Here is a 115,343-nt window from a genome sequence, read left to right as displayed (position 1 = left end):
TTTTCGATTCGAGGTGCGCCAGCCATTTTTTTTCCAATTATGTATCCAGCTTTGTATGCCTTGGCGTAAGTACTGACTATCTGTAGTAACCACCACATCACAGGCACGCGTCAGCGTCTCTAAGCCCTTAATCGCTGCAAGCATTTCCATACGGTTATTGGTTGTTAACTGGTAGCCTTGCGCTAACTCTTTATGATGCTTCCCATACTCAATAACGACACCATAGCCGCCAGGCCCAGGGTTACCAAGGCAAGAGCCGTCGGTATAGATGTGTACTTGCTTCATATTTGATACTCGTTATTGGTTAATCGTTGTTCGTTATTCGTTATTCGTTATTGGTATTAGTGTGTCTGTTTTTCAGAACAACAACAAGCTCCGCAATCGAATAGCCTTTAAAAGGAAGTTTCTGCTAGACTGGCCGTCCTTAAACGAATAACGAACAACGAACAACGAATAACGAACAACGAACAACGAGTAACTAAGATGCGGCAAATAATATTAGATACCGAAACGACAGGCCTCGACCCAGCTCAAGGTCACCGAATCATTGAAATCGGTGCGCTTGAGGTTATTGGGCGCAAGCCAACAGGCCGTACCTTCCATGCTTACATCAATCCACAGCGGGTTGTTGAACAAGAAGCAATCGAAGTGCATGGAATCACAAATGAATTTTTGGAAGATAAGCCGGTTTTTTCGCAAATAGCTGCTGAATTTCTTGATTTCATCAACGGCGCCGAACTCGTCATTCATAACGCCGCGTTCGATGTTGGCTTCATGGATCATGAGTTTGCATTGTTGCGTGACGGCACCGGTAAAACCACAGATTACTGTACTGTGTTAGATACCCTGATGCTGGCGCGAGAAATGCGACCAGGCCAGAAGAATAACTTGGATGCGCTGTGTCGCGCCTACGGAATCGATAACTCGAACCGAACCTTTCACGGCGCACTATTAGATGCTGAGTTGCTCGCCGATGTTTACCTGATGATGACCGGTGGGCAAACGAAACTCGAGCTGGCGGCAAATTTGAAAGGCAGTCAGGGTGAGCAGTCCACAGGATGGACCCGAGTTGAGCAAAAAGCTGCGCTTAAAATTGTTCGGGCAACACAGGACGAAGAGCAAGCACATCGCGATCGGATAAAGATAATCGATAACGCGCTTTGGTCGTAGAGTATCGAGTTTTGAGCCGTTTTGCTTGTTTTTCATGCAAACGATTCAAAAGTTGAAAAAAAAGGTTGACGATAGTAGCACGCGCTCGTAATATTCGCTCCGCATTCAGGGGGACCCATCCGGGAAACTCAGAAGCAGGAAAGCGGAGCGGTAGTTCAGTTGGTTAGAATACCGGCCTGTCACGCCGGGGGTCGCGGGTTCGAGTCCCGTCCGCTCCGCCACTTTCCTGAAATGTAGTTGTTATACCGCTGCGGAGCGGTAGTTCAGTTGGTTAGAATACCGGCCTGTCACGCCGGGGGTCGCGGGTTCGAGTCCCGTCCGCTCCGCCATCTCTCAAGTTTTAAACTCTCCATATCAAATCCTTGAACGTCTGTATTTTCAAATTAATGACCTGAAAAAACATATCCTTGCGCAAGAATTAGCCGAACTGCAGCAAACTTGGGGCAAATTGTTACAATTGTGCCATGAACGGCTCTTGAGCCGAACTTCCTTGAAGAGTACATTAGTAAGGTTAAATTCACACAAGGGAGAATAACTATGCGCAAGAGCCTTATCGCTGTTGCTATTGGCGCGGCACTCACGGTCGCAGCCTGTTCTGATAAAGACGCAACTCAGCAAGTCAATGAAACTGCTCAAACCGAGCAAGCTCAAAACTCAGCATTTAACCAAAGCAATCCTTTCTACGCAGAAAGCACACTGCCGTACAATGCACCAGATTTCACTCAAATCAAATTTGAGCATTACATGCCAGCGTTTGAAGCAGGTATGGACGAGCATGCGAAAGAAATTGAAGCAATCGCAAGCAACCCAGAAGCTCCAACATTTGAAAATACCATTGTAGCCATGGAGCGTTCCGGTGCATTGCTAAGCCGCGTGGCATCAGTTTTCTATAACGTAGCAGGTTCAAATGGTAATGACGATACGCGCGCTTTACAGGGCGAGTTAGCACCAAAAATGGCAGCGCATAGCGATAATATCTCGTTGAACCCTGAGCTATTTGCTCGTGTGAAAGCGGTATATGACAATCGCGAGGGTCTTGACGGTGAAGCACTCCGTTTGGTTGAAGATACGTACAAAGGCTTTGTTCGTGCCGGTGCGCAATTAAACGAAGAAGCGAAAGGCAAAATTCGTGAAATTAACTCCGAAGTTTCGTCTTTGACGACAGAGTTCCAGCGTAACTTGATGGCATTGGCAAAAGAAAACATGATTGTTGTCGATGACAAAGCGCAACTAGCTGGTTTGAGCGATTCTGAAATTCAGCAGCTTGCAGATGCCGCGACCTCAGCCGGTCATGATGGTAAGTACGCAATCTCCATCACCAATACCACCCGTCAACCGATTCTTTCGTCACTGGAAAATCGTGAACTTCGCCAACGCGTTTGGGAAGCTTCAGCATACCGTGGCACTGGCAACACCGAAACTGACAACCGTCCTTTGGTTAAGCGGTTAGCGCAGTTGCGTGCAGAAAAAGCACAGTTGCTTGGCTATGACAGCTGGGGTGACTACGTGCTTGAGAACAGCATGGCTGGCAGCCCTGAAGCAGCACAAGAAATGTTGCGCGACTTGGTTCCAGCAGTGGTCAGCAACGTTGAAGCGGAAAAAGCAGAAATCCAAGCCATGATTGACCGCGAAGGCGGTGATTTTGACGTACAACCGTGGGATTGGGCGTATTACGCTGAGAAAGTTCGTGCCGAGAAATACGCGCTAGATTCTGAAGAAGTTAAAAAATACTTCGAATTTAACCGTGTTGTTGAAGATGGTGTGTTCTTCGCTATGAACGAACTGTTCGGTATCACCTTTGAACAGCGCGACGACATTCCAACATACGGCGACAACATTCGCGTTTATGAAGTAAAAGACATCGATGGCGAAACGCTCGGCTTGTTTTACGGTGACTGGTTCACACGTGATGGAAAACGTGGCGGTGCTTGGATGAGCTCGTTTGTTAGTCAGTCTAATTTATTAGACAAAAAACCAGTTATTCTGAACAACCAAAACATCAAATTAGCAGCTGAAGGTCCAACCTTCCTGAGCTTTGATGAAGTAAGCACCATGTTCCATGAAATGGGCCACGGTTTGCACGGCATGTTCTCAGACGTTATGTACCCGTCGCTTGCTGGTACATCTGTATCGCGTGACTACGTTGAGTTCCCGTCAACCTTCCAGGAAGATTGGATGTTGAATGAAAAGGTTCTCAATAACTTTGCCAAGCATTATGAAACTGGCGAACAAATGCCAAAAGAATTGCTGGACAAAGTGTTAGCGGCGAAAAACTTTAACATGGGTTATGACACGTTAGAGTACATTGCTTCTGCGTTACTCGATTTTGAATATCACACCTTATCGCCAGAAGCTGCAGCCAGCATTGAAGATGTCGCGGCATTTGAAGCTGCTGCGCTCGAGCGCAACGGTGTGGCTATTGACGCAGTTCCACCACGTTACAAATCAACCTTCTTTGCGCACGTATTTGCTGGCGGTTATTCAGCTGGTTATTACGCGTACATGTGGTCAGAAATTCTTGCTGCAGATGCGTTTAAATACATGCAAGAGCAGGGCGGTTTAACTTTAGAAAATGGTCAGAAATTCCGTGACACTATTTTGTCTAAAGGGAACAGCAAAGACCCAATGCAACAGTACATTGACTTCCGTGGCCAAGAGCCAACTGGTGAAGCCTTACTAGAGCGTCGCGGTTTAACGACACCTAAAATCGATTAATACGTGATTACAGTGTTAAAGGGGGACAGAGCTAGCTCTGTCCCCCTTTTTTTGATATACAGGTTGGTAAAATTTGTGCGAAAGAGAGTACAGGGATGCCAGAGATTTTGTTTGCTTCACAGCCTATTTACGATTGCGACGGCCATATCTATGCGCATGAGCTGCTTTATCGTCATGAAACGGGGATTACGGCGTTTGAAGTCGGTGATAGTGTCGCAACCAGTGAAGTACTTTATAACCTGTGCACAGGCCTCTTAGAGTACGTTGAGCACATCAAATTACCGGTGTGTGTGAATGTCTCAACTGAATTTCTGCTATCTGGGCTATTTCTACCTTTAGCGCCAGAACACGTAATTGTCGAATTGGTTGAACGGATTGAGCCAAACGATGAAATTGTTGCAGCAATTAAGCGATGGGTTGCGAAAGGGTTTCGATTTGCACTGGATGATTTTGAATTTCAAGACGGTTGGAAGCCCTTGCTCGATCTCGCCACTATCATCAAAGTTGATATTGAAAGAACCCCATTTGATGTGGCTAAGCAGCGCTATCAAGAACTCCAACATCTTGATGTACTTTGGCTTGCCGAACGCATTGAAGATGAAACAACACTGCAACAATATCAGGAATTAGGCTTTGACCTGTTTCAAGGCTACTTTCTTGCCCGACCAACAGCTGTTGAAGGTCGGCGCGTACCATCAGCGGCTGCAACGCAACTAACGCTGGTCATCAACCAGTTATTTGCAGAAGACCCTGAGCTGTATGAGATAGTTGCTGCGCTGCAAACCGACCCCGTGTTGGTGGTTAACCTATTGCGAATCGCTAACAGCCCCTATTACGGACTGACTCGCAAAATTGAGTCGTTAAAAGAAGTGGTTATGTTATTAGGCCTTGAGCCGCTGCGCAAATGGGTGTTGTTAATTGTAGCGGTAAAAGGGCAGGCACCGGAAAAAACGAAGTTAATACTGACCCGCGCTTACATGTGTAGCGAATTAGCACGTAAAAAAGACCCGTTCAATCGCTTACCAGGGCCTGCCTTCTTAGTTGGCCTGTTGTCAGGCTCAGAGGTTCTTTTAGGTATTGAAAAACAAACATTTCTTGCTGACTTAAATGTTTCGGAATCGGTTCGATCTGCAGTATTGAATGACGAAGGCGAGCTGGGGAAATACCTGCAAGCAGTGCAGCAATTTGAATATGATTTAGCGATGAAAAAACCGCTGGAAGGGCATGGCGATTTGTTTGATATTTATCAGCAGTGTCACTTCTTAGTTGATGAATTGCTTAACAACATTGTGATCGAATAACCACCAAGCGCTAGTGATTCAGGCCATATCCTGCTATAATTCGGGCCACTTTTTTCTGTCCTGAACTAATGAATAGGAATCACTATGTCGACTGATAGTTCAAAGATTATTTACACTGAAACTGATGAAGCTCCGCGTTTAGCGACGTATTCGTTGCTGCCAATTATTCGTGCTTTTACCGATGCGGCAGGCGTGTCAGTGGAAACCCGTGACATCAGTTTAGCGGGTCGTATTATTGCGAGTTTCCCGGAGTATTTAACGCAAGAACAGCGCATCAATGATGCCCTTGCCGAACTGGGCGAATTGGCTAAAACACCTGAAGCTAATATCATTAAGTTGCCGAACATCAGTGCATCCATTCCACAGCTGATGGCTGCGATCAAAGAGTTGCAGGAACAAGGTTATAAACTTCCAAATTATCCGATGGAAGCAAAAACCGACGAGGAGCGTGATGTTAAATCTCGTTATGACAAAATCAAAGGTTCTGCAGTAAACCCTGTGTTGCGCGAAGGTAACTCTGATCGTCGCGCGCCAACTTCGGTTAAAAACTTCGCAAAGAAACACCCACACCGCATGGGTGCGTGGAGTAAAGACTCGCGAACGCACGTTGCACATATGAGCGACGGCGACTTCTACAGCAGCGAACAATCGACAACGTTTGCACAAGCCGATGACTTAAAAGTTGTGTTGAACACACCTGCAGGCCAAACCGTACTCAAAGATTCCGTCAAAGTATTAGCCGGCGAAGTTGTTGATGCTGCACGCATGAGTGCTTCGCAACTTCAGGCATTCTTTGCCCAAGAAACTGCAGCGGCTAAAGAGCAGGGTATTTTGTTATCACTGCACTTAAAAGCAACCATGATGAAGGTTTCTGACCCAATCATGTTTGGTCATGCCGTAAAAGTTTACTTCGCTGAGGTTTTCGCAAAACACGCAGATGTATTTAATAAACTCGGCGTTGACGCAACCAATGGTTTCGGTGATGTGTTGGCGAAAATTGCCGACCTTCCAGCAGATCAGCGCGCTGAAATTGAAGCAGATATTCAAGCGGTTTATGACAAACAGCCGGAATTAGCGATGGTTAATTCAGACAAAGGCATTACCAACTTGCACGTGCCAAGCGACGTGATTATCGATGCATCAATGCCTGCAATGATTCGCGATGGCGGCACCATGTGGGATCGCCAGGGCAAAACCCAAGAAACTAAAGCCATGATTCCAGATCGTTGCTATGCAGGTGTTTATCAAGCCACTATCGACTTTTGTAAAGACAATGGTGCGTTCGATCCAGCAACTATGGGCACCGTACCAAACGTCGGTTTGATGGCGCAAAAAGCTGAAGAATACGGCTCGCACGATAAAACGTTTGAAATTCCGGCTGATGGCACAGTTGTTGTGTTAAACAAAGCTGGCGAAACTGTATTTTCACACGAGGTCGAAAAAGGTGATATCTGGCGTATGTGCCAGGTTAAAGATGCACCAATTCGCGACTGGGTGAAGCTGGCGGTTAATCGTTCACGTTTAAGTGGTATGCCTGCTGTGTTCTGGTTAGATGAGAACCGTGCACACGACGCTGAATTGATCAAAAAAGTGAATGCGTATCTGAAAGATCATGATACTGACGGTCTTGACCTTCGTATTATGGCCCCAACTGAAGCGACTACGCACACGCTAGCACGCGTCAAAGAAGGCAAAGACACTATTTCAGTTACCGGTAACGTATTGCGCGACTACTTGACTGATTTGTTCCCAATTCTAGAACTGGGTACGTCAGCGAAAATGCTGTCAATTGTTCCACTGATGAACGGTGGTGGCTTGTTCGAGACTGGAGCAGGTGGTTCTGCACCGAAGCACGTACAGCAATTTGTTGAAGAAAATTACTTACGTTGGGATTCACTTGGCGAATTCTTAGCATTAGCAGCGTCATTGGAGCACTTAGCTCAGCGTAACAACAATGACCGTGCACAGATTTTGGCTGATGCTCTGGATTCTGCAACGTCAAAATTCCTTGAAAACAATAAGTCGCCGGCGCGCAAGCTAGGCCAAATCGATAACCGTGGCAGCCACTTCTATCTGGGCATGTACTGGGCAGAAGCATTGGCGGCGCAAAGTAAAGATAAGGCGTTGGCTGAGCGTTTTGGTAAGTTGGCTAAATTGCTCAATGAAAACGAAGCTAAAATTGTTGAAGAGCTGAACAGTGTGCATGGTCACCCTGTTGAAATCGGCGGGTACTTCCAGCCAAATCCAGAGTTAGTTGATAAGGCCATGCGTCCGTCAGCAACTTTGAACAGCACATTGGCTAGCTTGTAAGTCTGTTTAAGTAGAATGTGAAAAACCGAGGCTGTTTGCCTCGGTTTTTTTATAGCTAAACGATGGGTAAGCGTAATCGTGAGGTGTTAGACTAATAAACGAAACTGCCGTACTTAATTTGGCACTTACCCTTTTGAGGAATAAATATGACTGACCAAGTAGAATATATTCAAAGCCCATTATGCCGCGAATACACGGATGACGGACATAAAGTTGAAATTGATATCTACCGTACTGAGGACAGTGGTTGGGTTCTTGAAATTGTTGACGAGGGTAATAACTCGACGGTGTGGGAAGATAAATTTGAAACCGATCAAGAAGCGCTAGATGAAGCACTTGACGCGCTAAAGCAAGAAGGCATACAAGCCTTTGTGGGCAGTTTCGAATAATTCAAAGAACGTGCTGAGCCCAATTTAATGGGGCTCAGCGAGCCAACTCAATAAATCCTCACCGACTTGTTCGCTGGCGTGCCCTAAAGCCTGTACAGCGCTGGCTGCAGAAGAATCATTTAACGCCACCTCAGCTTGAAAAGTTTTGCTTGCGGTTAAACGGCGGTTTTTTATATCAATAAGTTGTGCATCGAATCGCACCGTAGCGAACGCGCCTGCCGTTGATTCGATGATGTGAAACGCCTGCAGGCGACCAGCTACTTGCCATTGCGCATCTAAACCTTGTTGCCGTGAACTGATGTCGTCAAAGCGTGCGTCGCGCCATAAGGCATCAAGCAGCCAGTTTTGCCACACTAATGCAATAGGCGCGCTCCAACGAGCTTCGGAGTAAGCCACAATGCTACCGTTATTAGCCACGCGTAAAATACGCTCAAGTTGCAACATATCAGCTAGCTCAGGCTCTGCTACGCTTATTTGTCGCTTTGAAACGGCAGCAAAATAACTCACTTGTGCTGGCTTTAACGTATAAAAATCAATGGGCTTAGGTTCAGGTAAGATACTGCAACCCGGCGCAAGTAAGATAACTGCGGTAATGGCGAAACCAAGTCTTTTATTCATGGTTGATACTCCCGCACTTGCTCGCCTTCAAACTTGGCGGCGATGGCATTTAAATGCTGCAAGGTGCGTTGCAGCTCCATTAGAGTTGGACCCACTTCGGCAATGCCCGCCATTCCGGCATCGATATTCCCGCGATTCTGGCTGATTAATTGATTGAGTTCAGCACTCGCACTGGCCAGGTTATTTAAAGTCTGATCGGCCTTATCAAATAAGGGTTCGCTGCGTTTTGAAACCTCTTCTTCAAGTGAAACCAAAGAATCGTTTAATTGTTTGGTGCTGGCCTGCAGGTTGTCAAGAACGCTGGCGATACTGCTGGACTGCTGTGCCAGTTCGGTACTAAAGGTATCGACATTGGTAAGGATAGACTCGATAGATTGCATATTAGTGTCTGAAAACAATCGATTTGCGTTGCTGATCATTTGGCTTACGTTAACAAAGAGCTCCTCGGTGCTAAGCCGAAGTTGTGTCAATTGCGAAGGCTCTGCAATGATTTCTGGTATACCTTCACCGTTATTAATTGGTGGGCTTTGTGCGACACTTTGTTCTAAAGCAATGCCACTGGCGCCGGTAATATTTAACAGCGATAAACTCGCTACAGTCGCCTGAGTTACAGGCGTTGCTGCATTAATTTGAATACGGGCACGCACCACCCGCGCATCGTCTTTATCTAAGCTTAGGCGGGTAACTTCACCAACATTAATCCCGTTGAATTGCACTGGGCTGGCAATGGTTAACCCTGAAACAGGTTCCTTGAAAAGTACGTCGTATTGCTTGTACGCGCGCTCTGAGTCAGCCTTAGTGAGCCAGAGCACAAATGCAAGTGCCCCTAGCAGCAGGGTGAGTGTTAACACCCCAACAATAATATGGTGTGCTTTAGTTTCCATCGGTTAAACCTCCTTGCGAGCGGCGTGCGCCGCAGCGCGTCCACGTGGGCCATGGAAATAGGACTGAATCCATGAATCAGGGTTCGCTACCACCTTTGCAACGGTATCAACAGCCACGATACGTTTATCAGCAAGCACTGCAATACGGTCACAAATTGCATAAAGTGTGTCGAGATCATGCGTCACCAGAACAACCGTTAAGCCAAGCGCTTTTGATAGCGTTTTAATCAACCGATCAAATGCAGCGGCATTGAGCGGGTCAAGCCCGGCGGTCGGCTCATCTAAAAACACTATGTCAGGTTCGCGAATCAAAGCACGTGCTAATGCCGCGCGCTTTACCATGCCGCCGGATAATTCGGCGGGGTATTGTTCGCCAGCTTGCTGATTGAGCCCAACCAAGGCCAATTTAATTTGTGCCAGATGCAGTGCTTGTGCTCGGCTCAAACGCGTGTGCTCTATCAAAGGTAGGGCGACATTTTCTGCAACGGTCATTGAAGAAAACAAGGCGCCATGTTGAAACAATACCCCAATTGGTGATGCATTAAGTATAATTTCACCGGTATCGGGTTTATTTAGGCCAATAGCGGTTCGCAGCAATACTGACTTGCCCGCACCCGAGCCACCCACCAGACCAATTATTTCACCGCGGTAAACATCAAGGTTAAGGTTTTGATGCACCATCTGATTGCCAAATCGGTTACTGATTTGGCGCATGGATAAAATTGTTTCGGCTGGCTGAATCACCAATTCATCTCCATGAAAAATAATGCCGCGATGGCATCGAGCAGGATTACAGCAAACAGTGCCTGTACCACGCTTGAGGTTGTGTGCTGACCGATAGAGCGCGCACTATTGGCAACTTTAAACCCCTCTAAGCAGCCAATAGTTGCAATTACGACGGCAAAAAACGGTGCTTTGCTCATACCTACCCAAAAGTGACGTACCGGCACCTCATTAAGAATGGACAGGTATTGGTTCCACGAAATATCCAGACTGCCGACAGCAACAGCAGCACCACCGGCTAGGCCGGCCAAAATAGAAACAAAACCTAACAGTGGCAACATAACCAGAAGTGCCAATAGACGCGGTACAACAAGTAGCTCAATAGGGTCCAACTGTTCCACGCGCATGGCATCAAGCTCTTCATTTACTTTCATAGCGCCAATCTGAGCAGTAAAAGAGCTCGCCGTTCGGCCTGCCAGCAAGATAGCGGCAAGTAATACTCCCAGTTCACGCATAAAACCGAAGGCAACGAGGTCGACGGCGTAAACAGTGGCGCCGAACTCCGTCAGTACCGTTGCCCCTAAAAAAGCAACCACGGCGCCAACTAAAAAGGCCATTAAACTGACAATAGGAATGGCTGCTAAGCCAGCCTGTTGCATGTGGTAAAACCATGCCGTGACGCGCCATCGGGAGGGACGAACTAGAACTGCTACACACGTGAGTACCAGATCACCAATAAAGTTAAGGAGTAGCACCAGTTGATGAACTTGGTTGCTAACGTTTTGACCAAGCTGGGCGATCAAACCGACCGCGGAGAAGGATGGTTTTGCGGTATAAAGCTCGGTTGTTTGGGTGGCTTGCACCGCGCTGGCAAAAATATCCCGCTGGTCAGTTGTGAGTCCTTGCGCATGCGGCAGCAGTTTATCAAGCTGTGGACTGCCAAGGTAATCGGCTAATAAGCTGGCTGTATTGAAGTCAACTTTGCCTAAGTTGGAACAATCTAGCCTTGTGGTTTCAGGAGCGGGTGGTAGTTGTTGAATTGCGCGGTTAAGCGCGATGTAGTGCTCAAGTGTCCACTCACCACCTACTTGCAGTAGCTTTTCGGTATTATCGTAGTGAATAAACCCTGCGCGTGACATAAAACCCCAACGTAGTGGCTAGCTTAGAAAAATACTATAACAACTATTGAACATTTAGTCAGTTTTCACGCAAATTTTACAGCCAATTCAAAAGGTCACAATCACTACATGACATAGCGTGATGCATGCGGCACAATAACCAGATAATTATTTATGAGTGTATGAAATAACGCATGAGCGAAGTGAGCAAACAGCCCCAATTTATTCACCTACGTGTCCACAGTGACTTTTCGATGATGGATGGTCTCGCAAAGGTTAAGCCTATTTGTGAAGCCACAGCAGCGAAGGGCATGCCTGCGTTAGCGTTAACTGATCAAATGAATATGTGTGGCTTAGTTCGTTTTTATCGGACGACCCATGACCAGGGATTAAAGCCAATTGTAGGCTGCGATCTCTGGCTGCTGCCAGAAGGCTGGACAGCAGACTCACAAGATGAGCCTTTTCGGTTAACGGCTTTAGCAATGAACAATGAAGGCTATCAGCAACTGACGCAATTGATTAGCCGCGGCTATTTAGCGGGTCATCGTAGTGGCAAGCCTTGTATAAATAAAGAATGGCTTGTTGATCATCAGCGTGGTTTGTTGCTTCTGTCAGGTGGCCGCGAGGGCGACATTGGCCGTAAGTTGCTGCAAAATCGTGCGGACGAAGCGCGCGAACTGTTAGCTTTTTATCAACAACATTTTGCCGATCGTTTCTATCTTGAATTACTGCGAACGGGTCGCCCCGGTGAAGATGAATACTTGCATGCGGCGGTTGCGTTAGCAGCGGAAAGTGACGTGCCTGTTGTTGCGACCAATGAAGTAATGTTTTTGCGCGCTGAAGACTTTAATGCGCATGAGGTGCGTGTTGCGGTATCTGACGGCTACACACTGGACGACAAGCGTCGCCCGAAGAAATACAGCCCTGAGCAATACTTAAAAAGCGCAGACGAAATGCTTGAGTTGTTTAGCGACATTCCAGAAGCATTAGCAAATACTGTGGAAATTGCGAAGCGATGCAATGTCACGGTCACACTCGATAAACACGTATTGCCTGAATTCCCAACTGGCGGTATGACCACCGAAGACTTTCTGGTTAAAAAGTCTATTGAAGGTTTGGAACAACGCTTACAGGTTTTATTCCCTGACCCGGAACAACGCCAGCAGAATCGTGCTCCCTACGATGAACGCCTCAAGATTGAACTCGATGTTATTAACCAAATGGGTTTTCCTGGTTATTTCTTGATCGTAATGGAATTTATTCAGTGGTCAAAAGATAACAATATTCCAGTAGGCCCGGGGCGTGGTTCCGGTGCAGGTTCATTGGTTGCCTACGCGCTTAAAATTACCGATCTTGACCCATTAGAACTTGATTTGCTTTTCGAACGGTTCTTGAACCCTGAGCGGGTATCGATGCCCGACTTCGATATCGATTTCTGTATGGATCGCCGTGATGAAGTTATTGACCATGTTGCCGACCTCTATGGCCGTGAAGCGGTGTCCCAGATCATCACGTTCGGTACTATGGCGGCAAAAGCCTCAATTCGTGATGTTGGTCGCGTATTGGGCCACCCCTACGGTTTTGTTGATAAAATAACCAAGTTGGTCCCCGGAGATCCGGGTATGACACTTGAAAAAGCCTTTGAGATAGAGCCTCGCATCGTCGAAATGTACGAACAAGATGACGACGTGCGCGAAATCATCGACATGGCGCGTATTCTCGAAGGGGTTACGCGTAATGCCGGTAAACATGCGGGTGGTGTTGTTATCGCACCGGAACGCATCACTGATTTTTCCCCTCTTTATTGTGATGATGAGGGCAAGCAACCGGTTACGCAATTCGATAAGAATGATGTTGAAGCTGCTGGCTTAGTGAAATTTGACTTTTTGGGGCTACGCACACTGACGATTATTCAGTGGGCCTTAGACATGGTTAATGCTAATCGTCAGCGTGATGGTCAAGAGCCCATCGACATTAATCACATCCCTTTGGATGATCCACGCTGTTTTTCCCTACTTAAAAAGGGCGCAACCACTGCGGTATTCCAGCTTGAATCTGCTGGTATGAAGCAACTGATTAAAAAGCTGTTGCCTGATAGCTTTGAAGACATTATCGCATTGGTAGCACTGTTTCGTCCGGGGCCATTGCAATCGGGCATGGTTGATAACTTCATTGACCGTAAGCACGGACGTGAAGCGATTTCGTATCCTGATAAAGACTATCAGCACGAATTACTGAAGCCTATTCTGGAGCCAACCTACGGCGTAATTTTATACCAAGAACAGGTCATGCAGATTGCACAGGTACTCGCTGGTTATTCACTGGGCGGCGCTGACTTGTTGCGCCGAGCAATGGGTAAAAAGAAACCCGAGGAAATGGCTAAACAGCGTGCTGTTTTTGAAGAGGGTGCGCGTAAAAATGGCATTGACGGTGAGTTAGCGATCAAGATATTCGACTTGGTCGAAAAGTTTGCCGGTTACGGTTTTAACAAATCGCACTCCGCGGCTTACGCGTTAGTTTCGTATCAAACCCTGTGGATGAAAACCCATTATCCCGCTGAGTTTATGGCAGCGGTTATGTCCGCAGATATGGATAACACGGATAAAATCGTCACCTTAGTTGATGAATGCGAAAATATGGGTATCAAATTACTGCCTCCTGACGTGAATAGGGGCCAGTATAAGTTTACCGTTGATGCAGAACAGTCCATTGTGTATGGAATTGGTGCGATAAAAGGCGTTGGTGAAGGCCCGATAGAAGCAATATTGGCCGCACGTGAAGAAGGTCCGTTTACCGATTTATTTGATTTCTGTTGCCGTGTTGATCTGAAGAAGCTCAACCGGCGTGTCTTGGAAAAGCTGATAAAAGCTGGCGCGATGGACTCGTTGGGCCCACATCGGGCTACCATTATGGCTACGCTAGAAAAAGCCATGCGCCAGGCCGAGCAACATGCACGTGCTGAAGCGATAGGACAGAGTGACTTGTTCGGCGTACTGACGACGGCTTCCGATGATGTTCAAATTGAACATGAGTTTGTTCAGGTTGCCCCTTGGCCCGAAGGAATGTGGTTAGAAGGCGAACGTGAAACGCTTGGGCTATACTTAACGGGTCATCCGGTAAACCGTTATCGTGCTGAATTAAAAAACTATGTGCCGGCGGTGTTAGCCAATGTGCGACCAACGGGACGGGATCAGACAACAACGGTAGCAGGCCTGGTTGTTGACGTTCGCACCATGCTAAACCGACAAAATCAACGCTGGGCAATTGTGACCTTGCATGATAAAACAGCGCGGTTTGACGTGCGATTCTTTGCTAAAGATTATGAAAATTTTCAGCACATGCTCGAAAAAGACCAGATTTTAGTGGTAAAAGGAGAGGTCAGCTTTGATGATTACTCCTCTGCCAATACAATGACGGCACGTGAGGTGATGACCATTGTCGGAATGCGTGAGCAATACGCAAAAACGCTTCGCCTCACACTTCGACAAGAGCAATTAGAAGGGCATGGTTTAACGCAACTTACGCAGTTGTTAGAACCATTCAAGCAGGGCTCATGCCCGCTGCACATCCGTTATGTGCGTCCTGATTTAACGGCAGAATATGTGGCGGCCACAGAATGGTATGTGACCCCAACCGATGAATTGTTGTATGAGTTGCAACAGCGCTTTGGAAATAAAGCGGTTGAACTCGAATTTTAGTGGCAAATGGGAGCCATAATGAGTCTTAAATTTTTAGATTTTGAGCAGCCTATCGCAGAACTGCAGGCGCAAATCGAAGAATTAAAAGCAGTTGGCGCAAAAGGCAACTTTGATATTTCACTCGAAGAGGAAATTACAAAGCTGCAAGAAAAACGTGAACAACTCGTCGAAAAAATCTTCGGTGATTTGGGTGCATGGCAAGTTGCGCAATTGGCACGTCATCCGTTACGTCCGTACACGCTTGACTACATTAAGCACATCTTTGATGATTTTGATGAGCTAGCTGGGGACAGAACCTTTGCCAACGATGAAGCTATCGTAGCGGGTACAGCACGCCTTGATGGCACTCCAGTAATGGTTATCGGGCATCAGAAAGGTCGTGAAACCAAAGAAAAAATTCGCCGTAATTTTGGTATGCCGAAACCTGAGGGTTATCGCAAAGCGATGCGTCTAATGGAAATGGCAGAACGCTTTAAAATGCCAATTATTACCTTTATTGATACGCCAGGGGCATACCCGGGTATCGGTGCTGAAGAGCGCGGTCAGTCTGAAGCTATCGCCCGTAACTTAAAGGTTATGTCGCGCTTAAATACGCCAATCATTTGTACGGTAATTGGTGAAGGCGGTTCCGGTGGTGCGTTGGCGATTGGCGTTGGCGACCGCGTCAACATGCTGCAGTACTCAACCTACTCGGTGATTTCACCAGAAGGCTGTGCGTCAATTCTCTGGAAGAGTGCAGAAAAAGCACCGTTAGCAGCCGAAGCTATGGGTGTTACCGCGCAGCGTTCGAAAGAATTGGGTTTAATCGATTCAATCATTGCAGAGCCAATTGGCGGCGCGCACCGTGATCACGAAGAAATGGCGCGACGTTTGAAGAAGCAATTGATTGCAGATTTGGACGCACTGGTTAATTTAGATAGTGCAGCTCGCCTTGAACAACGTTACCAAAAGTTGATGTCATTTGGTTACTGTTAAGTGGAGTGATTCGCGTTGAACAATGCGACTACTCGCCAAATAAATAAAGGGGACAGTGCTGACACTGCTCCCCTTTATTCGTTATTTAAAGAACGATTATTAGCCTTAAGTCTAGCTGCTAACCAACAGATTATTGCCTGTTTAGGTGGTGGTGCGGACTCACAGACGGTATTGGATTTACTGGACCGATTTCGACAAGAATTTCCAAATTATCGCTACTTAGCGATTCATCTTGATCACTCATTCCATCCCAGCTCGGCAACTTGGGCTAAAGGGCTTCAAGCGGACTGTGAGCGCCGAAAATTCCCGATGATTTGCGAAGTGCTGCCGGTAGCAACTGGAGCTCGGGTAAGTAAAGAAGCGGCTGGTCGCGAGGCGCGCTACAGACGGCTAGAAGCAATTGGCGATGCCAACGCTATATTTTTGCTAGGTCAGCACCGCAATGATCAAATCGAAACCTTTCTGCTGCAACTAAAGCGCGGGGCGGGGCCGAAAGGACTCGCTGCGATGGCAGCAGTCAGCCGAAAAAATGGTCAGACTTGGGTGCGTCCGTTATTAGATATCAGTAAACAAGATATCTATGGCTACGCCCGTGCAAAGCAGTTGCACTGGATTGAAGACGATACCAATTATGACATCAGTATTGAGCGAAACTATTTGCGCCATGAGGTTATCCCTAAATTAGAGCAACGCTGGCCCCAGTTCGGTAATTCGGTTTTGCGAAGTGCGCAGTTATGCGCAGAAACACAACATTTGCTTGAGCAATTGCTGCATGATCGGGTCGCACCGCATATTGATTCTGAATGCCGACTAGCTACGCGTTGGCTGCAAGACGCTTCAGCCGACCTTCAACGCGGTGCCTTGCGGTATTGGTTACAGGTTTGTGGTGCACAAACCCCTTCTTATGCTCAGCTTGAGCAGTTACGCACGCAAATGCTACTCACCACAAACGACGCGCGCCCAGAAGTACGTTGGGGGCATTGCAAGGTAACCCGGCACACTGCCGATAATAAAGATCGTTTATTAACTTTAACTGAGCAATCTAGCTAGCTCGGTTTAACGCTTGCAAGGAAGACGATGGATCAGCGTAAAGCGATTCTCTATGCATTGGCCGCAGTGTTGTTGTGGTCAACAGTGGCGACAGCATTCAAGCTGGCGCTGCGTTACCTTAGCCCGTTGCAATTACTTAGTATTGCAGCCCTTACCAGCCTATTAACCTTTGCAATAATTCTGACCATACAGCAGCGTTGGCGTGAAGCCATTCAAGTAGGGCGCTCGCGTGCAGGGTTCTATATTGGGCAAGGGTTTATTAATCCTGCCGCATACTATTGGGTTCTATTTGCTGCTTACGATCAGTTGCCAGCACAGCAAGCCCAAGCTATCAACTATACTTGGGCGATTACCATGTCGCTGTTAGCCGTGCCATTTTTGAAACAATCGCTAACACGCAAAGAATTACTGGCCATGTTACTGGCATATGCCGGGGTGTTTTTAATCGCCACTGGCGGTGCTTGGGACTTTAGCCAAACGAACTGGACGGGTATTGGCCTTGCTCTATTCAGTACCTTGTTGTGGGCCAGCTACTGGTTAATGAATACCAAGAATACAGATAAACCCATACCGGCGTTGTTTTGGTGTTTTTTTTGGGGCAGCATTTGGTTAGTTTTATTTAATGGTGTTAACGCATTGATTTTTGACACACCAGCCAATTGGTCTATACCTTGGGCTGGGGTTTGGGCGGGTGTCTATGTGGGACTGTTTGAGATGGGGCTCACCTTCTTTTTGTGGCTCACAGCCATGCGATTAGCCACAAAAACGGCGCAAATTTCTACCTTAATATTTTTGAGCCCGTTTATATCATTGATATTAATCTATTTTATACTTGGTGAAACCATTCAAGTAACCACACTGATAGGCTTATCATTGATTTGTGTTGGGCTTTATCGGCTAAGGGAATAAAAGTGAATAGTGGATTTACGGACATACTCTTACTGCTTGCGATGGCCGTTGTGTTGGTTTGGGCATTTCGCAAAATCAAACTACCGGCTATCTTGGCGTACCTTGTTGCTGGCATTGTTGCCGGGCCGGATGTATTGGCTTGGATATCTGATCCTGATGAGTATCATTTTGTCGCCGAGCTCGGTGTCGTGTTGTTGCTATTTTCACTTGGTCTTGAATTCTCTTTACCCAAAATGATTGCCATGCGTGGCCAAGTGTTTGGCCTTGGGGCCGGACAAGTTGTGTTGTGTACTGCGTTATTCGCCGTTTTAGCTGTTTTCTTTGTTAACGACTGGACCACAGCGTTCATTGTCGGCTGTACCTTGGCACTATCTTCAACAGCTGTCGTCATCAAGCAACTTGGCGAGTCGTCGCAATTAACCTCAAAGAAGGGGCAACTGACGGTTGCGGTGTTGTTGTTCCAGGATATTGCCGTAGTACCCATGTTGATTATTATTCCGTTACTCGCCTCAAATAGCGATATATCAATGTGGGAGAGCCTTGGCTATGCGCTGCTAAAGGGCACCGGCGTGGTCATTGTGCTGATGGCCATTGGCAAATGGGTGTTACCGCATGTTTTTCGAGAAATAGCTAAGTTGCGAACTGACGAGTTGTTTGTTTTGGCAACGCTGTTGGTAGCCCTCGTTGCAGGGGGGATGACTCATTTATTTGGTTTATCGATGGCTCTCGGTGCCTTTTTGGCGGGAATGATGTTGGGCGAGAGCAAGTATAAGCATCAGTTGGAAGCAGATATCCGGCCATTTCGCGATATCTTGATGGGGCTATTTTTTATTACCGTAGGCATGCAGTTAGACTTTAATGTGTTTGTCGCGAACTTGCATTGGATTATCGCAATTGTAATTGCCGTGGGCCTTATAAAGCTGTTTGTGGTACGCGCATTAGCTGGGATTATGGATGAGCGCAAAGAAGATGCGTGGGGTGCCGGTTTAATGTTGTTCCAGATGGGAGAATTTGGTTTTGTTCTCGCGTCGCTGGCGTTAAGTTTCCAATTGCTCGAAGCGAGCGTCGCATCGATGCTGGTTGGGGTAGGTGTGTTTGGTATGGCGCTTACGCCGCTGGTTATTCAGCGCTGCCGTAACGTCGTTGATTTCATCTTACGCAAGCAGGACGAAGACGATGGTGTGGGGTTGCCGCAGCCAAATGATGAGCGCTCACGCGTACTCATTTTGGGGTTCGGTCGTGTCGGCCAGACCGTTGCGCGCTTTCTAACCAATGAAGGAATTGATTACCTCGCTATTGATCATGACGCGAAACGTGTGCAAGAAGCTGTTGCGGGCGGTTCAAAAGTGTTCTTTGGCAATGCCGTAAGGCGCGATATTCTGCAGGCCGTGCATGCAGATGAAGCTGAATTAATCATTATTAGTTTTGCTGACGATGAGCGAGCACTCGATGTGCTAAAAGCAATTCGCCATATAAATGAGCATGCCGAAATTATTGTACGTAGTCGCGACGATATGCGTCTAAAAGCTATGATGGAAGCGGGAGCAACGCAGGTTGTGCCCGATACCTTAGAAGCTAGCCTGATGTTGGTGTCCCAAATTTTAAGTCGTTCTGGTATTCCAATACGAAAAATTCTTTCACGCCTCGATCAAGCACGCCGGTCACATTATGGTGAAATGCATGGGTTTTACCCAGGCGAAACCACGGATATGAATCCGGAAAAGCTTGATCGTTTACAATTTTTACATGCGGTCGCGCTGCCTCAAAATGCGTTTGCATGCGGTAAAAAGCTAATTGACCTCGCTCTGGATGACCTAAATTTGCAGATCAAATCAGTACGCCGTGGTGATCAAGAGTTTTCCGAAGTACATGGTGACTTTGCGTTACAACACGATGATGTGGTGCTGCTTGCCGGTGGGCCAAGAGCTATTGAGGCTGGCGAGAGTTACTTATTAAACGGATAGCGAAGTTTGTTTACAACTGCTAACACATTGTTACTAACGGATTACTGGAGACTTCGTCATACTAGAGACTGAAAAATTTAATTTTTGCGAAAGACTCATTCATGGAACCGAGACGTCATGGCATTTAAAAAACGCGCTTTATTACCACCTCTTATTCTTCTTGTCGCTATTCTCTTGTTGGTGGCGATGATTACCTTGCGCCCGCAACCTCCTGAGCGCTCCAATGAACGACCGCCAGTGCTTGTTGATGTGTTGGAAGTACAGCCAGAAACAGTGCGTTTTAAGGTGTCCGGTCAGGGTAACGTAAAACCGAAGCATATGACCAACCTGGTGACACAGGTAAGTGGTCAAATCACCGAGGTTGCTGACAATTTTGTGAACGGCGGCTTTTTCAAAAAAGGTGATGTGTTACTGCAGATTGATACCGCTGACTATCGTGTTGCGCTGCAGACAGCCAAAGCCTCTTTAGCACAAGCGAAGGCTGGACTCGCAGAAGAGAGTGCACGTGCTCAAGTTGCTAAAGAAGAGTGGGAATCGCTGCAAATGGGCGAGATTCCATCACTGGGTATTCGTGAACCTCAGGTAGCAAGTGCTGTTGCGGCAGTTCAGTCCGCAGAAGCTGCAGTCGCAAAGGCAGAACGTGACCTTGATCGAACTACTGTTCGTGCGCCATACGATGGTATTTTGCAGAGCAAGAATGTCGATATTGGTCAGTTTGTGTCAATGAATACCCAAGTTGGTTTGCTATATGGCTCAGAGGTGGCTGAGGTTCGCGTGCCACTGAGCGATCGTGACCTTGCATACATTGACTTACCTGAGTCAGGCCATGAAGGTGCCTATCCGCAGGTTATGTTGACCAGTGACGTTGCTGGAACTGCATATACATGGCGTGGAAGTTTAGTGCGTAGTGAAGGCATCTTAGATAGCAATAGCCGCGTTATTTATGGCGTTGTGGAAGTGGAAGACCCGTACAACCAAGAATCAACATTGCACGAAGTGCCATTGCGCTTTGGTCGTTTTGTTCAATTAGTTATTGATGGTCTCGAAGCAGAACAAGTTTTTCGCGTACCACGCTATGCATTATCGATTGACGACAAATTATGGGTCGTGGACGAAGAGCGTCGTATTCAGAAACGTGACGTTAATGTAATGCGTGCTGAAGCCAATTACGTAATCATCAACGAAGGCTTAAACGGTGGCGATATCGTCGTATTAACTCAGCTATCGAACGCGCTGCCAAGCATGAAGGTTCGTATTCCTGGTGACCCTATTATCGAACAGCAAGAAACACCAGATTCGGAAACCGCTGAAGTAACAGGAAGCAACTAATGAGCCAATACGATATCGATCCCAAAAAGGGCATCATCGCGTGGTGGGCAAATAATACTGTTGCTGCCAACCTGCTGATGGCGTTGATTATTATTACCGGTATTTTCATGACGGGACAGGTGCGCAAGCAAATGTTCCCAGAGATTGAATTGAATGTTATTAGCGTACAAGTGCCTTTCCCCGGCGCTGCGCCACAAGAAGTAGAGCAAGGCGTTATCGTGCGCATTGAAGACGCAATTGAAGACGTCAACGGTATCGAGCGAGTTACCTCTACAGCGCGTGAGGGCGGCGGTTCAGTTTCTATTGAAGTGGAAAGTGGCTATGACGTGCAAGTAGTCATGGATGAAGTGAAAATGCTCATCGATGCTATCCCTAGCTTTCCACAGCAGATTGAAAAGCCGAATATTTACCGCATACGTCCGCAGCGACAAGTTATCTGGATTAGTATTTTTGGTGAACTCGAAGAGGGGCCGCAAAAAGAGCTGGCTAAGTCGATTCGAGACGACCTGAAAAACATCGGTGGTATCACCAAAGTTGAAGTAGTTGGGGCGCGTGATTATGAAATTTCAGTCGAAATTTCTGAAGCGGATTTACAGCGTTACAATTTAACCTTCCAAGAAATCGTTGCCGCAGTTCGCGGCACCTCGCTTGACGTTGCGGGTGGCTCAATCCGTACTCCGAATGGCGATATTTTACTGCGCGCAAATAATCAGGCTTATGTGGGCGACGAATTTGAAAAAATAGTTCTGATCAACCGGCCTGATGGAACACGTTTAACGCTTGGTGATATTGCTAAAGTGCAAGATTCATTTATTGAGCGTCGCCGCTTTACTCGTTTTGATGGTGCATCAGCAACCTTTGTTCGGGTTGATTCGGTCGGTGATCAGAACGATTTAAAAATAGCCGAAGTGGTTCGCAGCTACGTTGAACGTAAACAAAAAGAGTTGCCACCACAGATTGAAATAGCGCACTGGGGGGATTCATCCTACTACTTGAATGACCGCCTCGATTTGATGATTGATAACATGCTGTTTGGTGGTGCGCTGGTATTCATTATGCTGGCCTTGTTCTTGCAGTTGCGACTGGCATTTTGGGTCATGGTTGGCATTCCGCTTTGCTTCTTAGGAACCATAGCGCTGATGCCATTACCCATGTTCGATATCTCAATTAATATGATTTCTTTGTTCGGCTTCATATTAGTGCTGGGGATAGTGGTCGATGATGCCATAGTCATCGGCGAGAGCGCGTATTCTGAAATTGAAAAGAATGGCAAGTCAGTTGATAACGTGGTTATTGGCGCTAAGAAAGTTGCAATGCCAGCCACTTTCGGGGTGTTGACGACCATGGTCGCCTTTATACCTATGCTGATGGTTGAAGGGGGGATGGGTGCAATTTGGGAATCGATCGCTTGGGTGGTCATTCTGTGCTTGGCCTTCTCTTTGATTGAATCGAAGTTTATTTTGCCGGCGCACATCGCCAAGATGAAATTCTCAAAAGACGGGTTGCAGAAGCAAAACGGATTTCAGCGTGTTCGAAATAAGATATCTGGTGGTTTGCTGTACTTTGCAAAAACCTACTATCAGCCGTTTTTGAAGAAGTGTTTGCATTACCGCTATACCACGCTTGCTGCTTTTGTTGGTTTGTTCATTCTTGCCATTGGCCTGATCGCTGGCGGTACAGTGCGTTGGGTGTTCTTCCCCAATATTCCAAGTGACTTTATTCAGGCGCGCGTTGAAATGCAGCCGGGCGCTTCAGAAGAATCGACCATTCGCACGTTACAGCGTATTGAAGAGTCGCTGATGAAAGTTGATGCGAAAGCCGAAGCTGATAATGGCGATAATATTGTTAAACACACCAATATTTGGATGAACGGTACCACCAGCGGAACAGTTTTTGCTGAATTAGAAAAAGGTGAAAACAGAAACTTGGACGGTTTCGCCATAATTAATAATTGGCGCGAAACAACGCCGGATATGGCTGGTGTTAAGGCATTGAATTTCCAAGGTAGCATTGGTGGCGGCGGCGGTTTTGACGTCGAATTCCAACTTACTGGCGATAATCTGGAAGAGCTGGCTGCTGCAGCAACACTACTGAAGCAAGACTTGGGGCAATTCGATGGCGTGTTCGATATTGAAGACACCTTTGGCGAAGGGAATGATGAAATCATTCTAGAGCTAAAGCCGCTAGCAACTGCAATGGGTATCACCTTACAAGAACTAGCGAATCAAGTTCGCTATGCGTTCTATGGTGCCGAGGCGCAGCGTCTTCAGCGTGATGATGAAGAAGTGAAGGTTATGGTCCGTTATCCATTATCGGAGCGTCAGTCAGTTGGTAACCTCGAAGATATGAAATTACGCACCGCTGATGGTTCGTTGATTCCATTCACCGAGCTAGCCGACATACGCTTTGCAAAAGGCTATAACACCATTACCCGTATCAATCGCGAACGTTCGGTGAACGTTCGGGCGCGTGTCGATAAGGACAAAGTTCAACCATTTGATATTGTACGCCAGGTTCGTGAGGACAAAATTCAGCCTATTTTAGATCGCTACCCTTCAGTTGGCTTCCAGCTTGAAGGTGCATCACAAGATGAAGCTGAAGCAACAAACTCACTTGCGATAGGATTCTTATTGGCGTTGTTTGCGATTTACGCATTGATGGCAATTCCGTTGAAATCTTACAGTCAGCCGCTCATCATCATGTCGGTTATACCGTTCGGTATGATAGGGGCGGTAGTTGGCCACTGGGTTTTAGGCATGCCAATATCGATTTTAAGTTTGTTCGGTATCATTGCGTTGGCAGGTGTTGTCGTTAACGACTCACTGGTTATGGTGGACTACGTGAACCGAGCTCGCTCGGAAGGTGAGAGGCTACGTAAAGCGGTTGCTGAAGCTGGGGTTGCGCGGTTTCGGGCAATTATACTTACCTCGTTAACCACGTTCTTTGGTTTGCTGCCCATAGTGTTAGAAAAGAGCCTACAAGCCAAAATCGTTATCCCAATGGCAATTTCGTTAGCATTCGGTATTTTGTTTGCAACAGTTATTACATTATTGCTGGTGCCATGCTTGTACCTGATACTTAACGATACGCGTCGGGGTATGAAAACCATGTTGAGTTGGTATGGTCTCGCGAAGCCACCTGAACCGAAATCAGAACAACACAATTCCGTCACATAATGTTAAACTATTGACCTTAAACTAATATGAGCTAGCAGCAATTGTGCTGCTAGCCTTGTATGCATAGGAAGGTCATGCATGAATTTGGCGCTCATCGACATTGTCGCATTAGTGTTTTTCGTGACTGTGTGGTTCACCTACACGCAGTTTGCTCGAATCCGAGCCCGTTCTACCTATAGTCTATCCCATATCTTGCGCCAACTTCGTATCGACTGGATGCGTACGTTAACGCGCAAAGAACATCAAATTGCGGATGCTGCTCTATTAGGCAATGTGGAGCGCACAGTAACGTTCTTTGCATCGTCTACCGTACTGGTGTTAGCCGGTGTGCTAACGCTTCTGGCGTCAGCCGATAAAGTTGTGGAAGTGCTTCGTTCTATTCCTTATACAGCTGATACATCGCCTGACAAAGTGCAGTTTAAGCTAGCAGTGTTGGCGTTGATGTTTGTTTTTGCTTTTTTCAAATTCACTTGGTCTATTCGTCAGTTTGGCTTTGTTTCAGTGCTTATGGGGGCTGCCCCCCAATACCGGTCAACTGACTTTGATGATGAGCAACGCGAAGTGTTCGCGCGGCAGACGGCCAAAGTAATCGATCAAGCAGGGCATGAGTACAATAATGGCTTGCGCGCTTACTATTTCGCTTTGGCCTTTTTCTGTTGGTTCATTCATCCGTATCTGTTTATTTGCTCCACCGCAATTGTAGTTCTCGTGCTGTATCGCCGTGAATACCGTTCAAAGGTTTTACGTGCATTGCTTGCCACGAAAGGGTGGGAGCCAGGTCCAATTAAAGAAAACGGAGATTCGCAGTGACACTTGATGTATTGAAGTGGACAATCGCCACATATTTTAACGAATTAGGTCAGCAACTTAATGATCTGCCACCCGTTTTAGGCCCCTACGAAGGTGAATCTCTCATAGGCGCTGAGCAGCCAGTTATTGGCGGGCATGCCGAATTTTGGGATGCTGGTGTTGTGGTGATTGAGCCGGACGAGCCACAAGGTAAGGACGTGATTATTTCCTGCGCTGTGCATGGTGACGAGACGGCGCCAATTGAAATGGTCCGTGATATGTTGCATGACATTTTTGCAGGCACATTGCAGGTTAAACAGCGCACGTTATTCCTCATTGCAAACCCCGCAGCCATTGTAAATGGCACCCGTTTTGTCGACATAAATATGAATCGACTGTTTAGCGGAGCGCACCACAAAGGCACCACGCCAGAGCATCAGCGCGCGGAAAAGCTTGAGCAGTACGTAACGCGTTTTTATAAGCAAAAGCAACGATTCCATTATGATCTTCATACGGCGATTCGCGACTCTGCTCATGAAAAATTTGCGGTTTACCCATTTACCCATGGTGCGCCATACAAAAAAGAGCAATTAACCTTTTTGGCGCAAAGCGGTATCGACACGATATTGTTGAATCAAGCTCCGACGACAACATTCAGTTATTACAGTGTCCGCGCGCACAATGCAGATGCGTTTACAGTTGAGTTAGGAAAGGTTCGTCCGTTTGGTGAAAATGATATGACGCGATTTGCCACTGCTGACGCTATGTTCCGTAAACTTATTAGTACAAATGAACTTGAACTACCGGCATTTAATGGGGCACGTCATCACGTGTACGATGTGTGCCGCACCATTGATCGGACTCAACAAAACTTTCGTTTAAACTTCCCGGATGATGTTGCGAACTTCACGGAGTTTGAGCAAGGTTACCTGCTAGCAACCGATGGTGACACCGAATATAGGGTTGAACAGGCGGGCGAGCGGATTATATTTCCAAATGCCGATGTGGCAATTGGACAACGTGCTTTGTTAACTGTTGTTCCGGTGCCAATCGATAAATTAGAACTGGTCTGATTTTGTGTTTTTATGATGCACGCTGTTTGCATGTCAGTTGACGTGAAGGTAAAGTGTGCGCAATTTTTCTTAGAACGAGAAAGTTATGGCGAAAGATAAACAACATCAGTTGGACATCGTGACCAAACCGGAATTTTTAGACGGTTCGGCGTTGAAAATTCCAATGTTCCAAATCCTCGCAGAGGATGGCACGATTCGTAAAGGCGCTGAAGCTCCAGCAATGGACAAAGAGTTAGCGTTAAAGATTTTCGACACGATGCAATTTATCCGCATTCTTGACGAGCGCATGATTGCAGCGCAGCGCCAAGGGCGTATTAGCTTCTATTTGTCTTCACTCGGTGAAGAAGCGGCGAGCATTGGCTCTGCTGCAGCACTTGATGATGGCGACATGATCATGGGCCAATATCGTGAACAAGGCGCGTTAGCATTCCGTGGTTTCACGGTTGAGCAGTTCATGAACCAGTTGTTCTCGAACGAACGCGACCTCGGCAAAGGCCGTCAGATGCCAGTGCATTATGGTTGTGCGGACTTAAACTTCATGACCATTGCATCACCTTTGGCAACGCAAATTCCACAAGCGACTGGCTACGCATATGGCCAGAAAATGGAAAAGTCAGGTAAATGCACCATTTGCTATTTCGGTGAAGGCGCCGCCTCAGAGGGCGACTTCCACGCTGCATTAAACATGGCAGCAGTTTATAAGGTTCCAGCAATATTCTTCTGCCGTAATAACGGCTATGCAATCTCTACGCCTTCGCAAGGCGAGCAATATGCTGGCGACGGCATTGCTCCGCGCGGCGTTGCCTATGGCATGAAAACGATTCGCGTTGATGGCAACGACTTGTTTGCGGTTTATCAAGCTACGTTGTTGGCACGTAAACTGGCTGTTGAAGAGAATGAGCCAGTGCTAATTGAAGGCATGAGCTACCGTATGGCAGGGCATTCTACGTCAGACGACCCAACCGGTTACCGTACTCGTGAAGAAGAAGATGAGTGGCGTGCAAAAGATCCTGTTGTCCGCTTCCAAAAGTGGTTGCAGAAACAAGAGTGGATTACGGAAGAGCAAGCGCAAGAAAATTATGACAGTAAAAAAGCAGCCGTATTGGCAGCTTTGAAGTCAGCGGAAACGGTTCCTGTGCCGCATATTGATGAAATTATCAATGACGTATACGACACGCCTCCGAAACACCTCAAGCAACAACTTGAGGCGCTTAAAGCGCATATTCGCAAATATCCGGATGCTTATCCGAAAACAGCGTCGCGTATTGACGGAGGTGAGAAGTAATGGCCAAGATGAACCTGTTACAAGCCATCAATAATGCACTTGATATTGCGATGGCAAAAAGTGAAAAAGTTTACAGCTTTGGTGAAGATACCGGTTCCTTTGGTGGTGTATTTCGAGCTACGTCAGGGTTGACCGAAAGGTATGGTCGCCATCGTAACTTCAATACGCCGCTAGTTGAGCAAGGCATTATTGGCTTTGCCAATGGGTTGGCTTCGCAAGGCAGCTATGCCATTGCTGAAATTCAGTTCGGCGATTATATCTTCCCTGCGTTTGACCAAATCGTAAACGAGTCAGCAAAGTTCCGTTACCGCTCAGGTAACGAATTTAACGTAGGTGGTTTGACGATTCGTACACCGTACGGCGGTGGTATTGCCGGTGGTCACTATCATTCGCAGTCACCAGAAGCTTACTTTGCGCATACGCCAGGCCTTAAAATTGTCATGCCTCGTAACCCATACATGGCAAAAGGGTTATTGCTCAGTGCAATTTTTGATAAAAACCCGGTGCTATTTATGGAGCCAAAACGCCTTTACCGTGCATCGGTTGGCGAAGTTCCAGAAGAAGAATACACGTTAGAACTTGGTAAAGCCGATATCGTTAAAGAAGGTAAAGATATTACCTTGCTGGCGTGGGGTGCTCAGGTTGAAATGGCTGAAAAAGCAGCTGAGCTCGCCGCGAAAGACGGTATTGATTGTGAAATTATCGATCTCGTCAGTATTTTACCGTGGGATGTTGAAACCGTTGCAGAATCTGTGCGCAAAACTGGGCGTTTAGTTGTTACCCAAGAAGCGCCAATTACCGCTGGTTTCGCCAGCGAAGTGGCTTCAACAATTCAAGAAGAGTGCTTCTTGTACCTTGAGTCACCTATTGCTCGGGTGTGCGGCTTAGATACTCCGTATCCATTAAGTCACGAAAAAGAATATTTTGTTGATCACCTGAAAGTTTACGAAGCGATTAAAGCTTCGATGACCTATTAAGAGGCCCATGACATGAGTAAAGATTTTATCTTACCAGACATCGGCGAAGGTATTGTCGAATGCGAAATCGTCGAGTGGTTGGTCAAAGAAGGCGACACCATTAAGGAAGACCAAGCCGTAGTTGATGTCATGACCGACAAAGCGTTGGTGCAGATTCCAGCGAAAGAAGATGGTGTTGTCGCTAAGTTGTACTATGCAAAAGGTGACATTGCCAAGGTGCATGAGCCATTATTTGCAATTGACTCTGGCAATGACGACGCGGGTACTGCCGCTACTGAAGGCGCGAAAGAAACTGCGAAAAAAGAGCAACCAGAAGCTGAAACTGAAGGCTCTGGCTCAACAGTTACTGACTTTATTCTGCCAGACATTGGCGAGGGTATTGTTGAATGTGAAATTGTTGAGTGGCAGGTAAAAGAAGGCGACACCATTGAAGAAGATCAGGCCGTTGTCGATGTGATGACCGATAAAGCTTTGGTGCAAATTCCAGCCAAAGAAACAGGTGTGGTTGAAAAGCTTTATTACAAGCAAGGTGACATTGCCAAAGTGCATGAGCCGTTGTTTGCAGTTCGAGTAGCGGGCGGAGCGAGCTCAGATACGTCGTCTGCTGACGCTGTAAGCGCCAAACAGGATTCATCTGAAACCTCGGTTAGCAAACCAGCAGCAGGCACGTCAGAAGCGCCTGAGCCTGCGCGTCAGGGTAAGGCCATTGCTAGCCCAGCCGTGCGTCGCCGTGCGCGCGAGTTGGACGTTGACTTGAGCAAGGTGGCAGGATCTGGAGCCAAAGGCCGCGTCATGAAAGAAGACGTTGAAGCTTTTGCCAGTGGCGATCAATCCAGCGAAACCGCAACGCGTAAAGCAGAATCAACCGCTGCGGCGAGCACCACGCCTGCAACGGGCAATACCCGTGTGGAACCGATTCGTGGCGTGAAAGCCGCCATGGCGAAGCAAATGATGAAGTCGGTGAGCACGATTCCGCACTTTACATATGCTGACGAATTCGACTTAACCAACGTTATTGCGCTGCAGAAGCAATTGAAAGAACGCTATGCCGATAAGGGAATTCGTATCACCATGATGCCGTTCTTTATCAAAGCGTTATCGTTGGCACTCAAAGAATTCCCTGTTATGAACGCGCAGGTTAATGATGATTGCACTGAAATTACGTACTTTGATGACCACAATATTGGTATGGCAGTTGATACCAAAATTGGATTGTTGGTACCTAATGTAAAACAGGTACAAAACAAGAGCATCATTGAGGTAGCCCAGGAAGTGACGCGGTTAACGCAAGCGGCTCGTGAAGGGCGTGTTGCCCAGGAAGATATGAAGGGTGGAACAATTTCCATCTCAAATATCGGTGTTATTGGCGGAACGGTTGCTACGCCGATTATCAACAAACCGGAAGCTGCGATAGTTGCGCTGGGCAAAGTACAAGAACTGCCGCGTTTTGATGCGCAAGGTAATGTTGTGGCGCGTAAAATGATGACTGCAAGCTGGTCAGGTGACCATCGCATCATTGATGGTGGCACCATTGCGCGCTTCAATAAACTGTGGCAAGAGTTCTTGGAAGACCCAACTAGCATGTTAGTGCATATGAGTTAATTTTAGGTTGGTTATTCATTGTAAAAAAAGGTCAGCGCTGCTGACCTTTTTTTTTGTGTTTTTATTGAATATGTTGACTAAAGACTTGCGTCTTATTGTCGATAATTGAATACTGGTTAAAATATCAAGACAGGTAACACATGGATTTTCCGGATTCAATCAAACAGCAAACTTGTATGGACTGCCTCAGTGGACAGTCACTTGGTTTTGAAATTCGCATGGCGTTCCAACCCATCGTTGATTGGGATAAAAGACGGGTTATCTCATATGAAGCTTTAGTTCGCGGACCAGAAGGTGAAGGCGCAGGTTGGGTATTTGAGCGTATCAACGAAGATAATCGTTATTACTTTGACCAAGCTTGCCGGGTTAAAGCGATTGAAACGGCAGCCCGCTTAGGCTGTGACACGTATTTAAATATCAATTTCTTACCCAATGCTGTTTATAATCCTGAAACCTGTATTAAAGCGACTATTGAAGCAGCTGATTTATATCATTTTGACATGACCAAGCTAGTTTTCGAGGTTACTGAAAGCGAACAAATACTGGATAAAGACCATTTGCAGGACATTTTTAGCAGCTACGCTAAACGTGGATTCAAAACTGCTATTGATGATTACGGTTCCGGTTTTGCCCGGCTCGACTGGTTAACTGACTTGAGGCCGGATATATTAAAGCTAGACATGGCGCTGGTCCGAGATATTGAGCAGCATCCAGCGAAGCAAGATGTTATTGTCGAAGTCATGCAGCAGTGTCACTTACAAGGCACTCAAGTGCTCGCCGAAGGCGTAGAAACAAAAGAAGAACTGAAGTGTTTACGGGGTCTTGGCTTGAATTTATTCCAAGGCTATTATTTTGCCAAGCCAGAGCTCGAGGCGTTAGCTGCAGTGCCTTTTGAGAAACTTCTAGCTGAATGTGACTAACCTATAATTATAAAAATATGGCAGTGACTAGCGCATTAACTTGGTTTAGATGGCCTACTTCAACGTATGCAGTTATTGCGTTCTATTGCCTGTTTTTTAATCCGGAGTCGTTTGCTCAAAACGTAAACGATATACTCGCTCGCCCCACCCCCGAAAAACCTTTGAACGAATATGCGTTGCGCTCATGGACAACGCGCGATGGCTTACCACACAACTCGGTAAATCGTATTACCCAGTCCGAAGAAGGGTATTTATGGCTGGCGACTTGGGAAGGTCCTGTTCGTTACAACGGCCGTGATTTTACGGTATTTGACGACATCGATGAAACCAAAATGCCTGAAGCTGGTGCTCTTGATATTACCATTAATCCGAATACCAACGATATCATTGTAGCAGGCCCTCGCGGGGGCTTAGTGACCTTTGACGGCGACACCTGGCAGCCCTATAAGGTGGGTTCGGCATACGTTTTTGAAACCGTTATTGATAGCAATAATCAAATGTGGGCAGCAACTGGAGCGGGTGTTTATCGTGTTAGTGCTGATGGAAATCACCGGCATTATACGGTCGCTGATGGTTTACCCGATGTTGCAGCGTTTCGTCTGTATCGTTCAGAGCAAACCGAGCATCGAGGGCCTACAATTTGGGTCGGCACGCGCGAAGGTTTGGCGTACTGGGATGCAGAAACTGACCGGTTTATTCAAGAGCGATCTATTCCAAGCTCGCAGGTACGTGCCATACGAATGATTTCGAATGGTGTGATGTTAGTTGCAAGCGACGACGGCTTGTTCTATCGACGCCCCTTGGAACAGGACTTCAATGTTTGGCCACAACCTATTCGTGGGCCGATTACCGAAATTAAAGAAGGATCTGACGGATGTTTATGGGTGGGGACCTTTGAGTACGGCTTAGGGCGCATTTGTAATACAACACAAGAATGGATAAGCCTTCAGGACGGTCTGCCTAATTCGCACGTATTGGATATCTTCCGTGATCGTGAAGACAATATTTGGGTATCGACACACGGTGGCTTTGCCCAGTTACGAAAAGCGCTATTTACCAGCTTTACACCAAATCACGGATTACATGGCGCGTATGTGCGGTCGGTCAATACAGATGCTGAAGGTAATATTTGGGTCGGCACAAATGATGGGCTTAGCCGACAAACAACAAATGGCTTTGAACCTGTAAGCGGTAACCCAGTGTTAGAGGCGCTTTCGGTATTGAGTATTGTTCCTGCAAGTACGAGCAGATCGGTTGTTTATGTCGGCTCTTATACAGAAGGGGTTTTGCAACTTACAGACGGTAATGTCACGGCCCAGTTAAGTCGTAAAAATGGCTTAATTAGTAACGAGATTCGTGTGGTTAAGCCTCTAACAAATAGCCCCTACATTTTAGTGGGAACCCCTGACGGGCTTTACGTTGCAGAAGAAACAGCAAATTCGTTGCGGGTTGTAAAACGCTATACCAAAGCCGATGGTATGGCATCAGATTTTGTGACGTCTATCACCGAAGACAGCGATGGCGGATTATGGGTAGGCTCAACCAATGCGTTAAGCTACTTTGCACCGTTAGAAGGCGCCGCCAGCTGGCAGCCTGAACCTATTGATCTTGCATTGTTCACCGATGCGCGCAATATTTTCGCGGGCACTTTTCATGCCAACCGAATATGGTTGGCAACCGCTCATGGCGTGATTACACGCTCGATGGAAGAGGACGACTGGCGTTGGCTGTCCCGCGACCAAGGCTTACCCTTCGATAAGCATTTTACGATCGACTTTGATGCCGACAACAATCTCTGGTTGGGTGGTTCTCGCGGTGTACTGCGCATATCCGACGGTGAGTTAAGTGCTTGGTTAAACCAAGAGCTAGAGCGGGTGAACTATAAGTTATTTACTGAAGCTGACGGTATGATTAGTCGGCAGTTAACCACAGGTGGGCCTGCGTCCACGATTGATAGCAACGGTCACATCTGGTTTGCATCCGCAATGGGAGCCATTAAGGTAAACCCTGAGCTGGTTGAAGAACACGCAGTTGAATCGCCTGTAGCAGTTATCGAATCGGTGACTTCAGATACCGGAACGCTAGCGTGGAATGACACGCTAGCCCCAGGGAATACCCGTATAGGCTTCCAATATGTGGGCTTGGGGTATCACATGCCCGAGCATATTGAATATCAGGTGCGGATGATAGGCTTTGATCAGCGCTGGATTGACCGCGGAGATACCCTGCAAACTGAATATACGGCGCTACCGCCAGGGCAATACACTTTTTCAGTGCGCACCCGTTATCCCGGCGGAGATTGGTCGGCCGCAACGGATTTTAAATTTACTAAAGCCGCCTATTTTTATCAGAAGCCTTGGTTCTGGTTTATCTCGGTTCTCGCAATGATTACGTTAACGAGCACTGTGGTGCATATTCGCATTCGCAGTTTAAAGAACACACGCGCACGTTTGCAGGCGATGGTACGAGAACAAACCAAAGAATTGGAAGCGTTGGCATTACAAGACTCATTAACAGGCCTGGCAAACCGGCGAGCTTTCGATCAGCAACTCGCACGCGAAGTGCAAAATAGTGCGCGACACAATACACCGTTAACCATAGCCTTGCTTGACCTGGACTTTTTCAAACAAATTAATGATCGTTTCTTGCATGCCGGTGGGGATATTATTTTGAAGCAAGTGGCTTTATTCATCGCAGACTCTGTGCGCGAAGTTGACCATGTGGCACGATGGGGCGGTGAAGAATTTGCAATCATCTTCCCGCAAACCGCGATGGAAGAAGCAAGTCAAGTGGTTGAACGTATTCGCTTAGGAATTGAGGCAATGCGCTTTGATAAGGTGGACTCCAATGCACGTGTTACGGTTAGCATTGGCATAACGGCCTTATTACCGAACATAAGTGCAGCACAACTACTTAAACAGGCCGATCGGGCTCTTTATGAAGCGAAAAGTAAGGGCCGTAACCGTATTGTTCGTGGCTACGGCGAGAGTTGAGTGCTGAGGCGAGTTAGCGGTTAGCAATAATCTTACGAACTAAACCGGGGAAAAATCGTTGCAAAAATGGTGCAAGTTTTGACATCCCGGAACCCACCACCACTTCAGCTTTACCTTTGGCAATAGCTTCAAGTGATTTACGGGCGCACTCTTCTGCAGAAATACCGCCTGCATTATCTGGGTCTTCGTGCCCTAAAGCCGAACCGTCACCAGTTAGCGAGTTGTGAGCAACTTGGGTGTTGATGAATCCCGGTAAAATGGAGGTGACAATCAACCCATATTGGGTCATCTCAGCGCGTAAGGCATCCATAAAGCCAATAACACCAAATTTCGCACCGTTATACCCGCTACGCAGTTTAGTACCAACCTTGCCAGCTACACTAGAGACCGTAACAATCTGCCCAGCTCGGCGTTCTACCATGCGTGGTAGCACCAATTTGGTTAGTGCAATGACACCGAAATAATCGATTTCCATTAATTGACGATAAACTGTCATGTCGGTGTCTAGAATAAGCGAGCGCTGCGATACACCTGCATTGTTGATCAAGATATCGATGACTTGATCGCCTAAGGCTTGTCCGGCGGTTTGTGCAGCCAGTTCAGGCTGACTTAAATCGAGCGCCAAAACCTGATGACGTTCTGGGTGAGCAAGTTCTTTGCGCACCTGCTCTAAAGCGTCGCTTCTGCGTGAAGTGAGAATTAAATGTGCACCAGCAGCAGCAAGCTGCTGGGCCATGGCTAAACCGATGCCCGAGGAGGCACCGGTTAACCATACGGTTTTACCTTGAAAGTAGGTCATTAAATTAACCTGCTGGATACATGTAGTTTGATTGGAAGCCCAACGGAATACCAATCATCCAGTAGATAATCAAAAATGCTGACCAAATAATTAACAAGCTAAAGGTAAATGGCAACATCATTGCGACCAACGAACCAATACCAGTGCCTTTTACATACCGCTGGCAATACAGCACCACCAGAGGGAAGTAAGGCAACAATGGCGTAATAATATTACTGATGGAATCACCGACACGGTAGGCCGCTTGAGTTAAATCAGGTGAATAACCGAGTTGCATAAGCATAGGTACGAAAATTGGTGAGATAAGCGCCCATTTTGCTGAGGCCGAACCAACGAATAGGTTAATAAAGGCAACGAGAATGATCATGCCAACCATGGTTACGCCGCCAGTTAATTGCAACGAGCTCAAGAACTGTGCGCCCTTAATCGACAGCAAGGTGCCGAGGTTTGAATCACCAAAAGCTTTAATAAACAGGGCACAGAAGAAAGCCATAACCATGTAGTACGACATATCTGACATCGACTTGGTCATTGCGCCAATCACGTCTTGTGAATTCTTGAAGCTGCCTGAAATGAAGCCGTGCACAATACCTGGAATAATAAACAACAGGAAAATTAACGGCACAATCATTTGCATCAGAGGTGCTGTAAACGATGCTAGTTCACCGGTGGGGTCAGCCAACGGAGTGTTTTCAGTCGTTGCAGCAAAATACAGCGCAACCAAGCCAACAACCATGGTCAATACGCCCGCATAGAATGCTTTGCGGTCACGTGGTGTCACGTCGTCAAGCACCGGCATATCTTCTTGGTCACCGTCAATGGTGGCATTTTTCTGCAAACGTGGCTCAATGACACGGTCAGTTAAGTACCAACCAACTAACACAACCACAATTGAAGAGGCCGCAGTGAAGAAATAGTTATTAAGCGGATTGAGTTGAATGGCCGGGTCAAGAATTTGTGCGGCGCTTTGCGTAAATCCTTGCAGTAACGGGTCGATTGCTGATGGTACAAAGTTGGCACTAAATCCACCCGATACACCAGCGAATGCAGCCGCGATACCCGCCAAAGGATGTCTGCCAGCGGCAAAGAATATAACGCCACCCAATGGAATAACCAGCACGTAGCCGGCATCGACAGCGGTGTGACTAACAATGGCAACCAAAATAAGTACCGGCGTTAGTAACAATTTAGGGGTGACATTCAACATGAGCTTAATGGCGACATTAATAAAGCCACTGCGCTCAGCCACACCAACACCAAGCATGGCAACTAGTACCACGCCAAGTGGTGCAAACCCCATAAAGGTGCCCACCATGTTGGCCAAGAAGTCGGCCATTTCATCGCCAGCAAGTAGGTTATTGATACCAACATTTTCGCCGGTTAACGGGTGTATAGCATCAAATTGAACGCCAGATAGTAAAAAGCTGAATATCCAGACGATAATTAGAAGACCAAAAAACATCACCGCTGGATCAGGAAGTTTATTACCCACTTTCTCGACTTTGTCGAGTATGCGATTAAGCAAAGTGGACGATTCTTGCGAACCACTCATGAGGAAACCTTTTGTTGTATTGTTATTATGATTAAGACGAAAGTATCATAAGGTAACAATACACAACAACTACAAGATGAAACAGATGATTTGTGGAACAGATGAAGCAGGGCGGGGGCCTATAGCCGGTCCGGTGGTTGCAGCAGCAGTGATTTTAGACCCAGCTCAACCTATTGAGGGCATAACGGATTCGAAAAAACTTTCAGAGAAAAAGCGTGAAGCGTTGAGTCTGGAAATTAAAGAAAAGGCGCTGTATTGGTCGATTGCGCAATGTGATGCGGACGAAATTGACCAGATAAATATTCTGCAGGCCTCATTGTTGGCGATGAAACGTGCGGTAGAAGCTTTGCCTGTTGCACCCAGTAAAGTTTTAGTGGATGGCAACAAGCTACCGAACTTAAGCGTGCCTGCCGAAGCGATTGTGGGCGGTGATGCGTTAGAAGCCTGTATTGGTGCTGCATCGATCTTGGCCAAGGTTGAGCGTGATCGGCAAATGTTTGAATGGCATGCCTTGTATCCCGCTTATGACTTCGCCAAACATAAAGCATACCCAACCAAAGCCCACTTAGAAGCTTTGCAAATTCATGGGCCTTGCAGTATTCACCGCAAAAGTTTCGGGCCAGTTGCGCGGTTATTAGCCGCTACAAGCACACCGAACGAATAAGATCGCGCAGTTGGTTTTGAGCCGGTGCAATTTCATCGATTTGAATAAACTCATCAGGTTGATGGGCTTGAGCAATATTGCCCGGGCCCATAATGATGGTTTGGCAACCTAAGGCCTGCACGAAAGGCGCTTCGGTGCAGTAATTGGCAGGCTCTGGAGGATTACCCGTTAACCCTTGGGCCAACTGTACAATTTCAGACTCAGGGTCACAGCGATAGCCAGGAATGGGCTCATGCATATGTTCTAAACAGATAGCGCCAGGGTATTTCGCTTTCACTTCAGTTAAGCGCTCGTCAATCACGCCATAGAGTTCGTCGATGTTCATTCCTGGCAACGGGCGCATGTCGAGATGCAGTTCGCAGCATGCGCAGATTCTGTTGGCGGCATCACCACCGTGAATTGCGCCGAAGTTAAGTGTTGGGTAGGGCACTTCGAATGAATCATCCTGATAACGCTTACGGAAATCGTTTTGTACACTGCGCAGTTGCGTAATGACATCATGCATAACCTCAATCGCATTAATACCTGCAGCTGGGTTTGAGCTGTGTCCAGACTTGCCGGTAACGCGAATTGACTCGGTTAGATGGCCCTTGTGCATGACCACGGGGGTCATTGATGTGGGCTCGCCAATGATTGCAAAATCAGGTTTAAGGTGACCAAAGGCATCAAGCTCGCGGGCGCCGGCCATGGTTGTTTCTTCATCCGCAGTGGCCAAAATATACAGAGGCTTTTTTAACGTGCGCAGGTCGATACTGCGTAGCGCTTCAATCACAAACGCGAAAAAGCCCTTCATGTCGGCGGTGCCTAGGCCATACAAGCGGCCGTTGTCTTCGCGTAGCTTAAATGGGTCGTGTGTCCAGCGGCCTTCATCCCATGGTACGGTGTCGGTGTGACCCGATAGCAATAAACCGCCCTCGGTTATACCGTCTGGCACATAGTGCGCAAGCAGATTGTATTTACCCGGCTGACGGTCGAGTTCATGCACGTCAATTTGAAACCCGAGACTTTCCAGCCATCCAGCAAGCTTTTCAATAACTGCTTTATTGCTGGTATCCCAGCTGGGGTCTAAGCACGAAACAGAAGGGGTCGCGACTAAATCGCGATACATTTGGATAAAACTAGGTAGCTGTGGCATCACAGGTCTCCAACACAACCGTCAATGAGCCACAGCATACCTGAATTAATTAGAAGTGATAACTACCACGGAAGCGAACACCATCGCCATATTCGCTGTCTTGATACCCAACCCCTACAGAAAGGTTGGAATCGATGTAGTAATTAACGCCAAATTGGTATTGATTGTCTGAGCCGGCATCGGTGTAATCAACCCAGCCGAGGCCACCATAAAATTCAAATTGATCAACGCGTTGACGCAAGTTTGCTTCAACGCCCCAGAAGTTACTATCAACAGGACCAAAATCAACGCGGCCAACACGCACGCCAACGTCTGCGGTTAAGCCGCTGTTTAGCCAAAAATAGCGGCCGAGCTTCGCGCTGAGAGAATCAGCACTGCTACCCGCATCATTGTCAAAATTGCGATAGTAGCCACTTACAAAATATGGGCTCTTAAATTCATACGAGCCCTCAACCACAATGCTATCGCCGCCATCATGATCAGCAACACCGACGCTGGCATAATTGTATGCAGAGTGACGGTGTTGTTGTGTTTGATTTTGCTGACTTTGAGCTGCTGCGGTGCCGGTTAAGACTAAGCTCGACGCAAACAGAGTCGCGCAAAGAACGCTTTGTTGCAATTTCATCGTGATTTACCTCACTTTTTGCTAGAATCTGCATTAGACGGTAGCAACTTAAAATTGTAAGCAAAAGGCGGTTTACGCAAGATTTACCCTTGTTTAGACAAGCTAAACTACTTAGCATATGCGCCTATTTTGTATGAATTCATTCCTTGGGAAACGACATCCATGAAATCCATTCCGCATATTGATATGAGCCTGTATGGCGAAGACTTTAATGCTTTTGCACAACATGTAGGCGAAGGCTATGAAACCAACGGGTTTGTTGCGCTAACAAAACACGGTATTGATCAGCAGCTTATCGATAATGCGTTGGACATTTGTCGTGAATTATTTGCGTTACCCGAATCAGTAAAAAAGCAATATCACATACCTGGCGGCGGTGGAGCGCGTGGCTATACGCCATTTGGTACAGAGATAGCTAAAGACGCCAAGCATGTTGATTTAAAAGAATTTTGGCATGTTGGTCGTGAAATCGAAGGTGAGCCGCCATTTTCTCAACTTACGCCGAATATTTGGCCGCACGAACTGCCTGCGTTCAAAGGTAAAATTCTAAAACTTTACGAAGCACTTGATGCGCTTGGGTTACAGGTGCTTGAGGCGTTAGCCGTTTACTTGAAGCAGCCACGTGACTTTTTTAACGATAAAGTCAACTTGGGTAATTCGATTCTACGCCCGTTGCATTACCCACCAATTATTGACGAAGGTACCCCGTCAGTACGCGCCGGTGCACATGAAGACATCAACGTTTTAACACTGCTGGTTGGCTCACGCGAACCAGGTTTAGAAGTGCTGGCAAAAGACGGCTCCTGGATTCCAGTAACGATCATTGAAGGCGCAATAATCTGTAATGTGGGCGATATGTTGCAGCGCATGACCAATGGTGTGTTGCCTTCAACCACGCACCGCGTTGTCAATCCGCCAGCGCCATATAGCCATAAATCACGTTATTCCATCCCGTTTTTCTTGCACTTCAATCCAGATGTGATGATTACGCCGTTGGAAAGCTGCATAACTGACGCGAACCCGCAAAAATTTGAACCCATTAGTTCCGATGATTACTTGATGGAGCGATTGCGCGAAATTGGTTTAGTGAAGTAACGAATAACTAGGTGAAGGAATGGTGATGAAACGTTTAGCGGTAACCCTTTTAAGCAGTATTATACTGGCGAGTTGCGCGCAACTTTCAGAACCTCAACCGTTTCAGCTAACGGTTGCCCACATTAATGATCACCATTCGCACTTATTACCGATGCAACGCACGGCCATTAACGTAAACGGCGAAACGTTTGCTGTTGAAACTGGTGGATTTGCCCGTGTCGCCACTCAAATTGAAGCGATTCGAACACGCCAGGAAAACGTATTGACGCTGCATGCCGGTGACGCGATTACTGGCACGTTGTTCTACACGTTGTTTGATGGCGCGGCAGACGCGGCACTGATGAATCTTGTGTGTTTCGATGCTCTGGCATTAGGGAATCATGAATTCGATAATGGCGACGCCGGCCTGAAGCGGTTTCTGGATGCGTTAAGCATGAGTGCCTGTGGCACCGTTGTATTAGGCGCGAACGTTGAGCCCGAAGTAGGGGCTTCGCCACTGACTCCCAAAACCCGTTGGGATAGCTTTAAGCCTTACGCAGTCTACAATGTTGGTGGTGAGCGTATTGGTTTGATCGGCTTGGACATTGCCGTTAAAACCAAAAACTCATCGCAGCCCGATAAAACCACGTTGTTTGCAGACGAATATGAAACGGCCAAATACTACATTGACGAATTGCGTGGGCTCGGTATTGAGAAGATTGGCTTACTCACACATATTCAATATCGAAATGACCTTGAACTTGCTGAAAAACTACCTGCAGTAGACTTTATTATTGGCGGTGATTCCCACACGCTGATGGGTGACTACAGTCGGTATGGATTACCGAGTGTCGGCCCGTACCCAATGCAAGTAACCAATGCTGAAGGTAATCTGGTGTGTGTGGCTCACGCATGGCAATACAGTCAAGTTGTCGGCGAGCTAACGGTTTCGTTTGATGGCAATAGCGTTGCTGATTGTGGTGGCCAGTCACACTTTCTGGTTGCTGAGAACGCGCCAGAGCAGGTCGGCTCGTTAGCGCAGTTTGCTGCAGTTGCGGAGCATCCTGCAATTTTGGAGCAACTGGAACACTATCAAGAAGAAATCGATGTGTTGACCCAGCAAGTCGTTGCACAAGTCGAGGAGCGCCTGTGCTTACGGCGCATGGGACCGTTGGCAAATCCTGAGTGTGGTGTAGGTCGGCAGTCTGATGCGCACCGCGCTGTAGCAGAAGCCTTTATGATGAGCGCACCTCAAGCTGATTTTGCATTACAAAACGGCGGCGGCGTGCGTCGTGAAATAATTGCTGGCGAGCTCACGGTAGCCGACGTATACAGTTTACTGCCGTTTGCGAACACCTTGGTTGAAATGCAGATCACCGGCCAGGAAGTGAAACAAGTGCTGGAACAAGCGCTTGCTTATGCTGTTTCTGCGGGGGGCTCCGATGGCGCTTATCCGCATGGCGCAGGCATTCGGTTCGCTGTGAATATGGCAGCTGCTAATGGTGAACGTGTGAGTCAACTTGAGGTAGAAACACCAACCGGTTGGCAACCTCTACAAATGTCACAGACGTATACCATGGTAACCAATAGCTTTTTGGCTGGCGGTAACGACGGATGGGCGTTGTTAGCGGACATTTCTGCTAACGGTCGCAGTACCGATACCTATGTAAACTATGCGCAATCGTTTGTGGATTGGGCCCGCAAAATAAAAACAATACGACGGCCAGATGCGCATAGCACAATCAGCTATACAGCGGCCGAGTAATGACAATATACAAGATTTCGGATACCGCACGATTTGATTTAACCGTGGTTGTGCTGGCGCTGTTAACGGCGTTCGGGCCGCTGTCGATTGATATGTACCTACCAGCTTTCGGGGATATTGCGGAAAGTTTTTCAACGGAGTCAAATCGGGTTGAGCTGTCGTTAACATCATTCTTCCTTGGCTTATTCATCGGTCAATTGCTGTACGGCACAGCTTCAGACCGCTTTGGCCGCAAACCACCGCTCTATTTCGGGCTGGTGCTTTATATTATTACCTCAATTGCCTGCGCTTTTGCGCCGAACCTTGAGAGCCTTATTGTTCTTCGGTTTTTGCAAGCTATCGGCTCGTGTGCGGGGTTGGTTATAGCCCGCGCTATGGTGCGTGATTTGTATACGCCGCAAGCATCGGCGCAGGTATTTAGCTTTTTGATTCTCGTGATGGGGATTGCGCCTATCTTAGCGCCGCTGGCCGGCGCTTACGTAACGGCAGCCTTTGGCTGGCAGGCAATATTCGTGATTGTTGCGGCTTTAGCCGTCGCTTGCCTTGCAATCGTGCATGTGCGTTTACCCGAAACACGGTTACCTAATACGGCAGTTCGCATTCGCTCCAGCCTACCAATTTATTGGAGCGTGTTGAAAGACCCAAGCTTTTTGCGTTATTCCCTAAGTGGCGGTATCGCCCAGTCGGGGTTGTTTGCCTACATTACCGCATCACCACTGGTATTTATTGAACACTTTGGCCTTTCACCAACCCATTACAGCTGGTTGTTTGGCGCTAATGCGGTTGGGATTATCGGTATGGCACAATTTAATGCATGGATCCTGCGGCGCCGCGACTCGCGTAAAATATTGAACAAGTCACTCCCAATTCTGGGCATTATCTCGCTGATGCTGATAACCGCTGGCTGGAATGATTTCGGGCTTGTCGGCGTGCTGGTGCCATTATTCTTATATGTAAGCACCTTGGGTATGGTTTTTCCAAATGCTATGGCAGGCGCGCTTGCTGAGCAGCAAGAACGCGCTGGCTCAGCATCTGCGGTGACAGGTAGTTTACAGTTCCTGATTGCCGGGATTATTTCGGCACTAGTCAGTGTGTTAGGGCACTATCACCCGCTTGCGATGTTATTCGTTATGGGATCATGCGGCCTAACGGCGGTAATTATTTACCGCCTACTTCGACGAGAAGAGCCGATGGCCGCTGATTTTTAATCGCTCTTACGGTGTGTAATAGGTTGGTGTGTTGATACCCACCGGCATATCAAATGCGAACACCCACAAGAAGAACAAGCTCGCCCAACCCAGTAAGAACATAATTGAGTACGGCAGCATCATGGCAATCATGGTGCCTATGCCTGTGTCTTTCTTATAGCGCACCGCCACCGCCAAAATTAGGCCGAAATAACTCATCATTGGGGTAATGATATTGGTTACCGAGTCACCAATACGATACGCCGCTTGAATTACTTCCGGGGCATAACCAATAAGCATCAGCATGGGCACAAAAATTGGTGCGGTAATAGCCCATTGCGCCGAGGCAGAGCCCAGCATGAGGTTTACAAAAGCACACATCAGAATAAATAAGATGAACACCGATGGTCCGGTGAGGCCAACTTCCTGTAAAAAGGTTGCGCCTTTTATCGCTAAAATACTGCCAAAGTTGGTCCAGCCGAAGAACGCAACGAATTGCGCCGCAAAGAACACCAACACAATGTACATGCCCATGGTGCTCATGCTTTCCGACATGGCATCAATAACATCACGGTCGCTACGCATGACTTTGGTGATGCGGCCGTACACATAGCCAGGAACAGCAAAGGTAATAAAAATAAACGCAACAATACCTTTTAGGAATGGCGAGCCAGCAACTTCTCCGGTTTCAGGGTTACGTAAAATTCCCCATTCTGGAACGATGGTGAGAGCCAGTAAAATGCCCAGAATTAAAAAGCTCAATCCGGCGCCGATAAGACCTTTTTTCTCAACTGAACTGAGCGATTCAATTTTTTGTTCGCTGAGGTTGATGCTTGCTTCTTTGGGATCGTATTTACCAAGCTTTGGCTCAACGATTTTTTCAGTTACGAAGGTACCCATAATGGCAATCAGGAATGTTGAAATGAACATGAAATACCAGTTCGCTTCAGGCCCCACATAATATTCAGGGTCAATGATATTGGCAGCTTTGGTGGTGATACCAGCCAATAACGGGTCAACGGTTCCGATAAGTAAGTTGGCACTGTAGCCCGCGGATACGCCTGAGAATGCAGCGGCAAGGCCGGCCAGCGGGTGACGCCCTAAGGAATGGAAAATCATTGCCGAAAGTGGCACCAATACCACGTAGCCAAGTTCAGCAGCAGTGTTGGACACGACACCTGCGAACACAACCGCAACGGTTACTGCGCGTGGGTGTGCGTTCATAACCAAACCACGCATAGCGGCGGAAAGCATACCAGAACGCTCAGCAATACCCACACCTAACAAGGCAACCAACACGGTACCTAACGGCGTGAACCCGGTGAAGTTGGTGACTAAGCCAGTTACGATGCGCTGTAGACCTTCGGCATTTAATAAACTGACGACTTCAATCAATTCGCCACCTGGGCGAGGGTCTTGCGCGCTTAAGCCGAAGTATCCGGCTACACCGCTCAAAAATATAATACCCAACGCGAATAGAGCGAATAAGGTAATGGGGTGAGGCAGTAGGTTACCGAGCCATTCGACGGTATCGAGAAAACGCGTAAATGCGCCGCGCTTTTCAGCTGATGATGAGGCTTGCGTCATGCAATTCCAGCTCCTGTTTTTAGTATCGTTTTAGTCGGACAAGGGCAGGATTGTACACATAAAAAAGGCCAATCGCGAGGATTGGCCTTTGATTCAGGATAACTGGCTGTTATGCCGCGCTATCTTGCTTCTTGACGCTTGCTAGCGCCACCTCACGTGCATGCTTACCTGCAATCAGATCTTCGTGGGCGAAATCGTCCACGTTAATCACGCGCAAGCGGCCTTGTTCTGCGCGGCGAAGCAATTCAACTTCTTCGTCACTCAGTACACCAAGTTCTTTGCCTTTCGCGGCAACTTGGTCAAGGAACATGAACGGCATACGACGGTCATCAGCAGCTTTGCGGACGCGGTCGAACAGTGGCTCTGCTTCAATGATGTCACGCAGGGTTTGCTCTAAATAACCGAATTGACCTTCAGGCGCTAAGAATTGACCTTGGCCTAAACGTTCACGGCTAGCGTTCGGTTTAAGCAAGATTTTAGCAACTTTACTGTCTAAGCGATCAGAAGGGCGCTTCACAATGCGACCAAATGGATACATTACGACCTTCATGGTGGTGCCCACTGCGCCAAAGTTATCCAGCAATGCAAGCTGACTTTCTTGTAGCTTGTACAAGGTGTCTTGCAAGGCCCAATGCAGCAATGGCAGGTCGTCTTTCTGACGGCCTTCATCTTCAAAGCGTTTCAACGTAGCCGAAGCAATGAACAAGTAGCTCAACATGTCACCGAGGCGCGCAGAAATACGCTGCTTACGTTTCAGTGAGCCACCAAGTACGCCCATGGCAACGTCTGACAATAATGCCAAGTTGGCGCTAAAGCGGTTCATTTTTTTGTAGTATTGCGCTGTGCTGTCGCTATATGGCGAGCTGGTGAAGCGCCAAAAGCCTAAACCAAGCACCAGTGAGCGTACAAAGTTGCTCATACCGAAGCCAATATGGCCCCAAATGGCTTTATCAAAACGCTTTAAGCCTTCAGCATTGGTTTCTGCTGAAGCCAGCATTTCTTCAAGAACATAAGGGTGACAACGAATTGCGCCTTGACCATAAATCATCAGGTTACGCGTTAAAATATTCGCGCCTTCTACGGTGATTGCAACGGGAACACCTTGGTAACCACGGCCTAAATAGTTATTTGGACCTAAACAGATACCTTTACCGCCATGAATATCCATCGCGTCGTCCATACATTCGCGAAGTTTTTCAGTCATGTGGTATTTCGCAATAGCAGAAATTACCGATGGCTTTTCACCAAGGTCGATGCCTTTGGTGGAGAAGCTAGTTACCGCGTCCATTAAGTAAGCATTACCGCCTAAGCGTGCTAACGCTTCTTGCACACCTTCCATTTTACCAATAGGTAAGCGGAATTGACGGCGAATGTAAGAATAAGCACCTGTTGCTAACGCGATTGATTTAACACCGCCCGCACTGTTTGACGGCAAGGTGATAGCACGGCCAACCGATAAACATTCAACCAGCATACGCCAGCCTTTACCGGCCATTTTTGGACCACCAATAATGTAGTCAAGCGGTACAAATACATCTTTGCCGCGCACTGGGCCATTTTGGAATGGTACGTTTAGCGGGAAATGACGACGACCGGTTTCAACACCTTTGGTGTCGTGCGGAATCAGTGCCGCGGTAATACCTAATTCTTCTTTGTCGCCGAGTAACTTGTCTGGGTCAGACAATTTAAAGGCCAAACCAAGTACAGTCGCTACAGGCGCAAGCGTAATATAGCGCTTGTCAAAGTTTAAACGGATACCGACAATTTCCTTGCCTTCCCATTCACCTTTGCAAATCACACCGGTATCTGGAATTGAGCCTGCATCTGAACCAGCTTCTGGGCTAGTTAGCGCGAAACATGGAATTTCCAAACCGTTGGCCAGGCGCGGCAGGTAATGGTCTTTTTGTTCTTTGGTGCCGTAATGTTGCAGCAACTCACCTGGGCCTAATGAATTTGGCACACCAATGGTTGATGCCAAAATTGTGCTGACCCCAGCAACTTTCTGCAGCACACGTGATTGCGCATAAGCTGAGAATTCTAAGCCACCGTATTCTTTCTTAATGATCATGGCGAAGAACTTGTGATCTTTCAGGTACTGCCATACGTGCTCTGGCATGTCTGCAAGTTCATGGGTTGCTTCCCAATCATTCATCATTTTGCAGAGTTCTTCACACGGCCCTTCTAAGAATGCTTTTTCTTCAGCGCTTAGTTCTGCTTTTTGAATGCTGTGAAGTTTCTTCCACGCAGGTGCGCCACGGAATAATTCGCCTTCCCACCAGGTGGTACCGGCGTCAATTGCGTCTTTCTCAGTTTCTGAAATTTCTGGCATAACTTTACGGTATGCACCCAAAATTCCTTTTGTTAATACGCCGCGACGAAAAGCAGTAATATTTAGTGGCAGCAACACCACAGCCAACAATACCCAAAGTACAGGGCCGACAATGTCGAACCAGCTACCAATGGCGAATAGACCAACTAGGCCGATGCTCGTAATGAGCAGCGAGCTGCGATAATACAAAAAACCACCCAAAACGAGTAGGGTAGCGATAACCCATAAGGCAATGCTCATGTTACTTAACTCCGTTGTTCTAATAACAGGTCTGACCAGTAATAAGTACGTTGAGGGTAGTCGGTTTGATCACATTTTTCAAGGGAAAAAGCGGTGAGCGAGCGACTATTGTTTGTCAAAATGTTTAAACTTTACTTCATGTTGTATGTCTTAACGGAATAGAATCCATTCTGGATTATGAACAATGATAGGAATATCTATGAAAGTTATTCAGTTTATTGGTTTTGTGTGCGTATTGGCTGCAGGAACGAGTGCCGTGCAGGCAACTGAATTGAGCACTTATGAAACACGCTACGAAGTTCAACGTGGCGGCAGCAATTATGGTGAAGCGCTGCGTCGAGTGTCTTTAAACGACGGTACCTACAGTTTGTACACAGAAACTGAAATTTCGTTATTGTTTTTATCTGATCGTCGCCGGTTTTGGTCTGAATTCACAGTGGATAACGGCCAGGTTAAGTCAAACACATTTGACTATAAACGCTCTGGAACCGGGCGGAATAAAGGCTTTAGTGGCACTTTTGATCATGCCAATAAGGTGATCATAAACAATGAATCCAAGCAAACCTTGCCGCTTGACGCCAGTAAATACGCAATGGATGAAGCTGCCAGCATCGAACAGTTGCGTCTTGATTTGCAGCACTCGAAAAATGACTCATTTGTTTACTATGTGCTCGATGAAAAAGGGCAGGCTGAAGAACTAACTTTTCGTCGGGCTGGAACAGAACAGCTGCAATTGCCTTATGGTGCTGTTGAAGCGATTAAGGTTGAACGGGTGCGTGAAAACTCCAACCGCGAAACCGATTATTGGTTTGCGCCCGATTTAGACTATGTATTAGTGAAAATGGCTCAGCGTGAAGACGGTGACGAGGTTGCCACACTGCAGCTAAGCCATATTAATTAATCAGCCGCGTAACCGGACGGGCCCAACGGTTGATCATCCAATTCAGCGCCGTTTGCGGTTAAACGCAAGCGGCCTTTGCAGAACCAACTTACCACCAATGGATAAATAGCATGCTCTTGCGTGTGCACACGCGCCTGCAAGTCCGCTGCCGTGTCACCGTCAAATACCGGAATGGTGGCTTGCAGAATCACGGGGCCACCGTCAAGCTCTTCAGTCACAAAGTGGACACTGACACCGTGTTCAGTGTCGCCTGCATCTAAAGCGCGTTGGTGGGTGTTTATCCCTTTGTATTTAGGCAATAGCGAAGGATGAATGTTGAGCATTCGGCCATGGTAATGGCGGGTGAAATCAGGTGTAAGAATGCGCATAAAGCCTGCCAACACAATTAAATCTGGCGTGTAGCCGTCAATCAGCTGTTGCAGTTCTTGGTCATAGGCTTCACGCGACTCGAAGTCTTTGTGCGAGAGCACAGCGGTTGGTACGCCGGCAGCTTGGGCTTTATCAAGCCCAGCCACGCCGGCTTTGTTACTGATAACAGCAACCACTTCACCAGCAATTTTACCAGCTTGGCAGGCGTCAATAATTGCCTGCATGTTGGTGCCAGAACCGCTGATTAAAACGACAATACGCTTCATGAATGAATTTCAACCTGCGCTTCATCGCCGCTACGTGCTGCCACTTGGCCAATAACCCATGCGTCTTCACCGTGCTCACGCAATAGGGCAACCGCACGCTCAGCTTGTTCATTCGGCATGGCAATGATTAAGCCAACACCGCAATTGAAGGTGCGGTACATTTCTTTGGTGGTGACGTTACCGTTGTGTTGTAACCAGTTAAACACCAACGGCCACTCCCAGCTGCTGTCATCGACAATGGCTTTGGCTGATTCAGGCAGTACGCGTGGAATATTTTCCCAGAAGCCGCCACCGGTAATGTGGGAAATGGCATGCACTTCGCACGCTTCCAGCAACGCCAATACTGACTTCACGTAAATTTTGGTCGGTGCTAACAGGTGTTCAGCAAGTGGCTTACCATCAAGCATTTCTTCGCTTGGGTTAACGCCGCTTACTTCCAGAATTTTGCGAACTAACGAATAACCGTTTGAATGCGGGCCAGAAGAGCCAAGGGCAACCAAGGCATCACCCGGAGCAACTTTGGTGCCGTCAATGATTTGCTCTTTTTCAACAACACCGACACAAAAACCAGCAATGTCGTAATCGCCATGCTCATACATGCCTGGCATTTCAGCGGTTTCACCGCCAATCAAGGCACAGCCAGCTTGCACGCAGCCTTCGCCAATGCCAGTTACTACATCTGCAGCAACATCAATGTCGAGTTTGCCCGTGGCGTAGTAGTCAAGGAAAAACAGTGGTTCTGCACCTTGCACAATGAGGTCATTCACGCACATGGCAACTAAGTCGATGCCCACGGTATCGTGTTTTTTCAAGTCGATGGCCAAACGTAATTTGGTGCCCACGCCGTCAGTGCCAGAAACTAAAACCGGTTGTTTGTACTTAGTTGGCAATTCACACAATGCACCGAATCCACCAATGCTACCCATTACTTCGGGGCGCTTGGTGCGTTTGGTAACACCTTTGATACGTTCAACCAGGGCATTACCTGCGTCGATATCGACACCAGCGTCTTTGTAACTTAAAGATGATTTATCATTGCTCACGGGTGGGTCCTCAGCTCGGGCAAAAAATTTGCGCGCAAGTTTAACACTTTCGGTCGCTTTGCGCGATAGCGTATTGATCGCAGATAGTTGTTTTTTCATTCACATTTAAGATTATAATAAACGTTCATTTCTTTGCGCGTGAAAGCCACGCTATGGCAGTGCAATGCAACTTAGCTTGAACCAGATTGAACTCGTTGCCGCGAATCGTGATGATTTGGACGAGCTCGAACAGTTAGAAATTCGTAGCTTCGTAACCGACCGAATAAGCCGTCGTAGCTTCAAACGCTTTATTGATCAAAACATTGGCGATTTCAGAGTTGCCAAATTTGAAGGGCGCGTGGTTGGCTATTTTATTGTGCTTTATCGCCAAGCGACCGAGCTGGCGCGCCTCTATTCACTTGCCGTTGACCCGGAATTTCGTCGTTGCGGAATCGGTCGCTTGTTGCTTGATACAGCAGAAGCTGCAGCCGATGAAAAGCACTGCCTGTTTATGCGCCTGGAAGTAAAAATTGATAACTTTGCAGCGTTAAAAATGTATCACCATGCGGGTTATTACGACATGGAAATTCGGCCTGAATACTATGAGGACGACAGTGACGCACTGGTGCTGCAAAAGTTGTTGCCGCGCTTTGAATTTAATGAGCTTGATAACGAGAATCAGCGCTTGGTGCCGTACCGCACCCAAACTACAGAATTTACCTGTGGCCCAGCCAGTTTATTAATGGCCATGGCTTATTTTGATATTCCTTGCAATGACCCGCATCATGAAGAGCTTGAGATTTGGCGTGAAGCCACCACCATTTTTATGACCTCAGGGCATGGTGGTTGCGGCCCGCACGGTTTAGCGCGTGCCGCATTCAAACGTGGTTTAACGGTTCAGTTGCATGTGAGTGAAAAAGGCCCGTTGCTATTAGACTCGGTGCGCAGCGCTGATAAAAAGCAAATCATGGCGCGCATTCAGGAGTCCGACATAGCTGCGTTAGAAGCAGCCAAGGTGCCAATAATTGTTGGTGACTACCCGTTAGCCAAGCTACTGCGTGATCTTGGTGAAGGTAAATTGGTGGTCGCTTTGATAAGTACCTATGTTTTTGACGAAAGCAAAGCGCCGCATTGGGTGCTTATTTGCGCCGCCGACGAGCACTATGTGTACATTAATGACCCCGATCAGGACAGTTTACCGTGGCAATCAGCCGCCGAACGGCAATATTTACCAATTCCGTTAGCGACCTTCCGCCGTGCGTTTGGCTTCGGCAAGCGTAAACAAAAGGCTGCCGTTGTGTTAAGCCGTCCGAAACAGTAATTGATTGATTTGCTTTACTTTCTCTTAACTTTGTATGTATTCGTAAGTTACTGAAGCTTTGCTAGATTGTGACAACTGGTGTGTTTTTAACCACCAGTTCTTGCAGCCAAACGTTGTATCCCGCCGCTGCTGTGTATCACTGGCTTGCAACAAGCCAATGAATAAAAACTAAAAGAGATAATACAGCATGAATAAACTAAGTATCCTTACTCTGTCCGCGTTGGCAGTATCGATTTCTGCAGCCGTAGCGCAGCCTCCTGACCACTCGAAAGCCCAACCATTACAAGCAGTTCAACAAGCCGATTCAGTGCAATCACAGCGCTACATCATAAAATTTAAAGAAAATAGCAAAGCTGTGAATAAAGCCAATAGTCGCGGTCGCTCTGAGCTCGCTTTGGCTCATGCACGCAGCATGGTTGAGAAGGCTGGTGGTAAAGTTAAAGTGAGCATGCGTCATAACTTGGCAATTGCCGCCGAAATGAGCGAGAAAGACAAGAAGCGATTCGAAAAAAATCCGAACGTTGAATACATTGAAGTGGATCAGAAACGCCGGTTTATGGCGCAAACCGTACCCTATGGTATTGGCATGGTTCAAGCCGATCAAGTTGACGACAGTGTCGCATCAGCGGCCTCTGGTGGTAAGAAAATCTGTGTGATTGACTCGGGGTTAGACCTGCCGCACGAAGACATGGGTACACGTTTTGATACCATCAATGGTACCAACGACAGCGGTACTGGTAATTGGTACGACCAAGGTGGCCCGCACGGCACCCATGTGGCGGGTACCATTGCAGCATTAAACAATGGATTGGGTGTTCGCGGTGTGATTGGTAGCAATCCCAACATGCACATTGTGAAAGTGTTTAATTCAAGCGGGTGGGGCTACTCGTCGTCATTGGTCGCGGCCATTGAAACCTGTGCTGATAACGGCTCCGATGTGGTGAATATGAGCTTAGGCGGCGGTGGCTCAAGTCAAACAGAAGCCAACGCTATGGATAACTTGTTTAACCAAGGCGTGCTATTGATAGCTGCCGCCGGTAACGACGGTTCTGCGTACAGCTCTACCGACGCATTGTCTTACCCAGCTTCTTACAACGCGGTTATGTCAGTCGCGGCACTTGATAGCAGTAAGTCGTTGGCATCGTTTTCACAGAAAAACAGCCAAGTTGAAATTGCTGCACCGGGTGTTGATGTTTTATCGACATACCCGGAAGGCACCGGAAGTCAGGGCAACTATGGCACCATGAGCGGTACCTCAATGGCATCGCCTCATGTAGCGGGTGTGGCTGCATTAGTATGGTCCCACCATCCAAGTTGTAGTGCGCTGCAAATTCGTGATGCATTAAACGCCACCGCAGAAGATTTAGGTTCTGCCGGGCGTGACGTGCGCTTTGGCTACGGTTTGGTGCAAACCAAAGATGCTGTTGATTATATTACCGCAAACGGCTGTGCCGGTGGCGGTGGTCAAGAGCCACCAGCAGATAATGAGTTAAGTAACGGTGCAACGGTATCTAACCTGGCGGCATCAACCGGTGATGCGCTTTACTACACCTTAGATGTGCCTGCGGGCGCAACCGACTTAAGCTTCACTATGAACGGCGGCTCGGGCGATGCTGATTTGTATGTGCGCTTTGGCTCGCAGCCAACCACGTCAACCTATGACTGCCGACCTTATCTTGGTGGTAATACCGAAACTTGTACCATTTCGAACGTACAAGCAGGTACCTACCATGTGATGGTACGCGCTTATTCAAGCTTCTCAGGCGTGAACCTGACTGGGTCGTTCACCGAGCCAACTAGCGGTGGTGGTGAAGGCGGTTCTGCTTCAGCAACCGACCTGTCTGGTGCAACCGGTTCATGGACGCATTACTATGTTGATTTGCCAGCAGGCATGACAACTTTGAATGTAACCATGTCAGGCGGTACTGGTGATGCTGACTTGTATGTTCGTCAGGGCTCACAGCCAACTGAGTCAAGCTATGATTGCCGTCCGTATCGTTCAGGCAACAATGAAACCTGCGCGATTGATAATCCTGGCAGTGGCCGTTGGTATGTCAGTTTACAAGGTTATCAAGCCTACTCAGGCGTAGACCTACTGGTTGAATGGCAATAAGTTGCTAATTGATAGGTAGTTTAAAGCCCGTGGCGTTAAAACCACGGGCTTATAAATTGCTTTTCAGCACTTGAAATAGCTGACAACAGCACCATATAGGTGTAGACTGAAACAGTACTTGGGGCTGATTTGGATTCGACGGGATACACGAAACCCAAGGTGCATGCCGAGGTGAGGCTGGCCTCGTAAAAAGCCTCAACCTAATAGTTGCAAACGACGACAACTACGCTCTAGCGGCTTAATAACCCGCTGTGCCCGACCCCTAGCGCTTTGTTTGTGAGACTAGGATCAGTCGGTTCACCCTAAAGCAAACTCGCGTGGAGGCTTCGCCCGTAGCCAAAGCGTTAAAACCAATCGGGATCGTCACCTTAAGTAGCCTGTCTGTCGGCGACTTGGTGATTAATTAAAAGACTGACTAAGCATGTAGGACCGAGGATGTAGGTATTACGGACGCGGGTTCAACTCCCGCCAGCTCCACCAATACCAATAAAAAGCCGCTCATTTGAGCGGCGTTTTTATGCCCGTGACGTCGACTGTCTGTCATTTTAATGCAAATTTCATCGATCTCATGGCTAGAACTCTTGGGGGAGACGTCGGGCTTTGCCGCGTCGGCTGCAGCGCTTGGTTAGGCTTCATCCACGCCCGAATCTCTGGGCTCGTTCTCCACAGGTGAAGCCATCTCATCGGGCTTCTTCTTTGCAGAGCCATGCCCCTGGTGCTGATCCAATGGTTCCTCACAACAATGTACAATCTTACCAGTTTCTGGATCGGTAACGACTTCTTTGTAAGTGTTCTCGTCCTTGTTTAGATACCTTTCCTTCTTGTACCACTTACCGCTCTTCTGGTGCATATCATCACCGACGAAAAAGTCCTGCCGAAGCTTCTTCTTGCTTGGCTTAGTCGAGTCCTTGATCTTCCCCCGTAGAGAATCTTTCAGATCAAGCTGCGCGTCGTCTACAAAACAGAGACTGATCGTCTTTCTGACGGACCGACAGTTGGGGCAAGGCACGCTTTCGGATGTGCCGTGTGCATGTTCATCCAAGCGCTCGCCACAGTCGCTGCACTCCATAGATCTAGTTTTTTCCACAATCGCTCTCTGCCTAACCTTTGAATATTGAGCGTACTCACTTTATAATTCGTTCAATTGATAGGCGCTAACTCTTAAGTTACTGAGTTAACCAAGATTCCGATCTTGATACGCTCTGAATCAGCTAAAGCAATTTGAGTATGCTAAGTAACCCTCTAACGGGCATATTACGCCTTACCAGCTAAATACCTCTGTAAAACCCCATATGAACCGTCTTTACAGAAGTCGTAACTGCTTTGGTAAATTGAAACGAAGTCTTCTAGGGTAACTTCAAATTCAGTATCTATGTTTTCACGTACAAGCTTTCTTCGAGTTGACTCTGCAATGAGCTTTTGAAACTGTACGGAGTTTTCTATTTCAGTCATATCGACGACATAATCACAAAATGCAAAGCAAAAATCCTTGAAGTTGACACTGGATTTCTTATCTACAATTCGAAAAATTGCATTGCGGCAGTATTTAGTATCACTCACAAAATCGAACTTAGGCTCTGTCTTGCAAAAATCATAAGTAGCGCCTATGAAAATACGCGTTAGGGCAGCTATTTTTTCTTTATCGTTTAAAGCCGAATAGTAGGATGAATTTTGTTCAAGGAATTGCAGGTATGCTTTTAGTATCTCGAAGAGCCTTGATTTAATTTTGATATTTTTCTTGAACCTGCTGAACATTTCTTACGATACCTATATTGAAATGGAAAATAGAGCGATAATTTTTTATCGGTTAAAGTACCGTTAAAGCAGGTACAGGTTTTGAGTGAGATATGCGCCAAATCACATCAGCTTACCGTATCATTGTCTAAGATAGTCTTTTGACCCCTCGCACTATTGAATATTCATTATATTAAAACTCTTGTCAATAATTGCGCGTATCCCACTTTGGTGACACAATCTGTATCACTAAGAACATCAGGCGTCCTAAGGTTTACAAGGGATTGCGGGTGTTTTAAAAATGAAAGTGGTTAGGTGGAAAACCACGCCAGCTCCACCAATACCAATAAAAAGCCGCTCATTTGAGCGGCTTTTTTGTTTTCAGCTTTTTCTTGGCTGCAAGAATGTCATCCAAGGGCACTTCTTTCGCGCCGGGCATATTTTCATCGGTGGCGACTTGAAGCTCAAGTGCGTCATATTCCCATTGCTCCAGAACTTCTAGCTTCTCATCGTAGCTGAGATTGCTGTCGTTCAAAATGTCGTCAGGTTTTTCGTAGGCAGCCGATGGATCTCTTAATATAGCGTCTAAGTTCATAGCGCCTCCTCAACTCGATTGAGTTGCATTTGAATTTCATATTCCAAGTAGTATTAAGTCTAGCTCAGATTGGCCATTTTTCCATTGCGTGACACGTTGGTTGTGGCAGAAAGATTCTATTTTCTACGCTAAAACGCTATGATCACGCCATTGTTAACCGCTATCTCTAATTAAGAAGTGAAATCATGAGCCTACCTAATTGCCCAAAATGTGATTCAAGTTATGTGTACGAAGACCAAGCGCTGCTGATTTGTCCTGAATGCGGCCATGAGTGGAACCCGAATGAAGTTGTTGAAGATGATGCTGTTCAGGTGAAAGACGCCAATGGCACGCCGTTGGCAGAAGGCGACAAGGTGACCTTGATTAAAGATCTGAAAGTGAAAGGCTCGTCATTGGTGCTGAAAGTAGGCACCAAGGCGGTGATTAAGCGCTTTGTTGCTGGCGATCATGACATTGATTGTAAAGTGGATGGTGCAGGCGACATGATGTTGAAGTCACAGTTTGTGAAGCGCCAAGGCGGCCAAGACGATTAATTCATAGCGCGGCGATAAGCCGCGACTATTTAAACACGCCAAAATATGCATTTAACTGAGCAAACTGGTGGTCGTTACCACCAGTTTCTTGCTTGTTAAACGTCCACAATGATTCGCCTTTACTACCTTTCCACGTGATTAACTTGGGGTTGTCACCTACACGGCGAATGCTGCATTGATTAACCCGAGCCATAAAATACCACCACAAGTCATCGGCGTAGGGCGCGAGTTGGTGGGCGAGTTCACTATTAATGGCTTGCTCGCCAAGGCACCCCGGCGGAAACAACACACCCCCGCCACTGGTGAAAAATAGCAATGGCTCAGGCCCGCGCACTTCTGTTTTAGGTTCCCACTTACGGTAGGGCAGTACTTGCTTGGTGCGTTTATCTATCATAATGCGGTGCGCACGCCAGCAGAGAATTTCAGAGTTGTCGCCGTGATAATTGCGAGTCAGCTCGTGCAGCCAGTTTTTGCGGTAGTAGATGTCATCGTCGGCGGTAACATGAAAAGCATTCGGGAATTGTTGCAACGCGGGAATAAGCTTCTTATACGAACGTATGTCTTTAGCTACAGGGAGTATGGTTAAACCGTGTTGGGTTAACTCTGTAACGGAACTGGGTAGCTGAGCGATGTCTTCCTGATAGAGCCATAAGTTGAGCTGGTCAAACTGTGTATTCTGCAATAGCAACGACTTCAAGGTTAGATGCAACGTAGCGAAGCGTGCTGGAAACGACGTTAAATTTACCATTAAGGTTTGATTAATGCCGTTTGGTGCGCGTTGAAATTGCCCCTGTTGCTGCGCCCAACGCGCGGCAATTAATTTGTCGGCATTACGTTTGAGGTAGATACCAGCAAGTGATTTGTATTTACGAAGTAGATGATATTGAATTACTTTAACAATTGACATGGTTGCACGAGAACCTTAAGTTGAATTTCGTATTTTTAACAAACTTTTTCTTTTCAGGTACGGCGAGTTGCTCTAGGGTTAAATTTCGAAGCAAACTATCACTATTCCAATAATAATAATTAAAATAGGGCTGTCGTTATGAGCTTACCAACAATGATGAACTCGGGCTTGGAATTTTTCCTTCGCTTCGCTGCATCCGGCTATGTGCCGGCGCGGTGGTTCTACCCAACACCCAGCGACCCATTCATAAATCATAACCCCAAGCCGCTAAAAAGCTTTGAAGTTGTATCACACTGTTGGCAATACTCTCATCTACTCGCCTTTCAATTGCAATCATTGGTGGACTATCCGCCCGAAGATTTTGAAATAATTTACACGGGGTTCTACAGCGAATCTGACACTAAAACGGTTGAACTGATTGCACATTTTGAGCAACTCAACGTTAAGAACATTCGCTGGAACTTCCAACCATTACCCAAAACAAGTTTGTTGCGCCGTGCAATTGGGCGCAATCAAGCTGCTAAAAGCACGCGCGCCGACTGGATTTGGTTTACTGATTGCGACGTGATTTTCGGCCCGGAAACCTGCAGCTCGCTGCAGAAGCAACTTTCAAAAGAACGCTCCATTTTGGTTTTTCCTGAACACGTACGGCGAACAGCGTTGCTTTGTAAAAACGATGCGCTGCTTGACTCGTGTAAAAGTAAGGTGAAAAAGTTTGGGGTGGATTTGTCGGTGCTTGTTCCGCAAAAGTTTAAGCAACACACCTTCGAAAAAGCCACGGGCGCCGTTCAAATTGTACATGGCGATGCGGCCCGTAAATACGGTTACTGTGAGCAGATTAATTGCTATCAACAGCCACAAGAACGCTGGGTGAAAACCTATGAAGACCGAGCTTTCCGCTGGATATTGGGTACGCATGGCACACGTCCGATAAAGCAAGTTTCGATAATTCGCCATGAAGAGAAAGGGCGTTATAAAAAAGATACTCTGTCAGCGCGCTTGCGTACCGCAAATCGTCGACTAAAAGACAAGTTACTTTCGCGCTGATTTTTTATTAACGAGCCCCCAAATATTAACATAACAAAAGGATGTGTATTGTGTGTAAGCTACTAATCATTATCAGTTTTATATTTTCACCGTCGGCAATGGCTGGCGTTTCAGCATGGATACCTTTCGAACATGACAGCGGCCATATTCGTGTCAAAGTTCAAGTTGAAGGTGTTGAAGGCTGGGCCATTATGGATTCAGGTGCCAATATTAATGGGATTAATCAGGCATTTATAGAAAAGCATGGGCTTAATCCAAAGAAACACCGCGGTAAAATTAAAGTTCAAGGCGCACACGGTACGAAAGAGCGCATTGCTTACCGTGACGTTAAAACCGATATGTTCGGTCAAAGCCTGGCATTAGATTATGTTGAGCTCAATTTTGGCGGCGAAGATACGGCGATTATTATAGGTTCGCCTGTACTTGAGCAATTCGTGTTGCAGTTCGATTACCCAAATAGTCGTATGCGGTTTATTGATCATGACTCGATTGATATGGCTAAGGTTAAAAATCTACCCATGCGGCCTCGACGTGGCATTGGTGATCCGATTGTGAAGGTTGATTTAAATGGCGACACTGAGGCGTGGTTGATTCTCGATACCGGCAGTACCAGCGGCGTCTACTTAAGTCGTGAAGTGGCAGAGAATAACGGTTGGCTAACACAGTTCCCGTTAACACAGGGCATTTCACAAGGGGTGAATACAACAGGGAATGTAGAGTTTTTCCGCATTCCAACGTTAGGTTTTGGTCCATTTTTACTTGAGAATGTGGGCATTACGGTGCCTGAAGCAGGCGTTAACGCGAAGTTCGGCGAAGCCGAAGCTGAGTTAAATACCCGTGTTGGTAGCGTGCGTGTTGATGGCTTAATTGGTTATGATGTTCTGCAACACTTTATTTTAACCATTGACTATAAATTCGGTCGCGGACATATTCACGCAGAGTAAATAGATAAAGAGGAATGCTTATGCGCAGGCGCATCCTATCTTCGTTTGTTCTTCCCTTAACGTTGTTCGTTGGGGCAGCGCAAGGGCAAGAAGATGAAACAACGATCAATAGTTATGCGGCAGGTTATGTTGCAGGGTACACCTGCAGTGCCATATTTAATGCAAACAAGTCTGAGGACGCGATACGCGAGCACGAGCTCTCTGGTATTTATCCGTTGGTGGCCGATAAAGTTGCGGCAATGAAGGCAGATATTGATCGCGAAAACAAGCTGGTGCGTGTGGCGTACGATGATGGTCAGCGTGAGCGAATTTCAGTATGGCGAGCACGTTTAGGCTGTGTCGACCTTCCGGTCGGAGCAACGTTAGCGGATGCCGATAAGGTATCGCGTCCGTTTGCAGAAGCCGCGCTGGCGAAAGACAATGGCGAACCGTGGCAGATTCGCCAACCGGTGAATGAGGTTACTGGTAATTTAGATCTTGATGACGTGATAATAAAAGGATTTTCAAAGCATTATGGTTCAGGCGCACGTACCACAGCCATATTGATTGCAACTTCCGATAAAATCATAGCTGAGCATTACCTTGACGGCTTTTCGCCAGAAACTTCGCAGAGAACTTGGTCGGTTGCCAAGAGTATAGCGGCAAGCGTTGTTGGCGCAGCAGTATTGCATCGTGATGTGAAGGTCAACGCACCGGCAACCATCGCAAATTGGCAATCATCACTTGATCCGCGCCGCCATATTACGCTTGAACATTTGCTGCATATGGCTTCAGGTTTAGATAGTAATGCCGCTGGAAACCGCACCGATCGTGTATATATGGGTGGTGGACGTGTCGTCGATACGGCTGTAACGACGGCACTTGAAGTGCAACCGGGTTCGCGTTGGAAGTATGCGAATAACGATACGATGTTAGCGATGCGGGCGGTGCGAGAGAGTTTTGGCAATAGCGAAGACTTTCTAAAATTTCCCTATGAAGCGTTGCTTGACAAGATTGGTATGCAACACACCTTTCTTGAGACCGATTGGAATGATGATTTTATTATGTCATCACAGGTATGGACAACCGCGCGTGATCTAGCGCGATTGGGGGTGCTCCATCTACAGAACGGTATCTGGCAAGGTGAGCGCTTATTACCGGAAAACTGGTTAGCCTATATTAGTAAACCTGCGCCGGCGCAACCGAATGAAGGCGCGCCCGGTTATGGTGCGCAGTGGTGGCTGTATAATGAACGCTTCCCTGAACTCCCGAATGATACTATTGCCGCGCGTGGCAATCGTGGCCAATACCTCGTGATTATCCCGAGTAAAGACCTCGTTGTTGTGCGCCGTGGTTATGATATGGCTGGCCAGCAAGGGTTTAGTGAGCATGATTTTGTACGCGATGTTCTCGCGGCACTGGAAAAATAGCCCACTACTACTCGCATGAATGATAGTAGCGGGAACTTTTCAAGTTCTCGCTACTACAGATATTCCCTCAGTACGTTAAGCTTTCCTTAAGTAATTCAAACTATCTTAGCTGCATGAAAGCTAAACGCGGTAATGGCCGCTGAAGGAACGTATCATGCAGTATCAATTGGTAACCAAGAACCATACGCGGCGTGCGCAAGTGGAGCAATTTATTTGCGAGCGCTATTGGCTCAGCTTCAAAGCATGCTTAAGTCAGTTACCCGATACGCTTTTGGCCGTCAACGACCACGAACAATTGGTTGCTGCATGTGGCTTACAATTCGCTGAGCAACGCACGCTATTTTCCGAGTGCTATCTAAACAAACCCCTTACTTCACATGATATTGCTGGTTTGCCCATGCCAAAGCGGGACGAAATTGCTGAGGTTGGCTCTATGGCGGCGATTTCAGCGACTTATTTACCTACTTTATTTGCCGCAATCGTTCACGCGCTTGAAGTGCATCAGCGCAGCGCCGTGGTATTTACCGCAACCCGTTACCTCCAGCTAAAACTTGAACGCTCAGGTATAGCCTTGAGCTATTTGGCCGATGCAACACAGTCAGCTTTACCAAGTGAGTTGCAAAACCTATGGGGCGATTATTACCAACATCAACCGCGCGTATTAGCGGGTTGGACCCATCAGGGACAACCAGAAGCACAGGCAATGGCATGTTGATAACTTTCTATCAGCGCTTACGCCAGCATGCCACGGCGAATCCAGGCCAAGTAGCTTTGCGTGAGCATGAGCAAGAACTCAGTTACAGCCAACTTATCGCCGTGCTGGACGAACTCATTGAGCACTATCAACAACAAACTGAGCAGCGCTTTGCTTTAGAAGCCTCAAATAGTATTCGTTGGGTGGTTCATGACCTTGCATTACTGTTTGCGGGGCGTGTTGTTGTTCCGGTACCGCCATTTTTCACAGCACAGCAGCGCAGTGACTTATTGCAGGACAGCGGAGCGCAAGTACTTATCAATGAAACCGATAGTATCTTTTTAGCGTCATCTAACCGACCCGAATTACCGAATGGCACTGTGAAAATCACTTACACCTCGGGCAGTACCGGTTCGCCAAAAGGGGTTTGTTTATCCGCGGAAAATTTACTGATGACAGTAACGGCACTGGCTGATCGACTGAGTGCAGTTCAGGTCAAAAGGCACCTAGCGATTATGCCATTGGCAGTGTTGCTCGAGAACATCGCGGGGGTTTATCTAAGCCTCTGGTTGGGCCATGAAGTGCAGCTAGCCTCAAACCGCGTGCTTGGGCTAAGTGGCTCATCGTCGCTCGACCTGCAGGTTTTCTTTAACGCATTGAATACCTTTCAGCCTGAGAGTCTTATATTAACGCCGGGGTTAGCTGCTGCCGTTGTCGCAGGCACCCAAATAGGCGCAATTCCTGCAAGTCAGTTTAAGTTGCTGGCAGTAGGTGGGGCACGACTGCCAGATTCACTTGAGCATGCTGCACAATTACTTAATTTGCCGTTGGTGCAAGGCTACGGCTTGTCTGAGTTCGGTTCTGTGGTGACCTTTAATAATCCAGCAGCTCCGGCGGCTGGCACCGTCGGGCAGCCACTTGATCATGCTGAAGTTGCAATTGTAAATGGCGAGGTTGTCGTTAAGGGTAACTGCATGTTGGGTTACCTCAATCAACCAAGTTCTTGGTACCCACAAGAGATTTTAACGGGCGACTTTGGCGAATTTGACGCTGTCGGTAATTTAAAAGTTTTAGGCCGCAAGAAGAACACCATTGTGACCAGTTTTGGCCGTAATGTTGACCCTGAATGGCTTGAAGGCTTGCTCATGCTGCACCCCGAAGTGCTGCAGGCTGCAGTGTTTGGTGGTGAAGAGCGTTTGCTGACGGCATTAATTGTTTGCCGGAATTCGGATGCAAAAAATGCGGGGAAAATAGCTGAAGTAGTCGCTACGGTTAATCATCAACTTCCAGATTACGCACAGTTACAAGCTTGGCATCTAATTCACGATGAGTTCAGTGTGGCTAATCAGCAGCTTACAGGAACAGGGCGTTTGCGTCGTGACGCAATCGCGCACGCTCATCGCCATCTATTAAACCCTATCAATTCATGCGTTTGAGGCATAACTATGACTTTTTTCGATCACCTTTGCAGTGAAACTGAACACGAGCAGCGCTACTTATTAGGCGCACCCATTATACAGCGCGCGTTATCAGGTGATATTACCCTGGCCGAGTACCAAGCGTTTCTAACGCAAGCCTATCATCATGTAAAACATACAACTCCGTTGCTCATGCGCTCAGGTAGTCGTATTGCCAGCAGTCAAGAATGGCTGCGTAAAGCGGTAATTGAGTACATTAATGAAGAGTATGGCCATGAACGTTGGATATTAAATGACTTAAAGGCCACAGGAATTGACCCACAAACCATTGTTGAAAGTGAACCGCACACAACAACCGCCGCAATGGTTGCGTTGGTTTATCATCAAATTGACGATGTAAACGCCACGGCATTCTTCGGTATGGCGCATGTGCTTGAAGGAACCAGCGTAAAACTAGCAACCCAAGCTGCACGACAGATTCAAACCAAACTTAAATTGCCTGATTCGGCGTTTAGCTACCTGCTTTCACATGGTGATCTTGACCAAGACCATGTGCAGTTCTTTGAATCCCTTATGAATAAAGTGAGCGATGAACCGTCAAAGCGGGCAATTATCAGTACGGCGCGCCACGTTTACCGCCTCTATGGTGATATGTTCCGTGCTATACCGGAGTTAGCTTCATGAAACACTTTTCATGGGCCAAACAACATGTGGTACTAACAGGCGCAACGGGTGGGTTGGGGGCTGAACTTGCCCGTCAACTTAGCGCTCTGGGTGCGCGCGTTACCTTGGTCGGGCGCAATCAGGAAACATTGAGTGCGCTCGCAGAGCAATTGCAGCAACCCTATCTGGCGGCTGATTTACTTGCACCAGATTTTACCGAAAAGCTTGCGACCTATGTGCAAGCACAACATCAGCATCCAGTAACAGGCCTGATTAATAATGCTGCTATCACGCAGGTTGGGCTGTTTTCTCAAGCAACCAACGCGAGCATTGAACGTGTGGTGCAAACCAACTTGATTGTTCCTATGCAGAGTTGCCAAACAATCATGCCATTACTGCCTGCTGCTGACGGCTGGATTATGAATATTGGGTCTGTGTTTGGCGCTATTGGTTACCCAGGCCAAGCTCTGTACAGCGCCTCCAAATTTGGTTTGCGCGGCTTTACTCAAGCGTTACAGCGTGAACTTGGCGCGCAGGGAATTAAGGTGTTTTATTGCGCTCCGCGCGCAATACGTACATCCATGAATCAAGGTTTGATGAGTGCGATGAACAACTTATTGAAAACCAAAGAAGATTCACCGGCGTGGGTCGCGTGCCAAATTATCAACCAAATAGCAGCAGGCCGCCGCAATCAAACCCTGGGCTGGCCAGAAAAGCTGTTCGCACGAATGAATGGATTACTACCGAACATGGTAGACAGCAGTATGGAAAAGCCTCGCGCAATTTTGAAAAAATTATCTCAGGAGTACCCACAATGAAAGCACGCAATTTAGTTTTATCTATCGCGTTATCCTTATCCGCTATTGGTAGCACTCAGACTTTGGCAGCTGAATCTGAAGAGCTTTTGCACATTCAGACACGCTGGGCCGAGGTCAATTATACCTTGCAAGATGATGAGCAAGAGAAAGCTTTTGATATGCTTGTGGCCGAAGCCAATGCTTGGATAGAACGTGAGCCTGATAATGCAGACGCCTATGTTTGGCGCGGCATTATTCAAAGTACCTATGCTGGCGCCAAAGGCGGCTTAGGTGCTCTTGGACTGGCTAAAAAGGCCCGTAAGTCACTGGAGCATGCGTTAGAACTTGATCCTGACGCCTTGGATGGTTCAGCTTACGGTAGCTTAGGAACACTTTATTACAAAGTGCCAGGTTGGCCGTTGGGCTTTGGCGATGATAAGAAAGCCGGGGAATTACTGCTTAAAGCGTTAGCAATCAACCCTGACGGTATTGACCCGAACTACTTTTACGCCGACTATCTATATGAGCAGGGCGATTATCAAGGCGCTAAAATTGCGGCAGAGCATGCATTGCAAGCACCGCCACGGCCTGAACGTCCGCTGGCTGATGAAAAGCGTCGACAAGAAATTCAGGCTTTAATGGAAAAAATTGCCGCTAAGGTGAACTAGATGCAGGTGTTATTGGTTGAAGATGATTCATTGCTTGGCCAAGCGGTACAGCTTGGCTTAGCAGACCGCGAGTTCAGTGTGCATTGGGTGCGCACTGGCGCCGCGGCCATCAGCGAGCTGAATCATCATCAATATGACGCCATGGTACTTGATCTCGGGCTGCCGGATTTAGAGGGCTCACGGATATTAGCCGGAAGCCGGAAGCGGGGATTAGTGCTGCCGATTCTGATTTTAACTGCACGTGATCAGGCCCATGACAAAGTCACTCATTTAGATTTGGGTGCCGATGATTACATGACCAAGCCGTTTGATATGAACGAACTAGCCGCACGGCTCCGCGCTTTGGTGCGCCGCCAGCGTGGTTATGTGTCGTCAGATTTGGTAGTGGGCGCATTAAAGCTCAATACCAATACGCGTGAGGTTGAAGCCGAAGGCCAGACAATTAATTTATCGCGTCGTGAGTTTGAGTTGTTAAAAGCACTGATGTCAGCACCTGAGCGCGTGCATAGCCGCGACCGCTTAGAATCTGCGGTGTTCCAAGCAGAGACTGAAGTGGAGAGCAATGCGTTGGAAGTGCATGTGTCAAACCTGCGTAAAAAGCTTGGTCATAAAGAATGGATTGAAACGATTCGCGGCGTTGGATACCGCTTAACATGCAAATAATTAAGGCGTTTGGCGCAAAATTCAAATCAATACGACGACGTATATTGATTACCGTTTCCGTTGTTTACTTAGTCAGTTCAGGCTTGTCGGCCACGTGGATTTATTATGAAGTAAGCCATGAAGTTGATGAGCTATTTGATGCTGAAATGGTCCAGCAGGCGAAAACACTTGCGGCATTATTGCCGGTGAACCGCGCTGAGCTTACCCAGCCGACTCATCAAGTTCTGCAGTCTGTGAGCGAACATGAATATGAAGAGAAACTTGCATATCGAATTGAACGCATCAACCAAGACTGGAGCATGCGCACGCAAGGCGCGCCAGACCACAGGGCATTACCGTATCAGTCCGGTTTTAATGAATTTATAATAGCAGCAACGCTTTGGCACAGCTTCGGGATGCTAACGCCAGACGGCAATTATCAAATATTGCTGCTGCAAGAGGATAGTTTTCGGTCTGAGTTGCGAACAGATCTCGCGGTAGATACATTGGTTCCGGTGCTGTTACTGCTGCCATTGATGTTATGGTTAGGGTGGTGGACCATCAACCAAAGCTTCACCAGCTTTCGGCGTTTAGCCGCAGCACTTCGTCACCGTCGCACCGATGACTATAGCCCATTTGAACAAAGCAACGAAGATGAAGAGGTGGTGCTAGTTAAACAGGCGCTCAATCACTATTTAGCTCGCATTGAGCAAACCTTTGTTCGCGAAAAGCGTTTTTCCGCTGACGCCGCCCACGAATTGCGTACGCCGCTAGCCGCATTGAAAGCGAGTTTGCAGAACCTGCTGGTCAGTAAGGACCCAATAGAAAAGCAGCAAATAGAGCGCTTGCTAATAAGTACTGAGAGGTTGGTGAAATTAGTTGAGAGCTTATTGATGCTCTCAAAAGCTGAATTAACCCAAGTTGGTTCTGAACCCGTCAATATTGCCCGTGAAGTGCGGCAAGTTATCGCCGACAGTTATTTACTTGCCGAACAAAAGGGCATCACCTTTGGTGTTGATCTGCCTGATCGGATAATGCATCAAAGTCACCCAAGTTACTGGCGTGTTTTACTGGCCAACGTAATTGACAATGCCGTTAAATATTCACCACCGAACACAACGATTTCAATTACATATTCCGATCAGGAACTGGAGATTAAAAACCAAGTGGCGCCTGATCATTCATTAGAGTTGGAGCGCCTGACTGAGCGTTTCTATCGTGGTAAGCAAATGGATATAGACGGTTCAGGCCTTGGTTTAAGTATTGTGCAAAATCTTGCCCAGCAACTCGCTATAGAGGTTGAGTTTGCGCGCGAAGACACGTATTTTATCTGCCGCATAAAATGGGGAGAAAATGCGTGAAAGTAGGTGTGTTTGATAGTGGGGTTGGCGGTTTAACAGTTGCGCGTTCGTTGCAGCAAAGTGGTTGTTTTAGTGAGCTGCTCTATTATGGCGATACTGCGCGTGTGCCCTATGGCAACAAAGATAAGAATACTGTTACACGCTACGCGCTTGAAGCGGTTGAGTTCTTTAATGGTACCGATGTTGATTGTTTAGTTGTGGCCTGTAACACCGTGAGTGTCACTGCCCTGGCTGCAATGCAGCAACAGTCGAATAAACCCGTATACGGGGTACTCGAACCGGGTGTGCTCGCCTTGCAACAGCTTGAAGGCATTGATAACGATGCGCGCATATTGATTATCGCAACACGTTCAACGATTAACTCGGGCGCTTACCAGCAACGAATTCAAGCGTTGGGATTTCACTGTGTTGACGCAATTGCCACACCATTATTTGTACCCATTGTTGAAGAAGCGTTATTTGAAGGCCCGATATTGCGGGAAACCATGCATCATTATTTTTCAGAATTAGTAAAACCAGATGTCGTGCTGCTGGGCTGCACACATTTTCCGCTTATTGCACCGCAAATTGCTGATTATTTTGATGGGGCTAAAACGATTCATTCAGGCGAAGCCATGGTTGCCTGGCTAAAGCAGGAGCTTGGGCTAACCAATCATTTCTCCCAAACGCCAATTCAGCTGTTAGCTTCAGAAAATGTTGAAGCCTTGCAGCGCACTGCAAAACACTGGGGACTGGCTGGCACTTAGCCAAGCTGCCTCATTAAATCTTAATTTCTCTTAAAAACATCCCGACAATTTCATCTTCGGATATTGGACGAGAAATAACAAAACCTTGAATGGTTTCACAATTAAACTCTCGCAGGACATTAATCGTGGCAATATCTTCAACCCCTTCTGCTGTAACCGATATGCCCAACATATGAGCCAGCTCAATGGTTGAACGCACTATCATATAGTTACGGTCGTTTTCTGCAATATCAAACACATAGCTTCGGTCGAGCTTTATTTCAGCTACGGGGAACTTACTGAGGTAAGAAAGGGATGAGTTGCCTGTTCCGAAATCATCCACCGAGCAGCTAATTCCAAGTTCGTTCATTTTACTCAGCACATACAATGCACGTTCTGAATCATCAATTAAGCCAGTTTCTGTGATTTCAAATTGCAGGCACTTTGGATCGATATCGTTCACGATATTTTGCACAAACTGCACAAAACCGAGCTCGGTTAGATCGCGTGTTGATACATTAACGCTGATAACGATGCCTTTTTGACACAACTTATGACGCTTCATCATCGCAATTGTTTCGGTAATAACCCAGCGGGTAATTTGTGTGACAAGACCCGATTCTTCCATTAACGGAATAAACTTACTTGGCGGCACCACACCGAGTGTCGGATGTTGCCAACGTACCAGGGCTTCTGCACCAAGAATGGTGTTTGTTTCTAACCTTAGCTTAGGCTGATAATGCAGGAAAAAATCACGGGTACCATACTGGTGAAAGTCTTTTAACAACCGCAAATCGTCAGCGTTGGGCTCTAATCCTGGCGAGTACTCAACCCAGAGTTTATGGTCTTTTTGTGACACTGAAACGGCAGTTAAAGCCTGTCGTAATAGTTCTTGTGCATCGTTCGATTGGATTGTACCGAAGTCCTTATGTCGAATCAGACCAAAAGCAAGCAGGGGCTCGAAATCAATCGACTGGAATTCTAGCGGTTGCATGGCGAGATCGATGATTGCCTCGGTAGTTAGCTCCGCATCTGCGACAGCGGCGAATAAACCTACACCAAAGTGGGCTGCGTATTTGAACCCTTGTTTTTTGAGTCGCTCTGAGAACTCAATCAGTAGGTCAGTGGTAATGTCATAGCCAAACAAAGACGTAATGGAATCTATATTGGCAATGCGTATCACGATGACCGTAGGGTGGTCCTCAGGGTGCGCCTTAATTTGCTTATCTAACAACTCCGTAAAAGCAGGGCGATTATAAAGCCCTGTTATCACTTCATGTTTGGCCAAAAAGTGGAGGCGTTTTTGTAGTACTTTGCGGGCGTCAAGTTCTTGTTGAATTCGGTAGGTTTTCAGCGCAACTTGCTTTTTTAGAACATAGCTCCAGCCAAAACCTGCCGCAGCCATAGAAACAATGCCAAACACCAGCCAACCGAGCGCTTTAAGGTTACTTGTAAAGGTGCGCTCTTGCCATTCAAGTTGGGCTACCCACTTTTGGTAAACGTTCTGATAGGTGCCGTTGACTTGAATCATCGCAAGTTGTTTGTTGATAAGCGCTAATAATTCCTTGTTTCCTTTACGCACACCGAATGCATATGATTGCGGCCAAAACGGTGGGCTAGAAAGTGCGACTTGTAACTTGTTATTGGTGATTAAATGACGCGACGTTGTCGTTACTTCGATACAGGCGTCTGCGGTTCGGTTGTCGACTAACTGTAAACAATGCAATTCATCACTAGCGCTTATCAATTCAAAGTTATAGCCACTGTCGCTGAGTTGCTGCTGGGCAAAAGCCCCTGATGCCACGGCAACATTTTTACCTTCAAGCTGAGCGTAATTACCGTATTGGATGCCGTTGGAGTGAGAAAAAATGCCGTGCGCGACATAGTAGAAGGGTTCAGAAAAATCGAAATATTCACTGCGGGCTTCGGAAGGAATCAGAGCTACTGCATCAGCTTGTCCCGTTCGCACTGCCTGGAGTGCTTCGTTCCACGGCAATAGAGTTTGAGTAATTGGGTAGTCGCCTTCATTGGCAAGAGCTTGTTCAAGTTCAACAATAAAACCTTGCGGCTCATTGTTTGCATCAAGCCATTGCAGCGGCGGATAAAATTTCGACCCAACAAAAGTTAATTCTTCCGGTGCGGCAAAGGAGGCGAGAGGTAATACCCCACAGCACACAAGAAAACTGACGATTAAACGCTTACAGCACGTTGCCATTCCTCTGCTACTCAATAGTTGCTTAAGTTATTGGTTTAGAATGGCATAATCTTCAATAAAAGCAATTTTTTAACAAAAATTAATGGGTAACTGGCACGTAATAGGCATGGCTTTGGTAGAGCACCGAGGGCGCCATAGCAAATGCTTGAATGCGTTTAATTTGCTTATCAGCAAGAGATTGATGCGAGGGCAGTAACTCTTTGCTGTCTCTTTGGTAAGTAAATTGGTGCTGCTTGCCGTCGGTGGTTAAAACGGTGAGTTGATTGCCCTGTAGCCAACCATAGCTGTCACCAAATTGCATCATGGCACGATTCGCTGGGGGAGTTTCAGGGTTGCTTAGGTCTTGACCCAGGGTCGGCACATAAGCACTTACACCAGCTAATGAGAGCAGTGTTGGCGTTAAATCGATTTGGCTGGTTACGGTATCGATGACGCGTGGGCTTATGTCGCCACCAAGAATGAGACCAGGAATATGAAATTTTTGAATGGGAACTAAGTCATTTCCATAAACACGGGTGTCATGGTCAGCAACCACCAGAAATAACGTGTTTTGCCAATAGTCGCTTTGCATGGCCCTATCGAAAAACTGGCCCAATGCATGATCAGCATATTTAACCGCGTTGTTAACGGTTTGTTTGGGGTGTTCACTAAGTGCTATTTGATTGTCAGGGAACTCAAATGGCTCATGGTTTGACGAGGTGAACGCCAAGGTAAAAGAAGGTTGTGATGAACCCTGTTGCTCAATGAGTCGAGCATGCAGCATGGTTAGCAAGTCTTGATCGCTAACGCCCCAACTGCCCTCAAATACAGGATTGCTGAATTCATCTTGATCAATAATGTTGGAAAACCCATTGCCGGTGAAAAACGCAGCCATGTTGTCGAAATGCGACTCACCGCCGTAAATAAACTCGGTGGTGTAGCCTTGGCGTTTTAGCGCATCTGCAATTGTGAAAAAATAGCGCTGCGAATCTGAGAGCTTCACAGTACTGCGGGCGCGCGATGGCAGAAAGCCAGATACGACGGCTTCGATACCACGTACCGATCGAGTACCCGTAGCGTAGAGGTTTTCAAACCACCACCCTTGGTTTTTTAGCCGTTCGATATTTGGTGTAACAGGCAATCCGCCGAGCGACTCCACGAAGGTTGCACCTAAACTCTCTTCTAAGATAATGACAATGTTGAGCGGTTTTTCACGTTTATTCGAAGCGGCTTGAAAGTGCACGGTCGGATAATTTTTAAACGGGAAATCCGCTGATTTCAGGTGATCTTCGGCAGTAATTGTTGCGATAACTTCAGCGTCTGTTAACTGCCCATACACACGATTAGCTTTGTCTTCATGCTTTAAATTATACACCGCATAAGCCAGTGTATAGTTCGAGTTTAATATTAACGAGTTCACCATAGCGTCACTCGAAACCGCAAAGAATGCAGGATTGGCAGGTCGGTGTGCTAACGTTGAACGTATTCCCAAAACGGTAAAAACCAAAACAACAGGCAAAAGTAACCACGCCATACCGTGGTGTGTGGTTCGTTGAGCTAACCGCTTATGCATCGACTTTGAAAACGTGTAAACGGTATAAATGACCAAGCCACTGGCGGTAACGCCTAGAATTAGCCAACCACGAAAACCATTCCACAGCGTGGAAAATACTTCTTTAGGATACAGCAGGTATTCAAAAAACAGGCGGTTTGGCCGTGTATCGTATTGTGCCAAAAACGCAGGCGTAGAAATTTCCATAAAAAACAGCAACGCAAAGCAGGCACTAAACCACAGCACCGAAAACTTGAGCCACAATTGATGTGTTTTACGAAAGTTACAGAACGGGAACAGTAATAATGGAACAAGCGTGTAGTAGCCAATTTGAATCAAGTCGGCACGTATTCCTAACAGGAAAAATTCAATTGGATTGATCGCTTCAATAACGCGTTCGGTGTATAAAATAAAATAACCGAAGCGAAATAGACTTAGCATAAGCAAGCTGCTCACAACAAACAGCGCTACGGGGATGAAACTTGTTGTACCTTGTTTTATTGCTCGTACCATTAACTTAAACCTCAAAGTTCTACTCGGTACAAGCTATCAGTGAAACCTTAAGGAAGGCTTAAGAAAGAGCTGGTAAATTAAAGTGTTATTGTGCACTGAGGGTTCATATGAAAGCGAATAAAACAGGAATTGACAGAATAATTCATGCCACATTTAATTCAATGCGTGGAATAAGGTTGGCATGGAAATCTGAAGCTGCTTTTAGGCAAGAGGCGCTGTTGTGCGCGGTATTGGTGCCCATCGCATTGTTGATTGATGTAACACTAGTTGAACGTCTCGTACTGATACTAACTTTGTTTATTTTGGTTATTACCGAGCTGTTAAACTCAGCAATCGAGGCCGTTGTTGATCGTGTTGGGCCTGAGCTGCATGAATTAAGTGGGCGCGCGAAAGACATCGCTTCGGCGGCCGTGTTTTTTGCATTGGTATTAATGGGAGTGGTATGGGGCTCAATTCTGATTTATTAACGCTAAAAAGCGATAAAATCGTTTTACAAAAAGTGTCTTTGAACGATGTTAGCTTTCTATTAGAACTGCTCAATGACCCAGATTTTATTACCAATATTGGCGATCGGGGCGTTCGTACCAAAGAGCAGACGCAGGCCTATCTCGAGAAAGGTGTGCTCAATCAGCCTGACTATTTGGGCCTTTGGGCGATTCGCGCGGCGGATGATGGTTACCCGATGGGGGTCATTAGTGTATTGAAACGTGACTTTCTGGAACACATTGATTTGGGGTATGCGTTATTAAGAAATGCGAGGGGGCAGGGTGTTGCTAGATGCGCGGCATTCTTGATGCTCAGTTATTTAACCGGGAAAAAGGGCGTGGGGATCGTCGATGCAATTGTCAATCCCAACAATCAGGCATCCATCAACTTACTCCTTAAACTCAACTTTGTAGATATCGGCTATGTTTTGAATCCGGAACATGAGCGGTTAAAGCTCTACCGCTACCTAAATGACTAAATATATGGCACTCTTTGTCAAATAATTACAAAAACAATAAGAAAGAGGCAACCATGGTTCGGGGTTTGATTGTTTCCACGCGAATTGTTTCGCTTTTCGGCCGAATTGATATTACGGATACGAACGGTGCTCTGTGTTATTACGCCAAAGGTGAGTTTGCACTGCTGCGGCGCCGCTGGCGAATTTTCAACCAAGCTGATCAAGAAATTATGCAAATACGCCATAAGCGTTTGGCGATTCGTCCAACATTTTTGGTGAGTGGCCAACTTGGCGATATGGTTTTGCAGCGCAAGTTCTTCTCGCTTAAACGCGAGTATTGGGTGACCGGCGGACCTTATGATGGCGCCGAGTTTAAGGGAAATTTACTCGACTTAGCGTTTACGATTTATCATCGCGATAAATTACTTGCGAAAGCTTCTGAAAAGTTGATTTCCATTCGTGACAAGCACCAGGTAGAGATGCAAACGGATGACTTAAATGATGAACTATTTACCGTAGCGGCAATTGTAGCCATGCAACTTGAAAAGAAAGCGTCAGATTAATATATGAAAAATATCTGTCTCGCCGTTTTATTGTTTTGCCTTGGAGGCCCAGTTATGGCGGAGCCCACCGAAGTTATGACCTTATTCATTGTTCGCCACGCGGAGAAGGTGCCCGATAAACCCGACCCAGAATTGTCTGCACTGGGGCAGCAACGGGCACTTAACTTGGCGCATTTGTTGAAGCATGTTGATTTGGAGCATGTTTATGCAACCAAATACCAGCGTGCACAACAGACCGCAAAGCCCACTGCCGAGATGATAGATGTTGCCATCACAACTTATGCTGCTGGCGACAGTGAGGCCCTAATCAAGAGCGTACTTGAGCAACAGCAAAATGCATTGATTGTAGGGCATAGCAATACAGTGCCGGAACTCGTGCGATTAGCCGGAGGCAACGCTATTGAGCTTAGTGAGCAAGATTACGGCGATGTGTTCATGCTGACTGTGGTTAAGGATGATGTGATAACAACGCGATTATCACTGGAGCCCTAACAGCAATAAAAAGATTGATCGAAATCAATATTCAAAGCTACAGATTTACTAACATACTCCTATAAACCACATACGGAGTAAGGTTATGAACCTGTTACGCGAATTCTTCACTGACCCAGTTATCTTTTTTTCGTTCAGCGGATTAGCAATCGTGATTGGAATGTGTGTTTTCTACGCTGTTTTCTTTATAAAAAAGGCAACAGAAGAAGAATCCAATCAAAAATCCTAATCTTTACCTTCTATTTCGTAAAGTAGGCGTTGGAATTCGGCGTTGTGCTGCAAGAGCTCAACGCCTGCTCGGGTCAGCTCGTCTGCTTGTTCTTCACTTAACGATAAGCTAGTCGGTATTTGATTAAAGAACACGCGGCGCTGTTCTTGTTGGATGCCGTCAAAACTGATTTCTATAAAGAAAGGTTCTATCGGTTCCCAATACGTGGAAAGCTCTTCTGACCAGCGTTCCATGCTGCGGCGAATTAAACTGATGGTTGCCGAATTATAGCGATGTAATTGCGTATCGGTAACGGCGCTGATTATCGGTTCAATGTCGGCAATTTTGTTGGTGTGTTCAATGTTATAGCGCGGTTTGGTTGATGCATTTACGGAAATAATGACAAGACGTTTTGATGGTCTGCTGCCGATACGTTCCATAAAATTGGCAATACCTCCGCCGATTTCGACCAACTCATAAAACGCCATTAACCCGAGGTTATCTGTAATGCCGCCGTCAACGAGGTGAATAAACTTACGTTCGTCTCGGTTTTGATAGCTGCGAAGCGCGTTTAAGGTATCGATTAACTGCGGTGCTAATTGGGCTTCTTTAATTTTTTTCTCATCGAGCTTTTCTAGGTAGTTTTGAGCTGGGTTGTAGCAGCCTTTATGGTTCTGCAACACGACTGGATTGAGCATTACAGGTACAGCCGAAGATGCTGTAACAGCCCGAGCGATTGGATATGAGGCAATATTAGAGCAGAGTAAATCGAAATATTCTTGTACAAAAGAGAAACGCACTCCACCGCCCAGATCTGAGGCATTGATAAGTACTAATGGGCCGTTACGCTGATTCAGGTCAGCAAAAGTTGCGCCTTTAAATAGGCGTTCTTCGTAAATGCGGGTGGCGATGTCGGTTCGCCCCTTATTGGAAAACCAGAGCAGCGGGCTTGCAATACCATAAAGCCATTCCGAAACGTAATCACGGCGCAGAAAGTCATCTTCAAAGTTGGTAAATATTTTATCACCGTGCAAGCCATAATAAGCCGCGGTGAAACTCCCCCCCGAAACAGAGGTAATAAGGTCAACCTCGTCTAACAATCGTACTTCGCGGTCGCCTATATTGATTTTGGTATCGCGTAAACCTTCGAGAACACCGTAAGACAATGCTGCAGCACGGCTGCCGCCGCCGGAAAATGCCAGCACAATGGTAATGTCATCGGAACGCGAGTGCTCAGCGGCATAGTTGGCCAGTGAATAATTTTGCGGCGTAACGTTTTCAGTTTGCGAGTGATTGTCGATAACACCGTAAGTAGCGCAGCCAGACAAACCGCCGCCTAATAGTGCTATGAGTGCAACAAGTTTGAGTCGCATATGCTTTCCTAAACAATTTGAATACGTTCAGTTTAAAGTTGCTTGATGAATTATTCCAGCCAAGGCTCTTTGTATTGTAAATTTTAAGTTGCGAATAATCTCTGTTCGTATATGTTTAGTGGGGTGTCAGTGTTTTTGGAGTCGTTGTGTTCACTACGAAAGCGCGAAGAATTGCTTTTATTATCGCGGTGCTCAGTTCGCTACTGCTAGCTTTAATTGCGGTAGAGTATTTTCACGCGCTGAATAAAGATCGCGTTCGAGCTCAACAGCTTAGTGAATTACAATCAGAATTTACCGGGCTGCGTGCTGATCTTGAATCTGAACTTAATGCCGCAATCTACGGTGCTTGGGGCGTAGCCAGTTATTTAACTTCGCACCCAAACAGTGATGTTGCAGATTGGTTGGTTCCTGCCCAAACCGTCGTTGATGACAATCCCATCATACGTAATCTGGCGATTGCGCCAAATAATGTCATTTCATTTGTTTATCCGTTAACCGGGAATGAGGTTATCATCGGGTATAACTACGATGAAATTCCTGATCAGCGCGACGTTGTTCGGCGTGCGCAAGAAACCCACAAAGCAATTTTGGCTGGCCCTGTTGACTTACTGCAAGGGGGGCAGGGCGTTATTTATAGGATTCCAATTTTCAGTCATGGAAATGGCATGGAAGAATATTGGGGAGTGTTAGCCGTCGTAATCGATATCAATGTGTTGTTTCACGCAGTTGGTATCGATGCGCTCATGGAAAAATACGAGATAGCGTTGCAAGGGCGAGATGGTAAAGGCGCTGATGGCGACGTGTTTTGGGGTACTGATCAGGTCTTTGCCAACGCAGACTTTAAGGAGCGGGTGCGTTTCCCAAATGGATATTGGTTGATCGCCTTGGCGACCGATGCCAGCCAAAATGGTGGGTTTTGGGAACGCCAACGGGTGCGACTGATCGGATATCCTTATGTTATCGCTTTATATATCATGCTCTTTACATTGTTTGTGTGGTACCGCACATCTTACAGCGAGGCTATGCTTGATCCGCTTACGAATGTATCGAATCGCCGTATGGTTATGGAACGATTGCAAACCTTAGTTCATCTGTATGACCGGCACCCAACGCCGTTTGCCGTTGTTGTGGTTGATATCGATCGGTTTAAAAGAATTAATGATGATTTTGGTCATCAAGCTGGCGATTTGGTGTTAAAATCCTTAGCGCAACGCATGCTGACCCACACGCGCGCAACCGACACCGTAGCGCGTATTGGTGGTGATGAATTTTTGGTTGTGTTGATGGGTATCGACAACGAAAAAGTTGTTGCGGAGCAATGTGAAAAATTAGCTGAAGTGATTGCCGCGCCGATTCGTTATAAGTCAGAAGACATCAAGGTATCCGCGAGTTTAGGTTATGCACTGTTCCCAGCCAACGGAAAAACATTAGATGCACTGATTCACAGTGCTGATAGTAAGATGTATAAAAGTAAACGGAAATCATGAAGACACACCGCACCATAGCCGAATTGCTCGAAGTAATCCCAGATGCCGCGCTTATTATGAATCGTTCCAGCGAGTTGGTTCTGGTAAACAGTATGCTCGTTTCGATGTTTGGTTATCAGCAACGTCGTGAACTGATCGGTAACAAGCTGGATATTTTGCTACCTGCTGCTGTGCATATGATGCACGAGAAGCACGTTGCAGCTTTTTTTAGTCGTGCTGAAAATCGGCCGATGGGTAAAGGGTTTGAGTTTTTAGGTCGGCGCAAAGATGAAAGCATGATTCACGTTGAAATCATGCTGAGTCATGTTGAATTTGACGGTGAGCCATTCGCGATTGCCTTCGTGCGTGATTCAACGTCAAACAAATTGACCGAAGATAAAATTCGCCGTGAATTAGAACAAGAACGGGTGTTGGCACTTACGGATCATTTGACCGGGCTTGCCAACCGCCGTGCATTTGTTGAAGAACTAGAGCGCGATATTGAATTATTGCGTACCCAAGAGCGGCAGTTTGCGGTTTGTTTCATTGATTTAGACGACTTTAAAATAATTAATGACACTTATGGTCATGAAATCGGTGATGAGGTGTTGCAACAAGTTGCACACGTGGTTAAGGCCGGTTGTCGCGCGAGCGATTTGGTTGCACGTGTTGGCGGCGATGAGTTTGCTACGATCCACGCCGGCGCTACGCTTGAAGACGCTATGCATGTGCTGGAGCGTGTCCGCAAAATGTTAGTTCAGGAATTTGCTGAACATCATTGGCCTGTTACGCTTTCGATGGGCGTATGCCACTGTGGCGATGCTAACCTTAGTTACGATGTTGCCAGCATATTGCGGGTGGCAGACAAGGCTATGTATGAAGCGAAACAGCAGGGCAAAAATCAGATTAAGATTGCGCGCGTTTCTGCTGATTGAGATTACCAATAAAGGTAATTAAATGATCAATCTCCATTGGGCGGGCATACAGAAATCCCTGTAGTTCTTCACAACCTGCATTGATTAAATAATTGGCTTGCGCATGGGTTTCAACGCCCTCAGCGACTACTCGCAAATGTAGCGCCTTTGCCATGGCCAGAATGGTTCGTACTAGCTTGGCGTCCTGTTTATTTTGCACAATATCTTTAACAAAGCTTTGATCAATTTTGACTTCTTGAATTGGCAATAAGCGCAGCGTGTTGAGCGATGAGTAGCCCGTGCCAAAATCATCTAGCGACACCTGCACACCTCTCTTATTAAGCACACTCAGAACTTGTTTAACCCCTTCCAAATTCAACAAGGCTGCACTTTCAGTTAGTTCCAGTTCAATAACTGACCAATCACCAGGTAACTCGGATAAGTTGGCAATAAAGCGGTCGCAGCTTTCATTGCCATTAAAATCTGCGGCGGAAACGTTAAAGGAAACGCGTTGGATATCTCGATACAGTAAGCCTGCTTCGATCAGTTCATGTAAGGCGGTACGCATCACAAAGTCGGTAATGCCACAAATCAACCCATGTTGTTCAGCTAGCGGAATAAAGTCGCTTGGCGGAATCATACCGCGCTCAGGGTGATGCCAGCGAACGAGAACTTCGACGCCTGTCATACGATTTTCCTGAACACAAAACTGCGGTTGATAGACAACAGTGAGTTGGTTGTGGTCGAGTGCTAATTTCAAGTCGAGTAATAGCCGGGCTCGACTTGACATAACTTGACTTAGTTCGGCATTGAATAGCTTATGGCTACCGCGACTGTTCGTTTTAGCTTCATCTAATGCAAGTGTTGATGCGTCGATTAGCTTCTCCGCACTGCGGCCGTCGCGCGGATACAACGCAACGCCCGCGCTGGAGGTGAAACTAAGTTCTGGGATTTCAGGCACACGCAATTGATTAATACGGCGCTGTATTTTTTGCAACAACGGTAGGCCATCATCAGGCCAACGTGCGTCAGGTAGGGCAAGTGCGAATTCATCGCCGCCAAAGCGTGCAATTAACGCTTGTTGATGGCATGACTCCCTTAATACGCCAGCGACTGCAATCAAAAACTTATCACCGGCCTCGAGATTCACATGACTATTGATTTGTTTGAAGCCATCAATATTAAAAATAATGACAATTAAATTTTGATCGTTGTCGTCGGCATAGGTCAGTTCGCTTTGCAGCTCACGTTCAAACATATGGCGATTCAACAATAAAGTTAAGCCATCGCGTTCCGATAAGTTACGCTCTCGCTGCAGCGCTCTGTGCGCAAGTATGTAAAGCAAAACCGCAGTAACTGTAACATAAGCCCAGCCTTTGTAGGTTTGCAGTTCGGTAAGGTAGAGTGACTCAGCAGCTAGAGTTAAAACAAAGCGATCTGAAAAGCTAATCCAGAGATAGCCCAGAAAGAGGTAGAGAAACGCAATGGCAGCGGCAGTTCGACGTGGCGACATAAACTGCTCCTTGTCAGGTTAACTCGCATAGTACTTACAACGTACCGAAATGGGTAAATTTCACCTTAGCAAGGAGCAGATTTTTTGACCAGTTTTATTTTCGTTTTAGTTTAGTGAGTTAACAAGATATTTGGCATGGAAACGCAAGTGTTCGTCAATAAAGCTGGCAATGAAGTAATAGCTATGATCATACCCGTCAACGCGCTCAATGGTTCCTTGCACACCGGTTTGGCGAATCGCATCAGCGAGATCGTCCGGGCGCAACTGCTCGGCTAGAAAATTATCGGCTTCACCTTGCGATACCAGAAGCGGGGGCGACTGTTTCAGCTTAAGTAACAGCTCCGTGGCGTCATAGTCTAACCAAGCTTGCTTATCGTCGCCTAAATAGCCACTGAAAGCCTTTTCTCCCCATGGACACTGACTTGGGTGACAAATAGGAGAAAATGCTGACACACTGCGATATAGATCCGGGTTACGCATTGCCATGACCAAGGCGCCATGCCCACCCATTGAATGGCCACTGATACTGCGTTTGCCATTTAACGGCAATTCACTTTCGGCAAGCGTTCTCAGTTCCTCAACAATGTAGTCATACATCTGGTAATGCTTGGCCCATGGTTGTTGGGTTGCGTTGACATAAAATCCAGCACCGAGGCCAAAGTCATAGGCGCCATCGCTGTCATCAGGAACATCTTCACCGCGTGGGCTCGTGTCTGGAATAATTAGCGCAATACCTAACTCAGAGGCGACGCGTTGAGCACCCGCTTTGCTGCTGAAGTTCTCATCGGTACAGGTTAAGCCTGATAGCCAGTAGAGGGCCGGAACTTTGCTGGTTTCAGCCTGTGGCGGTAAAAACACACTGAACTGCATGGTGCAATTCAGTGTGTTTGAGCTGTGCTCATAACGAATTTGGCGACCGCCAAATGCTTTGGTTTCGTTAATCTTATTTATCATAATGAATAACCGAACGAATCGATTTACCTTCATGCATGAGCTCAAACGCCTTGTTAATATCGTCTAAGCCCATGGTGTGGGTAATAAAGGTGCTTAGTTTAAATTCACCGTTGAGGTAGCGCTGTACATAATCAGGTAGTTGGCTTCGGCCTTTAACACCACCAAAGGCACTACCACGCCATACTCGGCCTGTAACCAGTTGGAATGGGCGGGTTGAAATTTCTTCACCGGCACCGGCAACACCAATGATTACCGATTCACCCCAGCCTTTATGACAACACTCCAATGCTGAGCGCATGACTTTGACATTACCGATACATTCAAAAGAAAAATCGACACCGCCGTCGGTCATATCAACAATAACTTCTTGAATAGGCTTGTCATAATCATTTGGGTTGATGCATTCAGTAGCACCCAATTGCTTGGCGATATCGAACTTAGATTCATTAATATCGACCGCGATAATACGGCTAGCTTTGGCCATAACGGCGCCAATGATGACTGAAAGCCCGATACCACCTAGCCCAAATACTGCAACAGTGTCACCCGGCTGTACTTTGGCAGTATTCATGACTGCACCCATACCGGTGGTGACACCACAACCTAATAGACACACTTCTTCGAGAGGGGCTTCTTTGCTCACTTTGGCAAGAGCTATTTCTGGCACAACCGTATGTTCAGCAAAAGTTGAGGTGCCCATGTAATGGTAAATGGGTTTGCCGTTTTTAGAAAAGCGGGTTGTGCCATCTGGCATTAGGCCTTTGCCTTGCGTGCTGCGAATTGCTTGGCAGAGGTTTGTTTTACCTGATGTACAGAATTTACATTTACCACATTCTGGTGTGTAAAGAGGAATAACATGGTCGCCAACTTCCACTGAAGTAACACCTTCACCGACAGCTTCTACAATACCGCCGCCTTCGTGTCCAAGAATGGCGGGGAAGACGCCTTCAGGATCAGCGCCAGATAACGTATAGGCATCAGTGTGACACACACCCGTTGCAACAATGCGCACCAAAACTTCACCTTTTTGTGGTGGCATTAAATCAACTTCTTCAATTGATAGCGGCTCGCCCGGAGCCCATGCAACTGCCGCACGTGTTTTAATCATTTCCATAGTTACTTCCCTTATGGTTCAGTGTTGAGAGCTTAGTGTAACTGATACGCGAATAAATTGGAAAAAGCTCAAAAAAAAAAGCCGCTCCGAAGAGCGGCTAATACACTTACATGCAGAATAAACAATTACAGTGGGTCACCGTCGCTGTCCAGCATGGTCACTTCACCGAGGTTTAGTGAACGCACGTCGTCAGCTATTTGGGCTGCATCGCCAATGATGACCCAAGTTAAGCTTTCGGTATCAATGAATGATGTTGCGGTACTTTGCACATCTTCGACATCAATCGCACTAACGCGTTCACCATAAGTTTCCAGCCACTGCATATCTTTGCCTTTGCCTAAAGTATCCACAACCGCGCCTAACAACGCTGCTTTGGTTTCATAAGCGCCTGGCAATTTAGCGGTCTTGTTCATTTGAACTTTTTCAAGTTCAGCAGCAGTTGCTGGCTTATCATTTTGGTATTGGTTCAATTCCTTCAAGATTTCTTGAATGGATTCTTTGGTTTTATCAGTTTGAACTGGCGCCAAAGTGAAGAACATACCTGCTTGATCGTAACCAGACCAAATGGTGCGAGCACCGTATGACCAACCTTTGTCTTCACGCAGGTTCATGTTCATACGGCTGGTGAAACTGCCACCTAAAATGGTATTGGTTACATCCAGAACGTCTGCATTTTCAACACGATCTGACGGTGCCAAATGGCCCGCTAGAATTGTTGACTGAGGGGTTCCTGGCTGATCAATAATAAACACACGTGGGCTTTCTTGCTTGGCTAACGCAGTGAATTGCTTGGTTGGTTTTGGTGTGGCAGGTGCTTGCCAATCATTCAACGCTTCTTCAAGCAGAGGCTTAATTTCTGCCTCGGTTGTTGCACCAACAATAACTAAGCGTGCGTTATCTGGACGTAACCAAGTATCGCGGTAGCTGATTAAGTCTTCGCGCGAAAGCGAGGAAATTGACTGTTCGGTGCCTGAACCTGTCAATGGAACGCCATACGCGTGGTTTTCACCGAAGATTAATCCAGGCAAAATACGAATTGCTTGGCTGGTCGGTGAAGCTTTTTCTTTCTTGATACTTTCTATCCAGTTGCCACGCTTACGCTCAATTTCGTCGGTTGCAAAGGCAGCATTTTCGATAACGTCTGCAAAGATATCAAGGCTTGGTGCTAAGTTTGAAACTAAGCTGTCCATAGAAATCCGCGACGAATCAATGCTAGCGCTGGTTGAAAGATTGGTGCCTAAGGTTTCCAGTTGTTCAGCTATATCTTGCGACGTACGGCTACTGGTACCTTCGCGTAACATGCTCATCGCAAAGCTTGCAGTGCCGACTTTACCACCGAAATCTGACGCATAGCCACTGTCAAACATCAATGCCATTTGCACTGTTGGAACGTCATGACGTTCAGCCAAAGCAACTTCAAGGCCGTTAGACAGGGTGAACGTGTTAAGAGCTGGTAGCTCTAGTTTCGGTAAGTCGCCAACTTTAGGTAACTCAGAGCGATCAGCTTGCGCTTCGGCTGTGGTGAATTTCGGTTGTGGAACAACGTTCAAAACAAAAGCGCCGTCACTTAACCAGCGCTCTGCAACTGCTTGCAGATCACGCGGTGTCGCGTTGCGTAGTTGCTCAAAAGCGGTCTCATAAAAGCCCGGGTCGCCCTGATAGACTTCACCGGCAGCAAGTAAGTCTGATTTACCACCAAAGCCGCCAATACGCTCAATACCACGGATGTAATTTGCAACTTCAGAGAATTTAACGCGCGCTAATTCTTCTGCGGTAGGGCCTTCAGCAATAATCTTAGCAAGTTCTTCATCAATAACTGCTTCGATACGTTCCAGTTCAACACCTGGTTTCGCGTCGGCAATTACAAAGAACTGGCCTGCCAAAGTACGTTCGTACTGGAAGCCTGAAACCATACTGGCAATCTGTTCTTCGTGCACCAAACGCTGATACAAACGTGAGTTCTTGCCGCTGGCTAAAATATTGGTTAGCAATTGCAAGTACGTAGAATCAGCCGTGCCCATTTCGGCGGTGTTCCATAATTTATAAACACGCGAGGCAGGAACATTATCTTCCATGGTTGCGCGCTTCGTGCCAGTGCGCTTAGCTACCCAGCTTTCCAGCTTCTGCAAAGGTTTGCCTGGCGCAATGTGGCCGAAGTACTTTTCCATTTTTGCTTTGGCGGTTTCTACATCGATATCACCAGCTAAAACCACAACTGCGTTCGCTGCGCCATAATAATCATTGAACCACTGGTGCACGTCGTCTAACGACGCAGCATTCAAATCTTCCATTGAGCCAATAACCGACCACGAATACGGGTGACCTTCAGGGAAGGTTTGTTCAGCTAAATAGCCGAATACACGACCGTACGGTTGTGCTTCGCCTTGACGTTTTTCGTTTTGCACAACGCCGCGCTGTTCATCAAGTTTCTCTTGAGTAACAGCACCAAGCAAGTGACCCATACGGTCAGATTCCATCCACAGAGCCATGTCGAGCGCTGGCGTTGGAACGTTTTGGAAGTAATTTGTGCGATCGCTATTAGTGGTGCCGTTCATGTCTGTTGCACCAGCGCGCTCAAACGGGCCGAAATATTCGTCGTCGTAGTTCTCAGTACCGTTAAACATTAAATGTTCAAATAGGTGTGCGAAACCAGTTTGGCCTACGCTTTCATCTTTAGAACCTACGGCGTACCAAACGTTAACTGCAACGATTGGTGCTTTGCGATCTTCATGCACAACAACACGTAAACCATTGTCGAGTGTGAAGCTTTGATAATCAATGTTAACTGCAGGCAGCTGTTGCGCAGCTACTGTTGATTGACTTGTTTGTTCAGCGGTGCTTTGACAACCCGCAAGTAGCACAGAGGCAACGGCAACTGCCGTAAGAGTATGACGAAATAACATATTCATGTTCCCGTATTTTTTATTGCGTTATGAAATTGTAACGAAAGCCATCATAGCGAAGCTTATGAAATAGGAACATGTTTTGTTAGTGACAAAATGTAACAAGATTGGTCAAGGGTTTACAATACTTCCAATTAGCCGCCTAATCGACGATAATTGCCGCCTGTTGTCGGGCAACTGAAAGAAGTTAAGCGTGGGAAAAACAACCATAATAGCCATTGCTGGCGCATCAGCATCAGGTAAGAGTTTATTCGCATCAACCGTTTATCAGGAATTGGTCGCTGAGTTAGGCGGGCATGGTATCGCGATTCTTGCAGAAGATGCTTATTACCGCGATCAAAGTCATATGAGCTTTGAACAGCGCCAGTTAACAAACTATGATCACCCGGCGGCTTTTGAACATGAGTTGCTGGTACAACATTTAGGACAATTGCGCCGTGGCGAGCCTGTGGAAATGCCGCAATATAGCTATAAAACGCATACGCGATTGCAAGACACGATAAAAATTAACCCTGGTAAAGTGATTATGGTGGAAGGCATTTTGCTTCTTCATGATCCAAAATTACGGCAGTTATTCGATATTTCAGTATTTATGGATACACCGTTGGATGTTTGCTTATTGCGACGCATGACCCGGGATGTTGAAGAGCGGGGGCGTACCATTCAATCTGTTGCTGAGCAATATCAGGAAACTGTGCGTCCGGCATTTTTTGAGTTCATTCTTCCGTCGAAGCAATTTGCTGATCTTGTGGTAACACGAGGTGGCCAGAATGAAATTGCAATCGACTTGATCAAATCGAAAATTCGTCAATTATTGGCGGAATAACAAAAACAATAACGGCTTATAATTTATGAATAGTTTTCTTGGAATCGCCATCATTTTATTGGTTGCTTATGCCTTTTCATCCAATCGCAAGCAGATTCGATGGCGAACCGTAGGCGGCGCCTTTGCCTTTCAAGTTATTCTTGGGGCTTTTGTGTTGTATGTACCCTTCGGGCAAGACGTGTTGTTCGCCGTGGCATCTGGCGTAGCAAAGATTATTGCCTTTACCAATGCGGGTATCCAATTTATGTTCGGTGGCTTAGCCTCCGCTGAATTTGGCTTTGTGTTTGCCATTCAGGTACTCAGCGTTATTGTGTTTTTCTCATCGTTAATTTCCGTACTTTATTATCTCGGCATTATGAAATGGATTATTCGGATTCTTGGTGGCTCGCTGCAAAAGATTATCGGCAGCAGTCGTCCAGAGTCAATGTCCGCCGCTGCGAACGTGTTCGTTGGCCAAACTGAAGCACCAATGATGGTTCGCCCGTTTATTGCGAGTATGACGCGCTCTGAGCTGTTTGCGGTAATGGTTGGCGGTATGGCTTCGGTGTCAGGGTCAGTACTTGCCGGTTATGCGGGTGTTGGCGTTGAGTTGAAGTATCTTATAGCGGCAAGTTTTATGGCAGCTCCAGCGGGCTTGCTCATGGCTAAAATGATTATTCCTGAAATTGAAAAGCCGCGTGAAGATATTGAAAATATTATCGCCGGTTCAACTGGTGAAAGTAATGATGCTGTTGAAGTTGAAGACCGTGCCGTTAACGTTATTGATGCGGCAGCATCGGGCGCTTCAAGTGGTGTTCAGCTGGCCATAAACGTTGGCGCCATGTTGATTGCTTTTGTTGCTTTGATTGCTTTAATTAATGGTCTGTTTGGTTGGGTTGGGGGCTGGTTCGGCTATCCTGATTTATCCTTACAACAATTGTTCGGTTATATCTTCCAGCCGGTAGCCTATGTCTTAGGTGTAAGTTGGGATGAAGCACAACTGGCGGGTAGTTTTATCGGTCAAAAACTGGTTATTAACGAATTTGTGGCGTATCTCGACTTCGTTAACTACAAAGATCAATTGAGTATGCATAGCCAGGTAATTATAACCTTCGTGCTGTGTGGCTTTGCGAACTTCTCATCGATTGCTATTTTACTGGGTGGATTAGGCGGAATGGCGCCTAGCCGCCGTCATGATATTGCGCGTTTAGGGATGAAAGCATTACTTGCAGCAACCCTTGCGAATATGATGAGTGCGGCTATCGCGGGCTTCTTTTTCTCACTTGGTTAAACGTTCGTGTTTGCGTACCACACCTTCTTGCATGGTGGACGCAACTAACGTGCCGTCGCGGCTAAATATTTGGCCGCGAACCAAACCACGTGCACCGGTTGCCACCGGGCTATCAATCGCATAAAGCAACCAGTCATCCATGCGGAAGTCTTTATGGAACCACATAGAATGGTCGATGGTTGCCATTTGGATGTTAGGTTGCGCAAAACTGAAGCCATGTGGCTGCAAGGCTGTTGGTAGGAAATTGAAGTCAGATGCATAAGCCAACAAATATTTGTGCACGCGCGAGTCATTAGGCATGTCACCGTTGGCGCGTAACCAAACATAGCGCCGCGGGGCATCAATCTTTGGCTTAAATGGATTATTAGCCGTTACAAAGCGCATTTCTATGGGCTTTTCCGAAATAAATTTATTGCGAATTGATTCCGGAATCAGTTCAGCATGCTCGCGATAGATATCAATGTCAGAAACTAAACCTTCAGGCCCTGGCACGTCCGGCATGGCGTCTTGATGCTCAAAGCCAGGTTCTTCAATTTGAAATGACGCGGTCATATAAAAGATAGGCTTACCAAATTGAATGGCCTGCACACGGCGCGTAGAGAAGCTCTTGCCGTCGCGAATGTTTTCGACATCATAAATGATTGGTTTATGCGCATCGCCTGGTCGTAAAAAGTAGGTGTGCAGTGAATGCACTTTGCGATCTTCGGGTAAGGTTTCTTTTGCGGCGGATAATGCTTGGCCAATAACCTGCCCACCAAACACAGCACCAAAACCTAAGTCTTGGCTTTGGCCCCGATAAAGGCCTTGTTCAATGGTTTCTAGCTTTAATAAGTTGAGTAGATCGTCCAATACCTGGCTCATTGTTGTTCCTTCGAATCATTCATCACGTAACGACCGCATCTGGTCTGATCAGCGCTATTATAAGGCCTCATTTGGCGTGCACAAGAGTGGTTTTACGAGGCGATAACAATGTGTTTATCACGCTGCTGCTTGGCTTTGTACATCGCATTATCAGCATGCTGCAATAACAGCTCAATGTCGCAGCCGTGTTGCGTGGAGAGCGCAATGCCAATACTGGCGCCAATCTGAAACTTGTTGGAAGAGCTCGTTAGTTCGATAGGGGTATCGAAGGTAGCCAAAATCTTTTCTGCGATTTTATGAGCGTCCTCAGCTGTTTGCACACGCTCAAGTAACAGAACAAACTCATCACCGCCAATGCGAGCAACCGTATCATGACTGCGTACCGACTTGAGCAGGCGCTGTGCAGCCGCATGTAACACCTGATCGCCAATGGCATGGCCATATTGGTCGTTGATTTCTTTGAAATGGTTCAAATCAATGTACACAATGCCAATGTCGCTATGCAGTGTTAGCGCCTGAATGGCGCGTTGGTAAAAGTAATTGCGGTTCGGCAGTTGGGTTAGGGGATCGTACAATGCAAGACGTTCCAAACGGTCAAACAATTGCTGCCGTTCAATTTCAACGCGCCGTTGCGCCGTTATATCTCGGGCCACGGCAATACGAATATCGTCATTGGGTGAGTAACGCGCAGACCACAATATGGTTGCTACCTCGCCATTCTTACGAATATAGCGATTCTCGAAATCAACTTTGCCGGCACCGCTCATAATTTCGGCGGCAGTTGAACGGGTGCGCTCGTGGTCATCTGGGTGCATGAAAGCGAACATCGATTGACCAATCATTTCTTCAGGCTTGTAACCGAAAACACGTTCTGCACCTGCGCTGACATATATAAATTCACCCTCGGGATTAACCACACAAATGGCATCCAGCAGTAAGTCCATGTATTGCCCAAGCGCCTCAAAGGCTTCTAGTTTTCGGTGTGGCATGCTGATTTGTGGTTCCCATTGCGGTAGAGACTCTGTTATACCATGCTAGACGAAATTTACGAATAGCCAGCATTCAAGTGTTGGTTATTCTCAGCAATATTATGAGGTATCAACATGTTACTTGGTTGATCTTTGCTTTCACAATACCCATAGTGAATATAAATTCGCGCTATGGCTGAACCACTGTTTTGTGTCTAAGCTTAGGGCATGTATCGTTTGAAAAAGGAGTTAAGCTATGTCGAGCACCGACAGCTTGAAAACGTTAAGCACGTTAGAAGTAAACGGTAAAACATATCATTACCACAGCCTACCTAAAGCCGCAGAGCATTTGAAAGATATCGGTGACGTTAATAAATTGCCGACATCGATGAAAGTGTTACTCGAAAACCTGCTACGCAATGAAGACGGCAGTACCGTAACTTCCACAGATATTGAAGCCGTGGCGAAATGGCTTAAAAACAGAAAATCTGATCGTGAAATTCAATACCGTCCCGCACGTGTACTGATGCAGGATTTTACTGGGGTGCCTGCGGTGGTTGATTTAGCCGCGATGCGTGATGCCGTGGCAAAAGCAGGGCAGAATCCAAATCAAATCAATCCTCTGTCAGCTGTCGACTTGGTCATTGACCACTCGGTTATGGTGGATAAATACGCCACACCGGAAGCATTTAAGCAGAATGTGAAAATTGAAATGGAGCGCAATTTTGAGCGCTACCAATTTTTGCGTTGGGGCCAAAATGCCTTTGAAAACTTCCGCGTGGTGCCGCCTGGCACCGGTATTTGTCACCAAGTGAATCTAGAGTACTTGGCGAAAGTTGCCTGGACCAAGGAGCAAGAAGGTAAAACCTATGTGATGCCTGACACTTTAGTGGGTACCGATTCGCATACCACCATGATTAATGGTTTGGGTGTATTGGGTTGGGGCGTTGGCGGTATTGAAGCTGAAGCGGCCATGTTGGGGCAGCCAGTTTCGATGCTTATTCCCGAAGTGGTTGGCTTCCGTATGACTGGTAAACTGGCCGAAGGGCTAACCGCCACCGACCTCGTGCTAACGGTTACCCAGATGCTGCGTAAGCATGGTGTGGTTGGTAAATTCGTTGAATTCTATGGCCCAGGTTTGGATAACTTGCCATTAGCGGACCGAGCAACTATCGGTAACATGGCACCAGAGTACGGTGCTACCTGCGGTTTCTTCCCAGTCGACCAAGAAACACTTCGTTATCTGAAGCTGTCGGGTCGTGACCAAGACACAATCGATTTGGTCGAAGCCTATTCGAAGGCGCAAGGTATGTGGCGCGACTCTGATCAAGAACCCGTATTCACGGATTCGTTAGAACTTGATTTAAGTACCGTGGAGGCATCTTTGGCGGGGCCGAAACGCCCACAAGATCGCGTAGCGATGGCGCAGTTAGGTTCGGCCTTTGACTTGTTCTTAGAAACCAACGGTCAGTCCGCTGAAAAAGACAAAAGCATTGCTGTGAAAGGCAAGGACTTTGAGCTATCACATGGCGATGTGGTGATTGCTGCAATTACCTCGTGTACCAATACGTCGAACCCAAGCGTCATGATGGCTGCTGGTTTGATTGCTAAAAAGGCTCTCGAGAGGGGATTAAACCGAAAACCTTGGGTGAAATCGTCACTGGCACCAGGCTCCAAGGTTGTCACAGATTACTTAGCCAAAGCGGATTTAACCCAGTATTTAGATAAATTAGGATTTAACTTGGTTGGGTACGGTTGTACCACGTGTATTGGTAACTCAGGACCTTTGCCTGATGAAATCACTGATGCAATTCGTGAAGGCAATCTCACAGTGTCATCGGTGCTCTCTGGTAACCGCAACTTTGAAGGTCGAATTCATCAGGATGTCAAAGCCAACTGGCTTGCGTCGCCACCTTTAGTTGTTGCTTATGCGTTGGCAGGAACTACGCGGATTGACCTGACCAAAGATGCAATTGGGACCGATCAACAAGGTAATCCTGTGTTCTTGAAAGATATTTGGCCAAGCAATAAAGAAATTGCGGATGCTGTACGATTCGTCGACGGCGCAATGTTTAGCAAGGAGTACGGTGAAGTATTTAAAGGTGACGAAGAATGGCGTGCGATTCCAGTTGGTGAAGGCGAAACCTATAACTGGAGCGATGATTCAACCTACGTGAAGAATCCGCCATATTTCATCGGTATCGACAAGCCACTGCCTGCGTTGAGTGACTTAAAAGATGCGCGAGTGCTTGCGGTATTTGCGGACTCGATCACGACGGACCATATTTCGCCAGCAGGCTCAATTAAGCCAGACTCACCGGCAGGTAAATATCTGCAAGAAAATGGCGTGCCGATTGATGAATTCAACTCCTATGGTTCACGTCGGGGTAATCATGAAGTCATGATGCGCGGCACCTTCGCTAATATTCGTATCAAAAACCAAATGTTAGATGGTGTTGAAGGTGGTTTTACGCGGCACGTACCAAGCGGCAAAGAAATGTCTATTTATGACGCTGCCATGCAGTATCAGCAAGAAGGCATGCCACTGGTGGTGCTTGCGGGCAAGGAATATGGCACGGGGTCAAGCCGTGACTGGGCTGCTAAAGGCACCACTTTATTGGGTGTAAAAGCGGTTATTGCTGAAAGTTTTGAACGTATTCACCGGTCCAACTTGGTGGGCATGGGCGTGTTGCCATTGCAATTTGCCGAGGGTGAAGGGGTGCAAGCTCATGGCTTAACAGGTGATGAGCAGATTAGCATCACCGGACTTAACGATGATCTGAAACCTGGCCAGTTGCTGAAGGTACATGCCAAAAAGGCTGATGGTTCAACCGTAACGTTCGACGTGAAATGCCGTATTGATACGGGTAATGAACTTGAGTATTACCGCAGCGGCGGCATCTTGCACTATGTACTGCGGCAGATGTTAGCCGCCTAAATTGTTAGTGCTCTGCCGCCGTCAACTTTGATGGACTCGCCAGTGATGAACGGGTTGTCGCGTAAAAAACGCACCGTTGCAATCATTGGCTCCAGTCCACCTTCAATGTTGAGCGGCGTCTCAGCTAACACTTTTTGGCGGTGAGCGCTGTCGTGCTCCGGTAGAAAAAGAATAGGCCCTGGCTGAATTGCGTTAACGCGCACAGCTGGGGCTAATTTTTTGGCAAACGACAATGTAAGGCTTGCAAGACCAGCTTTTGCCGCACAGTAAGCAACATAATCAGTTGACGGGCTGTCGACATAAATATCTGTAATATTAATGACATTGCCATTCGCAGCAGCTAATTGTTTGTGGAGACGATTGATCAGCAAGTAGGGCGCTGCTGTGTGCACATTGAGTACTGCCGTTAAGTTGTCATCACTTGCGTCAATGCGCGCATTTTCAAAAAAACACGATGCGTTATTTACCAACAAATCGAGTTGTGAAACGTGCTGTTGCACCGAATCAATAAGCTGATGTACTTGCGCTAAGTCGGCTAGATTAGCCTGCACGGATGCAGCACCGCGGCTTTCTAATTCAGCAACACCGTCTTTTGATGTGTTGTAGTGAGCAATAACTTGGTAACCTTCGTCCAGCATGGCGTGAGCCAATGCGAGCCCAAAGCGACGACCCGCGCCGGTAATAAGTACTGTTTTCGAAGAATTATTCATGCTGAAAATCCAATTGTTGCTGCAGGCTGTTTGCCATAGGTTTGAGGGTTGAAATAACCGGCTTCAGATAGCTTGGCACTAACTGCCAGATATCTTTATGCATAAGATTCCCCAAAATATCTATATCCATTGGGCGGTCTTTTTGGCTGCTTAATGGATCTGTTCTATCGCGGCCCAGATCGATTTCGATGGCGTTAAAGTGCAGTTTTAAGGCATCAGAATCGAGGTCAGTCTCAAGCAAAAACAATGCGTTTAAGAAATCCAAATCACTTTCCATAGCCACTGGGCGCGTATATATCGCACGCGAGTAATGCGCGCGGCCATATCGTGCTATTTGTTCACGCGCTTTGGCAAAGTTTGTTTCGGGTGCGAGGTTTGCACCCATCGTACACAAATAAATTTGAGGCATAACATTCCCTAAACTGCAGTGATTGTGAGCATACCTTAAGTTGAAATGATTTTCCTCACTTGGTAGCCTAGGAACAAAGGGCTACAGGAAGGAATAGTGCCAAACCTAATCAGGTTCGCAGTATACATCGCTCTATTTTTATTGATCACGCTGAATGCGCGACCCGCGTCTGCCTATGTGTTATCGGCACAAGACGAACTGCCGGTGCTGTCGGCTCCCTCTCAAAGTCGCGAAGGTTATTTTGTATTAAAACTCTCTGAAGCACCAAGCCAAGCTCTATGGGTCGAGTATTCGACTAACCCTGAATTCACCAAGGTAGTTCGAACCTATCCGTGGTTCGGTGATTTTGATCGCATGACCTTGTCAGGATTTAGTAACGGTGAACATTTTTTCCGATTACGCAGCAACAACCAACCCCAAGCTAACCAAACTCAGTTAAGTAACGTTGTAAAAGTGCGCGTGGATCACTATCCGTTATGGCAAGCCATTGGGCTGTTTTTGGTCGGGTTAGTCGTATTCCTTTTTCTTGCTGGACTCATATGGACCAACCATCAACGGAGTCGCAATGATGACTGAAACGACAGACTTTGCCCTCAATAGTTCGCTCGGATTGGCCTTGGTGGTTATTTTTGGCCTCATTTGGATTGTGTTTGGGTGGTACTTGGGGCGCTCGAATAAAACCCATGAAGACTTTGCGCTAGCGGGGCGTAACGTTGGTTTTGCCCTCGCAGCAGCGACCGCGATGGCAACCTGGGTGACCAGTAATACCACCTTAGTTGCGCCGCAACTTACTTACCAATTTGGCATTTGGGGCATGGTTGGCTACTCCTTTGCCGCGCTTGGGTTAATCTTGTTTGCACCACTCGCAGCCCGGATAAAACGCTTGATGCCCAACGGTTACACCTCGGGTGATTTTATACGCTTACGCTTTGGCCAAGGGGCCTGGTGGGTGTTTATTGTTATCTCGGTGGTTTACGCGTTTGGCTGGTTAATCAGCTTAGGCATGGCTGGCGGTATACTCCTGCAAGCGTTAAGTGGGCTTGATTACCATATTGGCATGACGGCCATTCTTATCATCTGTGTCGGATATACCTTGTTTGGCGGGTTACGCGCCGTTATCGCCACCGACTTTATTCAGGCCTTGATTATCATTGTTGGTGTGGTGGCTATTGCGTGGTTCTTAATTGATACGGTTAGTTTAGAAAGCATTCATGGCGAATTGACGAATAATCATCCGAAACTTTTGGATTTGTTATTTCCAGCTGCGGTGATGTTTCTGTTCAACAATATTTTCTTTGGTTTGGGTGAAATTTTTCATTCAAACGTCTGGTGGTCACGGGCACTGGCGTTTAAAGGGAAAGTGGCGTTCAAAGCATTTTTATTGGGTGGCTTTTTATGGTTGCCGATACCTATTGTAACTGGGTTCATCGCCTTAGCAGCCCCCCAACTTGGAATTTTCCCGCCCAGCGCCGATATGGTGGGGCCCATGGTGGCCGCTGAAGTGCTCGGTAAGGTTGGTGCTATTGTTGTCTTTATTGTGGTTTTTTCCGCGTTAGCGTCTAGCCTTGATTCATTGCTGGCTGCGACATCTGACTTGGTAACTCGTGACATTTACCATAAAAAATTACGGCCAGCTGCGAAAGATCGCGATTTATTCCGTTTTAATCGGTACTGCATTGCCGGAATTGGTGTTGTTACTTGGTTGTTCTGTTTGCCACAGATTGCAACGTTGGGCGCGCTTTTAAATTTCGCCGGCGCTTTTGTTGCCAGCACTATCTTTCCAATTGTGCTGGGGTTATACCAACCTAAGTTATGTGGTCGTTATGCGGCGCTGGCAATGGCGAGTGGCACAGTGCTAGGCCTTGTTGGTTACTTTGCGATTGGGTTCTACGTTGCTGCACTAACGTCTTGCATCATTTCTGCAATCGTCTGCGCTGTTGGACTATGGCGCAGTAAGCAGCATTTTGACTGGCAGTTATTACAGGAGTCATCGTAATGCTTGGTTTAACCGGCTTTAGTGCCTTGGTGATGATTTGCTTAATTTTAGCAGCGATAGCGCCAGTAATTTTGCTTACGCTATGGCTTAAAGATTTATTTTCTAAACAACTTTGGTAACACACTTATGAATGTTAACGATGTCTCATTTGAACGTGAGCGGCCCGATGTGTATGGCGATGCCCATCCGAAAGCCTTGCTACGCGTTATACAGGAAGACGGCGACTTTTTGGTTAAGTTGGCGAACCAACATATTGTTTCGGGTGATCAATTTGATCAAGACACAATGAAACAATTGTTTCGGTTAGCGGCAAAAATCGAAAGCAATCCAAAGCGGTTTAGTTCTCCGTTACAAAATAAGATTCTAATTAGTGCTTTTTATGAACCAAGCACCCGCACACGACTTTCGTTTGAAAGTGCGTGGCATCGGTTGGGGGGTGACATCATGTCGATTACTGATCGCTCAACCACAGGTATAGCCAAAGGTGAGTGCTTGGCTGACGTGGCAGAAATGTTTAACAACTACGGTGACTGCGTCGTGTTGCGCGATAACAACGAAAGTTCACTATTTGAAATGATGGACGCTCTACGCATTCCAATTATTAATGCTGGCAACGGTGCCGATGAGCACCCGACGCAGGCGTTGTCAGATATGTACGCGATTTTCAAATGGCGACCAGAATTGGTCGACCCAGCCAATAACAGCAAAATTCGTATTGGTGTTATTGGGGTACCGAATAAAATGCGTACCGTACGCAGTTTTTTGAAGTGCTTGTCGGTATTTCCCCATGCGGTTGATGAGCTGGTGATTATTCATGATGAAGCGAGCACAGCCGACTTATTTGGTGCAGGCCAGCGCGAAGAATTGGAAGCGCGGGGTATTAAAATCACAACCAGTACCGAACTTGAATCGATACTCCCAACGCTTGATGTTGTTTACATCAATGCAATTTCTTGGGAAGGCGATACGTTCAATACCTACGGCAGTGCATTTCACCTGACTGCGAAGTCACCGTTAAAAGAAAATGCAATTATTTTACACCCGCTCGCGCGGGGCGAAGAACTCGCAACTGACCTCGACCATACTGCGCACAACTGGTATTTCAGCCAAGCGCGCGGTGCGGTATTTTTACGCATGGCCCTACTGACATGCATGGTAGAACGTGCAGAGCGTGTCATTGACGTCGTATAGAACAAGGACCCAGAAGTATGTGTGGAATTGCAGGAATTTTTAATCGTAACGCTGGCCAACAGCCGAACCCGCAAACCTTAGTTAATATGGCAGCGATTATGCATCATCGCGGGCCGGATGGATTTGGCTACCATGTAATGCCAAACTCCGGTGTAGGATTTAGTCATGCACGTTTGTCGATTATTGACTTAGATGAAGATCGGGCGCGTCAGCCCTTTGTAAACGACAGCGGCAACTTACTGTTAGCACACAATGGTGAGTTTTATGACTTTAAGCGAATCCGTGCAGATTTGACCGCGCGTGGCGCGCGCTTTCGTACCAAAAGCGACTCAGAAATCGTTTTGCATTTGTATGAACGTGAAGGCTTGAACGAAACATTAAAACACTTGCGCGGTGAGTTCGCTTTTGGCTTATACGATACGCAAGAAGATGCCATGTATTTGGTGCGTGACCGCTTCGGCATCAAACCTCTCTATTACACCGAAACACCGGAGGGTGTGGTGTTCGGTTCTGAACTGAAAGTATTGTTTGCGCACCCAGCAGTGCAGCGTAAGTTTTCATCGGAAGGTTTATATCATCAACTTATTCAAGTGATGGTGCCGGGCTCAACCGCATTTGAAGGGATTAAACAAGTTGCGCCAGGGCATGTTGTGAAAGTTGTGCGTAATTCAGACCAGCTTGAGTTGAGCGAGCAAAAATACTGGGACGTTAACTTTCCACTCGCACATGAATACCCAGGTGATGACGTCGACGAACAGCAATACATTGATGGTGTGCGTAAACACCTTCTAGAGGCCGTTCAGCACCGTTTAACCGCAGATGTTCCCGTAGGATGCTATTTGTCCGGAGGAATTGATTCTTGTGCCATTTTGGGACTATCGGCAGCGGCTACGCAAACCTCAGTAAAAGCGTTTACCATTGGCTTTGATTCCAATGACTATGATGAAACGCCCATTGCGCAGGAAATGGCTGAAGCGACGGGCGCTGATCATCACATCATGCGGTTGAAAGCCGATGATTTATATGACCACTTTGTTAAAACGATATGGCATACGGAACGCACCATCTACAACACACTTGGCGTAGCCAAGTACCTGATGAGTCAGCAGGTACATGATGTGGGCTATAAAGTGGTTTTAACGGGCGAAGGTTCAGATGAATTGTTTGCTGGCTACCCGGCATTTCGTAAGGACATGTTTTTACATGGTCTCGATCATCTGCCCGACAGCGAACGCAAAGCCTGGCAGGAGTTGCTGGAGAAAAATAACAAGCTGTTTAAGGGCGCCATGTTAGCTCGCGAAGAGTTTGTGAGTCCGGCGTTTAACGCAAAGATGGGCTTTACTCCAAGCTGCGTGCAACCTTGGTTGTCATGTGCTGATACGGCCTTACCGCTAATAAGCGAAGAACGCCGTGCGGAGCTCGATGACTATGACGCGGGTAAGGCGATTGCGAACACCTTGGATGAGGCGATGTTGAAAGGGCGTCACCCACTGGACAGAGCGCAATATGTCTGGATAAAGACCATGCTTGAGGGGCAAATTTTGACCTGGGGTGGCGATCGTGTCGATATGGCGAACTCTATGGAAGCCCGGCCACCATTTTTAGATCATCACCTAGCCGAGTATGCCTTTACTGTGCCACCGCACCTGCGTATTAAGGGCAACAAAGAAAAATACGTGCTGCGTGAAGCCATGAAAGGTTTGCTGCCGGAAACCTTGTACAAACGTGAAAAGTTCGCGTTTATGGCCCCTCCGGCGCATACCGATCCGAAAAAGTGGCAGGCAGTGTTAAAACTGGCTGAACAGTTTCTGTCAGAAGATGCCGTTAAAGAAGCGGGTTTGCTGGACTATGCAGAAGTGCAGCGTACTTTTGAAAAACATGAGTCGGACGCGGTGCCGATTGACGAGAAAGTGCAGCTCGATGCAGTAATTAACCATATGCTTGGTGTGCAAATATTGCACCATCACTTTGTTAAAACCGATGTGCCTGCATTGGCCCAACAACGGGCCAATGAGCTTGGCTGGTGCGCTTAACGCACCAGCTTTAATAGGGCTTTGGCGATATCGGTGTTATCGATGTAACCTTTAAACGCGTCAGCGCCCGGGCCAGATGCCATTACCGGAACATCCACAGCGGTGTGTCCGGTGGTGGTCCACCCGGTACGTGTGTGTTCGCTAATAATAGGAACCAACACGTTTCGAATTGGGGCGAGGCGGCTTCGGCCTTTCAGGTCAGGGCTAATAGTGATGGCAGCGATTTGTTGCCATTGTTGTTCGGTTAGCTCAAGATTTAAGCGAGGCGCTAAATACTCGCGCCACTCAGATTTTGGTAAATCGAGCAGGGCCGTCGCCATCACTTCAAGCGACTGGTTGATGCCCATAACCTTGTCTGAATACCACGCATACTCACCGCCTTGTCCAAGCGTTAGGCCGCCTGTGGAATGATCCGCTGTGATCACGAGCAACGTGTTTGGATGTTGCTTCATATAATCACGTACCACTTCGACAGCAGCGGCAAAGTCAGCCATTTCATGCACTGCACAGGCAATATCATTCGCATGCCCACACCAGTCAATCATACTGCCTTCAACCATCAATGCGAACGGCTTGCCGTTTTGTGCTGATTTGTGGGTTAGAGCGCGTAACGCGTGTTGGGTCATTTGGGCTAAGCGCTCTGGTTCGTCATCAATTGCAAAGGGCAATGCAGTTGGAGCGAACAAGCCCAACACAGGTGTTGTTTCAACCGTATCGAGTTGGTCCATTTCCGTGACCACAGTCATGCCTTGTTGCTCTAATTTCGGCAGCCAATTCATGTCGTCACGATTAAAGTAGTCGTAGCCACCGCCAAGTAATACATCGAAACTCCATCCGCCTTCAGTGACTTGCTGAGCATAGGAATCCGCAATGGCGTTGTAGAGACTGCGCGAAGGGTGATGGGTAAAGAAACTGGCAGGCGTCGCGTGGTTTACCTGTACCGTTGCGACAGCGCCTGTCGACCAGCCTTTACTGCGAGCAAGCTCCATTAGCGTTTGTTGTGGTAGCTTTTGCGCATCAACGCCAATTGCACCATTGTAGCTCTTATGGCCAGTAGCTAGAGCTGTTGCACTCGCGGCGGAATCCGTAACCCAGGTGCTATCTTCAGGATAGGTGGTTGCGGCGCCAACCAAGAGGTCGTCAAATGGCGTCGAAGCTAAATGTTCAGAACCTATCTCGCTCATGGCATAACGATAAGCGGAAATATATTCAAACCCCATGCCGTCACCAATCATAAAGATAATATTTGGTGCTGAATTGGGTTGAGCAGAAGCTTCTGGTTTATTAGTCGCTGAGTTAGCGGCACAGCCTGATAATACCAGTGTAGCCATCGTCATGGCTGTAGTTACGCGTAACAACATAAATATTATCCACTTAATGATGATTATCGATATTTTAATCTTCAAAGATGACAGCGGTATGACGCTTCATCCGCTGCCGACACTGTCAGTATTTAGATCTAAAACTGTATGTCCGCATATACCGGATCATGATCTGACGCACGGTAAGGCGACGGGGCATACCAGTTTGGATTTTTATTCGCGTTATTGTATTGCAATAGAGTTGGCTCATCAGCATTTATTGACCAAATAGCCTGATTGACCACCCGTGCTGTGAGGCCTGAAGAAACCAATAAATGGTCAAGGCTGCCGGCCTGAGCGTCATAGACATAGCTGTAGCCTTGCGGGTTAAAGTAGTCTATTCGATTGTAATAACCGCGTTTTAATAATGTCTGAATCGGATCTTCTTGTGCATAAGCATTGAAATCACCCATGAGCACGCGCAAAGAGTGACGCCGCAGTTCAGGATGATTATCAATGAAGTCAGCCAGCAGTTGCGATGACTCTGTGCGGGCTTGATTCCAACAGGCCTGGCCATCGTTCTGATTAGCGTTGGCATCTTTCCGATCACTTGGACAGCTGCCTTTAGACTTAAAATGATTGACTGAAATCACTAGGTTTTCGACGGTGTTGTAGGGTACAAAACGTTGAATAAGAGGAAGTCGACTGCGCTGCCCAAAAGGTGCTTGGTTAATTGTTAACGGTTCCCCTTCAGGACGTACCTTGTCGCTACGGTAAATTAAGCCATTGGTAATGGCATCAGTGCCGAAGCGGTCTTGATCGGCCTGAATAAAGCGCCATGGGTGCCCTGTGGCTGTTGCTAAGGCATCAGTTAGCTCGTGAATTGCACTGTGACTGTTGTAGCCATCGTTTTCAATTTCCATTAAGCCAATCACATCGGCATTTAACTGGCTCAGTGCTGCGATAATCTTTTGATGCTGGCGAGCAAATTCTTCCGCAGTTTTTGCCCCTCGTTCAGTTGGAAATGATTTTTCACGACCCTCGCCGTTAAAATAGTTAAGCACGTTGAATGCTGCCACTCTTATAGTATTCGTCGCTGGGCTTTGCGGTGGCTGCGGGCGACTGTTGGTTTTAATCACTTCAATGGTTGAAGTGGGTTGCAGCCGATAATCGCCACGAAACTCGCTTAATATACCAGATACTGGGCCGATGGTATCGCCACTGCGTAAGCTATTGTCGGCACTAAGTGCGGGTGCCGGAATTTTGATTTCGTCAGGATTTGGTGCTTGGTTGTCATCGATAACAAGGCGAGCAAGTTTATTCGCCAGTGCACGCTTACGAGCAGGCTCACCCGGTTCAACATGCTGCGTTGGTGTGTATAAACGATGCGGTGCAACATCGAACTGACCATGACGAAGTAATTGATAATGTCCATTTACAGTTAATGACTGCGTTAACGAGAGCAGCATGCCTTCAAGCGCTTCGAATTGCTCAAAGTTTGCAACCGGCAATTCAAATTGCGTCGGTTCTACGGTCAGGTTGCTGTCACAAACCGCGAAGGCTGTGATCGTGTCAATTTGCGTGAGGCCATTACTCTCACCAATGGTACCAGTAACATACGCCAGCTCACCAACATTCATCGATAGTGTGGTATTCGCAGCTGAAACGAATAGCCCTTCGGATGTCATCGCGTTGTTGTCGACGTCATTGGGTACGCTTTGTATAAAGTAACCACCCAGCGCGTCGGAACTCTGCCATGCTGCGGTTACCACGCCTCGGATAGTGACTTGCTGACCGACCAGGCTTGATTCTGCACTGGTGCCTTGTATTTGATTAATACGGGTAACGTCGCTTAAGCACAGCGGTGGCTGCGCTACTTGAGCGCAACTGGCAAGTACCAGTATCGAGAGGCTACTTAGGCTTGCGCGTACGATATTTTTTTTGTTCATAGGTTCCTACTTCAAGTACGTTTGCGGCATCGAGTCGTTCCGCATCCATCATGGCAGCTATTCGTTGCATTCCAGCCACTAACTGTGATTGTTCCCAATCAGCGAGTGCCTGAAATTTATGAATAAAATCTTCTTGTAGCGGGCGAGGCGCTTCGGCAAGACGCGCTCGGCCCGTTGGCGTTAGTGATAAAACAACGCGGCGTCTATCCTGCGTGCTGCGCTCGCGGTGAATCAGTTCGCGATGCTCTAACCGATCAATAACATTACTTACCGTAGCCGGGCTCAAGGTAATATTTTGGGCAACTGAACTGGCTGTAATACCGTCCGGTGCTGCAGCAATTTCCCTCAGAATCAATAATTGCGGGGCCGTTAGCCCCGTTAATTTGTTTAACTGTTTTGAGTACAAATCTGTTGCACGTATAACCTTTCTCAGCGCAAGCAGCAGTTCTTCGTACTTTTCCATAGCAATTCCTATGCTCTTACTTAGCGCAGCTCAGCGTCGCGCCGATAAGTCAGTGCGGCGAATCTGGACCACTAAACCGAGTTGTGGGTGATCAAAGTAATGGGTTTCATGACTGATCACGCGACGTAACTGGTTCAGTCGATAGCTGCGCAAAAACTGTGAAGTTATTCGTTCCACTTGCAATGCTTGTTCGAGCTGCGCTGGCAGTTCGCGTTGATTGAAACGCACCTTTTGAGGTGATCGCAATTCAAGATCACTGTCGATATGCAAATAGTTGCCCACCAAGTAGATATGCAAAGTACCATCCAGTTCCCACACCGGTGTTGGGCGCTCGGAATGCTCTCGTTCCGGCAGCAGTGGCGGTGGATTTGGAGTGCGGTGATCACGATAACTCAAATTGAGCGCGTTCTGATTAACTTGATCTAACAGTATTTCGAGCTCTTCAAATAACTGTGGTTCACTGTCGCTAGTATCATCAATGGCGTCGAGGTGAGCAAAAGGTGGCTGTTCGTATCCGCTTGGTAAGAAGCTTTGGCCAAAGTTACGGCCACCGAACAAGCGAACTTTATTATTAGCACTGCGGTTAAAAACGGGAATTCGATAGGTTACATGCAGCAACGGCGTGCCAACATTTCGACGTTCCAGCTGTTCTCGGAAATCATTAAAGGTGTGCGCAGTTTCCGCCAGCAGATAAGGTCCGGTCGACTGTGTCATGTCGCCACCAAAACCGTTAATTACAGTTGCCGGCGCATGTTTGAAACCACTCAAAATTCGCTCTGGTTGATACCAAGGTTCAGCGAACGGATCGAGTTCATTGGCTTGGGCACAAAACACAGGGCGTACTTGAAGTCTCTGCTCCGAATCAGGGCACTTAGGAATATCATGAAGCAGGCCATAAAAATTTGGTGCATAAAACTCTGAAAGTGGATCATTGGCTACTTCCACCTGGCGAGGGGGGTGCCAAGGGAATTCTTCGATATCAGCAGTTTCGGTGTGCTTAAACACCAACACCTCAACCTCAAACCAACGCCAATCTTCAGGGTTTTCCTGAGCGAAACCAGCGGTAGAAATAGCTAAACCAAATGCGATTAGGCTCGTACGCAACCAAGCAGTCATAATTATCCTCGTGCAAACTCGTCTAATAACGACTCTACCAGTTTCAGACGACCTTGAGTATCATCTATTTTACGAAGAATACGTAAACGATTAGGGCCGTCAAGACGGTATTCATCCGGTTGAGATTGAATTAAACCAATCAAAATTTGCGGAGACACACGCGTGTCATCGGCAAACTCGATGTTAATACTCTGCGGGCCACCGTCTATTTTACGAATTCCCAGTGCGCCGGCCCGATTGCGTAGTTCAGTTACCCGCACCAGGTTTTTAACTGCATCGGGTAAAAGACCAAAGCGGTCAATCAGTTCAACCTGAATTTCATGCAAACTTTGCACATCGTCACTACTCGCAATGCGTTTATAGAGGCTTAAGCGAGTATTCACATCGGCGATGTAGGTTTCAGGTAATAACGCTGGCACACGAAGATCAATTTCTGTTTGGGCTTTAAGTAACTGATCAAGAGCGGGCTGTTTGCCTTCGCGTAATGCTTTCACTGCTTGTTCGAGCATTTCCATATAGAGCGTGAAGCCGATGGTTTCAATTTGTCCACTTTGGTCATCACCAAGCAATTCACCCGCACCACGAATTTCCAGGTCGTGTGTCGCCAGCATGAAACCAGCGCCCAGGTCTTCAAGTTGGGAAATCGCTTCAAGACGTTTCATCGCGTCTTTGGTCATGCGCTTCGGATTTGGCGTTAACAAGTATGCGTATGCTTGATGGTGCGAACGTCCAACGCGACCGCGTAACTGATGCATTTGGGCCAGTCCGAGATGATCCGCGCGATCCATAATGATGGTATTGGCGGTTGGCACATCAATGCCGGTTTCCACAATGGTTGTGCAAACCAGCACGTTATAACGTTGATGATAAAAATCCGACATAATGCGTTCGAGGTCACGTTCACGCATTTGCCCGTGCGCCACAGTCACCCGCGCTTCTGGAACTAACGCTGCTATGGTCGCAGCAGTTTTCTCAATGGTTTCGACATTATTGTGCAAAAAGTAAACTTGACCGCCACGCAGAATCTCACGCAGCACCGCCTCACGAATTGTTGGCTCATCATATTCACGCACAAAGGTTTTAACCGCTAAGCGCTTGGCCGGTGGGGTAGCGATAATGGATAAATCGCGCACGCCGTGCATGGCCATATTTAATGTGCGCGGAATTGGGGTTGCGGTAAGCGTTAAAATATCAACGTCAGCACGTAAGCGTTTTACGGCTTCTTTTTGGCGCACCCCAAAGCGGTGTTCTTCGTCAACAATTAGCAGCCCGAGATCTTTGAACTTTACGTCGGCGCTCAGCAGTTTATGCGTGCCAATCACCAAATCAATTTTGCCTTGCGCGAGATCTTCTAAAATCTTTTGCGTTTGCTTGCCAGTTTTAAAACGTGACAGAACTTCAACGCGAATCGGCCAATCCGCGAAACGGTCTTTAAAGTTTTCAAAATGTTGTTGCGCCAATAAGGTTGTGGGTACTAACACAGCCACTTGTTTCGCGTCGCTAACCGCAACGAAAGCGGCGCGCATGGCAACCTCTGTTTTACCAAAACCGACGTCACCACAGACCAAACGGTCCATCGCACGGTCAGACTGCATGTCGGCAAGTACACCTGTAATTGCCGCCTGCTGATCATCAGTTTCTTCAAACGGGAAGCTGTTGGCAAAGCGCTGGTATTCTTCAGTATCAAGATTATAGGCGTAACCTGGTTTCGCTTCGCGCCGGGCATACACATCGAGTAGCTCGGCCGCAACATCACGAATTTTTTCAGCAGCTTTGCGTTTCGCTTTTTCCCATTGGTCGTTACCGAGTTTGTGTAGTGGCGCTGAGGCTTCCTCACCACCGCTGTAGCGGCTCAATACGTGCAGCGCTGCTACCGGCACATAAAGTTTACTGCCACTGGCATATTCGATAGTCACAAACTCGGTAGTGACGCCACCTGTGTCCAGGGTTTGCAAACCTTGATACCGGCCCACGCCATGATCGATATGAACAACCGGTTGGCCAATGCGCAGCTCAGCTAAGTTGCGCACCATATTTTCAGCACTGACAGTCGCTTTTTGATCGCGGCGACGGCGCTGAGCAATGCGTTGACCTAATAATTCGGTTTCGGTAATAACCAGTAATTTTTGTTCGGGCAAGGCAAACGAATTAATAATAGGGCTTACACAAATGCCGCTCGTATCCGTGCTTGTTATAAAGTCATCAAACTGGTCAAACTCGGTCAAGTGCAATTGCAACGGCGCCAATAATTCCCGCAAGGTTTCGCGGCGCCCAGCTGATTCCACCAAAAACAGCACGCGCTGTTTCTCGGCGAACGCCTGTTGTAAGCGCTTTTGTAAGCTCTCGAGTGGGTTCTTTAATTGATGATTAACCGCAATCTCGCCCAAACTATCGGTTTTGAAAAGCTGCGGGCCTGGCTGCGGTTTTCCGTCGGGTACCATGGCCCGAATACGCGGCATGGCCTTAAATGCACCGTGTACCTGATCAGCGGATAAAAATAGTTGTGCTGGCGGAACTAAGGGGCGCAGCGGGTCATAGCGACGTTGCTCGTAGCGTTGATTGATATCGTGCCAGAGTTGATCAAGGCTGCCTTGTAGATCGCCAAACGAAACCAGTAGTGTGTTATCCGGTAAGTAATCAAATAGGCTTGCAGTTTGTTCGAAGAATAGCGGCAAGTAATATTCGACGCCGCCTGGGAACTGTTGGTTCGAGACCTGATAGTAAACTGAATCACGGGAGTTCGACGCGTCAAACATCTCGCGGTAACGCGCGCGAAACGCATCAATCGCTGCTGGCGACGTCGGAAATTCGTGAGCAGGTAATAAGTTGATTGCGTCAATTTCTGCCGAGGACAACTGTGTGTCTGGGTCAAATATGCGAATTGAATCAACTTCATCGTCAAAAAAATCAATGCGATAGGGCTGCGAACTGCCCATTGGAAATAAATCTAGCAAGGAACCGCGTACGCAGAACTCACCATGCTCCATTACCTGGGCAACGTGCCGATAACCGGCGCGCTCAAGGCGCTGCCGCAGGCCATGGATGTCCAGTTTCTGGCCCTTATTAACCTGAACAGCTTGCCCCGCAACATAGTTAGTGGGAGCAATACGATGCATTAACGTATTTAACGAAACAATCAGTGCGCCACGTTGCATATCCGGTAGGCGTGCAAGCACACTCAAACGCTCTGAAATAATATCCTGATGCGGTGAAAAGCTGTCGTAGGGCAAGGTTTCCCAGTCAGGAAACACCATCACTTGCTGGCGCCAGGTTGGCGTGAAATATTGCACTTCATGTTCAAGACGATGGGCTTGCGGAGCGTCCGGTGTAACGACCAGTACCGGCCCGTCATGTTGTTCAATGAGCTGTCCAAGCGCAAGCGCAACACTGCTTCCAGCAAGGTTTTGCCAGGTGATATCTCGAGTTGCATTCGCGGGTTTTGGTGGCGTTAGAATAGACGCTTTGGTCATGAGTTTTTTAATTCTCTACTGCGTTTCATTGTATGCATTGAAGTATACCGCAACTTGACGCTTGGATCAGTCGTCAGTTTTCTTTATGCTTGCTGCGCGAGCTATTTAGCAATGAGTTATTTAGGACACACATGTTTAAGCCAGCTGCTTTATTTTTGGGAATACGATACAGCCGAGCCCGTCACGGGAATCGGTTTACTCGATTTATTAATCGATTTGCCCTTGCTGGAATTCTTATCGGTGTAGCTGCATTAATTATTGTTAGTTCGGTTATGAATGGCTTTGAAGCCCAGCTCAAGCAACGTATTTTAGGCGTTGTCCCCCAATTAACAATTACCTCAAATAGTACTGCTGGCATTTCGGATTGGCAGCAATTGGCTGCCAGCATCCCAAAGTTACCCGGCCAGCGCGCTTTGGTGCCTCAGGTGGGCAGTGCGGGTGTGGTGCAAAGCAGTGGCCAGTTACGACCGGTATACATTCAAGGTTTGTTTCCTGATGCTGCCGATGCGCGTGAACAATTTCAACCGCTCAATGATAATATTCTGTATGGCAGCTTGAACGCGCTTCAAGAGGGTAGTTACAGCGTGGTGTTGGGACAAACACTGGCGCAGCAGCTTGACGTTTGGCCGGGCGATTCAATACGGGTTATTGCGGCGGCTGGCGGTATTTACACTCCCTTAGGTCTGATGCCAGCGCAACGTCAGTTTACAGTGGCTGGTATTGTTGCGATGCAGTCAGAAGCCGATAAACAATTGCTTATCATGCATGGCGCTGATGCCGCACGACTTTTGAGATTACCGCAAGGGCATGTTTCTGCGTTACGCTTCTACTTTAACGACCCATTTAACGCATTGACTGCTGAGCCGCAGCTAAAGGCCCATTTAGACAGTACATTAACGACGCATACCTGGCGTGAACAGTATGGTGAGTTGTTTGATGCGGTAAGCATGGAAAAACGAATGGTCGGCCTCATGTTAGGGCTTATTATAGCTGTGGCGGCGTTCAATATTGTGTCTGCGCTGATGATGGTGATTCAAGACAAACGCTCCGATATTGCTATTTTGCAAACCATGGGCATGCGCCGCGGTCATTTGTATTTGATGTTTATGATTCAAGGGTTAGCTAACGGAGTTGTAGGTGCGCTAGTGGGCTTGCTACTGGGTGTTACAGGGGCGAGTTACGTGAATGAAATTCTGTCAGCGTTGCAAGTAGACTTGAGCTTTACCGGGCAAGCGGGCCTACCGGTGCTGATGCAGTCAGAGCAAATTATTACAATTGTACTGGCAGCGATGTTGCTGACCTTGTTGGCGACCTTTTATCCTGCTTGGCGAGCAAGTCAAATATTGCCTGCCGAAGCCTTACGCTACGAATAATACAAGGATTGCACAGAATGTTGATGGAATGCCGCCAATTATCCCGTGTTTATCAAGACGGTGACCGCCAATTGCGGGTGCTACAACAAGTTGATCTTGCTATCGAATCAGGCGAAATGCTCGCCATCGTTGGTAGCTCGGGCTCGGGGAAAAGTACCTTACTGCATTGCATGGGGGGGCTTGATAAACCCACTTCCGGCGACGTGTTGTTCGCCGGCGAACCGATTCAGAACTGGTCCGCAAATACGCTTGCAGACTGGCGCAATCAAGAATTGGGTTTTATTTACCAGTTCCACCATTTGTTACCTGAATTTTCAGCCTTGGAAAATGTTGCCATGCCGCAGTTGATTGCGGGCGTTAGTGGTGCTGCTGCAGAAGCGCGGGCGCAGGAATTACTTCAGCGCGTCGGGTTAAGCGAGCGTATGAATCATCGCCCGGCAGAGTTATCCGGTGGTGAGCGTCAACGCGTAGCCATCGCGCGGGCACTCGTCAATGGGCCGCGGCTAGTGCTCGCCGATGAACCGACAGGTAATCTCGATGATACAACAGCCATTCAAATATTTGAGCTGTTACAAGAATTAAACCGTGAGCTAACCACAGCGTTTGTCATTGTTACGCATGATCAGTCTTTGGCAGCGCAATTGCCACGCACATTAACTTTGCATCATGGGCAGCTTGTGCCTCCGGAACAAAGCTAATGATGCAGCCATGGAATCTAACGTGGCAATTGGCAACACGCTTTCGAAAACGCAGAGAGCGCAGCGGCTTTGTGTCATTTATTTCAGCATCGTCAACGCTAGGAATTGCGCTCGGCTGTATGGTCTTTATTGCCGGATTAAGCGTGATGAATGGTTTTGAGAAGGTGTTGCAAGAGCGCTTTTTGAGTCTCATTCCGCACGTTGAATTTAGCGCCGTTGATAGTCAGCTTGACGATGCTCAGAAAATCATTGATATCAGCTTGGCGCATCCACAGGTGATTAGCGCAAAACGGGTTATTCGTACGCAAGGTATGGTTCAACAAGGTGCCCAATTCACCGGGGTGCAGGTGCAAGGCGTTGACACCAGTCAACCTCAATCAATTGAAAGTTATACGGACGAGTCAACGTGGCAAGCGTTACAAAGCACTCCGAAAGGCGTCATGCTGGGCGCCCAGCTCGCTAAAAAGCTTAAGGTTGAGGCTGGCGACTCAATTATTTTACTAGTAGCTCAAAATGGTAATTTCCGCGAGCCTAAACGAACTCGTTTACAGGTGCTTGGATTCTTTAATTTTGGCGGTCAGGTTGATCATCAATTTGCTTATGTAAAGCTCGATACCGCACGAGAAATGGTTGGTATCACGACCGGAACAACCGCTGTTGAACTGAGTTTGACGGATGTGCTGCAGGCGCAGCGTGTTGCGAACGAATTAGGCAGCCAGATACAAGAATACATTTATTTAGATAGTTGGATGCGAGCGCAAGGGCATTTATATCGCGATATTCAATTGGTACGGGTGGTCATGTATTTGGTGTTGGTTTTAGTGTTAGCTGTGGCTTGCTTTAATATTGTGTCGACCTTGGTTATGACAGTTCAAGAAAAACAGCGGCATATTGGTATCTTAGCTACCATGGGCTTACGCTCGAAGAAAATCATGCAAGTGTTTGTCTGGCAAGGGTTACAGAACGGTTTGTTTGGCGTAGCACTCGGCGTAATTGCCGGCCTATTACTCACTACAGCCTTGCCTGATTTAATGAGTTTGGTGCAATGGCTTAGTGGTGAAACGTTACTGGCGAGCGACGTGTATTTTATCAATCAAATTCCGGTGCAACTGCAGTGGCTTGATGTGCTTTTGGTTGCAGCGGTGGCGGTGTTGATGAGCGTTTTAGCAACGTTATATCCAGCCTGGCGTGCGGCAAAAACGGAAATAGTGCAAGCGGTTAGCGGCTAAATTAATGCTTTGATTTATGCTGTTTGGCTTTTTCAAGCATTCGCTGCGCACGCTCGCGCCAAGCGCTGACAACCGACTGGCGCCACAGCAGACTAATGGTGAAATAGCCAACTAAACTACTGACAATGGCCATAATCAGGCAGCCCAGTAAGAATGCTGGCCCGATGGTGGTGATGCTATGCCCAAGCCACTGCCAAGACAGCTCAAAAGCAAAAGCTTGTGAGGGTTGGCCGAGTAGCCAGGTGCCAATAAGATAGCAAAAGTAAAAAAGTACCGGCATGGTGATAGGGTTCGAGACCCACACCAAGGCCACTGAAAGCGGTAAGTTAACGCGAAAGGGAATTGCAGCCGCTGCCGCCAGTACCATTTGAAAGGGCACTGGAATAAAGGCACAAAACAAACCAACAGCGAAACCACCTGCTGCAGAACGCCGATTGAGATGCCACAAGTTTGCATCGTGCAGCAACTTACCGAAAACCTGAAGGCTACGGCTGTTTCTCACAGTTTCATGATTTGGCATGATGCGTTGAATAAACTTACGTGGCATGTTTTATCCGTTTAGTTCTGGCCGAATTTAATTCATCAAAACAGGTACAACGTCCATGGATAGGTGGTTGTGCGCAGCACTGTTAGGCTATGCCCTATCATTTAGTTTTAGCAAGCCATTGGCCATCGAGCAATGGCTGGTAGCTGCGACTTTAGTCGCGCTCATTGCTTGGCAATTTCAGTCAATACGACGTTATGCGACATTTATAGGCTGTGTATTGTGCGGCATTGGGTGGGGCAGTGGCAACGCTTATTTGCATCAATCAGCACAAATTTTGCCGGCTAATTTTGGCAAAACATTGTCCGTTGAGGTTGCAATAACGGGTATAACGCAAGTCCGTGATAAATTCTGGCGCGTGGAAGGGGACGTTGTTCAACTAAACGGTGCAGCATTACCGGCAAAGCTCTTTCGGAACCCCTCGATACGGCTCAACTGGTATGAACCTCCTGCTGACGCTGTTAGTCCGCCACAAGCTGGTACCGTCTGGCGTTTCCAAGCTCGTCTGAAACATCCACAAGGCATTCGCAATGACGGTAGCTTTCTTTATCATCGCTATTTAGTGAGTCGCGGTATTCACGCCTTGGGAAGTATACGTAGCGGTCATTATGTGCACGGTGAGCCGAGCTACAGGCAGCGGCTTTTTAATCAACTGAACACCTACCGCGAACAATTCCAGCAGTTTGGTATTTTACTTGCCCTAACCCTGGGGGATCGCCAAGCACTATCGCCCGAACAGTGGTTAACGTATCAACGTACTGGCTTGGCTCATCTAATAGCCATTTCCGGTTTACACTTAAGCTTGGTGGCTGGTGGCATATTACTTTTCAGTAGAAGGTTTAGCGCACGTTTGGGGCGCAGCAGAAGCCGACGAGAACGTCATAACAGTTGGGTAGCAGGTACAGTTTTGGCGCTGCTGGCTGCCTGTGCATATGCGTGGCTCGCTGGTTTTGCCACGGCAACGCTACGTGCATTTGCGATGTTTTCGGTGGTGATGCTGCACAAGTACTATGCACTACACACACCACCATCACGGGTATTGCTGCGCGCGGCAGCAGTTGTTGTTGTCGTTGAACCCATGGCGTTGCTGCAACCAGGGTTTTGGTTGAGTGTTGGTGCCGTCGCCACGATTTTATTGATGCATTGGCGCTGGCCTGTAATTCGTGGGCGATGGCACGCGATACGCGCATTGTGGCGATTAGAGGTGGTACTAACCTTGGCACTGTGGCCGCTAACAGCATTGTGGTTTGGTGGGTTACCCGTGCTTGCTCCGCTAACCAATATGGTGATGGTTCCGATAATTGCTATGTGGGTGCTGCCCTTGAGTTTATTGGCATTACTGGTGTTTTCACTGCAGCAAGATACTGTTGCTGTTTGGTTATTTCGGTTGGCGGAATGGCCGTTAAACCTAACCGAACCTACTCTAGAGGCCATTGCGCGGTCGCCCTGGCAATGGTTACCCGATCATCTAACTGGCTCAATGAGTTGGTTAGCAGTATTACTGATTGCATGGCTATTGCCGTGGCGTAACCGTTGGAAAGTTGTGGCAAGCACCGTATTCATTGCTGGATTGCTTATTACGCGGCAGTTACAAGCGTTAGACACTGCGGTCAATTTCTATGTTTTGGATGTTGATCAAGGTTCTGCCATTGTCGTTGCGCAAGGCAATCGCGCTTTATTGATCGACACCGGCGCTGACTGGGAGCTGGGCGGGAATATGGCGGAACGTGCCATTTTGCCGTTTTTAAGGCACCATCAACTGGTACCTGACCTGGCCTTTGTAAGCCATACGGATAACGATCATAAAGGTGGCGCTACAGCGATTCGCGCTATATTCCCGCACGTACGTTGGTACGGAAGCGGGCAAGGTACTCCGTGCGCAGCTGGGCAAAGCGGAATTTGGGGGAAAGTGCGTTGGTCCGCGTTGCATCCACGCGAAGTAACTGAGAACGTGAACAACGATGACTCATGTGTACTGTTATTGGAAGTAAACGGAACGCGGATTCTGATACCCGGTGACATCAGTAAGCGCGCCGAACGGCAGTTGTTGGCACATGCGGCTGACGTGCGTGCCGATATCTTAGTGCTGGCGCATCATGGCAGTAATAGCTCCAGCGAGGACTATTTTTTGCGCGCAGTGCAGCCATATATAGCCGTGGCAAGTCGCGGTCGAAATAATGCTTATGGAATGGTTGCTGAACCGGTAAGAAAACGGCTGCGGGATATGGGCGTAAAACTCGTTGATACCGCGGTAGGTGGTCAAGTTAATATTGCGCTGAGTAAGTCCGGGTGGCAGGTGATACAACCCTGGGCAGCAACACATCGTGCATGGTTTGATGCGGATAACTAGCCAGTAGCCCATGAAAACGGTTAGAATGCAGTTATTGTTGAACTTATGAAGACTTGCATGAGCTCTGAAACCATTTCTGAAAACATCTCTGAAACCCTAAAAAAGCGCACGTTTCGCCGCTTAATAGGTTACATAAAACCGTATCGTGCGGCCTTTATCTTTTCAGTGTTTGCCATGATTGGCTACGCGGCAGTTGATACATTCTTCTTCTCGCAAATAGAAACCCTGATTGATGATGGTTTAACGGAACAAGACCCGACCATTCTTATTTACGGTGCTATTTTTGTCCCTTTGGTATTTATCACGCGTGGAGCGTTCAACTTTATTTCGACTTATTTGCTAAATTGGGTGGGCTTTCGTGTCATCACTACATTAAGGCAACAGTTGTTTGACCACATGATGAAGTTGCCGGTGTCATTCCATGATCGGCATTCAACTGGTGATTTACTCTCAAAAATCACCTACACCACACAACAAGTAGCCGAAGCAAGTTCGCGCGCCATTCTGGTGTTGATTCGCGAAGGTGCATTCGTCATCGGCTTATTGGGTTTGATGTTTTACATCAGTTGGGAATTGTCCTTGGTGTTTTTGGTGGTCGGGCCGTTAATTGCGAAAGTGGTTTCGGTAGTCTCCAAGCGCTTTCGTCAGGTTTCGCGGCGCATTCAAACTGCCATGGGGAATGTGACGACCACGGCAGAGCAGATGCTCAACGGCCACAAAGTTGTGGTGATGTATGAAGGGCAGAAGCGTGAATCGAAACGTTTCCGCGACATTAATAATGTCACCCGCAATCAGAATATGAAGCTGATTAATGCGCAGACAGTAAGTACTTCGATTATTCAGTTGATTGCGTCGTTTAGCTTGTCCATGGTGCTCATTTTAGCCAGCTTCCCCGATATGCTGGAACAACTGTCAGCGGGTGCATTTACCACCTTACTGACCTCCATGATTATGCTGCTGCGCCCACTAAAACAGCTGACAACAGTTAACAGCGACTTTCAACGAGGTATTGCTGCGGCACAAAGTATTTTTGAAGTGCTTGATGAAGAGCCGGAGCCGAATGCTGGAACGTATTCTGTGGAGAAAGCACAGGGCAATATTCGCTTCGAAGATGTCACATTTACTTATGACGAAGCTGAATCGCCAGCGCTTGATCACGTTAATTTTGAAGTGAAGCCGGGTAAAATCCTAGCGTTAGTTGGCCGCTCAGGTAGCGGCAAATCCACAATTTCTAATCTCCTTACTCGGTTTTATGCACCACAGGGCGGCAAGATTTATCTCGATGGTGTTGATATTTATGACTACAAACTGAAATGTTTGCGCCGTCAGTTCGCTCTGGTTTCGCAGCATGTCACTTTGTTTAATGACAGTATTGCTAACAATATTGCTTATGGTGCGCACGGCGATGTTAGTGACGAGCGCATTCGCGAGGTTGCTGAGCAAGCATTTATTACCGAATTTACTGACAATTTGCCCTTGGGCTTAAACACCATGGTGGGTGAAAATGGCGTGATGCTGTCAGGCGGACAGCGGCAGCGGATAGCCATTGCCCGTGCCTTGTTGCGTGATGCACCTATTTTGATTCTTGATGAGGCAACTTCCGCACTCGACACAGAATCAGAGCGCCACATTCAAAAGGCATTGAGCCAATTGCAACAGAATCGCACGTCGATAGTGATTGCCCACCGTTTGTCCACGATAGAAAGTGCTGACGAAATATTGGTGATGGAAGAAGGCAAGATACTGGAGCGCGGTGATCATCAAACCTTACTTGAACAGCAAGGTGCCTACTACCAGCTCTATAGTTTGCAGTTTAGCGGAGCTGATCTCTAATGTTCTGGCAGCGAGCCTGGTATCGTTCTGGTCTCGATTTTCGGTTAATTATTTTATGGCCGTTAATGATTGTCTTCATTGCCTTGAGCTGGCTGCGCAGAGCATTATACCGCATTGGCGTTCTGCCAACATACCGAGCTCCGGTACCCGTGGTTATAATTGGCAATATTAGTGTTGGAGGCACGGGCAAAACTCCTGTTACCGAAGCCGTGGTTAAATGGGCCCAGCAACAGGGCTATTCACCGGCAATTATTTCGCGTGGCTATGGCGGTCAAGGGCCATTTCCGCAGCAGGTAACAACTACGTCACAAGCTGAAGTTGTGGGCGATGAACCTAAATTGCTGGCGCAACGCACCGGCGTACCCATAGTTGTTAGCCCGAATCGTGAACAAGCCATTACTACGCTGTTACAAAACGCCCCGCAGGTGAATCTAATAATAAGTGATGATGGCTTACAGCATTACCGCTTAGCCCGCGATATTGAAATTGTCGTTATTGATGGCGAACGCGGCTTAGGTAATGGCTGGAGACTGCCGTTAGGGCCGCTTCGTGAACCGAAACAGCGCCTTAGGCAAGCCGATATTGTGGTGCAAAACGGGGGCGCTGAGTCACTATATGGTTGGCGCTTTTCATTGCAGCCGGATAGCTGGCGCCGCGTAAACGATCATCAGGAAGTGTCGGTGCCGCAAGGCGCTTCTATTGCCGTGGCTGGAATCGGTAACCCACAACGTTTCTTTGATACGCTCAAGCAGGCCGGAGTGACTGTTACTGAAACCTATGCTTATGCCGATCACCATCCGTTTAGTGCCGCCGATTTCGCCAGTATAGCCCCAGCGACCAATATTCTTATGACGGAAAAAGATGCGGCTAAATGCCAGGTATTTGCCCAAGATAACTGGTTCTATTTGCCAGTTTCAGCTAATTTTGAAGATGGTTTTTGGCAACAACTGCAGACTTGTCTGCAGAAAGTGTCCTACAAGGAGTAATTATGGCAGTTGATGAACGAACGCTCGCGATTTTGGCCTGCCCATTGTGTAAGGGAAAGCTCGTTTGGGTACGCGAACAGAGTGAGTTAGTGTGCCGCGGTGATCGATTAGCGTTTCCTGTGCGCAATGACATACCTATGTTGTTGAGTCATGAAGCACGTGAAATAAGTCATGAAGAGTTGGAGAAAATACCCTCATGAGCTTTACCGTAGTTATACCAGCGCGCTATGCATCATCGCGCTTGCCCGGTAAACCGTTGGCGATGATTGGTAACAAAACCATGATTCAACGGGTGTACGAACGTGCAGCGGCAGCGGGCGCCGCCGAAGTTATTGTTGCAACTGATGACCAGCGTATTATTGATGCAGTTGAAGCCTTTGGTGGGCGAGCAATGATGACCTCAGCCCATCATAATTCGGGTACGGAACGCATCGCTGAGGTTATTGACTACCTTGCGATTGCAGATGATCAGGTGGTGGTAAACGTGCAAGGTGACGAGCCGTTTATTCCACCCGAGATTATCCGCCAAGTTGCAGACAACCTTGCGAACCAAAAGGTTGCACAGATGGCCACACTGGCAGTGCCAATTGAGTCACTTGACGAAGTGCAGAGTCCGCACGCGGTGAAGGTTGTCACGGATGTGAATGGCTATGCACTATACTTTAGCCGCGCGCCGATACCCTATGAACGTGATGGTCTTGCTCAGAACCGCTTAGGTGCGTTAGCGGACTATCGGCGCCATATTGGTATCTATGCTTATCGTGCTGGGTTTGTATGGCGTTATATCGAGTGGGAACCAAGCCCGCTCGAGCAAATCGAATCACTCGAGCAGTTACGCGTATTGTGGTACGGCGAACGCATTCATGTGGCTGAGGCCATTGCGTTGCCGCCGGCTGGCATTGATACGCCAGCCGACCTTGAGCGTGCTAACTTGGCAGTATCCGACTAACTTGTTGGCTGGCGCGTTGGCGCAAATTGTGCCAGCGCTGCCGCATGCCGAGTAGTCGGGCATATGCATAAGGTACTAAGAACAAACTGGTTAGTGTTGAGGACAGTAACCCGCCAATAATTGA

At 47.3% G+C, this 115,343-nt stretch carries 95 protein-coding genes, 2 tRNA genes and 1 other RNA gene (2 of these 98 cut by a window edge); 63 read left to right on the top strand and 35 right to left on the bottom strand.

Features of this window, described 5'->3' with window-relative positions; all coding sequences use genetic code 11:
- A protein-coding gene (gene rnhA / locus EGC76_RS05295; RefSeq protein WP_128351965.1) for a ribonuclease HI crosses the window boundary here: on the bottom strand, nucleotides 1–285 show its 5' portion. Its footprint begins 183 nt before the window's first position; 285 of the gene's 468 nt are visible here — the first part of the coding sequence; its start codon is at nucleotides 283–285; its stop codon lies beyond the left edge, outside the window.
- 198 nt (nucleotides 286–483) lie between these two features.
- On the opposite strand from rnhA, the gene dnaQ reads away from it, so the two are divergent.
- From dnaQ to EGC76_RS05260, 7 genes are all read left to right on the top strand, one after another.
- Entirely contained in the window at nucleotides 484–1,170 is a 687-nt protein-coding gene (gene dnaQ, locus EGC76_RS05290; RefSeq protein ID WP_164876798.1) for a DNA polymerase III subunit epsilon, read from the top strand.
- A gap of 144 nt (nucleotides 1,171–1,314) precedes the next feature.
- Nucleotides 1,315–1,391 (top strand) — tRNA-Asp (locus EGC76_RS05285).
- 31 nt (nucleotides 1,392–1,422) lie between these two features.
- Nucleotides 1,423–1,499 (top strand) — tRNA-Asp (locus EGC76_RS05280).
- 208 nt (nucleotides 1,500–1,707) lie between these two features.
- Nucleotides 1,708–3,885, top strand: a complete 2,178-nt coding sequence (locus EGC76_RS05275; RefSeq protein WP_128351963.1) for a M3 family metallopeptidase — start codon at nucleotides 1,708–1,710, stop codon at nucleotides 3,883–3,885.
- A gap of 95 nt (nucleotides 3,886–3,980) precedes the next feature.
- Nucleotides 3,981–5,186 carry an EAL and HDOD domain-containing protein gene (locus tag EGC76_RS05270; protein ID WP_128351962.1) on the top strand — a complete coding sequence of 402 codons (1,206 nt, stop codon included), beginning with the start codon at nucleotides 3,981–3,983 and terminating at the stop codon, nucleotides 5,184–5,186.
- 84 nt (nucleotides 5,187–5,270) lie between these two features.
- On the top strand, nucleotides 5,271–7,496 hold the full coding sequence (locus tag EGC76_RS05265; RefSeq protein ID WP_128351961.1) for an NADP-dependent isocitrate dehydrogenase: 2,226 nt from the start codon (nucleotides 5,271–5,273) through the stop codon (nucleotides 7,494–7,496).
- 146 nt (nucleotides 7,497–7,642) lie between these two features.
- Entirely contained in the window at nucleotides 7,643–7,885 is a 243-nt protein-coding gene (locus EGC76_RS05260) for a hypothetical protein (protein WP_128351960.1), read from the top strand.
- A gap of 24 nt (nucleotides 7,886–7,909) precedes the next feature.
- On the opposite strand, the gene EGC76_RS05255 is transcribed toward EGC76_RS05260, so the two are convergent.
- From EGC76_RS05255 to EGC76_RS05240, 4 genes are read right to left on the bottom strand one after another with little or no spacing between them, the layout of a single operon-like run.
- Nucleotides 7,910–8,503 carry an ABC-type transport auxiliary lipoprotein family protein gene (locus EGC76_RS05255; RefSeq protein ID WP_128351959.1) on the bottom strand — a complete coding sequence of 198 codons (594 nt, stop codon included), beginning with the start codon at nucleotides 8,501–8,503 and terminating at the stop codon, nucleotides 7,910–7,912.
- Nucleotides 8,500–9,387 carry an MlaD family protein gene (locus EGC76_RS05250; RefSeq protein WP_128351958.1) on the bottom strand — a complete coding sequence of 296 codons (888 nt, stop codon included), beginning with the start codon at nucleotides 9,385–9,387 and terminating at the stop codon, nucleotides 8,500–8,502. Before EGC76_RS05250 ends, EGC76_RS05255 begins: the two co-directional genes overlap by 4 nt.
- A gap of 3 nt (nucleotides 9,388–9,390) precedes the next feature.
- Nucleotides 9,391–10,131 carry an ABC transporter ATP-binding protein gene (locus EGC76_RS05245; RefSeq protein ID WP_246013907.1) on the bottom strand — a complete coding sequence of 247 codons (741 nt, stop codon included), beginning with the start codon at nucleotides 10,129–10,131 and terminating at the stop codon, nucleotides 9,391–9,393.
- Complete coding sequence (locus EGC76_RS05240; RefSeq protein ID WP_128351957.1) at nucleotides 10,128–11,249, bottom strand: MlaE family ABC transporter permease; 1,122 nt, start codon at nucleotides 11,247–11,249, stop codon at nucleotides 10,128–10,130. The genes EGC76_RS05245 and EGC76_RS05240 overlap by 4 nt, the downstream gene beginning before the upstream one ends.
- A gap of 173 nt (nucleotides 11,250–11,422) precedes the next feature.
- Here EGC76_RS05240 and dnaE point away from each other — a divergent pair, with 173 nt between their 5' ends.
- The 14 genes from dnaE to EGC76_RS05170 all read left to right on the top strand — a co-directional run bounded on the left by dnaE (nucleotide 11,423) and on the right by EGC76_RS05170 (nucleotide 33,968).
- Nucleotides 11,423–14,926 carry a DNA polymerase III subunit alpha gene (gene dnaE / locus EGC76_RS05235; RefSeq protein ID WP_128351956.1) on the top strand — a complete coding sequence of 1,168 codons (3,504 nt, stop codon included), beginning with the start codon at nucleotides 11,423–11,425 and terminating at the stop codon, nucleotides 14,924–14,926.
- Between the two features lie 18 nt (nucleotides 14,927–14,944).
- On the top strand, nucleotides 14,945–15,901 hold the full coding sequence (gene accA / locus EGC76_RS05230) for an acetyl-CoA carboxylase carboxyl transferase subunit alpha (protein WP_128351955.1): 957 nt from the start codon (nucleotides 14,945–14,947) through the stop codon (nucleotides 15,899–15,901).
- Between the two features lie 15 nt (nucleotides 15,902–15,916).
- Nucleotides 15,917–16,951, top strand: a complete 1,035-nt coding sequence (tilS, locus tag EGC76_RS05225) for a tRNA lysidine(34) synthetase TilS (RefSeq protein WP_128351954.1) — start codon at nucleotides 15,917–15,919, stop codon at nucleotides 16,949–16,951.
- 27 nt (nucleotides 16,952–16,978) lie between these two features.
- A complete protein-coding gene (locus tag EGC76_RS05220; RefSeq protein ID WP_128351953.1) occupies nucleotides 16,979–17,860 on the top strand; it encodes a DMT family transporter in 882 nt (293 codons plus the stop codon).
- Nucleotides 17,861–17,862: 2 nt separating this feature from the next.
- Complete coding sequence (locus EGC76_RS05215; RefSeq protein WP_128351952.1) at nucleotides 17,863–19,824, top strand: cation:proton antiporter; 1,962 nt, start codon at nucleotides 17,863–17,865, stop codon at nucleotides 19,822–19,824.
- Nucleotides 19,825–19,941: 117 nt separating this feature from the next.
- Entirely contained in the window at nucleotides 19,942–21,153 is a 1,212-nt protein-coding gene (locus EGC76_RS05210) for an efflux RND transporter periplasmic adaptor subunit (RefSeq protein ID WP_128351951.1), read from the top strand.
- Nucleotides 21,153–24,329 carry an efflux RND transporter permease subunit gene (locus EGC76_RS05205; protein WP_128351950.1) on the top strand — a complete coding sequence of 1,059 codons (3,177 nt, stop codon included), beginning with the start codon at nucleotides 21,153–21,155 and terminating at the stop codon, nucleotides 24,327–24,329. Before EGC76_RS05210 ends, EGC76_RS05205 begins: the two co-directional genes overlap by 1 nt.
- A 78-nt stretch (nucleotides 24,330–24,407) precedes the next feature.
- Nucleotides 24,408–25,139 carry a DUF599 domain-containing protein gene (locus EGC76_RS05200; protein ID WP_128351949.1) on the top strand — a complete coding sequence of 244 codons (732 nt, stop codon included), beginning with the start codon at nucleotides 24,408–24,410 and terminating at the stop codon, nucleotides 25,137–25,139.
- A complete protein-coding gene (gene astE / locus EGC76_RS05195) occupies nucleotides 25,136–26,191 on the top strand; it encodes a succinylglutamate desuccinylase (protein ID WP_246013906.1) in 1,056 nt (351 codons plus the stop codon). Before EGC76_RS05200 ends, astE begins: the two co-directional genes overlap by 4 nt.
- Nucleotides 26,192–26,276: 85 nt before the next feature.
- Entirely contained in the window at nucleotides 26,277–27,476 is a 1,200-nt protein-coding gene (locus EGC76_RS05190) for a thiamine pyrophosphate-dependent dehydrogenase E1 component subunit alpha (protein ID WP_128351948.1), read from the top strand.
- The gene (locus tag EGC76_RS05185; RefSeq protein WP_128351947.1) at nucleotides 27,476–28,453 is read left to right on the top strand and encodes an alpha-ketoacid dehydrogenase subunit beta; all 978 of its coding nucleotides are present in this window, start codon (nucleotides 27,476–27,478) and stop codon (nucleotides 28,451–28,453) included. The genes EGC76_RS05190 and EGC76_RS05185 overlap by 1 nt, the downstream gene beginning before the upstream one ends.
- 12 nt (nucleotides 28,454–28,465) lie before the next feature.
- Nucleotides 28,466–30,055: a dihydrolipoyllysine-residue acetyltransferase gene (locus EGC76_RS05180; RefSeq protein ID WP_128351946.1), complete on the top strand. Its 1,590-nt coding sequence runs from the start codon at nucleotides 28,466–28,468 to the stop codon at nucleotides 30,053–30,055.
- Between the two features lie 140 nt (nucleotides 30,056–30,195).
- Nucleotides 30,196–30,975, top strand: a complete 780-nt coding sequence (locus EGC76_RS05175; RefSeq protein ID WP_128351945.1) for an EAL domain-containing protein — start codon at nucleotides 30,196–30,198, stop codon at nucleotides 30,973–30,975.
- A gap of 17 nt (nucleotides 30,976–30,992) precedes the next feature.
- The gene (locus tag EGC76_RS05170) at nucleotides 30,993–33,968 is read left to right on the top strand and encodes a ligand-binding sensor domain-containing diguanylate cyclase (RefSeq protein ID WP_128351944.1); all 2,976 of its coding nucleotides are present in this window, start codon (nucleotides 30,993–30,995) and stop codon (nucleotides 33,966–33,968) included.
- Nucleotides 33,969–33,981: 13 nt separating this feature from the next.
- Here the strand turns inward: EGC76_RS05170 and EGC76_RS05165 are convergent, their stop codons facing one another.
- Together EGC76_RS05165 and EGC76_RS05160 are read right to left on the bottom strand one after the other, a co-directional pair.
- A complete protein-coding gene (locus EGC76_RS05165) occupies nucleotides 33,982–34,767 on the bottom strand; it encodes an SDR family oxidoreductase (RefSeq protein WP_128351943.1) in 786 nt (261 codons plus the stop codon).
- A gap of 4 nt (nucleotides 34,768–34,771) precedes the next feature.
- Complete coding sequence (locus EGC76_RS05160) at nucleotides 34,772–36,319, bottom strand: AbgT family transporter (RefSeq protein WP_128351942.1); 1,548 nt, start codon at nucleotides 36,317–36,319, stop codon at nucleotides 34,772–34,774.
- Nucleotides 36,320–36,395: 76 nt separating this feature from the next.
- Here EGC76_RS05160 and rnhB point away from each other — a divergent pair, with 76 nt between their 5' ends.
- Nucleotides 36,396–36,983: a ribonuclease HII gene (rnhB, locus tag EGC76_RS05155; RefSeq protein ID WP_220445660.1), complete on the top strand. Its 588-nt coding sequence runs from the start codon at nucleotides 36,396–36,398 to the stop codon at nucleotides 36,981–36,983.
- Here the strand turns inward: rnhB and argE are convergent.
- Both argE and EGC76_RS05145 read right to left on the bottom strand, forming a co-directional pair.
- Nucleotides 36,961–38,118 (bottom strand): acetylornithine deacetylase, encoded by a 1,158-nt coding sequence (argE, locus tag EGC76_RS05150; protein WP_128351940.1) that lies wholly within the window; start codon nucleotides 38,116–38,118, stop codon nucleotides 36,961–36,963. The genes rnhB and argE overlap by 23 nt on opposite strands.
- 49 nt (nucleotides 38,119–38,167) lie before the next feature.
- Nucleotides 38,168–38,743 carry a hypothetical protein gene (locus EGC76_RS05145; RefSeq protein WP_128351939.1) on the bottom strand — a complete coding sequence of 192 codons (576 nt, stop codon included), beginning with the start codon at nucleotides 38,741–38,743 and terminating at the stop codon, nucleotides 38,168–38,170.
- 162 nt (nucleotides 38,744–38,905) lie between these two features.
- Between EGC76_RS05145 and EGC76_RS05140 the strand changes: the two genes are divergently transcribed.
- Genes EGC76_RS05140 through EGC76_RS05130 form a run of 3 tightly spaced genes read left to right on the top strand, consistent with a single transcriptional unit; the run spans nucleotide 38,906 to nucleotide 42,790 of the window.
- Nucleotides 38,906–39,838, top strand: a complete 933-nt coding sequence (locus tag EGC76_RS05140; RefSeq protein WP_128351938.1) for an isopenicillin N synthase family dioxygenase — start codon at nucleotides 38,906–38,908, stop codon at nucleotides 39,836–39,838.
- Between the two features lie 25 nt (nucleotides 39,839–39,863).
- Nucleotides 39,864–41,582: a bifunctional metallophosphatase/5'-nucleotidase gene (locus EGC76_RS05135; protein WP_246013905.1), complete on the top strand. Its 1,719-nt coding sequence runs from the start codon at nucleotides 39,864–39,866 to the stop codon at nucleotides 41,580–41,582.
- A complete protein-coding gene (locus tag EGC76_RS05130; protein WP_128351936.1) occupies nucleotides 41,582–42,790 on the top strand; it encodes a multidrug effflux MFS transporter in 1,209 nt (402 codons plus the stop codon). Before EGC76_RS05135 ends, EGC76_RS05130 begins: the two co-directional genes overlap by 1 nt.
- 6 nt (nucleotides 42,791–42,796) lie before the next feature.
- Here the strand turns inward: EGC76_RS05130 and EGC76_RS05125 are convergent, their stop codons facing one another.
- Nucleotides 42,797–44,356 carry an AbgT family transporter gene (locus tag EGC76_RS05125; protein ID WP_128351935.1) on the bottom strand — a complete coding sequence of 520 codons (1,560 nt, stop codon included), beginning with the start codon at nucleotides 44,354–44,356 and terminating at the stop codon, nucleotides 42,797–42,799.
- Nucleotides 44,357–44,465: 109 nt separating this feature from the next.
- Nucleotides 44,466–46,925, bottom strand: coding sequence for an acyl-CoA dehydrogenase FadE (gene fadE / locus EGC76_RS05120; protein WP_128351934.1), 2,460 nt, complete (start codon nucleotides 46,923–46,925; stop codon nucleotides 44,466–44,468).
- A gap of 199 nt (nucleotides 46,926–47,124) precedes the next feature.
- Between fadE and EGC76_RS05115 the strand changes: the two genes are divergently transcribed.
- Nucleotides 47,125–47,826 (top strand): DUF3108 domain-containing protein, encoded by a 702-nt coding sequence (locus EGC76_RS05115; RefSeq protein ID WP_164876797.1) that lies wholly within the window; start codon nucleotides 47,125–47,127, stop codon nucleotides 47,824–47,826.
- Here the strand turns inward: EGC76_RS05115 and purN are convergent.
- Both purN and purM read right to left on the bottom strand, forming a co-directional pair.
- Nucleotides 47,823–48,461, bottom strand: coding sequence for a phosphoribosylglycinamide formyltransferase (purN, locus tag EGC76_RS05110; protein WP_128351932.1), 639 nt, complete (start codon nucleotides 48,459–48,461; stop codon nucleotides 47,823–47,825). The two genes, EGC76_RS05115 and purN, sit on opposite strands and share 4 nt — an antisense overlap.
- Nucleotides 48,458–49,504 (bottom strand): phosphoribosylformylglycinamidine cyclo-ligase, encoded by a 1,047-nt coding sequence (gene purM / locus EGC76_RS05105; protein ID WP_128351931.1) that lies wholly within the window; start codon nucleotides 49,502–49,504, stop codon nucleotides 48,458–48,460. Before purM ends, purN begins: the two co-directional genes overlap by 4 nt.
- A gap of 163 nt (nucleotides 49,505–49,667) precedes the next feature.
- Here purM and EGC76_RS05100 point away from each other — a divergent pair, with 163 nt between their 5' ends.
- The 3 genes from EGC76_RS05100 (at nucleotide 49,668) to ssrA (ending at nucleotide 53,397) form a co-directional block, all read left to right on the top strand.
- Entirely contained in the window at nucleotides 49,668–50,804 is a 1,137-nt protein-coding gene (locus tag EGC76_RS05100; protein WP_128351930.1) for a GNAT family N-acetyltransferase/peptidase C39 family protein, read from the top strand.
- A 187-nt stretch (nucleotides 50,805–50,991) separates the two neighbouring features.
- Nucleotides 50,992–52,917: a S8 family serine peptidase gene (locus tag EGC76_RS05095; protein WP_128351929.1), complete on the top strand. Its 1,926-nt coding sequence runs from the start codon at nucleotides 50,992–50,994 to the stop codon at nucleotides 52,915–52,917.
- 120 nt (nucleotides 52,918–53,037) lie between these two features.
- Nucleotides 53,038–53,397: a transfer-messenger RNA gene (gene ssrA / locus EGC76_RS05090) on the top strand.
- A gap of 145 nt (nucleotides 53,398–53,542) precedes the next feature.
- On the opposite strand, the gene EGC76_RS05085 is transcribed toward ssrA, so the two are convergent.
- From EGC76_RS05085 to EGC76_RS05075, 3 genes are all read right to left on the bottom strand, one after another.
- Nucleotides 53,543–53,959 (bottom strand): zinc ribbon domain-containing protein, encoded by a 417-nt coding sequence (locus tag EGC76_RS05085; protein WP_128351928.1) that lies wholly within the window; start codon nucleotides 53,957–53,959, stop codon nucleotides 53,543–53,545.
- Nucleotides 53,960–54,171: 212 nt separating this feature from the next.
- Nucleotides 54,172–54,672: a hypothetical protein gene (locus tag EGC76_RS05080; protein WP_128351927.1), complete on the bottom strand. Its 501-nt coding sequence runs from the start codon at nucleotides 54,670–54,672 to the stop codon at nucleotides 54,172–54,174.
- Between the two features lie 337 nt (nucleotides 54,673–55,009).
- Complete coding sequence (locus tag EGC76_RS05075; RefSeq protein WP_128351926.1) at nucleotides 55,010–55,246, bottom strand: hypothetical protein; 237 nt, start codon at nucleotides 55,244–55,246, stop codon at nucleotides 55,010–55,012.
- Nucleotides 55,247–55,431: 185 nt separating this feature from the next.
- Here EGC76_RS05075 and EGC76_RS05070 point away from each other — a divergent pair, with 185 nt between their 5' ends.
- Nucleotides 55,432–55,779: a zinc ribbon domain-containing protein YjdM gene (locus EGC76_RS05070; RefSeq protein ID WP_128351925.1), complete on the top strand. Its 348-nt coding sequence runs from the start codon at nucleotides 55,432–55,434 to the stop codon at nucleotides 55,777–55,779.
- 25 nt (nucleotides 55,780–55,804) lie between these two features.
- On the opposite strand, the gene EGC76_RS05065 is transcribed toward EGC76_RS05070, so the two are convergent.
- Complete coding sequence (locus EGC76_RS05065; protein WP_128351924.1) at nucleotides 55,805–56,686, bottom strand: hypothetical protein; 882 nt, start codon at nucleotides 56,684–56,686, stop codon at nucleotides 55,805–55,807.
- Between the two features lie 138 nt (nucleotides 56,687–56,824).
- Here EGC76_RS05065 and EGC76_RS05060 point away from each other — a divergent pair, with 138 nt between their 5' ends.
- The 11 genes from EGC76_RS05060 to murI all read left to right on the top strand — a co-directional run bounded on the left by EGC76_RS05060 (nucleotide 56,825) and on the right by murI (nucleotide 67,075).
- A complete protein-coding gene (locus EGC76_RS05060) occupies nucleotides 56,825–57,733 on the top strand; it encodes a glycosyltransferase (RefSeq protein WP_128351923.1) in 909 nt (302 codons plus the stop codon).
- Nucleotides 57,734–57,783: 50 nt separating this feature from the next.
- The gene (locus EGC76_RS05055; RefSeq protein ID WP_164876796.1) at nucleotides 57,784–58,677 is read left to right on the top strand and encodes an aspartyl protease family protein; all 894 of its coding nucleotides are present in this window, start codon (nucleotides 57,784–57,786) and stop codon (nucleotides 58,675–58,677) included.
- Between the two features lie 20 nt (nucleotides 58,678–58,697).
- Nucleotides 58,698–60,086, top strand: a complete 1,389-nt coding sequence (locus EGC76_RS05050; protein WP_128351921.1) for a serine hydrolase domain-containing protein — start codon at nucleotides 58,698–58,700, stop codon at nucleotides 60,084–60,086.
- Nucleotides 60,087–60,240: 154 nt separating this feature from the next.
- Nucleotides 60,241–60,801: a thermostable hemolysin gene (locus EGC76_RS05045; RefSeq protein ID WP_128351920.1), complete on the top strand. Its 561-nt coding sequence runs from the start codon at nucleotides 60,241–60,243 to the stop codon at nucleotides 60,799–60,801.
- Nucleotides 60,795–62,216: an AMP-binding protein gene (locus EGC76_RS05040; RefSeq protein WP_128351919.1), complete on the top strand. Its 1,422-nt coding sequence runs from the start codon at nucleotides 60,795–60,797 to the stop codon at nucleotides 62,214–62,216. The genes EGC76_RS05045 and EGC76_RS05040 overlap by 7 nt, the downstream gene beginning before the upstream one ends.
- A gap of 9 nt (nucleotides 62,217–62,225) precedes the next feature.
- Complete coding sequence (locus EGC76_RS05035) at nucleotides 62,226–62,882, top strand: iron-containing redox enzyme family protein (RefSeq protein WP_128351918.1); 657 nt, start codon at nucleotides 62,226–62,228, stop codon at nucleotides 62,880–62,882.
- Nucleotides 62,879–63,679, top strand: a complete 801-nt coding sequence (locus EGC76_RS05030) for an SDR family oxidoreductase (protein WP_128351917.1) — start codon at nucleotides 62,879–62,881, stop codon at nucleotides 63,677–63,679. The genes EGC76_RS05035 and EGC76_RS05030 overlap by 4 nt, the downstream gene beginning before the upstream one ends.
- Nucleotides 63,676–64,326, top strand: coding sequence for a tetratricopeptide repeat protein (locus EGC76_RS05025; protein ID WP_128351916.1), 651 nt, complete (start codon nucleotides 63,676–63,678; stop codon nucleotides 64,324–64,326). Before EGC76_RS05030 ends, EGC76_RS05025 begins: the two co-directional genes overlap by 4 nt.
- Nucleotides 64,327–64,989: a winged helix-turn-helix domain-containing protein gene (locus EGC76_RS05020; RefSeq protein ID WP_128351915.1), complete on the top strand. Its 663-nt coding sequence runs from the start codon at nucleotides 64,327–64,329 to the stop codon at nucleotides 64,987–64,989.
- Complete coding sequence (locus EGC76_RS05015; protein ID WP_128351914.1) at nucleotides 64,980–66,329, top strand: histidine kinase dimerization/phospho-acceptor domain-containing protein; 1,350 nt, start codon at nucleotides 64,980–64,982, stop codon at nucleotides 66,327–66,329. Before EGC76_RS05020 ends, EGC76_RS05015 begins: the two co-directional genes overlap by 10 nt.
- Nucleotides 66,326–67,075: a glutamate racemase gene (gene murI / locus EGC76_RS05010; RefSeq protein ID WP_128351913.1), complete on the top strand. Its 750-nt coding sequence runs from the start codon at nucleotides 66,326–66,328 to the stop codon at nucleotides 67,073–67,075. The genes EGC76_RS05015 and murI overlap by 4 nt, the downstream gene beginning before the upstream one ends.
- Before the next feature lie 13 nt (nucleotides 67,076–67,088).
- Here the strand turns inward: murI and EGC76_RS05005 are convergent, their stop codons facing one another.
- Together EGC76_RS05005 and EGC76_RS05000 are read right to left on the bottom strand one after the other, a co-directional pair.
- Nucleotides 67,089–69,269, bottom strand: coding sequence for an EAL domain-containing protein (locus EGC76_RS05005; RefSeq protein WP_128351912.1), 2,181 nt, complete (start codon nucleotides 69,267–69,269; stop codon nucleotides 67,089–67,091).
- Between the two features lie 79 nt (nucleotides 69,270–69,348).
- A complete protein-coding gene (locus tag EGC76_RS05000; protein ID WP_246013904.1) occupies nucleotides 69,349–71,241 on the bottom strand; it encodes an LTA synthase family protein in 1,893 nt (630 codons plus the stop codon).
- Nucleotides 71,242–71,420: 179 nt separating this feature from the next.
- Between EGC76_RS05000 and EGC76_RS04995 the strand changes: the two genes are divergently transcribed.
- From EGC76_RS04995 to EGC76_RS04975, 5 genes are all read left to right on the top strand, one after another.
- Nucleotides 71,421–71,780, top strand: coding sequence for a diacylglycerol kinase (locus tag EGC76_RS04995; protein WP_128351910.1), 360 nt, complete (start codon nucleotides 71,421–71,423; stop codon nucleotides 71,778–71,780).
- Nucleotides 71,756–72,277 carry a GNAT family N-acetyltransferase gene (locus EGC76_RS04990; protein WP_128351909.1) on the top strand — a complete coding sequence of 174 codons (522 nt, stop codon included), beginning with the start codon at nucleotides 71,756–71,758 and terminating at the stop codon, nucleotides 72,275–72,277. The genes EGC76_RS04995 and EGC76_RS04990 overlap by 25 nt, the downstream gene beginning before the upstream one ends.
- A 53-nt stretch (nucleotides 72,278–72,330) precedes the next feature.
- The gene (locus EGC76_RS04985; protein WP_128351908.1) at nucleotides 72,331–72,819 is read left to right on the top strand and encodes an LURP-one-related family protein; all 489 of its coding nucleotides are present in this window, start codon (nucleotides 72,331–72,333) and stop codon (nucleotides 72,817–72,819) included.
- 54 nt (nucleotides 72,820–72,873) lie between these two features.
- Nucleotides 72,874–73,311 (top strand): SixA phosphatase family protein, encoded by a 438-nt coding sequence (locus EGC76_RS04980; protein ID WP_164876795.1) that lies wholly within the window; start codon nucleotides 72,874–72,876, stop codon nucleotides 73,309–73,311.
- A gap of 85 nt (nucleotides 73,312–73,396) precedes the next feature.
- Nucleotides 73,397–73,540: a DUF3149 domain-containing protein gene (locus tag EGC76_RS04975; RefSeq protein WP_128351906.1), complete on the top strand. Its 144-nt coding sequence runs from the start codon at nucleotides 73,397–73,399 to the stop codon at nucleotides 73,538–73,540.
- Here EGC76_RS04975 and EGC76_RS04970 read toward each other — a convergent pair.
- On the bottom strand, nucleotides 73,537–74,892 hold the full coding sequence (locus EGC76_RS04970) for a patatin-like phospholipase family protein (RefSeq protein ID WP_128351905.1): 1,356 nt from the start codon (nucleotides 74,890–74,892) through the stop codon (nucleotides 73,537–73,539). The genes EGC76_RS04975 and EGC76_RS04970 overlap by 4 nt on opposite strands.
- A gap of 146 nt (nucleotides 74,893–75,038) precedes the next feature.
- Between EGC76_RS04970 and EGC76_RS04965 the strand changes: the two genes are divergently transcribed.
- Together EGC76_RS04965 and EGC76_RS04960 are read left to right on the top strand one after the other, a co-directional pair.
- A complete protein-coding gene (locus tag EGC76_RS04965) occupies nucleotides 75,039–76,379 on the top strand; it encodes a diguanylate cyclase domain-containing protein (RefSeq protein WP_128351904.1) in 1,341 nt (446 codons plus the stop codon).
- Nucleotides 76,376–77,293: a sensor domain-containing diguanylate cyclase gene (locus EGC76_RS04960; protein ID WP_128351903.1), complete on the top strand. Its 918-nt coding sequence runs from the start codon at nucleotides 76,376–76,378 to the stop codon at nucleotides 77,291–77,293. The genes EGC76_RS04965 and EGC76_RS04960 overlap by 4 nt, the downstream gene beginning before the upstream one ends.
- On the opposite strand, the gene EGC76_RS04955 is transcribed toward EGC76_RS04960, so the two are convergent.
- From EGC76_RS04955 to EGC76_RS04940, 4 genes are all read right to left on the bottom strand, one after another.
- Nucleotides 77,265–78,785: a putative bifunctional diguanylate cyclase/phosphodiesterase gene (locus EGC76_RS04955; RefSeq protein WP_128351902.1), complete on the bottom strand. Its 1,521-nt coding sequence runs from the start codon at nucleotides 78,783–78,785 to the stop codon at nucleotides 77,265–77,267. The two genes, EGC76_RS04960 and EGC76_RS04955, sit on opposite strands and share 29 nt — an antisense overlap.
- Before the next feature lie 105 nt (nucleotides 78,786–78,890).
- A complete protein-coding gene (gene fghA / locus EGC76_RS04950; protein ID WP_128352099.1) occupies nucleotides 78,891–79,736 on the bottom strand; it encodes an S-formylglutathione hydrolase in 846 nt (281 codons plus the stop codon).
- Nucleotides 79,729–80,853 carry an S-(hydroxymethyl)glutathione dehydrogenase/class III alcohol dehydrogenase gene (locus tag EGC76_RS04945; protein WP_128351901.1) on the bottom strand — a complete coding sequence of 375 codons (1,125 nt, stop codon included), beginning with the start codon at nucleotides 80,851–80,853 and terminating at the stop codon, nucleotides 79,729–79,731. The genes fghA and EGC76_RS04945 overlap by 8 nt, the downstream gene beginning before the upstream one ends.
- A 125-nt stretch (nucleotides 80,854–80,978) precedes the next feature.
- Complete coding sequence (locus EGC76_RS04940) at nucleotides 80,979–83,756, bottom strand: M16 family metallopeptidase (protein WP_128351900.1); 2,778 nt, start codon at nucleotides 83,754–83,756, stop codon at nucleotides 80,979–80,981.
- A gap of 193 nt (nucleotides 83,757–83,949) precedes the next feature.
- Between EGC76_RS04940 and udk the strand changes: the two genes are divergently transcribed.
- Nucleotides 83,950–84,582, top strand: coding sequence for a uridine kinase (udk, locus tag EGC76_RS04935; protein WP_128351899.1), 633 nt, complete (start codon nucleotides 83,950–83,952; stop codon nucleotides 84,580–84,582).
- A 25-nt stretch (nucleotides 84,583–84,607) separates the two neighbouring features.
- Nucleotides 84,608–85,852: a NupC/NupG family nucleoside CNT transporter gene (locus EGC76_RS04930; RefSeq protein ID WP_128351898.1), complete on the top strand. Its 1,245-nt coding sequence runs from the start codon at nucleotides 84,608–84,610 to the stop codon at nucleotides 85,850–85,852.
- On the opposite strand, the gene tesB is transcribed toward EGC76_RS04930, so the two are convergent.
- Nucleotides 85,841–86,713 (bottom strand): acyl-CoA thioesterase II, encoded by an 873-nt coding sequence (tesB, locus tag EGC76_RS04925; RefSeq protein WP_128351897.1) that lies wholly within the window; start codon nucleotides 86,711–86,713, stop codon nucleotides 85,841–85,843. The genes EGC76_RS04930 and tesB overlap by 12 nt on opposite strands.
- 92 nt (nucleotides 86,714–86,805) lie before the next feature.
- On the bottom strand, nucleotides 86,806–87,702 hold the full coding sequence (locus EGC76_RS04920) for a sensor domain-containing diguanylate cyclase (RefSeq protein ID WP_128351896.1): 897 nt from the start codon (nucleotides 87,700–87,702) through the stop codon (nucleotides 86,806–86,808).
- A 235-nt stretch (nucleotides 87,703–87,937) separates the two neighbouring features.
- Between EGC76_RS04920 and acnA the strand changes: the two genes are divergently transcribed.
- Nucleotides 87,938–90,619 (top strand): aconitate hydratase AcnA, encoded by a 2,682-nt coding sequence (gene acnA, locus EGC76_RS04915; RefSeq protein WP_128351895.1) that lies wholly within the window; start codon nucleotides 87,938–87,940, stop codon nucleotides 90,617–90,619.
- On the opposite strand, the gene EGC76_RS04910 is transcribed toward acnA, so the two are convergent.
- Together EGC76_RS04910 and EGC76_RS04905 are read right to left on the bottom strand one after the other, a co-directional pair.
- Nucleotides 90,616–91,329 carry an SDR family oxidoreductase gene (locus EGC76_RS04910; protein ID WP_128351894.1) on the bottom strand — a complete coding sequence of 238 codons (714 nt, stop codon included), beginning with the start codon at nucleotides 91,327–91,329 and terminating at the stop codon, nucleotides 90,616–90,618. The genes acnA and EGC76_RS04910 overlap by 4 nt on opposite strands.
- Complete coding sequence (locus EGC76_RS04905; protein ID WP_128351893.1) at nucleotides 91,322–91,738, bottom strand: 2-amino-4-hydroxy-6-hydroxymethyldihydropteridine diphosphokinase; 417 nt, start codon at nucleotides 91,736–91,738, stop codon at nucleotides 91,322–91,324. The genes EGC76_RS04910 and EGC76_RS04905 overlap by 8 nt, the downstream gene beginning before the upstream one ends.
- Before the next feature lie 96 nt (nucleotides 91,739–91,834).
- On the opposite strand from EGC76_RS04905, the gene EGC76_RS04900 reads away from it, so the two are divergent.
- The 4 genes from EGC76_RS04900 (at nucleotide 91,835) to asnB (ending at nucleotide 96,958) form a co-directional block, all read left to right on the top strand.
- Nucleotides 91,835–92,314, top strand: a complete 480-nt coding sequence (locus tag EGC76_RS04900) for a hypothetical protein (RefSeq protein ID WP_128351892.1) — start codon at nucleotides 91,835–91,837, stop codon at nucleotides 92,312–92,314.
- A complete protein-coding gene (locus tag EGC76_RS04895; RefSeq protein ID WP_246013903.1) occupies nucleotides 92,304–93,734 on the top strand; it encodes a sodium:solute symporter family protein in 1,431 nt (476 codons plus the stop codon). Before EGC76_RS04900 ends, EGC76_RS04895 begins: the two co-directional genes overlap by 11 nt.
- Before the next feature lie 126 nt (nucleotides 93,735–93,860).
- Nucleotides 93,861–94,925: an aspartate/ornithine carbamoyltransferase family protein gene (locus tag EGC76_RS04890; protein ID WP_128351891.1), complete on the top strand. Its 1,065-nt coding sequence runs from the start codon at nucleotides 93,861–93,863 to the stop codon at nucleotides 94,923–94,925.
- 17 nt (nucleotides 94,926–94,942) lie between these two features.
- Nucleotides 94,943–96,958 carry an asparagine synthase (glutamine-hydrolyzing) gene (gene asnB / locus EGC76_RS04885; protein WP_128351890.1) on the top strand — a complete coding sequence of 672 codons (2,016 nt, stop codon included), beginning with the start codon at nucleotides 94,943–94,945 and terminating at the stop codon, nucleotides 96,956–96,958.
- Here asnB and EGC76_RS04880 read toward each other — a convergent pair.
- From EGC76_RS04880 to mfd, 5 genes are all read right to left on the bottom strand, one after another.
- On the bottom strand, nucleotides 96,955–98,319 hold the full coding sequence (locus EGC76_RS04880; protein ID WP_246013902.1) for an alkaline phosphatase: 1,365 nt from the start codon (nucleotides 98,317–98,319) through the stop codon (nucleotides 96,955–96,957). The genes asnB and EGC76_RS04880 overlap by 4 nt on opposite strands.
- Nucleotides 98,320–98,417: 98 nt before the next feature.
- Nucleotides 98,418–100,208 (bottom strand): ExeM/NucH family extracellular endonuclease, encoded by a 1,791-nt coding sequence (locus EGC76_RS04875; protein WP_128351889.1) that lies wholly within the window; start codon nucleotides 100,206–100,208, stop codon nucleotides 98,418–98,420.
- Nucleotides 100,171–100,671, bottom strand: a complete 501-nt coding sequence (locus EGC76_RS04870; protein WP_128351888.1) for a MarR family winged helix-turn-helix transcriptional regulator — start codon at nucleotides 100,669–100,671, stop codon at nucleotides 100,171–100,173. The genes EGC76_RS04875 and EGC76_RS04870 overlap by 38 nt, the downstream gene beginning before the upstream one ends.
- Before the next feature lie 30 nt (nucleotides 100,672–100,701).
- Nucleotides 100,702–101,787, bottom strand: a complete 1,086-nt coding sequence (locus tag EGC76_RS04865; RefSeq protein WP_128351887.1) for a CsiV family protein — start codon at nucleotides 101,785–101,787, stop codon at nucleotides 100,702–100,704.
- Nucleotides 101,788–101,789: 2 nt separating this feature from the next.
- A complete protein-coding gene (mfd, locus tag EGC76_RS04860; protein ID WP_128351886.1) occupies nucleotides 101,790–105,257 on the bottom strand; it encodes a transcription-repair coupling factor in 3,468 nt (1,155 codons plus the stop codon).
- Nucleotides 105,258–105,388: 131 nt separating this feature from the next.
- On the opposite strand from mfd, the gene EGC76_RS04855 reads away from it, so the two are divergent.
- From EGC76_RS04855 to EGC76_RS04845, 3 genes are read left to right on the top strand one after another with little or no spacing between them, the layout of a single operon-like run.
- Nucleotides 105,389–106,630: a lipoprotein-releasing ABC transporter permease subunit gene (locus tag EGC76_RS04855; protein WP_128351885.1), complete on the top strand. Its 1,242-nt coding sequence runs from the start codon at nucleotides 105,389–105,391 to the stop codon at nucleotides 106,628–106,630.
- A 17-nt stretch (nucleotides 106,631–106,647) separates the two neighbouring features.
- Nucleotides 106,648–107,328: a lipoprotein-releasing ABC transporter ATP-binding protein LolD gene (lolD, locus tag EGC76_RS04850; protein WP_128351884.1), complete on the top strand. Its 681-nt coding sequence runs from the start codon at nucleotides 106,648–106,650 to the stop codon at nucleotides 107,326–107,328.
- Nucleotides 107,328–108,557: a lipoprotein-releasing ABC transporter permease subunit gene (locus EGC76_RS04845; RefSeq protein ID WP_246013901.1), complete on the top strand. Its 1,230-nt coding sequence runs from the start codon at nucleotides 107,328–107,330 to the stop codon at nucleotides 108,555–108,557. The genes lolD and EGC76_RS04845 overlap by 1 nt, the downstream gene beginning before the upstream one ends.
- Nucleotide 108,558: 1 nt before the next feature.
- On the opposite strand, the gene EGC76_RS04840 is transcribed toward EGC76_RS04845, so the two are convergent.
- Complete coding sequence (locus EGC76_RS04840; protein ID WP_128351883.1) at nucleotides 108,559–109,104, bottom strand: DUF2062 domain-containing protein; 546 nt, start codon at nucleotides 109,102–109,104, stop codon at nucleotides 108,559–108,561.
- 55 nt (nucleotides 109,105–109,159) lie between these two features.
- Between EGC76_RS04840 and EGC76_RS04835 the strand changes: the two genes are divergently transcribed.
- The 5 genes from EGC76_RS04835 to kdsB are packed head-to-tail and all read left to right on the top strand — an operon-like array spanning nucleotide 109,160 to nucleotide 115,219.
- The gene (locus EGC76_RS04835; protein ID WP_128351882.1) at nucleotides 109,160–111,451 is read left to right on the top strand and encodes a DNA internalization-related competence protein ComEC/Rec2; all 2,292 of its coding nucleotides are present in this window, start codon (nucleotides 109,160–109,162) and stop codon (nucleotides 111,449–111,451) included.
- Between the two features lie 57 nt (nucleotides 111,452–111,508).
- The gene (msbA, locus tag EGC76_RS04830) at nucleotides 111,509–113,284 is read left to right on the top strand and encodes a lipid A export permease/ATP-binding protein MsbA (protein ID WP_128351881.1); all 1,776 of its coding nucleotides are present in this window, start codon (nucleotides 111,509–111,511) and stop codon (nucleotides 113,282–113,284) included.
- Nucleotides 113,284–114,270: a tetraacyldisaccharide 4'-kinase gene (gene lpxK / locus EGC76_RS04825; RefSeq protein WP_128351880.1), complete on the top strand. Its 987-nt coding sequence runs from the start codon at nucleotides 113,284–113,286 to the stop codon at nucleotides 114,268–114,270. The genes msbA and lpxK overlap by 1 nt, the downstream gene beginning before the upstream one ends.
- Nucleotides 114,271–114,272: 2 nt before the next feature.
- Nucleotides 114,273–114,470: a Trm112 family protein gene (locus EGC76_RS04820; RefSeq protein ID WP_128351879.1), complete on the top strand. Its 198-nt coding sequence runs from the start codon at nucleotides 114,273–114,275 to the stop codon at nucleotides 114,468–114,470.
- A complete protein-coding gene (gene kdsB, locus EGC76_RS04815) occupies nucleotides 114,467–115,219 on the top strand; it encodes a 3-deoxy-manno-octulosonate cytidylyltransferase (RefSeq protein ID WP_128351878.1) in 753 nt (250 codons plus the stop codon). The genes EGC76_RS04820 and kdsB overlap by 4 nt, the downstream gene beginning before the upstream one ends.
- Here the strand turns inward: kdsB and EGC76_RS04810 are convergent.
- Nucleotides 115,197–115,343, bottom strand: partial view of an efflux RND transporter permease subunit gene (locus EGC76_RS04810; protein WP_128351877.1) — the 3' portion only. Its footprint extends 2,910 nt past the window's final position; only the last 147 of its 3,057 coding nucleotides appear in the window; its start codon lies beyond the right edge, outside the window — the gene reads right to left on this strand; it ends in the stop codon at nucleotides 115,197–115,199. The genes kdsB and EGC76_RS04810 overlap by 23 nt on opposite strands.

This window comes from Pseudidiomarina gelatinasegens, assembly GCF_004025325.1.
In the GTDB taxonomy this organism is placed as follows: domain Bacteria; phylum Pseudomonadota; class Gammaproteobacteria; order Enterobacterales; family Alteromonadaceae; genus Pseudidiomarina; species Pseudidiomarina gelatinasegens.
The sequence above is the reverse complement of the archived record's forward strand: the minus strand, read 5'-3'. Positions and strand labels throughout refer to the sequence as shown.

What these genes read in the sequence shown, in the direction of transcription:
- EGC76_RS05065 (WP_128351924.1), bottom strand. Translation starts at nt 56,686, where the DNA reads ATGTCAATTGTTAAAGTAATTCAATATCATCTACTTCGTAAATACAAA.
- EGC76_RS05025 (WP_128351916.1), top strand. Translation starts at nt 63,676, where the DNA reads ATGAAAGCACGCAATTTAGTTTTATCTATCGCGTTATCCTTATCCGCT.
- EGC76_RS05205 (WP_128351950.1), top strand. Translation starts at nt 21,153, where the DNA reads ATGAGCCAATACGATATCGATCCCAAAAAGGGCATCATCGCGTGGTGG.
- EGC76_RS05265 (WP_128351961.1), top strand. Translation starts at nt 5,271, where the DNA reads ATGTCGACTGATAGTTCAAAGATTATTTACACTGAAACTGATGAAGCT.
- EGC76_RS05115 (WP_164876797.1), top strand. Translation starts at nt 47,125, where the DNA reads ATGAAAGTTATTCAGTTTATTGGTTTTGTGTGCGTATTGGCTGCAGGA.
- EGC76_RS04930 (WP_128351898.1), top strand. Translation starts at nt 84,608, where the DNA reads ATGAATAGTTTTCTTGGAATCGCCATCATTTTATTGGTTGCTTATGCC.
- EGC76_RS05020 (WP_128351915.1), top strand. Translation starts at nt 64,327, where the DNA reads ATGCAGGTGTTATTGGTTGAAGATGATTCATTGCTTGGCCAAGCGGTA.
- EGC76_RS05070 (WP_128351925.1), top strand. Translation starts at nt 55,432, where the DNA reads ATGAGCCTACCTAATTGCCCAAAATGTGATTCAAGTTATGTGTACGAA.
- EGC76_RS04985 (WP_128351908.1), top strand. Translation starts at nt 72,331, where the DNA reads ATGGTTCGGGGTTTGATTGTTTCCACGCGAATTGTTTCGCTTTTCGGC.
- EGC76_RS04875 (WP_128351889.1), bottom strand. Translation starts at nt 100,208, where the DNA reads ATGAACAAAAAAAATATCGTACGCGCAAGCCTAAGTAGCCTCTCGATA.
- fadE (WP_128351934.1), bottom strand. Translation starts at nt 46,925, where the DNA reads ATGAGCATTGCCTTATGGGTTATCGCTACCCTACTCGTTTTGGGTGGT.
- EGC76_RS05015 (WP_128351914.1), top strand. Translation starts at nt 64,980, where the DNA reads ATGCAAATAATTAAGGCGTTTGGCGCAAAATTCAAATCAATACGACGA.
- EGC76_RS05125 (WP_128351935.1), bottom strand. Translation starts at nt 44,356, where the DNA reads ATGACGCAAGCCTCATCATCAGCTGAAAAGCGCGGCGCATTTACGCGT.
- EGC76_RS04940 (WP_128351900.1), bottom strand. Translation starts at nt 83,756, where the DNA reads ATGTTATTTCGTCATACTCTTACGGCAGTTGCCGTTGCCTCTGTGCTA.
- EGC76_RS05210 (WP_128351951.1), top strand. Translation starts at nt 19,942, where the DNA reads ATGGCATTTAAAAAACGCGCTTTATTACCACCTCTTATTCTTCTTGTC.
- lolD (WP_128351884.1), top strand. Translation starts at nt 106,648, where the DNA reads ATGTTGATGGAATGCCGCCAATTATCCCGTGTTTATCAAGACGGTGAC.
- EGC76_RS05240 (WP_128351957.1), bottom strand. Translation starts at nt 11,249, where the DNA reads ATGTCACGCGCAGGGTTTATTCACTACGATAATACCGAAAAGCTACTG.
- EGC76_RS05145 (WP_128351939.1), bottom strand. Translation starts at nt 38,743, where the DNA reads ATGAAATTGCAACAAAGCGTTCTTTGCGCGACTCTGTTTGCGTCGAGC.
- EGC76_RS04855 (WP_128351885.1), top strand. Translation starts at nt 105,389, where the DNA reads ATGTTTAAGCCAGCTGCTTTATTTTTGGGAATACGATACAGCCGAGCC.
- EGC76_RS05140 (WP_128351938.1), top strand. Translation starts at nt 38,906, where the DNA reads ATGAAATCCATTCCGCATATTGATATGAGCCTGTATGGCGAAGACTTT.
- EGC76_RS04835 (WP_128351882.1), top strand. Translation starts at nt 109,160, where the DNA reads ATGGATAGGTGGTTGTGCGCAGCACTGTTAGGCTATGCCCTATCATTT.
- kdsB (WP_128351878.1), top strand. Translation starts at nt 114,467, where the DNA reads ATGAGCTTTACCGTAGTTATACCAGCGCGCTATGCATCATCGCGCTTG.
- EGC76_RS05130 (WP_128351936.1), top strand. Translation starts at nt 41,582, where the DNA reads ATGACAATATACAAGATTTCGGATACCGCACGATTTGATTTAACCGTG.
- EGC76_RS05220 (WP_128351953.1), top strand. Translation starts at nt 16,979, where the DNA reads ATGGATCAGCGTAAAGCGATTCTCTATGCATTGGCCGCAGTGTTGTTG.
- EGC76_RS05035 (WP_128351918.1), top strand. Translation starts at nt 62,226, where the DNA reads ATGACTTTTTTCGATCACCTTTGCAGTGAAACTGAACACGAGCAGCGC.
- EGC76_RS05045 (WP_128351920.1), top strand. Translation starts at nt 60,241, where the DNA reads ATGCAGTATCAATTGGTAACCAAGAACCATACGCGGCGTGCGCAAGTG.
- EGC76_RS04970 (WP_128351905.1), bottom strand. Translation starts at nt 74,892, where the DNA reads ATGCGACTCAAACTTGTTGCACTCATAGCACTATTAGGCGGCGGTTTG.
- EGC76_RS04910 (WP_128351894.1), bottom strand. Translation starts at nt 91,329, where the DNA reads ATGAATAATTCTTCGAAAACAGTACTTATTACCGGCGCGGGTCGTCGC.
- EGC76_RS04920 (WP_128351896.1), bottom strand. Translation starts at nt 87,702, where the DNA reads ATGCCACACCGAAAACTAGAAGCCTTTGAGGCGCTTGGGCAATACATG.
- acnA (WP_128351895.1), top strand. Translation starts at nt 87,938, where the DNA reads ATGTCGAGCACCGACAGCTTGAAAACGTTAAGCACGTTAGAAGTAAAC.
- EGC76_RS05060 (WP_128351923.1), top strand. Translation starts at nt 56,825, where the DNA reads ATGAGCTTACCAACAATGATGAACTCGGGCTTGGAATTTTTCCTTCGC.
- EGC76_RS04880 (WP_246013902.1), bottom strand. Translation starts at nt 98,319, where the DNA reads ATGTTGTTACGCGTAACTACAGCCATGACGATGGCTACACTGGTATTA.
- EGC76_RS04905 (WP_128351893.1), bottom strand. Translation starts at nt 91,738, where the DNA reads ATGCCTCAAATTTATTTGTGTACGATGGGTGCAAACCTCGCACCCGAA.
- EGC76_RS05260 (WP_128351960.1), top strand. Translation starts at nt 7,643, where the DNA reads ATGACTGACCAAGTAGAATATATTCAAAGCCCATTATGCCGCGAATAC.
- EGC76_RS05190 (WP_128351948.1), top strand. Translation starts at nt 26,277, where the DNA reads ATGGCGAAAGATAAACAACATCAGTTGGACATCGTGACCAAACCGGAA.
- purN (WP_128351932.1), bottom strand. Translation starts at nt 48,461, where the DNA reads ATGAAGCGTATTGTCGTTTTAATCAGCGGTTCTGGCACCAACATGCAG.
- EGC76_RS04980 (WP_164876795.1), top strand. Translation starts at nt 72,874, where the DNA reads ATGGCGGAGCCCACCGAAGTTATGACCTTATTCATTGTTCGCCACGCG.
- EGC76_RS05030 (WP_128351917.1), top strand. Translation starts at nt 62,879, where the DNA reads ATGAAACACTTTTCATGGGCCAAACAACATGTGGTACTAACAGGCGCA.
- EGC76_RS04990 (WP_128351909.1), top strand. Translation starts at nt 71,756, where the DNA reads ATGGGGCTCAATTCTGATTTATTAACGCTAAAAAGCGATAAAATCGTT.
- lpxK (WP_128351880.1), top strand. Translation starts at nt 113,284, where the DNA reads ATGTTCTGGCAGCGAGCCTGGTATCGTTCTGGTCTCGATTTTCGGTTA.
- EGC76_RS05180 (WP_128351946.1), top strand. Translation starts at nt 28,466, where the DNA reads ATGAGTAAAGATTTTATCTTACCAGACATCGGCGAAGGTATTGTCGAA.
- EGC76_RS04870 (WP_128351888.1), bottom strand. Translation starts at nt 100,671, where the DNA reads ATGGAAAAGTACGAAGAACTGCTGCTTGCGCTGAGAAAGGTTATACGT.
- EGC76_RS05050 (WP_128351921.1), top strand. Translation starts at nt 58,698, where the DNA reads ATGCGCAGGCGCATCCTATCTTCGTTTGTTCTTCCCTTAACGTTGTTC.
- EGC76_RS05165 (WP_128351943.1), bottom strand. Translation starts at nt 34,767, where the DNA reads ATGACCTACTTTCAAGGTAAAACCGTATGGTTAACCGGTGCCTCCTCG.
- EGC76_RS05250 (WP_128351958.1), bottom strand. Translation starts at nt 9,387, where the DNA reads ATGGAAACTAAAGCACACCATATTATTGTTGGGGTGTTAACACTCACC.
- EGC76_RS05040 (WP_128351919.1), top strand. Translation starts at nt 60,795, where the DNA reads ATGTTGATAACTTTCTATCAGCGCTTACGCCAGCATGCCACGGCGAAT.
- EGC76_RS05175 (WP_128351945.1), top strand. Translation starts at nt 30,196, where the DNA reads ATGGATTTTCCGGATTCAATCAAACAGCAAACTTGTATGGACTGCCTC.
- EGC76_RS04960 (WP_128351903.1), top strand. Translation starts at nt 76,376, where the DNA reads ATGAAGACACACCGCACCATAGCCGAATTGCTCGAAGTAATCCCAGAT.
- EGC76_RS05000 (WP_246013904.1), bottom strand. Translation starts at nt 71,241, where the DNA reads ATGCTAAGTCTATTTCGCTTCGGTTATTTTATTTTATACACCGAACGC.
- EGC76_RS04845 (WP_246013901.1), top strand. Translation starts at nt 107,328, where the DNA reads ATGATGCAGCCATGGAATCTAACGTGGCAATTGGCAACACGCTTTCGA.
- EGC76_RS05170 (WP_128351944.1), top strand. Translation starts at nt 30,993, where the DNA reads ATGGCAGTGACTAGCGCATTAACTTGGTTTAGATGGCCTACTTCAACG.
- EGC76_RS04895 (WP_246013903.1), top strand. Translation starts at nt 92,304, where the DNA reads ATGATGACTGAAACGACAGACTTTGCCCTCAATAGTTCGCTCGGATTG.
- EGC76_RS05275 (WP_128351963.1), top strand. Translation starts at nt 1,708, where the DNA reads ATGCGCAAGAGCCTTATCGCTGTTGCTATTGGCGCGGCACTCACGGTC.
- EGC76_RS04955 (WP_128351902.1), bottom strand. Translation starts at nt 78,785, where the DNA reads ATGTCGCCACGTCGAACTGCCGCTGCCATTGCGTTTCTCTACCTCTTT.
- EGC76_RS04995 (WP_128351910.1), top strand. Translation starts at nt 71,421, where the DNA reads ATGAAAGCGAATAAAACAGGAATTGACAGAATAATTCATGCCACATTT.
- argE (WP_128351940.1), bottom strand. Translation starts at nt 38,118, where the DNA reads ATGCCACAGCTACCTAGTTTTATCCAAATGTATCGCGATTTAGTCGCG.
- EGC76_RS04840 (WP_128351883.1), bottom strand. Translation starts at nt 109,104, where the DNA reads ATGCCACGTAAGTTTATTCAACGCATCATGCCAAATCATGAAACTGTG.
- EGC76_RS04945 (WP_128351901.1), bottom strand. Translation starts at nt 80,853, where the DNA reads ATGGAAATGATTAAAACACGTGCGGCAGTTGCATGGGCTCCGGGCGAG.
- EGC76_RS05185 (WP_128351947.1), top strand. Translation starts at nt 27,476, where the DNA reads ATGGCCAAGATGAACCTGTTACAAGCCATCAATAATGCACTTGATATT.
- EGC76_RS05160 (WP_128351942.1), bottom strand. Translation starts at nt 36,319, where the DNA reads ATGAGTGGTTCGCAAGAATCGTCCACTTTGCTTAATCGCATACTCGAC.
- accA (WP_128351955.1), top strand. Translation starts at nt 14,945, where the DNA reads ATGAGTCTTAAATTTTTAGATTTTGAGCAGCCTATCGCAGAACTGCAG.
- mfd (WP_128351886.1), bottom strand. Translation starts at nt 105,257, where the DNA reads ATGACCAAAGCGTCTATTCTAACGCCACCAAAACCCGCGAATGCAACT.
- EGC76_RS05005 (WP_128351912.1), bottom strand. Translation starts at nt 69,269, where the DNA reads ATGGCAACGTGCTGTAAGCGTTTAATCGTCAGTTTTCTTGTGTGCTGT.
- EGC76_RS05075 (WP_128351926.1), bottom strand. Translation starts at nt 55,246, where the DNA reads ATGAACTTAGACGCTATATTAAGAGATCCATCGGCTGCCTACGAAAAA.
- dnaE (WP_128351956.1), top strand. Translation starts at nt 11,423, where the DNA reads ATGAGCGAAGTGAGCAAACAGCCCCAATTTATTCACCTACGTGTCCAC.
- EGC76_RS04820 (WP_128351879.1), top strand. Translation starts at nt 114,273, where the DNA reads ATGGCAGTTGATGAACGAACGCTCGCGATTTTGGCCTGCCCATTGTGT.
- EGC76_RS05080 (WP_128351927.1), bottom strand. Translation starts at nt 54,672, where the DNA reads ATGTTCAGCAGGTTCAAGAAAAATATCAAAATTAAATCAAGGCTCTTC.
- rnhB (WP_220445660.1), top strand. Translation starts at nt 36,396, where the DNA reads ATGAAACAGATGATTTGTGGAACAGATGAAGCAGGGCGGGGGCCTATA.
- asnB (WP_128351890.1), top strand. Translation starts at nt 94,943, where the DNA reads ATGTGTGGAATTGCAGGAATTTTTAATCGTAACGCTGGCCAACAGCCG.
- EGC76_RS05270 (WP_128351962.1), top strand. Translation starts at nt 3,981, where the DNA reads ATGCCAGAGATTTTGTTTGCTTCACAGCCTATTTACGATTGCGACGGC.
- EGC76_RS04975 (WP_128351906.1), top strand. Translation starts at nt 73,397, where the DNA reads ATGAACCTGTTACGCGAATTCTTCACTGACCCAGTTATCTTTTTTTCG.
- EGC76_RS05255 (WP_128351959.1), bottom strand. Translation starts at nt 8,503, where the DNA reads ATGAATAAAAGACTTGGTTTCGCCATTACCGCAGTTATCTTACTTGCG.
- dnaQ (WP_164876798.1), top strand. Translation starts at nt 484, where the DNA reads ATGCGGCAAATAATATTAGATACCGAAACGACAGGCCTCGACCCAGCT.
- tesB (WP_128351897.1), bottom strand. Translation starts at nt 86,713, where the DNA reads ATGAGCCAGGTATTGGACGATCTACTCAACTTATTAAAGCTAGAAACC.
- EGC76_RS05135 (WP_246013905.1), top strand. Translation starts at nt 39,864, where the DNA reads ATGAAACGTTTAGCGGTAACCCTTTTAAGCAGTATTATACTGGCGAGT.
- EGC76_RS05200 (WP_128351949.1), top strand. Translation starts at nt 24,408, where the DNA reads ATGAATTTGGCGCTCATCGACATTGTCGCATTAGTGTTTTTCGTGACT.
- EGC76_RS04865 (WP_128351887.1), bottom strand. Translation starts at nt 101,787, where the DNA reads ATGACTGCTTGGTTGCGTACGAGCCTAATCGCATTTGGTTTAGCTATT.
- EGC76_RS05100 (WP_128351930.1), top strand. Translation starts at nt 49,668, where the DNA reads ATGCAACTTAGCTTGAACCAGATTGAACTCGTTGCCGCGAATCGTGAT.
- EGC76_RS04890 (WP_128351891.1), top strand. Translation starts at nt 93,861, where the DNA reads ATGAATGTTAACGATGTCTCATTTGAACGTGAGCGGCCCGATGTGTAT.
- EGC76_RS05095 (WP_128351929.1), top strand. Translation starts at nt 50,992, where the DNA reads ATGAATAAACTAAGTATCCTTACTCTGTCCGCGTTGGCAGTATCGATT.
- msbA (WP_128351881.1), top strand. Translation starts at nt 111,509, where the DNA reads ATGAGCTCTGAAACCATTTCTGAAAACATCTCTGAAACCCTAAAAAAG.